The sequence below is a fragment of the Lysinibacillus sp. K60 genome, assembly GCF_019731275.1.
In the GTDB taxonomy this organism is placed as follows: domain Bacteria; phylum Bacillota; class Bacilli; order Bacillales_A; family Planococcaceae; genus Lysinibacillus; species Lysinibacillus capsici.
On the sequence record NZ_JAASJR010000004.1, the window covers coordinates 57,672 to 173,014 of the forward strand.

Sequence of the window (115,343 nt, forward strand, 5' to 3'; positions counted from 1 at the left end):
TCTGTTTGGCCACCATAGCTATGGTTGGTACCACCTTGTATGCCTGGAACATGTATAAATAATGGTACACGTTGTAAATTAGCACTTTCATATGGTGTAATCTCTTTTCCAATGACTTGTTCCATCGCTTTATTATGATTATCGGAAATACCGTAATGGTCACCATAAAGCACAATCATTGAATGATCATATAAACCTGATTCTTTTAATTGCTGGAAGACCTGTTGAATTGCTTCGTCTGCATAACGCGCTGTTTGGAAATAATTATCAACGCTTGCATCTCCCGTATTGGCTTTATCAATTGTCACTAAATCTTGATTCATTTTGTATGGATAGTGATTTCCTACCGTAATTAATTTTGTATAAAAAGGTTGTGGTAAGGAGCTTAAAAGACTTTGAGATTGTTCAAAGAATGGTTTATCTAACAAACCATATTCAGCCATGTCCTCGGAAGTACCTGTGTTATAGTAACTCGCATCAAAGAATTTGTCGAATCCAAATGATTTATAAATCACATTTCTATTCCAAAAGCTTCCGTTATTACCATGGAATACAGCTGATGTATAACCATAATCTTTTAAAATACTTGGAGCTGCCTGATACGAATTTTGTGCTTTAGTAATATAAGCTGATCCTTGAGGTAACCCAAATAAAGAGTTTTCAAGCATAAATTCTGCATCAGACGTTTTCCCTTGACCTGTTTGATGGAAGAAATTATCAAAATACAATGTATTCTTATCTTTTGCTAATGAATTTAAAAATGGTGTTACTTCTTCACCGTTTAATTTATAGTCGATTAAAAAGTTTTGGAATGATTCTAAATGTAAATAGATAACATTCATTCCCTTAGCTGCACCAAAATATTGGGCATTCGGCTTGGCATAGTTTGATTTTGTATAGTTAATTACTTCTGTAATATCACTACTATCAGCCAAAGCTCTCTGAGAAGATGCTTTCATCGTTTCAACTGAGTCATAAATCGTATAGTTATACATTCCTAGATATTTCACAATATAGTTTCTATCAAACCCACGTGTTAAAAGTTGAGGACGATTAGATTCAGCTAGTCCTAAATTAAGGACTGATACCGCTAATGCAAAGGCAATGATTGCCATTCCTTTTTTATAGCCAAAACGCTTCGTATCTTTTAGGATTTTTTTAGAGAATAATAGAAAAAGCATAACAAATACATCCACAAAGAATAAGATATCATAAGGTTTTAGCAAAGAAAGAACACTGCCGCCTAAATCCCCAAAGTTCTGCGTTTGGGAAAGTGTAGGTAATGTAATGAAATCACTAAAGAATCGGTAATAAACAATGTTGGCATATAAGACAATAGACATCAATGTGTAAACTACAACGAGTGATGTGTATTTTCTTTTTCCTTTAAATATAAATGAAAATCCTAGAAATAGCATTGCTGAGCCTAGTGGATTTATTAGTAAAAGGAATTGTTGAATGATTCCTTCTACACCTAAGTCAAATTGTGATAGTTGAGAGATGTATGTTTTAATCCATAACATTAATACTGCTACTATATAAATTCCTAAAAAGTTTTGTAATAGGTTATCTTTTTTATTTACTAGATTTTTCATTTTTGCACCTACCTTTTACTGATTAAATTAAAATCTAGATATATATACTGATAAGTACTGTATTGCACTTTATAAAATGTTACGTTACAATAGCTTTTTTTGCGACCAATGTATAGTACTCCCCATTTAAACTTCTGTCAAGTTGTTAGCTATTCTTCATATAAATATTTCTAATTAACCTAAATATTGTTCAAAAAATACCCAGTAAACATGAGTTTTTAACTAAAATTTACTGGGTATTATAAGCCATAATTAACCTTTATGAAATCTGCCCCGCAATTTTTCTCATTTGGCATCAAAAAATCTTCCATTCAAATGAATTGGAAGATTTTCTGGAACACTATTTAGACTAATAAACAAGATTCTATGACATCGTTTTCTAGCATTTATACATTTCTATAGAATCTTTCTATTTAGACGCTTCAATATTTATTTGAGCACTTACTGAATCTTTCAATGATGAAGAAAGACCTCGTCTGATTAAATTTGCAGAAACAGGCGCTCTCCCCATCTCCCTTGCCCAAATTGATAATTGTCCTATATGATGAATTTCATGTGCAATGGTATGACGAATTATTTCACCCCATGTATGTGTCTCCATACTACCATCGTCTAATGGAATATGAAGTATACGCTCTTCCATACTGTCATCCCATTGGTTTACAAAGCTTTCTACTTCTAAATAAAATGCAGCTTCCAATTTACGAACCTTTTCCAAGCTACTATATTCATCAAAGCTCTCCTGAAAATCAGTTTTCCCTTGCATTAGACGAATCCAACTCCATTCAACATCAATGATATGGAAAAGTGTGTGTAGTATACTGCCCATTCCACCAGTTCGGTTTTGCAAAAGTTCTTCATCAGTCAACTCTTCACACCAACGAAACCAGTCTTCCCTAACTAGCCAATTATATTTAAAAAATGTTTGCAAAAAAGCACCTCCGTAGTTGTTGAATATTATAACTCACAATTTCTTCATATAAAGTGAGGATTCCTTCTTTGCTCTTTTCACATATCTAAATAAGCACTAAAAGTAACATAAGTATAGCAACATTTCTAAGGTCAAAGTCTAGTAATCACCACTTCTGGTTACTATTATGAATTTTTCTATAAACGTAATCTGCGTTATCTAAGTTTTTCCAGCTACTAATAAAATTTAGTATTAGCATAAAAATTCCAAATAAAATAAATGCCACCATATATTTACCTATGAAAAATAAAACAAACGTTGCAACCAAAAGTAATATCATTAAAATTATTACAAGGATTTGTAATTTCCCCTTCTTCTTCTCATCCATCTGTTCAACCTCCAATGAAAGCGCCAGTACTTTTCTAAAATGTTTCCCTTGGTTTATTTTACCTTAATATATGTAAATGCTCCATAATTAACCTTATCGAATTCATTTTTTTCTAAATAATCAATTATTTAATATAACATCCAACATCAGAAATTCCCTAACAGATTTCCCTTACATAATCTAGGGGTGATCTGAAATTTTAAGGATGAAATAGAAATAAACAAGGGATATTTTATAGGATAAGTTAAATAATATCTTGAGGAGGTGTTGACATGAAACGCGATAAAAAAAATACAGAGTTTGCAACAGACGAGCCAACAAAACAATCATTTGCTAGTGGAGCAGACCCAAAAAAACCTAATGGGCGCAAAGAATATACTGAAGCCCCACGCCCACAACGAGAAGAAGACCTTATTATGGATGAGAAAAAAGGTAAGTCGACTTCATTATAATGTAAGACAAGTTAGTATTTTTGACCACTCTATTAGAGATGGTCTTTTTTAATTTTCTCCACATCATGTAACCCTATATAAAGATTGAGACCACCCATCATGGAGTGGTCTTTATTAGTTTCTTTAAAGGGCTCTGAAAACTTTAAAATCCACTATGTTGCACCTGGTGATAAAGACCACCCCTATATATTTCCACCAACTTTTGTTCCCATGAATATATTTTGTGGTATATGGCATTAGTAGATAAACTGAAAGATAACACTATTGTCTATTTATCCGCTTACTATAAAGTAAAAATTTTACATAAAAGAAATTATATATAGTGTTTATAGTTGTACTCTCCCCTTATTACTTAGCCATATAATCCCCTTCTTCACCTCTATCCATTTGATAAGCCCATTAGAAAGCTTTGTTTTACCAATGATAATTTTTCATTTTTTTTAAAGTGTAAAGAAAGTATTCCCAATTTTCTAATGTTGAAGGAATACTTAAATGTTCATTCGGCGTATGCACATAAAATATATCAGGACCAATAGAAATAGCATCTAAGTCTGGAATTTTATCTACTAAAATACCACATTCTATCCCGGCATGTACCGCAATGATTTCAATATCTGTACCATATTTTTCTTTATAAGCTTCTTCAAATAAGTTTCTAAGTTTTGATTCAGCACGATATGGCCATTCTGGATAATCTGAATCCGTAGACAAATCACCGCCAAGCATACCAGTGATTATCTGTGCCTGATTAATTATTGAGTCCTTTAGGCTTTTAATAGAACTTCTTGTTTCACTTTCATACTTTATCACTGTGTCGTATGTATTAACGACTCCTAAATTTGTTGAACTCTCAACTAGACCTTCAACTTCCGTACTTCTACTTTGAACACCATTTGGTATTAACATGAGAGCAGCAATAGCTTTCTCCTTTGTTGTTTTTGAAAAAACTTTTCCCACATTAGTTTCAATCGGTTCAAGTATGATATTTATTTCTGGATCGGAAATACGTAATTCATTTTTTAGTATTCTATTCCACATTTCTATTTTTACAAAGAATTTTTCAACTATATCTGGATGAAGTTGTATCATGACTTGTGCTTCACGGGGAATGGAGTTTACTTTTACGCCCCCATTAATTTCTTGTATAAAGTAAGAAAATTCATTTGATAGATCATATAGGACTCTCCCTAATAATTTAACGGCATTGCCTCTTCCTTTATCAATAGATATACCAGAATGTCCTCCCTGTAGCCCACAAATACTCAAATTGTACGTTACAGCATTTTCCGGAGAATTGTCCCAAACAATAGGGATTTTTTGAGTAACAATAACTCCACCTGCACTACTAACTAACAACTTTCTATCTTCCTCAGAATCAACATTAATTAGCAATTTACCTTCAAGATGAACTGGGTCGACTGCATGGGCTCCTCTCATAGTTGTTTCTTCTTCCGTCGTAATAAGTACTTCAAGAGAAGGATGAGGAATGTTAGAAGAATCCAACAAAGCCAGGGAATAAGCGACGGCAACCCCATTATCCGCACCTAAAGTAGTATCTGTAGCATATAGCATTTCCCCCACAATTCTTAATTGTAAAGGATCTTTATTAAAATCATGATTGTTGCCTTTGTTTTTTTCACAAACCATATCCATGTGCCCTTGAATAATTACAGTCGGTACGTTTTCATATCCGGGTGTAGCAGGTTTTTTAATAATTACATTTAATGCTGCATCTTGTATAACTTCAAGATTACGTTCTCTTGCAAAACGAACTAGGTAGTCGCTGATCTCTTTTTCATTTGACGAACCACGGGGGATATTAGATATCTCCGCAAAATAATGAAACACAGGATGTTTCGTTAATTCTTTCAAGCTATTATACATTTTACTCACACCCTTTTCGTTTTTTATGGTCCAAAGTTAATAACTACTGCGATAATCACAAATAATATTTCTAAAGTAAATATAAATAGGAAAAGTGGCCATAAAAATTTATACCAACGATCCATAGGAATACATGCAATTCCACATATTACAGCAACCGAATTTGGCCATATCATATTGGCGAATCCATCTCCCAACTGAAAAGCTAAAACTGCAATCTGTCTATTTACTTCAAGCACATCCGCCAGTGGGACCATAATAGGCATAGATGTCACTGCCTGAGCACTTGCCGAATACAAAAAGAAATTCAATATTGTTTGTAAAACCAACATAGCCGATGCTGCAATATGAGGGGATACTCCATCTATTGTTGATGCAGTATAATGAACAATTGAATCAATTATACGGCCATTTTCTAAAACGACTAAAACAGCATTAGCCATACCGATAATTAAGACACCAAAAGTTGCATTTTTACAAGCTTCAATAAAAACTTCGGATATTTGACTAAAATTCATTTTGTTTACTAATCCAATGACTATCATCGCGATGATTAAAACCCCTGCCAGTTCCTTAAGATACCATTGATATTTAGCTGTTCCAAATACAAGCGTACAAATTGTAAGTGCAAATAAAATGATGCTAATCTTATGTCGAGTTGTAAATTCCAAATTTACAAGGTTGTTTGAACTTACATTTGATAGAAAAGAAAAATTAACATCTTTCACAACACTCTTCTCAGGGTTTGCCTTTATCTTTCTAGCATAACGCATTACATAGGTAATAGATAATGTCATGAAACATATAAAAATAATCATACGAAAACCGATACCAGAGAACATGGGAACATCAGCAATACTTTGGGCAATTCCAATAGTAAATGGATTGGTCAAAGCTGCTGCGAATCCGGTAGCTACACCTATATAGACAACCGCCAGACCAACAATTGCATCATAGCCAAGTGCTATCATAATTCCCATCATTAGAGGTATATACCCATAGCTTTCTTCATACATACCAAAAGTAGCTCCCATGAGGCCAAACATAACCATGAATACAGGTATAATTAGTATCTCTTTTCCCTTCGTCTTTCGAACAAGTGCTCCAACTCCACTATTGAAAGCACCAGTTTTCGTAAGCATAAATATAAAGCCATACGAAAAAAAGACATAGAAAATAATTTCTGATCCCCGTAACATCCCTTCGTACATACTAGTAGTTATATCAAAAATACCGACTGGAGATTGCTCAACATGCTGATATGATCCTGGAACCACAACTTGTCTTTGTGTAACTGGATCATCCACTCGCTTAAATTCACCAGCTGGTATAATGTATGTTAATAAAGAAACTACGATAAGAATGATACCCATAATGACATAACTATGAGGCATCGAGATTTTGAATTTTTTCTTATTTGATTTCTGAGACTTAACCCCCGATAAACTTACTTCACTTTTCTCCATACTTTTCCCCCAATAATTAAAACTTTTCTATATAATTGTTCATAAATAGTAAAAGACTGTATTAATGTGTAAATAAAAGAACATCCAAACTGGATAGAAAACTTTTCAGTAAAAAGTGTTTATATGCACTTCGCAAATTGTTCAATGTTCATTTCTTGTAATATATACCTCCCAATATTATGTAAAAAATTTATAACATAGCTAAATGGAGGCAGATTCTTTGCTGATGAAAGGAAAGAATATTAATCCTCTTTTGAAGAATGGTCAATTTTCATATTATAAAGAACGATCGTCGTGATAATCGCACTAAAAATAATATAAAAAGAAGGTGCTATACTCATATTTGTTTTTTGAATTAGATAAGTCGAAATAAATGGTGCAGTTCCTCCAAAACAAGCAACAGCTACGTTATAACTAAAAGAAAGTGTACTATGTCGAACTTTCACTGGAAAAATCTCTACAACAGTAGCAACACCAGGTCCTGAATAAATGGCAATTAAAAGAGCATAGATAATCATAGCAATAACAATCAAAACTGAGTTTCCTGAAGCAATCATTTGGAAAAGAGGATAAATTAAAATCCCTAGTGATATCGATGACGTTAAGAGCAGTGGCTTGCGACCCACTCGGTCAGAAATATATCCGAAAATCGGTACAAAAAATAAAATGATTAAAGGTGCGATAATTTTCGCAATTAAAGACACATTATTTGGTAATCCGAGAACTCCAGTTAAATAAGAGGGAATAAAAGTTAGTAACCCATAATATGATACCGTCCAAAAGATCGTAAAGCCAATCCCTGTTAGCATATGTTTTTTGTATTTTCTGAATAGTACAAAAATATTTTCTATAGATTTAACTTCGTTTTGTTTCGCTTGCTCAAACTGTGTAGATTCGCTCGCATTACGACGAATATAAAGTCCAGCTATTCCAAGCACTCCCGAAAGAATGAAGGGAATTCTCCATCCCCATGCTTCTAACATTGGAGCAGGCATTGTTGTCGTTAATATGACAAATAAAATAACCCCACTTAATGAACCGATTGAAACACTTACTTCTTGGAAACTACCCCAAAATCCGCGAGATTGTTTATTTGCTGATTCAACTATATAAGAGGCTGCTGCACCATATTCTCCACCAGCAGAAAAACCTTGAGATAGTCTTGCGAATACGAGTAAAATTGGAGCCCAAATACCGATTACTTCATGACTTGGAATCACACCCATTAAAAATGTCGCGAAAGTCATTATAAATATCGTTAAAGAAAGAGCTTTCTTCCTTCCCACTTTATCACCGTAACGTCCAATCACAAGTGCACCAACTGGTCGCATTAAAAATCCAACAGCAAATGTTGCGAACGTTTGCAAAAGACTGGATAATGAATCATCTGTTATAAAAACATTAGCTGCAATAAAAGTTGCAAAATAAGCATAAATACTATAGTCAAACCATTCAACGATATTCCCAATACTTCCAGCGAAAACTGATTTACGAATTTCCCTATTATTTTTCATAGTTGTAGTGATAATAAGAAAAACCCCATTTCTTTAGGTTTATTGTGAAGAGACATTGAAATTTTTTGAAGAGATTGATTAATTGATAAAATGAATACGTTATCATTTTAAAGATTGCTTAATGGAATTAATAATCCATTAAGCAATCGTTCACTGTTTTACCGTTTTTTAGAACTTTTTTCTTTTTTGACAATACACTTAAATCATCTAGTGGATTACTTGGTAATATAAGAAGGTCTGCTTTCCTTCCTACTGCTATTACACCTCGGTCTTTAAGATCCAGACACTCTGCAGCTACCCTTGTAGAAGCTTGAATCACTTGCATTGGTGTCATTCCGACATCCTCCATAAAAAGCAATTCATCAAAGTAAGCGTCAGGTCCAGTTACTGAAGATCCCGCATCCGTACCAGTAACTATTTTCACACCGAGGTCAATTGCAATTTTCATCATACTGCGATGTGGATCTAACACTTTTTCAGATTTAATTCGAACCCATTCCGGGACACGTTCATCATATGCTAGACGTTTGTATACTTCCAAAGTCGGGATTAAATAAGTTCCTTGTTCTTTCATTTGACGTAAAGCTACTTCATTTGCGTAAATACCATGTTCAATCGTATCTATTTTAACTTCTAAGCAAGTTAAAATTCCTTCTAGTCCCCCTGTATGGGCAGCAACTTTTCTATTACGTTTTTTTGCTTCTTCGACAACAGCTTGCAACTCAGATTTCGTTAACTGAGATGAACCTGGTTCTTCTCCAAAAGTTGTCATTCCACCGGTTGCCATTACCTTTATAAAATCAGCGCCATCTTTAAACAATTGTCTTGTTGCTTTTCTTGCTTCATGTGGACCGTCAATTTCTTTACAAATATGATACACATGTCCACCAGTCATTGATAAAGCTTCACCACAACAAATAATAGTTGGTCCCAAAAGCAATCCTTGATTAATCGTATTACGTAATTCAATTATTGTTCTGTGGATCGAGCCAACATCACGAACTGATGTAATTCCTAATGATAATGTTCTTAACGCATTGCGATAAGCTTTTAAAGCGATAAAACTATCATCTTGGTCATGCATAATAAATTCATCTTCTGCACTTCCATTCCAAATTAAATGAACATGTGCATCTATCAATCCTGGCATTACATACTGAGTTGAGCAATCTATGACAATATCATTTTTAGTAGTTTCTACAGGTTCATTTGTCATTTCTATAATTATCTCGTCTTCAATAATAATATTTAAAGATGAAATGGCTTCCTTCGATACTCCGTCAATGACATTAGCATGTTTCAAAATTGTTTTCACAAGTATCCTCCTCTAGACTAATCACTTAACTAATTTAAACGTACGTTAACGGAAATTCACTTTATACTTCCAAACATTTGTACTCAGATAGTTGAGGTAATCAATTAATCTGTGAATCTACCATTACACTAAGTTACCAATGGATAGATACTTTGTTTCCAAGTAAGGTTCAATACCTTCAATACCACCTTCTCGTCCAAGACCACTTTCCTTCATTCCCCCAAAAGGACTGTGAGCAGCAGACGGAGCTCCGTCATTCCATCCAATAATTCCGAAATCCAAGTGATCATGTAGGTACATACCAACTCGATAATCATTGGTAAAGAAATACGCTGCTAAACCATACGGTGTGCTATTAGCAATTTCAACAGCTTCTTCGATAGTTTTGAAACTGATAATTGGTGCAATGGGACCAAATGTTTCTTCTTGCATAATAGCCATACTTGCATCGATATTTTTCAATACTGTAGGATATACAAAAAAGGAACTTTGTTCTTTATTCACATCGTATTTGTTTCCTGTTAGCACTTCCGCACCTTTTGCTACCGCATCTTCGACTTGAGCAACAATTTTATTAAAGCCTTTTTCATTGATAATCGGGCCAATATCCACGTTAGTATCCATCCCATTTCCTACTGTCAATTTATTTACTGCTGCAGTTAACTTTTCAGAGAAGGCCTCGATAACGTTCTCATCTACAAGAATACGGTTTGCACAGACACATGTTTGTCCAGCGTTCCTAAATTTAGAAATAATCGTTTGACTGACTGCATAGTCTAAATCAGCATCCTCAACAATAATTAGTGGTGCATGTCCACCAAGTTCCATAGTGAGATGCTTAACTGTTTCTGCACTATTCTTCATTAACACTTTTCCAACAGGGGTTGAACCAGTAAACGTAATTTTGCGTATAAATTCACTATCCGTAAATAACTTCCCAACAACTGGACCTTGACCGTTTACATATTGGATAACATCAGTTGGAATACCAACTTCATGTGCAAGTTCTATCAGTCGCATCGTTGTTAATGGTGTTTCTTCTGCCGGTTTCACAACAAATGAACAACCAGCAGCTAAAGCAGGCGCTGCCTTTCTCGTCATCATAGCCGCAGGGAAATTCCAAGGCGTAATAGCAGCAACCATACCTATTGGTTGACGGCTAACTACGATTCGTTTTGTTTCAGAAGATGCTGGGATTGTTCGTCCGTAAATACGTACAGCTTCTTCCGCATACCAATCAATATAGCTAGTTGCATAATTAATTTCACCAACAGCTTCACTAAGAGGTTTTCCATTCTCTTTCGTAATGATTTCAGCAAGCTCTGCCTTATGTTCTTGGATTTTTCTTGCCCAATCCTTTAATAATCTAGAACGTTCATGTGCATTTACTTTCGCCCATTTCTTAAAACCGGTTTGACCATTTTCCAATATTAACTTAATTTCTTGTTCTGTATGACAACTTATTTCCTTTAATATCTCACCTGTAGCTGGATTCATTATTTTCAATGTTTCCATATCGCGGCACTTCCTTTGTTCGATTTAATTAAAAGCAACTTCCAAGATAGCCAATCCTTTATCAAGCTCTTCATCCGTAATGACAAGTGGAGCTAAGAAACGAATGACATTTCCGTTTAAACCTGCAGACAATAACAACAGCCCATTTGCATTTGCATACTTAACAATTTCAGCTGTTTTCTCTTTATCGGGTACTTTTTCGTTACAATTATTTACGATTTCTACTGCAACCATAGATCCCAAACGACGGATTTCTCCTACGAACGAATGTCGTTCAGCCAGTTCATGCAATTTGGACTCGATTTTTCCCCCCATATCTTCAGATTTAATAAGAAGATTCTCTTCTTCAATAATATCGATGACAGCTAGTGCAGCAGCACACGCAACTGGACTTCCTGCATATGTACCTCCTAATTCACCAGGGGCTGCGGCATTTAATATCTCCGTTCTACCGACAACACCACTTAAAGGTAGTCCTGCCGCTAAAGATTTCGAAACTGTTGTAATATCTGCAGCAATTCCAAAGTGTTCCATTGCAAACATTTTTCCGGTTCTACCAAACCCAGTTTGAATTTCGTCTGCTATAAAAACAATCCCATGCTCTTTGCAGAAAACACTTACAGCTTCCACAAATTTCTTTGGTGGAATTACAAAGCCACCTTCTCCTTGTACGGGTTCCATTACAACACACGCAACTGTTTCTGGAGCTACTGTCGCAATAAAGAAGTCTTTGAACTCTTGAATTACTCTATCAACATATGCTTCATCCGACATTTCACTTGGTTTGTGATACAGATATGGATAAGGAGCTTGATAAATTTCAGATGGGAAAGGGCCAAATCCAAATTTATAAGGCTTAACCTTACTTGTCATTCCCATTGTCATATTCGTACGTCCGTGGAATCCACGTACAAATGATACAACTGCTTGTCTTCCTGTATACTTTCTAGAAATCTTAACAGCATTCTCAACAGCTTCTGCACCAGAATTGAATAAAATTGCCTGTTTTTCAAAATCCCCTGGTACGAGCTCACATAGTTTTTCTGCTAGATTAATATACCCTTCGTACATCATTACATTAAAACCAGGATGCAAGAATTTTTCAACTTGTGAATTCACTGCAGCAGTCACTTTCGGATGACTATGCCCCACATTCAACGTGCCAATTGCACTCGCAAAGTCTATCCATTTATTCTGATTGACATCCGTAATTGTAGCCCCAAACGCATGGTGTGCTATGTTTAGATTTCCATTACTAACACCTTTAGGTACAAACTTTTTTCTTTTATTCTGTAATTCTTCAGTTAAATTATTTCTTAAATACACAATTATTCTCTCCTTCATTACAAGATACTGTAATTATGCAAATTATCTGATACAATGAAAAGTATCAGAAATCAATATTACAAGGTACCAGATACAGAAAGAAGGAATTAAATGTTTTTTCTAAAATCAGATATAACTGGTGATGATATACATATTTATCAACAAATTTGCATTGGAATAAAAGAACAAATATTATCAGGTGCACTTCTACCTAATGAAAAATTACCATCAAAAAGAAAGTTAGCTGACATGTTGAAAGTTAGCGTTAATTCGGTAACAAATGCATACGAGCAGCTTTTAGCAGAAGGGTATATCTATTCTTTAGAAAGAAAAGGGTATTATGTAGAAAATATAACTAAATTAGTTAAAAACAATAAAAATATAAACATATTCCCGAAGGATTTAAAAGAAGACTTTAGAAAAGAAGATGGTTGGCTATCCCTCTCACATATGACGTCGGATATCTCGGTTTTCCCTTTTAATGAATGGATGAAATGCCAACGTATAGCTATCCATAATCACCAAAATGATCTTGCAGAAATCGTCCATCCACAGGGGCCTTATTTAGTGCGAAAAACCCTCTCTAGATTGATTGCATTATCTCGCGGTGTGATTTGTGAACCCGAGCAAATTGTCTTTGGTGATAGTACCCAAACCTTAATCAGGAATCTTATTAGCATGCAGGAAGGCAATCCAATAGTTGCTGTAGAAGATCCGGGTTATTCCCGGTTATATACGATGTTAAAAATTATTACGAGCAATGTATTAACTATTGAATTAGATGATAAAGGAATCGATATCGAGAAGGTTGAGTCTTCAGGGGCAAAGTTCCTTTTTGTTACCCCATCACATCAGTTTCCAACTGGTATTATTATGCCCATCTCCAGGCGCATAGAGCTTCTAAATTGGTCTATACAAACACAGAATCGCTATATAGTTGAAGATGATTATGATAGTGAATTTAAGTACAAAACTGATAATATACCTTCATTACAAAGCTTGGACACTAATCAACGTGTCATCTATATCGGTACATTTTCTAAAACGATGTTTCCAGGAGTTCGAATTAGTTATATGGTACTACCACCTAAATTATTGAAAGAATATCGGCAGCAATTTTCAAACTTAATACAAGGTAGTAATTCTCTGGGTCTATTCGCCTTACACTATTTCATCGAACAAGGTTATTACGATCGACATGTTAAAAGAATGAATCTACTTTATGAAATGAAAAGAGATCTGATTATTAAAGAATTATATCTTCGATTTGGTGACGACATTCAAATAAAGGATGTTTCAGCTGGATTACATTTTCTAGCAAGATTTAAAACAAATAAAACCTACGAAGAAATTAAAGCAATGGCCATCCAAAGGAAGCTGGAGATTTATTCAATGAGACGGTTTATGCTGAAAAATAAATACCACATTAAAAATAAAATTGAGATCATTGTCGGATTCGCAACTATCGATGAAAAAGATATTGTTGATGCTGTGGAGAGGTTGTATCAAATCATTAAAGGATTTTAGTGAATTATAATAAAAAGAGGCGATACTTCGGAAAACTTTTTGGTTATTCGCAAATTGAAACCGTAAAGAAGCAGTACATCGCTACCTATATTGAAAAGCATATCTCAAAACAATTGACGCAGGCGTTGTATATATATCATGTACATCTGGTTGAATAAATAGTCTCAATAAAAAGAGCCATCACAAAAATTGTGAAGGCTCTCACTCAGAATTCTAAGTCTGCCCATCTAACTTTTTGCCCTTAGTGCAATAACAGTTACAAAACGACTTAGTAATACTTTTTCTTGTGTAGAAACTTTTCATTTTCTATCCTTTTCTAACATATTCTCAAAAAAAGGAAAAGCGCCTCAAACCCTTTATATTAAAGGATTTGAAGCGCTTTTCATTTGGTTCAAACTTAATCTATCTGAACCTTAAGACGTCCCAGGAGGACATACCTAAACACTGTTATATCAACGGTTACTAACTACAATGTTTACCTTTTGTTTACCTAAGTTTTTTAGACCACCCATCACGGAGTGGTCTTTTCTTATTTAATACATTTACGATACCCTTTAATGTAAGTTACTTAGTATTTCCTCTATTTTTATTATATCCCCTTTCATAAGATTCATAGGTTTCAATTGCATGCCTTTCTAATTCATTCAAAGTGTTAAAGCTAGAATTTTCAAGGGCTATCATTTTAATTGTCCAATCATCACCATATTTGTAATCTGCATAGACATCCCCATTACCTTTTCCAGTGAAATGACTATTTACTCTATTTAAAATTTCCTTTCCTTGTCCTACATAATACAAACTTTTGGATTTATTATGTAATATATACACTCCTGCAAAGTTATAATTATTGGAATACAAAGCTTTTCCTCTTCCACCGAAACTTTTATTTCGCATTTCAAAAAACTCTACAGGAGTTAACTCCAAGGTATTATTTGCTAATTCAAAAATTTGCTCTCTGATCTTTTTTTTCTGACGTGCTTGAGATAAATAAACTAAAATACTGAATACTATAGATAAAATTATTATTATGTATATGAAGTCCATATAATCCTCCCAATTCTTTAATAATCAAATTTTATCAAAAACCTCTGCAATTCAGGTAACTTTTCAATTAAATAGCCCAATTGTTTAACAATAATTAAACAAAATTATTCAACTAATCTAAATGTAATTTAAAATACTTCATATTATTTTCATTCGGACTACTATTTCTCCTTTCACCATTTCAGCCAGTTTTCTAGGTTTGTTCTACTACATATATCCGAACGACTATCACGCTCATTCAGCCAGTTATTATTTGGTTTACTATGATTAGGATAAATTTTCATAAGTGTAGTTTATCGCCTTTGTTCCCCTATCCTTTACTACATATGATAAAGACAAAAAGGAGAAATCCGTCTTATGAATAATTATAAGTGTAATAATGAATCTCCAACATTTAAATATGATAAGTTTGGGACATTTACGGCTCATGATACCCAATGTATAAACAATTCCATTGCTGCTACAGGCTCTATAATTCCATTTTCTTCTGGAATCTCGTTATCTGTATTTGAGGATATTTTTGGGGACATAGATGGAAGCATGTTAGGATTCGGTACTGCTAGTAACTTTGTACCTATTGTAAATAATTCAATTGATTTAACTAACTTTTTAACTGAAGCCTTTGTAGTTTCACGCGCTGGTAAAATTACAGCAATTTCAGCAACATTTACGACAATAACTGGGGTTATCTTTGATGGGTCTGTGACAATTCGAGCTCAAATTTTCCTTGCACCTAAAGGTAGTAATATTTTTACTGGCACAAGTGCCAGCATTGATTTAGCTCCTCCTATAACAGGCCCTGATCCAACTGGACAAATAACTTTTGCATCAGCTAATACTCCACCAGTACAGGTAAATGTGGGTGATAGTTTAATAATGGCATTTTATATTTCATCGACAACTGGTAATGTTGATATTGACGTTATTATTGGCGATGCAAATGCAGGAATTAATATTGTTTAAAAACCATACTCCTTTCCTTTAACCAATTATAGAAAGGTACTGGACGCTCTCTATTAGTTGTTTCTTCTATAGATGATGAATTAGTCAACTTCTTATTTGAACGCTCTACAGCCTTATTAAACGCCCCTACAAATACTGCTCTTAATGTACTTGTGACTGTTAAAATACCTTCTTTAATATCCATAGCGATTTTAAATAGCACGTTCTTAGCTTTTATAAAGTCAGGTGCATTTTGAACCTGAGTAGCTAATACAACCTTGTGTAGTTCGTCTTTAAGATCCTCTCGTAAAGGCAGTGAGTGCATGAAATCGTACAGCATCACCTGGTACTCGTTCATGTATTCCTTTTTCTTTTCAGCTTGCAAAGCTAATTCATTGCCAAGACTCATAATATTATTTGCTTGTTTAGAACTTAAAAGATTAAAAGAACTAGATGGTTGGTTTTCAGATTGTGTAGGACAAACCTTGTCATTACTAGCTTCATCGACTGTCTCTCGTTTGAACACGCTCGATGGGACATAAGGTAAAATGCGATAAATACTAGCCCCTTTGATGCCGTTTAATTTCGTTCCTGGTACTTTTTCGATGATGCCTAAATCCTCTAACTTTTTAACGCTCCGATAAACTGTCTTTGCGCTGATCTCCAATGCTGCAGCAATAGTGGCAGCTTTCAGGTGTCAAGCTCCTGGATGCTCCAAAGCGTGACTAGCAAGCTTGAAAACGATGGCACGTTCTGATTCCGTTAAATCATAATAATGAGCAGCAATGTGGTTCTCTACAGCTGTGTCCCTGTCTGTTACTGATTCAAATGTTTTATATGTTGCTAAATATTCAAATGCCATCGTTTTCACCTCGCTTTCATTATTTTTTATAACTAATTAATGATAATATATAATCAAAAAGTTATAATTTAAAGTATTTTATAATTTTTTAGTGATATTTTATTTATTTTTAATTATCATTTGGTGTATTATAGTTATAAGAAGAATAAACGAAAGAAGGTGTTCATATGGGGATGGCTAAAAAAATAAAGATGCTTATGGTAGAAAAAGACTTAACGCTTTCTGAGCTAGCTGAAAAAATGGGTACTTCTCAACCCAACATTTCCAACAAATTAAAACGAGACAATTTCAACGAGAAAGAATTAAACCTAATTGCAGAAGTATTGGGAGTTAAATACGAAGCAAATTTTGTATTAGAAGATGGTCGTAAAATATAAAGCAGATAACTAACATCGTTGTCTGTTTTTTATATGTACATTTGTCTCTCTGTTTCCTAAAATGGAAATATAGAGGGAGGAATTTACAAAATGAAGAAATTAGTATTTAGTGCTGCATTATTGTTAAGTCTTGGACTAGGTGCATGTGGAGAAGAAAAAGCTGCACCTAAAGAGGAAGTTCCAGCAAGTGAACAAAAAGCTAATGAAAAGACGGTTACTGCGGAAACACCAAAATGGCAGGATGAAATCACAAAATTGGCTTCGAATTCTGATAGCGCTGCTGATAAATTTTATGCTCTTGAAAAATTATTAATGGAGTATAAAGCAACAGAAGCAGAAATTAAGGAATTTTCAACATACATTGTTGATGACTATAAATCAGGTAACTACCTAAGTGAAATTGATAACCATGAACGCATGTTATCTAACATTTTTAAATCTTATTATGTAGAGAAAAATAGTGAAGGTGCATTAAAGGACTTTGCTTTTGACTACTTCCAGAACATGAAATATACATATCGCGGTGTCGATACTGTTGATAGTGAAGCTGTAAAATCTAATGAAGAACAAATGAATGAAGTAATTAAAAAAATAAAATAATCTAAAGTTAAAATCTGTTGGAGGTGCATGATATGGACACTATCGCTGAAACAATCAAATTTGCTGGCTTTGGTAAGAAGAAAGCAATGGCTAAACAAATTCAAATATTTGATGATTGACTAACTGAACAAGGTGAAACACTACTAGCTGTATGTGCATCCGTTAAAGGCATCAAACAGCTTTATGTAACTGACAAACGCATTTTATTACATGAAATCAAAGGCATCGTTTCAAACGATGAAAGAAGCATTCCTTTATCATCAATTAGCAGTATTAACATTTCTAATAAGCTTGTTTACTCTACTATCGAAATCGTATCTACTGGAAACAAAGCAATCATTGACGATGTGCCAGCGCATATCGCATTAGAAATAAAAAGTGGGATTGAGAACCTTAAAGCAATGGCTAAAACGTCAACTGCACCTGCAGGTAAACAGGAAAAGGACATGTTTGATGTAGCCGATGAAATTCGAGAATTGAAAGATTTATTAAATGATGGGATTTTAACGCAAGATGAGTTTGACGCGAAGAAAAAGCAGTTGTTACAGATTTAGGTGACTTAAATTCACTTTCTACCCTAGAATAACTTAACCCTACTTTGGAGAAATAAATAATGAAAATAAACACTTTAGATAATTTAAATGGAAGGCGTGATGTTTTTGAATTTATGCAAGGTGATTTTGAGAACGAACATTGGCATGACTCTTATATTTATTTAACAACAGAAGACTTTGATTTTTTATATTTATTTATAGAAGAAGTATTAGCAGATTTTAATTACTTTGGTCCAAACTCAGTTAATCAAGAACAATGGAATCAAATAGCCATCAATGCATGTTCATTAAATAATACAGCGGATACCCAATTCCTGCGATTTTTTAAAAGAATTGATCATTGGGTAAAAGAAAATTTCAAGAAACACACTTGTTTCTCAATTTGTGGGCCATAACAATTTAAACATTCGTCACAACGTAAAAGATCAGGTTCTCAATTGAGCATCTGATTTTTTTATGAAAATTTTTAGCAAAAGAGTAAAATAACATACATAAATCTATTTACTTTATTGAATAGATATAGTATAAATAAAAGTATAGAAAGGAGGTGAACAAGAGTGGATGAATTTGAAAAAATCCTTGCAACAGTCGCACTTGTCGCAACAACATTCAAAGCCATCACATCAGGCTTGAAAGACATTTACGACATGACACAAGGAAAAAAGAAAAAGCGACGCTCCCCCGCAAAGAAGAAACGTCGCAAATAACACTGGAAGGAGGTTAGCCCCTCCTTCTCAATCAAATTATATCACATCCACTTACATGTATGAAAAAAATGCTTAAAAGATTTGGTTATGCAAATGTTGCTTTAATATTAGCCAGCACAGTCATAATACTCACATACGTTGATTTTCAAAATCCATCAACTTTAGATTATGTATTAATCACACTGTATGGATTCACAATTTTAATTCACATCATAAGACTAATTCTATTTATGATAAAAGCGAGGTAGTAAAATGGAGTACAAATTTAAATCAACTGAGGAACTACTTGAATTCTTAAATGAAGAATTGTTATCTGCAGCTGAAGCAATTGAAATTTTAGATATATCCAAAGTACGTCTTGGAAAATTAGTTAAAGACGGAAAGTTAATAGCCGTTAAAGAGCAGCCTAAAATGTTTTTAAAAAGCATGCTATTAGAGAAAAAAGAAGAACTTGAATTACTCCGAAAGAAGTATAGACCGTATGATGAATAAACAAAAAAAGCCCAGGTACTCACTTTGAAATGAGTGCCTGGCCTTTACTATTAAGCACTACGTTGAGCAATGATAATCTTCAATCCTTCAAAATCACCACTTGTCATGGTTCCGTTATCGAATTTCTCCAACCAAGATTTATCGATCAACTTTTTATCAACTGCTTGTGGAATATAATCACGTACTGCCGCTTTTTTATCTCATCTTTTGTCAAATGGTTAGAGCGTCCATTCCCTAGAATCCCCTGCAATGGCTGCTTATTTCGACCTGCCATACTATCACCTCACTTTCTCTTTCCTTAGCCTTCCAGAAAAAATATTCAAAAACGGATTTTTCTGCGAAGAAATCGGGCAGCCGGTGTAGGGCGCTTCACCCAACTAAATTGGAATAGAGGGGGGCTATCCTATTTCTTACCGTATTTCTGTACATCCTCAGTCGTCTTTCTGTTGTGACACGATTGACAAAGTAATTGTAAGTTGTCTTCATCTAATCTCTTGGTCCAGTCGGCAGTTAATGGCACGATGTGGTCGACAAGAACCCCGACTGTGATTCGCTTTTCATTTAGGCAATGCTGGCACAATCCAATGTCTCGAATTTTGATGTAGTCACGGCATTTAACTAATAGTGCTATAAAGAGTGAAGATAAACATCTGAACTATAATGATAGCGTCAAATTATACAAGGAGTTATTTAATCGTTTATCGCCTTCTACAAGTACTTACCATTTAATTTTATTAGGACTTGTATCAGGATTACGATTTGGTGAACTGACAGGACTAACCACAGATTGTTTCGATTTTAAAACGAATCAAACAAAGGTTTATAGAGCGTGGGACTACAAAAGAGGAACTGGTTTTGGACCATTAAAAAATGAACAATCTGAAAGAAAAATCTCTATTGATAAGAAAGTTATGAATGAATTTAAGAAGCTAATTTTGGCGGTACCTGAAAATGAAAACAATTTGGTTTTTTATAGACAATCTTCCATTAAAACAGTAACAAATGAAGGTGCAAATAAATTATTAAGAAAAACCCTAGATGCATTAGAAATCGAACATATCTCCATTCATGGTTTACGACACACACATGCGAGTGTCTTAATTTATAAAGGAGCTAATATTCATTCTGTTTCTAAACGTTTAGGACATTCAGATATTCAAACAACACTTGATCACTATTCGCACGTATTAAAAGAAATGGAAGAACGAGATGAAGAAATAGCGATTAATGTTTATTCATCTTAATTTCTTTATTCACCATGTTTACATTTTGTTTACCTAATTTATTTTTTATATGTTATTCTATGCTATTTTCAAAATATCTATAAAAAGCAAAAAACGCTCAAAACCCAGTATTCACAAGGTTTCAAGCGCTTTTCAATTTGGTTAAAAATTAACCTTTGATTTGTTATGGACGTCCCAGGAGGGATTCGAACCCCCGACCGACGGCTTAGAAGGCCGTTGCTCTATCCTGCTGAGCTACTGAGACATGATGTCATTTCTTATGTATATCATAGGAAGGACAATATTTATTATATGTACTTTATAGCATAATGTCAACATTAATTTTACTATGCAGGCAAGGTTTGCCTCATATTTTTTATCATATGTTGCTACAGCATCCATTATACCATTTCTTCACCCTCTTAACAGGACGGATAGCAAAATATTTGCTACACTATTGGCGATACAAAAGTAGGAGGTTTGTGGATGTTTAAAGATTTAGTCGTTATTGTCACAGGTGGTGCACAAGGGATTGGTAAGGGTATTACGCTTGCATATGCACAACAAGGTGCAAAAGTGGTGATTGCTGATTTGAATGCAGGCTTAGGTCAACAGTTAGAACAGGATATGCTTGCTCAAGGCTACTCTGCATTATTTGTTCCAACGGATGTGACAAAGGAACAGGATATCATTCATTTGATGCAGCAGGCTGTGGAGCATTATGGAACCATTCATATTTTAATTAATAATGCTGGGAAGTTCCAGCATCAATCTCCTTACGAGGTGACGTTTGATGAGTGGCAGGATTTGTTGCAGACGAATTTAACGGGTTCCTTTTTCTGTGCCAGAGAGGCTGCAAAAGTGATGCGGCATAATGCAAAGGGTGGTTCCATTGTTTCGCTGGCCTCCACGCGAGCTGAAATGTCAGAGCCTCATACAGAAGCTTATGCGGCTACAAAGGGAGGGATCATCGCATTAACACATGCTTTAGCGCGATCTTTAGGGCCAGATCAAATTACTGTGAATTGTATTTCACCTGGGTGGATTGAAACAGGTGATTATGAGGCACTACGGCCAATCGATCATGCGCAGCATTTGTCAGGAAGGGTTGGTCTGCCTGAAGATATTGCACAGGCTTGTCTCTATTTAACAAACCCTATGAATAACTTTGTGACAGGTATTAATCTTACAGTTGATGGTGGCATGACGAAGAAAATGATGTATGAGGCGTAATTTTGTGGTCTCTTCTTTTCTTTCTGGTTCTTCATACTCCGAGATTCCTTGGAGTATGCTACTGTAGGAGAAAGAACAAGAAGGAGTGAAGCCTTGTACCCCTATTCAAATGGTTTTTCATTAAGCCAGCTGTATCATGCCCCCTATACGCAGTATACGGCTCCGATTCGTCACTTTTTACAGTCAAATGATTACCGACGCTGTATTAGTAAAGCCGAAGCAGACTTTATGGCTATGAACCGTTTACTTTGGATGGAGCATGTAAATTGGACACGGATGACTATTATAAGCATTGTGTTTAATTTACCTGATTTACCCTTTGTGCAGCAGCGTTTGCTACGCAATGCAACCGATTTAGGAAATTGTTTACGCCCCTTTTACGGTGACTCCGTGGCGGATCGTTATGCAGCTTTAATTAAAGAGCATCTGGTAATTGCGGCTCAATTAGTGACAGCTGCTGCGAAAGGTGACGCTACCACAGCGGAAGCAAAAGAGAGGGAATGGTATCGTAATGCAGATGATATTGCTTTCTTTTTGCATACAATCAATCCATACCTAAGTAGAGAGGTAGTACAAAAAATGTTTTATACGCATTTAGCTTTAACGAAAAATGAAGCTGTCACGATGATACAAAAAGATTATCAGGCAGATGTAGAGGTATTTGATGAAATTGAAGCAGAGGCACTTGCGATGTCAGATATGATTGCCAGCGCCATCGTTATGCAATTTTGTTACCTCTTTTAATGCGAAAATCTTGATGGATTTATGATTATTTTATGCTCAACTGCTGGAGGAAAAACTCTCGCCGTTTTGTTTTTAGCATAATGAGCACGAGGCTGCATGCCCTGAAGTTTCCCCTTCATAAAAGAGGCTAATGTATTGCTTTCAATCGTTACGTTGGCTCTTTTTAATTCCCACGGGGAGTGGTGAATATCAATGCGAAAAAGTGTATCCTTCCATTTCGCCCATGAATGGTAGCGCTCTACAATCCAACGGTCAAAATTAGTATTGGTCTTGTCTCCTATTGTATAAATAACCCTCAATCTTTCGTCACATGCTTTGTAATGGCTTGTGTATGAATAGTGATTCCCTCTTTGTTTTACTAGGATGTTGGAATGGCGATATGGCAAGCTACCTATTGCCGTAATTTTTGATAAGAAATAATTCGTCACATCTAAATGAAAAAAATAGATGCCTTTCATGCCGTTATACTCCACATATGTTCGGACATTCAATTGTAAATAGGTATTCATCCCAGGAAGAGGTGGTAGAAAGCGTAGCCGATGTCGATAAACTTTAAAAAGGACAGCACTAAGCCAGGCATTTTGTTCAAAGAGATCAAGCTTCAGTTCTTTAGGTACATGTTTTTCGAGTTCTTGAGGGGCTATCGGCCAATGTAAAAATAGAACATCTTGCCATGTTTGAGTCATCATCCACATAGTAAAACTCCTTTCTAATCACTAGTTTTTCCTAGAAAGGAGTTCTTCAAACAAACGGTCTATTGATTTTGCTCAGCAGACTCTATTTCGACATAACGATAATATAAGTTTCGTAATTCAGATTCTTTATATAAACCTAAATGACTTTTAAATTGAGGATGAACCATTATTCCATGAGCACGTAAAACTTTGACAAACCAACCCTTTGAATACTTATGCACCGACCCTATTCTCCTTTATTTTTATTCATACATAGAATATGCGTTTGAATACGGTAAAGTGCCTTTATACAAATAAAAAACGAGAGAATAAATAGCTCTCGTTTTTACTTATGTGCCACAAAACGTACGATATGGTTGATTCGTCGGTTCTGGTAATGAAGCGTATTCTTGTTGCTCTTTCGTATGAGCATAAGGCTGGGCAAGGACTTTTAGTAAGTTGTTCATCACACTATAATCGCCTCTTTCTACAGCCGCTTCCAAAGCTTCTTCTACCCTGTAGTTACGCGGAATAACAGCTGGATTATGTTGACGCATTAATTGTTGTGACATGTCTTTTGTTTGCTGCTGTCTCGCTAATCGAGCTTGCCATTTGTGATGCCAGTCTTTAAAAGCTGAAGCGTTAAACAATGGGGAATACTCCAATTGCTCAAACGTTAAGGCGATAAATGTATTCGTATAATCAGCTTGATATTGCTGCATAAGCTGAAGAAGCTCTTCAACAAGCTTGATGTCTTCTTGCTCCTCATTAAAAATGCCTAGCTTTGCACGCATTCCTTCCAACCAATTTTCTACATATAATTTCGGATACTGTTGTAGCGTTTCTTGTGCCAGTAGAATGGCTTTTTCTTGATCATCATCAATTAAAGGTAGTAAGGACTCTGCTAAGCGCGTTAGATTCCAGCCAGCGATATTGGGCTGATTTCCATAAGCATAGCGTCCTTGGTGATCAATCGAGCTAAACACAGTCGCAGGATCATAGATGTCCATGAATGCACAAGGACCATAATCAATGGTTTCACCGCTAATGGTCATATTATCGGTGTTCATGACGCCATGGATAAAGCCCACTAACTGCCACTTTGCTATAAGGGAGGCTTGTTTCTTTATGACTTCATTTAACAAATAAAGATAACGATTTTGATTGCCAATATTAGCTGAGTAATGTCGTTCTATTGCATAATCAGCTAAAAGCTGTAGCTCCTCATCTGTCCCCCATTGCGCAGCATATTGAAATGTCCCTACCCGCAAATGACTACTTGCAACTCTTGTGACAATAGCGCCTGGTAGTTCCGTTTCTCGAATAATCATTTCACCTGTAGTGACTACTGCTAGACTACGTGAAGTTGGGATCCCTAGTGCAAACATCGCTTCACTAATAATATATTCTCTTAGCATTGGACCTAATGCGGCTCGCCCGTCCCCACCGCGAGAATAAGGTGTTCTACCTGATCCTTTTAAAGCAATATCATACCGTTCCTTTTGAGGTGTGATTTGCTCCCCATATAATAGAGCCCTACCATCACCTAGCATATTAAAATGACCAAATTGATGCCCTGCGTAAGCCTGTGCAATCGGTTCACCACCTTCTGGAATTGTATTACCAGCTAAAACGGCTAATGCTTCCTCGCTCTTTAAAGCCTGAATGTCTAACCCAAGTGAGGCTGCAACTGATTCATTTAATAAGATCAATTTTGGTGAACGAACAGGATTTAACGATATGTCGGAATAAAAAATACTTGGTAGTTGAACGTAACTATTATCAAAATGCCAGCCAATTGTTTTTTTCATGTTTTCTCCTTTATTGCCTTTACGATTTATTTTTGCTATTTCAGCATGAATCATTCATAGGCAATTTTACCATTATCAGTAGCCCAAATAAAAATCCGCATACTTTACTAGTTATGCGGATTTTCTCTATTATTGTCGATCAAATGTATATGTAGCCATACATTGATTATCATCTGTCATGCAATCAACTTTAAAAGATGTCGCATTGATTTCCACAACAGCAAAGCTTTTCTCTTTACGACCACGTGGTTTTAATAAGCTTCCTGGATTTAAAAATAGGATATCATCCATCATTTCGGCACCAAGAATATGTGAATGACCAAAGCAAACGATCTGTGCACCTACTTCTTTAGCCCGATAGGATAATGATAAGATGGAATTTTTCACATTGAATAAATGACCGTGTGTCACAAAAATCTTTACATCATGGACAGTGAAAATTTCTTCTTCAGGGAAAGCTTTCTCACGATCACAGTTTCCACGTACTTTTTTCAATCCTTCTAATGCCTCATGTGAATAGGGGAGTTCACTATCTCCACAATGAACCACAATATCTATTTCAGGATAAAAACCTTTAACCTTTTCGATGACATGGCTATCGCCATGTGTATCGCTCATAACAAGCATTTTCATGGATATCACCTCTTATTTGATAAGATTCGGTAATTGCTCCTTTAACTTGCGAATTGCATTGCCTCGGTGAGAAATAGAACCCTTTTCCTCTGGTGAAAGCTCAGCCATCATTCGATCTAAGCTTGGCACGAAAAAGATTGGATCATAGCCAAAGCCGTTCGTTCCACGCTTTTCATGGGCAATGACGCCTTCACATGTACCAAATACCGTTGTTGTTGCGAATTCAGGTCCTGCAATTGCAATACAGCAGCAAAAACGTGCTGTACGTTTGTCATCTTCCACACCTTGTAAATTTTCTAACAGTTTAATCATGTTTGCTTCATCGTCATGGTCACCAGCATAGCGAGCGGAGTACACACCTGGCTCACCATTTAATGCATCTACTGCTAAGCCACTGTCATCTGCAATAACAATGGTACCAAGCTCCTTCGCCAATGCTTCTGCTTTTAAGATGGCATTTTCTTCGAATGTTGTTCCTGTTTCTTCTATTTCCATATCTGGTGCTACTTCAAACATTGTTACGACCTCATAACCAAGTGGTCCAAACAATGCTTCAAAATCTTTTGCTTTTCCTTTATTTTTTGTGGCGATGACTACTTGTTTCATATTATTGATTCCCTCCAACCCTGTGTGCCAGTTCACCAAGCGTTATTTTTTGAAGCTCAACTAATTGTTGTATGCCTTTTTCACCTAATGCTAACAATTCATTTAGTTCTTCACGAGAAAAGGTAGCTTCCTCACCAGTACCCTGTAATTCAACAAATCGTCCTGCGCCTGTCATCACAATATTCATATCAACAGCTGCAGCCACATCTTCTACATAATTTAAATCAAGAATAGCACCTTGTTCTTCGACGATCCCAACACTTGTTGCTGCCAAAAAGTCTGTTACTGGGAATTTTTCAAATGGCTTTTCTTCAGCAAATTTAGCAATGGCCTGTGTCATGGCAACAAATGCTCCCGTAATGGATGCTGTACGAGTACCGCCATCTGCTTGAATGACATCACAGTCAATCCATACAGTACGTTCGCCTAGCGCCTCTAAATCGACTACAGCACGCAATGCACGCCCAATCAAACGCTGAATCTCCATTGTACGACCATTGACTTTCCCACGAGAGGATTCACGTGGTGTACGTTGAGCGGTTGCACGGGGCAACATGGAATACTCGGCAGTGATCCACCCTTTCCCTTGCCCACGTAAAAAACCAGGTACCTTGTCTTCAATCGTTGCGGTGCAAATTACTTTTGTATTACCTACTTGAATTAATACGGAGCCTTCAGGGTGTAATAGATACTCACTATCTAATTTCACAGGTCGTAGCCCATCTGCATTTCTACCATCAAATCTTGTCATATATTTCGTTCCTCCTAAAAACTTTCGCGCCCTCATCTTATCATAATTTATGCCATCAAAAAAGTCCTCGGTGGCTTATGTACAATGCCGAAAACGGCAAAAATCAGCCTAGCCTGTTGCTAAGCTGATTTTTTACTTTAATGTGATACGTTTTATGTCGAGAGTACCTTGCTCTAACCAATTCTCAGCAATCGAACGGAAAATTGGAACAGAACCAGTTGCAAAAAATCTATGAGCAGGCACCGCATTTGCATTTGCTAAAGTGCCATTATACGCTAACATTTCCTGTACATCCTTTGCTGTTTCCTCCGCAGAAGATAAAACATTCACATCTTCTCCGACAACAGCTTCAATTTGTTTTTGTAAAATAGGATAATGTGTACACCCTAAAATAACCGTATCAAATTGTCGATTTTTCAACGGCTTTAAGCCTTCTGCTATTAAATTATTTGCAAAGTCACCTTTATATTCGCCACTTTCTACAAGTGGTACGAATGTGGGACAAGCTAGTGGAATAATATGTGTCGACGTATTGAGTGACAATAAGGCTTCTTCATACGCCCCACTTTTAATTGTTCCTTCTGTTGCAAGCACAACGACTTCATGTCGCTTCGTTTTTTTTACAGCTGCACGTGCGCCAGCATTGATAACACCTAGTACTGGAAAAGGCATATTTCTTTGTAAACTTTCGAGTGCTACTGCAGTCGCTGTATTACAAGCTATAACGAGCATCTTAACATTCATTTTTTCGAGTGCTTTTGCCATTTGCCAAGTAAAATTCCGTACTTCCTGACGACTTCTTGGACCATACGGACACCTTGCTGTATCGCCAATATAATAAATCGTTTCGTTTGGCAATCGCTTCATGATTTCTTTTGCTACGGTTAAACCGCCTACTCCTGAGTCAATAACGCCTATCGGGGCATTCATACTTTCCGCCTCAATCCTGTTTCATGTGTACATGTAGTTTTTCTAAGTAGCTTGATAATTGCGCGACTTCTTGTTCATTAAAACCAACAAGCATCTCTTGCAAATATTGCTGTCTTTTTTCAATAACTTCTTGAATGATACGTTCGCCCTTTTCGAGAAGATGAACGACAACAACACGGCGATCATTTTCATCACGCACACGCTTGACTAATTCATTTTTCTCCATTCGGTCCACTAAATCTGTTGTTGTGCTAAAAGCTAAATATAAACGGTTTGATAATTCGCCAATTGTAATATCACCAAGCTCTTCTAACCACTGTAATGCAACAAATTGTGGCGGCGTAATCGCATAATCGGAAACAATTTCTCTTCCCTTTTGCTTCACGATGGCCGCTATATAGCGTAATTCCTTTTCAACCGTTGCAACGGTTTCAGGTGAGTGCTTTGTTACTTCATCCGACATATAACTATTTCACTCCTAAAAATACGTTGAATAGTTCTATTTTGTCGTTTTTTTCACGAAATAGCAAGTGTCCATTAGTCTAATTTAAATTCTTCCAAGCGTAACAGCTCAATTAACGCCTGAGATCGATTCGTTACACCTAGCTTTTGAATTGTATTGGAAATGTGATTTCGCACTGTTTTTTCACTAATACCAAGCTGCTCTGCAATATCTCTCGTTGTTTTTTCAGCTAATAAAAGCGCAAATATTTCACGTTCTCGGTTTGTTAAAAGAGAACGATGATGAGAGCCATTCATTCAGTTACACCCTCCTCCCCCGCACGTATTGTAACTTATGTTAAGGGGCAGGAAGCGGTGACGGCTATTTGCATGATTATTCCATGTTTCCTTAAAAATTTCGAAAATTACATTGTTACATTCATAAATTTTACGTAAAAAGTAAAACCTACTATTTCAATGAATTTACATATACTTATATGTTGAACTAGTGAGGCAGAATGGCCAACTGAATGAATTTCGTTTTTTCTTCCTCTGAAATCGGCACACTTTTACCTGTACGAGGATCCATTTGCACAATTGTTCCACGACCAGTGAAACAGATTTCGTCCTTTTGATTTTTTGCTAGATAGTGAATGTCCATCGATGAATTCCCAACTTGCGCAATTTTTGTATAGATTCGTAGTACGTCATCAAAGAAAACCTGCTTTACATAATCACATTGTAAATCGGCTACAATTGGTATAGATTTCACATTCTCTTCTCCAACTGAGGGCATTGAAATTCCTAAATGTCGGAAGTAATCAATTCTTGCTTGCTCAAAATATGTAAAGCTAATCGTATTGTTCATATGACCATACATGTCTGTTTCTGAAAATCGAACTCGTACCTCACTAAAAAATGAAAAACCCTTTTCCCACTCTTGAAAATTATCGATATAATTTGCCTTCATGATATACCATCCCCTGTCATGTAATTGCCCGTCTTTTATCAATCGACGGCAAACAAAATGAATACTTATTCATTATAAAAGAAAATGCTATATTATCATAGAAAAAACGCGAATAAACAACTTGATAAATTTCATTTCTATAACTATAAAAAACTCCCTCACACGAAGTGTAAGGGAGTTCCGCTTGTCCGATATTAGTCTACGTAGTGGTCAGAACCGAAGAAGTTACGGAACATTTGCACTGTAGTTGCACGGTTTAATGAAGCGATGGATGTTGTTAAAGGAATACCTTTTGGACATGCAGCAACACAGTTTTGAGAGTTACCACAGTTCGCAAGGCCACCGTCACCCATAATCGCATTTAAACGTTCATCTTTAATCATAGCACCAGTTGGGTGAGTGTTGAAAAGACGTACTTGTGATAATGGAGCTGGTCCAATGAATGAAGCCTTTTCAGACACGTTTGGACATGCTTCCATACATACACCACAAGTCATACATTTAGATAGTTCATAAGCCCACTGACGTTTACCTTCTGGCATACGTGGACCTTCACCTAAATCATACGTACCATCGATTGGTACCCATGCTTTAACTTTTTTAAGAGCGTTGAACATACGTTCACGGTCAACTTGTAAGTCACGAATAACAGGGAATGTTTTCATTGGCTCCAATTTAATCGGCTCTGTCAATTGGTCTACTAGTGTAGAACATGATTGACGTGGACGGCCATTGATCACCATTGAACATGCACCACAAACTTCTTCTAAACAGTTCATATCCCATGATACTGGTGATGTGTTTACACCATCTTCAGTAACAGGATTTTTTTGAATTTCCATTAAAATTGAAATTACGTTCATACCATGACGGTAAGGCACTTGGAATTTTTGCCAGTAGCTATTGCCGCCCTGTGTATCTTGACGTAAGATTTCCACTTTGACCATTCTTCCAGTATTAGCTGCGATTTGCATAACTTTTAGTCTCCTTTCGCAGAGTAGTCGCGTTTACGTGGTGGGATTAATGAAACGTCGACTTCTTGGTACGTGATGATTGGATTACCAGTAGCTGGGTCAAACTTCGCCATTGTTGTTTTTAAGAAGTTCTCGTCATCACGGTTAGGGAAATCTGGTTTATAGTGTGCACCACGAGATTCATTACGTAATAGTGCACCTTTTGTCATTACTTTTGCAAGCACTAACATATTTTTAAGCTGACGCGTAAAGTGAGCGCCTTGATTGCTCCATTTTTGCGTATCATTGATGTTTATGTTATTCCAGCGCTCAGTAAGCTCATCAAGTTTTTTCAATGTATCTTCAAGCTGATCATTGTAACGTACTACAGTCATTGTAGCAGTCATCATTTCACCAAGCTCTTTATGCAGTAAGTAAGCGTTTTCTGTGCCTTCCATTTTCATGATAGCATCCCATTTCGCTTGTTCCTCTTTTACACGAGCATCGTAAATCTCTTGTGGAAGATCTTCAGCATGCTTTTTAAGGTGTTTTACATAGTCTACTGCGTTTGGTCCTGCAACCATACCACCGTAGATAGCAGATAATAATGAGTTTGCACCAAGACGGTTTGCACCATGTTGAGAGTAATCACATTCACCTGCTGCAAATAGACCAGGAATTTCAGTCATTTGATTGTAGTCAACCCATAATCCACCCATTGAATAGTGAACTGCTGGGAAAATTTTCATTGGTAATTTACGTGGGTCATCCCCTACGAATTTTTCGTAGATTTCGATGATACCACCAAGTTTAACGTCCAATTCATGTGGATCTTTATGTGAAAGATCTAGGTATACCATGTTTTCGCCATTGATACCAAGTTTTTGGTTTACACAAACGTCGAAAATTTCACGTGTTGCAATATCACGTGGTACTAAGTTACCATAAGCTGGGTATTTTTCTTCTAAGAAGTACCAAGGTTTACCGTCTTTATAAGTCCAAATACGACCACCTTCACCACGAGCTGATTCTGACATTAGACGGTTTTTGTCATCTCCAGGAATCGCTGTTGGGTGAATTTGAATGAATTCACCATTCGCATATGAAGCACCTTGTTGATAAACGATAGAAGCAGCAGAACCTGTGTTAATAACAGAGTTTGTTGTTTTACCGAAGATAATACCAGGGCCACCAGTCGCCATAATAACAGCGTCTGCACGGAATGATTTAATTTCTTCTGTACGCATATCTTGCGCTACGATACCACGACAAACGCCGTCTTCATCGATAATAACACCAAGGAATTCCCAGTGTTCATATTTATTTACTAAACCAGCTACTTCATGAGAACGAACTTGCTCATCTAGCGCATATAGTAATTGTTGACCAGTTGTTGCACCAGAGAAAGCTGTACGGTGCATTAAAGTACCACCAAAACGACGGAAATCTAAAAGTCCTTCTGGTGTACGGTTGAACATAACACCCATACGGTCCATTAAGTGAATAATGCCAGGTGCTGCATCACACATACCTTTAACAGGTGGTTGGTTCGCTAGGAAGTCCCCACCATATACTGTATCATCAAAGTGGATCCATGGAGAATCCCCTTCACCTTTAGTATTTACCGCACCATTAATTCCGCCTTGCGCACAAACAGAGTGTGAGCGTTTTACAGGAACTAATGAGAATAAATCAACTTCAGTACCAACTTCAGCTGCTTTAATCGTTGCCATCAGACCGGCAAGACCACCGCCGACAACAATTATTTTGCTTTTCGCCATGATTATTTCTCACTCCTCTTAAAAAATTGCAATGATTGCATGTGCTCTATCGTAGCTTCTATGGAATTATACGAAAGCTAAAATAGCAGCCACACCAACTACACTTAGAATTACGAAAAGAATGTTTGTTACGTAAGTAGCGATCTTTTGAGACTGAGGAGATTGTGTAATACCCCAGCTTACTAGGAATGCCCATAAACCGTTAGATAAGTGGAAAGTTGCTGATAAAATACCAACAATGTAGAATCCAAGCATGAATGGATTAGCAACAATATTCGCCATCATGTCGTAATCAACGTGTGTGCCAAGTGCTTTTTGAATACGAGTTTGGAAAATATGCCATGCAATGAATATCACTAAGAATACACCAGTAAAACGTTGTAAAGAGAACATCCAGTTACGGTACGTGCTGAAACGTCCTGTGTTTGGTGTAGCAGTGAATGCAATGTAGACACCATAGAATGCGTGGAACATTAATGGAATATAGATGACAATCCATTCAACTAGGATAAGGAATGGAATCTTTTCCATTACTGCGGTAGCATCGTTGTAACTTTCTGCCCCGCCTGTTGCTGTAAAGTTAATGAACAGGTGCATCGTTAAAAACAGACCTACTGGAATGATCCCAAGTAGAGAATGTAAGCGACGCCATAAAAACTCTCGATCTTTCGACAAGACTGTTACCCCCCTTAGTACTTAAAATAGCACAACAAAAGAAGTCATCATTTTGTAAATGATACTTCATTGACTGTGTATTTCATCATGGTACAATATTATGACATGTTTATTGTACTCTCAAGAGCTACGAGCGTCAAGGCAACTCGGAGTTTTTCATAGAGCTTATTAAAGAACTAATCTAGTACATGATGCGTCGTTTTTTCTCGAAAAATCTATCATTACTTTATTACCGTTAAATTTTAAGAAAATTCTAAGAAAGAAGGATAACAATGTTAAACACTCCATCTCCTACAATCTCATCATTTGGCTATGAGATCATTCGTGATCATATTCTATCTTCTATACTCGGTAAACATGAAGATGACGTCCTTTATTGGGCAGGTAAAGAGCTTGCTCGCAAGTTCCCATGTAAAAGTCAAGATGAACTTATCGCATTTTTCGCAGATGCCTGCTGGGGTACATTAGAACTCATAAAGGAATCAAAAGATGGACGTATTTTCCAGTTGACAAATGACCCTGAAATTCTGCAAATAAAGCAGCGTAGCTTTAAACTTGAAGCAGGATTTATAGCAGAGCAAATTCAACTAGCTAAAGGCTACCTGACAGAATGCTATAGTGAAAAACGGGAAAAGCAACAATACGTCATGTTTACAGTCAAATGGGACGTTAAAGAACGTATTATGAATACCATTCCCTCAGAATAATTAAAAAGGATTGTCTCCCATTAAAGAATGGGATGACAATCCTTCTTTTTTCTTCCTTTTATTTCGGTCAATTACATAAAATGCTGTTTCTTCTATTATTATATGTAAAGTGCTTGCTCTAAATTAAACTCATCATGGAGAGCATTAGCTGCTTGGATCATATCATCCTGTGGTACAACAACGGACACTTTTATTTCAGAAGTACTAACCATTTTTACAGGGATATTTTCGCGACGTAACCGATCAAACATACGAGCGGCAACGCCTGGATTGGAAGCCATGCCTGAACCAATAATAGAAACTTTTGCTAGTCCAATTTCGAAGTCAGCAAAACTAAATCCGAGTGATAATTTACTATCCTCTAAAACACGTAATGCTTCCGCAAATTCCTCTTTTAAAATGGAAAACGATACAGTTGGCTTCAACCCATCAATAATGGCTTGGACAATAATATCAACATTAATACGGTTCTCTGCAAGCACCATAAATATATCTGCTAATGAAGCATTGGAAAAAGCATCATACCCTACTGTTAAACGAATAATATCTGATTCAAATGCAACACCACGAACGACTGAATTTTTTTCCATTTCCACTTCCTCCTTCAATAAAGTGCCTACTGATTCTATTAAACTGGAGCGTATAATAACAGGCATTTGAAATTTTTTCGCTAACTCCACCGCACGAGGATGTATGATATGAGACCCTAAATTAGATAACTCCAACATTTCATCATAGGAAATTTCCTGTAGCTTTTGGGCATTTGTAACATATCGTGGATCTGCTGTATAAACACCATCCACATTTGTATACATATCTACTCTCTCCGCTTCCAATGCTATGGCAAGTGCAACAGCAGCTGTTTCAGCTCCACCTTTCCCAAGCATGGTGATATTGTGCTCTTCGTCAATCCCTTGTTCTCCAGCAATAACCACAATTTGTCCCTGTGCAAAGTGTTCTTCCATTCGATTAATATCTATATAGTCGATACGAGCATGCCGATACATACCATCCGTATGTATACCAGCTTGCCATCCCGTTAGAGACACAGCCTCATAGCCTGCTTCCTGCAAAGCGATGGCAAATAAAGCACTAGATAATTGAGAGCCAGTTGACAACACTGCATCTAATTCTCTTCTCGACACATCGTCAGTTAGTTGGTGTACCATCATTTTCATCTCTTTCACAGTGTGTCCCATTGCTGCAACGACCACTACTACATCCAATCCTTTGTCCTTTTCAGCAATCGCTTTCCTAGCAGCCTCTTGGATTTGTTCAGTAGAAGCTAATGCAGCTCCTCCAAACTTCATCACGATTTTAGCCATTTCTTTCGTTCTCCCTTCCAGTTCATGTATTTCACCAAATTATGGGGGGTAAAACAGTTTCTAGAAAACTAAAAGGCAGCCTTCACATAACGTGAAAGCTGCCTATAACATGTACAATAATCGTAACTTGCGCATGTGTGATAGCTCTCCGAAACGTTTAGAATCGACAGTCTTACATTTCTTAAATGCAAAACCAGTACAGCAATGGAACAACAATACTGTACTTCGGCAAGCTCCCCTTTCACACAATATCTCTGGACTTGTCCATCCTCCATCGTGTTACTCTTGAATCTTGCACCTCTATCATCACTTTAAAGTGAATGTATTCAATTCATTAAGCCTTAGCGTAAACAAACTAGTTACACAGTTGGCTCTCCATAACATTGAAAACAATGTTATTTATAACCATAGCACATGCCTATTCCTTTGACAATGATTGGTGCTGAAAATAGCTAAAAATTTGGCTTGCTAAATTAGCAGGCATCCCAGCCTCCTGTAATGCTAGCTCGCTCGCCTCTCGAATTTTTTTGACTGAACCAAAATGTTTAAGCAGCTGTTGCTTTCGTTTTGGTCCTACCCCTTCAATATGATCTAATACAGATTGAATGGCATGCTTCTCATGCTGTTGACGCAAGAAGGTAATAGCAAAGCGATGGACTTCGTCTTGAATTCGTTGTAATAAATAAAAGCCATCACTTGTACGTTTTAAGCTAATCACTTCTGGTGGATCACCAAACAATAGCTGAGATGTATTATGCTTATCATCCTTGGCTAAACCAGCAATCGGTATAACAAGACCAAGCTCATCTTCTAGTACTTCACGGGCTACTTCCATTTGTCCCTTACCACCATCAATTAAGACTAGATCTGGTAATGGTAGTCCTTCCTTTAAAACACGTATATAACGACGACGTATAACCTCTTGCATTGCACCGTAATCATCATGCTTGGCTGCTGTACGCGTTTTATATTTTCGGTACTCCTTTTTTGCAGGCTTCCCATCAATGAAAACAACCATAGCAGACACTGCATCCGTTCCATGCATATGACTATTATCAAAAGCTTCAATTCGTAAAGGTACACTAATACCCATTGCTTCACCAAGTGCCTCACAAGCACCAATCGTACGTTCTTCCTGACGCTCTATTAGCTGGAATTTAGCTGCCACAGCAATTTCAGCATTTTTGGTAGCTAATTCAACCAATTCCTTCTTTTGACCTCTTTTCGGTGTGAGCACTTTAATTTCTAATAATTCTGTTAAGATAGCTGCATCAATGGCTTGTGGAATAAAAATTTCTTTTGGCTTAATATGCTCTGGCTTTTCATAAAAGCGCCCAACAAATGTTAAAAATTCTTCCTCTGCATCTTGATAGATGGGGAAAATTGAGACATCACGCTCAATCAGCTTTCCTTGGCGCACAAAGAAAACCTGAACACACATCCATCCTTTTTCAACAGCATAGCCAAATACATCTCGATTTGTTGTATCACTTGAAACTATTTTTTGTTTCTGCATAACCGTATCAATATGGGCAATTTGGTCTCGGAATTCCTTCGCTCGTTCAAATTCCAGGTTTTCTGCAGCTACTAGCATTTTAACTTCAAGCTCTTTTTTGACTGCCTCCACACCACCATTTAAAAACTTCGTCATATCCTCAATCATTTCTTGATAAACCTGACCATCAATTTCCTTCACACAAGGTGCTAAGCATTGACCCATGTGATAGTACAAGCAGACCTTGGAAGGTAATTGAACACATTTGCGCAGCGGATACAATCGATCCAATAGCTTTTTCGTTTCACTTGCTGCATAGGCATTCGGATAAGGGCCAAAATATTTAGCCTTATCCTTTTTTACCTTCCTTGTCGTAATCAGACGAGGATGTTTTTCATTCGTAATTTTTAAATATGGATAGGTCTTATCATCCGTTAACATGACATTATATTTTGGATCATGTAATTTGATGAGATTCAGCTCTAAAATAAGTGCTTCAATATTTGAAGACGTCACAATATACTCAAAATCTTCTATTTCACCTACAAGCCTTTGCGTTTTCCCTTCATGTGTTCCAGTAAAATAAGATCGTACACGGTTTTTCAGAACTTTTGCTTTACCGACATAAATGATAGTCCCTTGTCGATCCTTCATCAAATAGCAGCCAGGTTGATCTGGTAAAATATCCAGTTTCCGCTTTATTAAATCGTTCATTACCTACCTGCCCCCCTACGTAAAAATTCCCCTCATTAGAATAATGTTAGTTATTTTCTATATTATATAACGAAAAAAAGCCGAACACATCAATTGATGGCTCGGCTTTGTGAACTTCATTCATTACGCATGTTTTGCGATAAATGCTTCTAAAGCTTCTTTTGGTTGGAAGCCTACTGTTTTGTCAACTAATTCTCCATCTTTAAATAATAGTAAAGATGGGATTGACATAATTTGATACTGAGCTGCAGTACCTTGGTTATTGTCAACGTCAACTTTTACAATTTTAGCCGCACTACCTGCTGCGTCCATTTCTTCAAGAACTGGCCCAATCATTTTACATGGTCCGCACCAAGCAGCCCAAAAGTCTACTAGTACTAACCCTTCTTTAATATCATCTTGGAACGTAGCATCTGTTGCATGTACAATTGCCATTTGAAATCCTCCTTAAGCTTACTATGATTGTAGTATAGCATGGATAAATTCACTTGAGCGAACAATCTGCCTACAATGTATTTTTTATGCAAATCTGTGTCGAAAAATCAATACACAGTCATTAATTGGCTTGATAACGACCTTTCAATACATAGGTTAACGTAATAAAAAGGTAAATAGCTAACGTAATGCCTGTCACGATTATCGATGTGGTAAAAATAATCCCGATGAGAATCGCACTTAATGCCAGTATAGCTACCCAAGTAGTATAAGGGAACCATTTAACTTCATAGGCACTTGTGTGTTCTGCTTGTTTTTTACGTGATTTTAAATGTGCAATCGCAATAATTAACCAAATAAATAACACAGTATAACCAAGTGATCCCATTAGAAAATCAAAGGTTTTGCTTCCCGCATATAAAGATAAAATGACCCCTAAATACATCGCTAAAGTACACATTAAAATAGCATATACTGGTACTTTTCGTTTCGATAAATAAGCAAAGATTTTAGGCACACGTCCATCTACAGCCTGTGTATATAGTACGCGTGATGAACCATACAGTCCTGAATTCATTGATGAAATAATGGCAAGTAACACAACAGCGTTCATAATATGGTCTGCCCCTGGAATACCAACCATTTTAAAAACCATGACAAATGGGCTTTCAGGAACCCCATTTACTTCATTCCAAGGAATTAAGCTTACGATAATAAAGAACGGTAGTAAATAAAAAGTAACAATACGCACTAATGTACTGCGAACAGCTTTTGGTACTACTTTTTCAGGATTTTTCGTTTCAGCTAATGTAATCCCAATGATTTCTGTCCCACCATAAGAGTAGATCACTACAAGCATGGCAGCAATTAATCCGGTTGAACCATTTGGGAAGAACCCACCATGCTCCGTTAAGTTAGCAAAACCAACAGCACTATGATTTCCAAACGTCACAAGCAATAAAATAAGTCCTGCAATGATAAAGACAATAATAACAGTAATTTTGATTAATGCTAGCCAATATTCTGTTTCTGCAAAGATTTTTACGGATAATAAATTAATCGCTGTTACTAACACAGAAACAGATAGTGCCAGTATCCAAATTGGATATTCTGGTAGCCAATATTGAATAAAGATAGCAGCCACGACAGACTCTGCTGCAATATTTAAAACCCACATTTTCCAGTAGATCCAATCTAGGAAATAAGCAGGGTATTTGCCTAACACGGATTGCACTAAATCTCTAAAGGTTCTTGCTTCTTTATTACGCACGGCCATTTCTGCTAAGCCTTGCATAACAAATAATAAAATAATGCCGCCGATTAAATACGCAATCAGCACTGATGGTCCTGCCATATCAATGGCTGCACTACTTCCTTTAAATAATCCCGCTCCAATGGCTCCACCTAATGCCATCATCGTGATATGACGCGAGGTCATTGTTCTTGTTAATTGTTGCTTGTTTTTTTCCACTTTCTTACCTCCTAAAAAATCAAAAAGCACATCGTCTATTCCTTCATCATCAAATGAAAGAAGAGACGACATGCTATCAGCAAACCGCGGTACCACTCTAATTGGCTCTTGAGAACCCAGCTTAAAAAACCTTGTAACGAAGGTTAACCGTCAAACAAATAGAATAATCCAATAATTCTATTTGTGTTACCACTCCTAGGCAAGTTCAAAGTCTTATTGGTCTGCGTTGCACCAACCCGCAGCTCTCTTCACCGAATAACGAGCTTTTACTACTCCTAATCTTTGCGTTTCAAATCATTAATGTATCCATCACTATAATGTCTATCGTTAATTATGTCAATATTTTATTTTGCAATAATTTTCAAATAGTATTTTTTGAAATGGAAAGCAATATAAAAAAGCAGGAAGGGATAACCCTTCCTGCTTCTGTATTACGCGTTCACTTTTAATGCTTTAAATTCTTCAATTAGAAGCGGAATAACTTCAAATAAATCTCCTACGATCCCATAATCCGCTACTTTGAAAATATTTGCTTCAGGATCTTTATTGATAGCAACAATGACTTTTGAATTGGACATTCCAGCTAAATGCTGAATTGCGCCTGAAATACCTGCTGCAATATAAAGATCTGGTGTGACAACCTTACCTGTTTGTCCGATTTGAAGCGAGTAATCACAGTATTCAGCGTCACATGCACCACGTGAAGCACCTACTGCACCGCCTAGTAAATCAGCTAGCTCTTTTAATGGCTCGAAGCCTTCTTCTGACTTCACGCCACGACCACCAGCAACAACTACTTTCGCTTCTGAAAGATCTACACCTTCTGAAGATTTACGAACAACTTCTTTAATAATTGTGCGCAGATTTGTAATTTCTACAGAGATTGCAGACACATCACCTGTTTTACCTTCTGTTTTTTCTAAAGGTGTAATGTTATTTGGACGAATAGAAGCTAAGACAACGCCTTCTTTAACTTTTACTTTTTCAAAGGCTTTACCAGAGTAAATTGGTCGGATGAATACTACATCATCGCCTGCACCTTCAATAGCAGTGACATCAGATACTAGACCTGCTTGTAATTTGCTTGCAATTTTTGGCGATAAATCTTTCCCATTTGCTGTATGACCAAAGACAATACCTGCTGGTTGTTCTTGCTCGATAACAGCTAATAGCGCTTGACTATAGCCATCAGATGTATATTGTTTTAAATGTGGGTGTTCCACTGTTACTACTCGATCAGCACCATATTCAAATAATGGACCTGTTAAACCTGCTACAGCATCCCCTAAAAGTACCCCAACAACTTCGCCACCATCAGCGATTTGTTTTGCAGCTGCAATTGCTTCGAAAGAAACATTACGTAAGCTTCCTTCACGAACTTCACTTAATACTAATACTTTTTTTGACATAGCATATTCCCTCCGTTACCCTTTAAGATTCGATTGACATCAAATAATTAAACAACTTTTGCTTCCGTGTGAAGTAGATTTACCAGTTCTTTTGCTTGTGCAGAAAGGTCGCCTTCTAAAATACGGCCTGCTGCTTTTTGAGCTGGTAAGAAGATGTCTACTGTTTCAATCTTCACTTCTACATCATCTTCATCGATATCTAAATCATCTAACTCAAGCTCTGCAAGCGGTTTCTTTTTCGCTTTCATAATACCTGGTAGAGATGGGTAACGAGGCTCATTTAAACCTTGCTGAGCAGTTACTAATAACGGTAAAGAAGTTTCAATTACCTCTGAATCCCCTTCGATATCGCGAACAATTTTCGCAGATGTTCCGTCAATTTCAAGTTTTGTAATCGTAGTTACATAATTCATATCCAATAAATCAGCAACACGTGGACCAACTTGCCCTGAACCACCATCAATCGCAACATTTCCTGTTAAAATTAAATCTGCATCTTTATCTTTTAAGTATTCTGCTAGTAGATAAGCTGCTGCATGTTGGTCCAGCTCATCTAGATCATCTTCTGTATTAATAAGCACTGCTTCGTCTGCTCCCATAGCAAGTGCTGTACGTAATTGCTTCTCTGCATCCTCGCCACCAATTGTCACCACTGTTACTTTACCACCAGCAGCATCGCGAACTTGGATTGCCTCTTCAATGGCATATTCATCATAAGGGTTGATAATGAATTCTGCGCCGTCCTCTTGGATTTTACCACCCGACACAACGATTTTTTCTTCTGTATCAAACGTACGTTTAATTAATGCAAAAATGTTCATATATCCATACCTCCTGGAACGTTTTATAATTCTAAGTAAACTTATAAATATTATATATTTTCAGTTTCGATAACGCCGATAACATACTGAACGTTGCTATCGACATTTGGAAAATTATTTGCCAGTAAACACAGGCTCACGCTTTTCAATGAATGCTTGAATTCCTTCTTTGGCATCTTCTGTGACAAACACTGTCCCAAAGGATTTAGCCTCTGCTTCAATGCCTTCATAGAATGATGCATGCTTTGCATATTGCAATGTTTGAATAGCTGCTTTTAAAGCAATTGGGCTTTTCTTAGCAATGCTCTTAGCAATCTTTAACGTCTCTTCTAGCAATACTTCGTCTGAGAATGAACGGTTAGCTAAGCCCCACTGAACAGCTTCGTTACCAGAGATTGGTTCACTTGTAAACATCATTTCAGCAGCCTTTGCTACTCCAACATAGCGTGGTAAGCGCTGTGTACCACCAAAACCAGGAATTAGCCCTAATTGTAATTCAGGTAAACCTAATTTTGCTGATTCAGTGACAAATCGCATATGACAGCTCATTGCTAACTCAAGCCCTCCGCCTAATGCCGCACCATGGATGGCTGCAATTACAGGCTTAGAAAACGACTCAACACGCTCAAAAACCTGCTGCCCGTTGCTAGCTAGCTTTGTAAATTCCTCACCAGATTCTACCCCAATAAATTCTTTAATATCTGCCCCTGCAGAGAAGAAACGGCCTTCACCATGAAGTACAAGGACTCTTACAGCATCATCGTGTTCTACAGCATCTAGCACAGCGTTAACTTCTGCAATAATACCGCGAGATAATGCATTTGCTGGTGGACGTGCAATTGTAATAATCGCTACTCCATCTTCTACTTTCCAACTTAGAAATTCCATTTCTCCACATCCTTTTAAGCTTTAATGCCGTTCAGGATTAACGCCTGAACCTTTGGAACCTGTTCCATCAAATCATATCGATAGTCATTCATAACCCACGACGTAATAGTTTCATCAATTGTTCCAAAAACCATTTGTCGAGCCAAGCGTACATCCATCGTCTGATTGAACTCACCTGTAAGCATACCCTCGATTAAAATTTGATCAAGTAGCTGTAAATACTCGCGCAATACTGAATTAATTTTTAATCGTAAGTCTTTGTTTGACTGGCGAAGTTCTAATTGTGTGACAGTTGCTAGGTATCGATCTGTCGTTAGAACATTAAAATGATTTTCAATCATTCGTGAAAGTTTGTCTTTAGACGTACTCCCATTTTCTATTATATCTTGTAATGACTCTACAAAAACAGCCATTTTTTCATTAAAGACAGAAATTAATATATCTTCTTTATTTTTAAAATATAAATAGATTGTTCCATCGGCCACCCCTGCCTGTTTGGCGATTTTCGATACTTGCGCTTGGTGATACCCATTTTCCGCAATAACGATGACAGCTGCATCAATAATTTGTTTATATTTTGGCTTATCTCGTTTCACTTTTATATCACCACCTAAAAAACATGCGCACGTCGATATGACGTGTAAACCTAAAAAAAATATGAAAATATGAATGGTCATTCATTCATATTTTCATATTATATTTTACAGCATTGCTTGTCAATACTTTCACACGTATTTATTTCGCTTCTTTATTCGCTAATTTTGTTTTTTCTTCTTCAACTAACGTACGGCGTAAAATTTTTCCTACAGCTGTTTTTGGCAGCTCTTCTCTAAATTCATAATAACGCGGAACTTTAAAAGCCGCTAGATGCTGACGGCAATATTTATTTAATTCGTCCTCAGTAATCGAATATCCTTCTTTTAACACAATATAAGCTTTAACTGTTTCACCACGATACGGATCAGGTATTCCTGCCACTACGCACTCTTGGATCTCTTCGCGTTCATATAACACTTCTTCTACTTCACGTGGATAAATATTAAAGCCGCCTGCTATTATTAAATCTTTTTTACGATCTACCACATAGAAGAAGCCTTGCTCATCCATATAACCAAGATCACCTGTTAAAAACCAACCGTCAGCAAATGTCGCAGCTGTATCCTCGGGACGGTTCCAGTAGCCCTTCATTACTTGTGGTCCTTTAACAGCAATTTCACCAACTTCACCAATAGGTAGCTCTTCTGTATCACCTGTACGTAAAATAACCGCTTCTGTATTTGGCCAAGGTAAACCAATTGAGCCAATCACTCGCTTACCCCAAATTGGCGTAGCATGTGTTACAGGTGAGGTTTCAGTTAACCCATATCCTTCTACAAGCTTTCCACCAGTAACGGCCTCAAACTTCTCTTGCACTTCAATCGGCAATGAAGCTGAGCCACTTAGGCATGCCTTAATAGATGATAAATCATAATTCGAAATGTCTGGGTGATTTAAAAGGCCAATGTATAAGGTTGGTGCGCCGGGGAACAGGGTTGGTTTTTGTTTATCAATCGTTTTTAATGCCGTTTCTGCATCAAACTTCGGTAAAAGCACCATTCTATTTTGAGTAAATACAGATAAGAGCATAACAGTTGTCATGCCATAGACGTGGAAGAATGGTAGAATGCCCATAATGGTTTCTTCACCATGAACACATTTATACATCCAAGCATCACACATTGTCGTATTGGCAATTAAATTTTTATGGGTCAGCATTACGCCTTTTGGGAAACCTGTTGTCCCACCCGTATATTGAAGGAGCGCTAGGTCTTCTTCAAAATCAAATGGCATATTGTCAATTAGCTTAATCGGTGCTGAACGCATTATTTCTGAAAACAGATGATTTTGACCGCTATGTTCAACCTTGACACTAAAGCCATACTGCTTTTTTTGAATAAATGGATAGACTAAATTTTTTGGGAATGGTAGATAATCCTTAATAGCTGTCACAATGACATTTTCAAGAGCTGTCTCTTTCATAATTTTCATGACTCTCGGATATAAAATATCCATTACGAGAATAACCTTTGCTCCTGAATCAGCCATTTGATATTGAAGCTCACGTTCAGTATAAAGTGGATTTGTTTGTACTACAACAGCACCTGCATACATGGCACCATAGTAAGCGATTACACTTTGTGGCGTGTTAGGCAGCATAATTGCTACTCGATCTCCCTTTTTCACACCTAGTGTTTGTAAATAGTTTGCGAACCTTAAAGCTGACTCATATAGCTCGGTGTACGTCAAATCCTTTCCCATAAAATGAATCGCTACTTTGGATGGATTCTTTTTATAGGCACGTGTCAAAAACTCTTGCACTGGAATTTCCTCAAACGTTAAAGACGGTGGTACTTCTTCAGGATAATTTGCTAGCCATGGTTTTGCTGTCATACGTCCTCTCCCCTTTGTCCCAAACTTTGTCAATTCTTATATTTATTATAATGAAAAAGAAATACAGTTTCAAACAGAAAATAGAAAATAAATGCATTTTCGATTAATTATTATGCAATTAACAACATTAATATGATTGGTATTTATCGGGATTTATTTTAATACACCTTATGAATGCTCGTTCATTCTTGAGTTACTCCATAAATAAATAATCAGCATATTACTATATTATAAAAATAATTTTTCTACCCTTTAATAGAGTTATTATGAAAGAAAATTAATAGGTTGTAGTAGAAATTTATGCTATGTACAATTAACAAAAAACGCATTCTCACAAAGAGAATGCGTTTTTTATTTAAATTGTTAACATATAGTAGACACCTACTGCCAAAAATGCAATACAGACAACGATTAGTACTTTTGCTAATTTTTCCATGTCATGACACTCCTATGCAATACTTGCCCCAATTACAAACGAAAGACCGACTGAAATGGTAAAGGAAATGAAACCAACTGAGCGATTATCATTGGCAATCTCTTGATCAACGTTAAAACGAGGTGTCATAAATTCAAATAAGAAATACGCTACAATCAATAATGTAAAGCCAAAAAGACCCCAACCGATCATTTCACTTAATGTGCTATGACGTGCAATGGAAAAGCGGAAGATATTACAAATCCCTAGTATTTTCCCACCTGTTGCAAGAGACACAGCGACATTACCTTTTTTAATTTCTTCCCAATTTTTATATTTCGTAACGACTTCGAACAATGCCATCGAGACGACTAAACATAATACTACAACACTAAAATATCCTGCCGTTTCGATAATTGGATATCGCCAAAAGCCAGAATTCAGCATTTTTCTCCGTCCCCTTTATAGCTTATTTCAATTCAACAACTGTGACGCCTAAGCCCCCCTCACCGGCTTCACCAAAACGGAAGGATTTTACGCGCTTATGCTTTTTCAAATAGCTTTGAATACCTTGACGTAAAGCCCCTGTACCAACTCCATGAATAATGGACACACGACCATAATTAGAGAGTAATGCATCATCAATATATTTCTCTGTTCTTAAGATTGCATCCTCATAGCGTTCACCACGTAAATCTAATTCTAATTTCACATGACTATTTCGATTTTTCACACCAGCTGTTCGTAATACAGGCTCTTTTTCAGGTTTAATATACTCCAAATCACTATCTGAGATTTTCATTTTTAAAATCCCCATTTGGACAACCCATTCGGTATTCGACACTTTTTCTAACAAAGTACCTCGTTGACCATAGCTTAACACCTTTACCTCGTCTCCGACAACTAAGTTTTGTGCACGAGCTTTTACTTGTGCCGCCTTTTTTAGTACTTTATTGTCTTCAAGTGGTGTTGCTTCTTCCAAGCGTTTACGTGCTTCAATCAATTCATGCTCCTTGACAACTTGATCAGCATTTTTACGCATTTCTCGCAGCTCTGCAATAATCGCTTCTGCTTCACGTTTCGCTTCATCAACAATTTTGCGCGCCTTTTCCTTTGCCTTCTTATCAAGCGCCTCTTTGCGCTCCTCATAGGCTTGCAATTTATCTTGAAGCTCTTTACGTAATGTCTCTGATTCTAATAGTAATGCATGCGAACGCTCTGCATCATCTTCGGATTGGCGACGTGTTTCTTCCAATGAGGCAATCATCGATTCAACCTCATGTCGATCGGTTCCAGTAAAGCCTTTAGCACGATCAATAATGGATTCAGGTAAACCAAGACGACTGGAAATTTCAAATGCATTTGATCGCCCAGGTACACCGATAAGTAGACGGTAGGTCGGGCTCAAAGTTTCAATATCAAACTCTACACTGGCATTGGCTACACCTGGTCGATTATAGCCATAAGCTTTTAATTCAGGATAGTGAGTTGTAGCCATTACACGAGCACCGCGCCCATGTACTTCGTCTAAGATTGAGATGGCTAAGGCTGCCCCTTCCTGTGGGTCAGTACCTGCCCCTAACTCATCAAAAAGTACAAGTGATTCGTGATCAAATTTTTGTAGGATGTCTACAATATTGACCATATGGGACGAGAACGTAGAAAGTGATTGCTCAATTGATTGCTCATCACCAATATCGGCAAATAATTGCTCAAATACAGCAAGTTCTGAGCCATCTAATGCTGGCACTGGTAATCCCGCTTGCGCCATTAATGTACACAGACCAACCGTTTTTAATGTCACCGTTTTACCACCTGTATTAGGACCTGTAATGACAATAGCTGTAATGTCTTTACCAAATTCAATATCATTAGGAATAGCTGATTCTATTGGTAGCAGTGGATGACGCGCACGTATTAGTCGGATATAGCCATCCTGATTCATTTTCGGCATTGTACATTTATTGGCTTGGCCATATTTGCCCTTTGCTAAAATGACATCGATATCGCCTAATACCTTCACTAAGTTAAATAAATCTGATGCTACTTCTTCCACCATTGCACTTAATGCTAGTAAAATACGTTCAATTTCTGCCTGCTCTTTCATTTTCAAGCGATGAATTTCATTGTTTGCTTGGACAACAGAATCTGGCTCAATAAATAAGGTTTGACCAGAAGAAGATTGGTCATGAACAATCCCACCATAATGGTGACGATATTCTTGCTTTACGGGAATAACAAAGCGATCATTACGAATTGTCACAAGTGTATCAGAAAGCATTTTCGCTGCATTACTTCCACGAATTAAACTTTCCAGCTTAGAGCGGACTTTCCCTTCTTCAGCACGCAAAGATTGGCGAATAGAGCGCAATGTTTGACTAGCAGAATCTAAGACAGCACCATTGTCGTCAATACAGTTATTGATTTCATGCTGCAATCCTGTTAAGACAGGCATTGCTTCCTTTTTGGAGATGAAATGGGGAATATCAATCACTTCATCGGCTTCTAAATCTTCAATAAAATTGCGTAAAATTCGGCTTGCTCGAATCGTGCTCGAAATTTCCATTAGTTCTACTGCTGCTAACATGCCTCCTATTTGAGCACGTCTGGCAGAGGGACGGACATCGAAAATTCCTCCCATTGGTACATTGCCCTTCACACGCAAAATGGATAGTCCCTCATCCATTTCCTCTAATAATTGTACTACTTTATCAAAATCAGTTTGTGGCACAAGTTCCTCAATGGCAGATTTACCAATGGAGGAAGTACAATAGGAAGCCACTTGTTGCCTAACTTTATCGTATTCTAGTGTTTTCAATGCGCGGTCAGCTATCACTGAGAACACCTCCTCAGCCTATTTATTTCTTCGTATGAACGCTTCAAACTGTTCACGCGTCCATGTATTCACAATCATATCTTTCGGTAACCATGCTCTATTTGCATAGCGAACCCCAATATCCATAAAACGTAAATGCGCAATATCATGTGCATCTGTATTGATGGCTACTGGCACACCTGCAGCGCATGCCATTTCTAAATGTTCTACACATAAATCGAGACGATACGGATTTGCATTTAACTCTAAAATTTTACCATATTCCTTTGCCCAGGCAATTAACTGTTTCATATCAGGATTATAACCATCGCGATCTTCAATAATTCGACCAGTCGGATGGGCAATCATATGAACATAGGGATTTTGCATAGCAGTTAGTAAACGTGCCATAATTTTATCTTGTGATTGTGTAAAACTAGAATGAATGGAAGCAATAACAAAATCGAGCTCTTTTAACACCTGATCTTCGAAATCAAGGGAGCCGTCTGGTAAAATATCCATCTCCGTCCCTTTAAACAAATGAAAATCTGGATGTGCTGCATTAAACGCCTCAATTTCTCCACGTTGCTTTTCTAAACGCTCTGGCGTTAATCCATTTGCTACTTTTAGGAATTGCGAATGGTCTGTAATAACGCTATATTGATAGCCCCGTGCTAGTAACGCCTCGCCCATTTCTGCAACAGAGTATGCACCATCCGACCATGTTGTATGCATATGCAAATCAGCTTTAATATCCTCTAGTCGAACTAAGTTATGAATTATGTTTGTTTTGTCAAATTCTGCTGTTCCTGTCCGTAAGCTTGGCGGAATCCAAGGTAGATCAAAATGAGCGAAAAATGCTGCCTCGTCTTGAAACGTAAAAACGGTACCATCTTCCTGTTCCACACCATATTCACTTATTTTTTCACCACGGGCTTTGGCAATTTGCCGCATACGAACATTATGATCTTTTGAACCTGTGAAATGGTGCAGCGCAGTCGCATACTCATTGTCCTTCACTAAACGGAAATCAACGCTAACGGGCTCATCTAAGTCTAAAATCACTGAAATTTTAGTATCCCCTGCTGCCACTACTTCTTGAATGGCTAAGCTATTTAACAACTTTTCGCGTACTTCCTCAACTGCTTCTGTCACAACAATAAAATCAATATCTTTGCTAGTTTCTAACGCGCGACGGAAGCTGCCAGCAACTGAAAAACGTTCTACTTCCTTCATACTACCTAGAAGCGCCTCTATTTGTAAAACCACAGGCTCAAGCTGCCAAATTGGTAGTCGTTCTGAACGATTTGCTAAATTGGCTAGCTCCTTTAAAATTTTCTCCTCAGATTTCACAGCAAATCCAGCTAATTCACGTACTTTCCCAGCTTCACAAGCTGCCTTTAAGCTTTCGGCAGAGTCAATACCAAGCTCTTGGTGAAGTTTCGCTATTTTTTTTCCTCCTAAGCCAGGTAATTTTAGCAATGGCAGTAACCCTTTAGGTACAATCTCTTCTAACTCCTTTAGCAAACTCGATTCACCTGTTGCCATTAAGTCCTCTATTACAGCCGCAGTACCCTTGCCAATTCCTTTGAGTTTTGTTACATCATCCATTTCGCTTAATGAACGCTCGTCCCCCTCTAGTGCTGCCGCTGCCTTTCGAAAGGCTGATACCTTGAATGGATTTTCTCCCTGTAGTTCCATATATAAAGCAATTTTTTCGAGTGTGCGAATAATTGTTTTTTTATTCATTGGTAATTCCTCCTATCGTAAAAACACTTCCCTCAAGACAGAGAGAAGTGCACAGTTACTATTGCATATAAATATACCACCAGTTTTGGAACATCTTTGTAATAATTGGTGTATGCTCCAACATGAGACCACTTAACAATGACTTCGACATTAAATTTTGTATGGCATCTACTGGTAATAAGGCGCACACATATAGCAAAATAAACATAATTAAATAGTTTTCAATCATGCCAAGTAACGCCCCAAGCCAACGATTCACTGTATTTAGCACAGGCAAATACGCGATAAAATCAAATATCGATGCCACGATTTGCAACGTTATTTTTACTGCAAAGAAAATAACAGCAAAGGCAATTACCCGATAAAAGGTACGGTCTAAATCTAGACTATCAATGACAACGCCAAGGCTACCTGTGTCAGTTACGCCTGGATATGGAACCCAAAATACAAATTTTTGTGCTAATGGCTTATAATAAATATACGCAACAATTAGGGCTACTACAAAGCTGACAATATGCATCATCTGTACAATAAAACCTCGTTTTGCACCGACGCCTATACCAGCTAACAGTACCACTAATATGATTAAATCTAACATTTTCTTCAACCCTTTAACTTTTTCAATTCTTCTTCTAACTGCTCCATTCGTTCTTTTAATAGTAAATAATCATGAACTGTATTTACTGCTGTCAGAACAGCAAGTTTTGTGCTATCAAGTGAGGGATTATGTACGTTCATCTCGCGCATACGGTCATCAACAATCGAAGCAACAAGTCGCATATGGCCAATGGATTCAGAGCCGACCATTTTATATGTATGACCATATATTTCAACAGAAATTTTATTCTTTTCTTGTTTTTCCATAGTCGCACCCTCCTATAAATTCGATGCACACACGATTTTAGAGGCTTGTGAGCACCATCACACAAAAAAGCTATTTATTATCATACCATGAAAGGTATAAAATTGTGAACAACGAGGACAGAAAGGAACGATTAAATGGCAAATATTGTGCTTTCCATTTCAACAAATATTCAAAAAGAGGTGATGGCTTACTATGCAACGCACTTTATAGAACGAAAGGCTCCTGGTGTCATATTTGCTGCAAAACTACCAGATACAGCCATAACTATGTATAAATCAGGCAAATTAATGTTCCAGGGGGGCGGTGCTGAACGCGAGGCAGCACGTTGGGGAACTGTTGAAAAAACCGCTACTCCACTCTCCACTATTGGAGCAAAAGGGGATGTACTGCCTAACAATTTCGCAACCATGTCTGTCTTAGGCTCAGACGAAACAGGCACAGGTGATTATTTTGGTCCAATCACAGTAGCAGCAGTGTATGTGCCTACTTCCAAAATCGACCTCATGAATGAGCTTGGTGTAAAAGATTCAAAAATGCTAACAGATGACTATATGAGGAAAATTGCACCTGATTTGCGTGCAGCCTGTGTCCATAGTGTTCTCGTCTTACGTAACGAGAAATATAACAACTTACAAGGAAAAGGCTATTCGCAAGGTAAAATGAAAGCTATGATGCATAACAAGGCACTACAAAACACGCTATCAAAAATGGCACCTGAAAAACCTGAATTTATTTTAATCGACCAATTTGCTGAACGTGGTGTCTATTACAATTATTTAAAAAATGAACGTGAACTTGTACAAGAAAATGTCTACTTTTCTACTAAAGCAGAACAATTACATGTAGCTGTGGCTACAGCATCTATTTTAGCTCGTGCTGCCTTTTTAAAGGAGATGGACCGTTTGAGTGACATTACAGGGCTTACATTAATGAAGGGTGCCTCTAACAAAGTAGATGTGCAAGCAGCCCGAATCTGGCGTAATCAAGGCGAAGAATTTCTACGCTCCATCACAAAATGGCATTTCGCCAACACTGATAAAGCACGAAATATGAAGTAAATCATACTATTGGTTGCTTAAAAAAGCTTTTTGGGGGTTCCTGATGAGCGTGAGACGCATTAGGAACCTTTTTGAGCGCTTTCCTACTTGGGGGAGCGCTTCAGTCATCTTTTAGAGCGCTTTTCTACTTGGGATGAGCGCTTCAGGCACCTTTTGGAGCGGTTTCCTACTTGGGATGAGCGCTTCAGGCACCTTTTGGAGCGGGTCTCCAATTAGATAACCGCTTCTAGTATTTTTATAAAGGTCATAAAAAAATTTGATAATCTCTTGATCTTTTTAATCCCGAATCCCGATAACAACTTGCCATTAACATTCTTTTTATTGTATGGCGATTGTTTAACTGTAAAAAATGCTGGGCTTGTGCATTCGTAATTTTTTTATTGATGAGCATCCCATAATCTTGCAGAGCAGATAAATGTGCCTTTTTACTCGAATAATGACAGCTGGAACAGGTCCATTTCATCTTAACCCAATGCATCTGTCCAAATTCGCATTTTGGACAGATCACGCCTGTTTGAATCGCATCCACCTCTATCCCAAAGTAACGACTTAGTGGAAACACCTCATATGGTTTGTTGTGTTGCACAAGTAGTGCACTAATATATTGATAATCTATAGTTTTTGGCTTCATTGGACGTTGTTGCAAAAAGCTCGTTAACTCTCTTCCCATCAATACTGGAAATAATCCATCCTCATAATTGATTCGTGCATTATTAAAAGGAAAAACAATGATACCGTTGACAGGTACTTCAATGTGATGTTGCTTGAAAAATCCCTTTAAATTATATACATATTCCTCGAGCTGCACTTCAGGATGATGAAATACACGCTGTTCACCTGTTTCAAGAGTCCGAATCATTTGACGTGGTCGATTTTTTAATTCAACTTCTCCTCGAATATTCTTACTTTCAATAATTATTACTTCATATTGTGTTATCACCACAACATCTAACTGTAATGAGTATGAATGCTGAAAAGTGATATTATGTAAAACTTGAAAGTTTTTCGTAAAAGTTAATTTCTCCAGTTGTTTCATAATAAATTTTTCACCGTATTCGCCTGCTTCAGCCTGTAATAACTCCCTCTTCATTTGATCAAGAGATGGATGATTTGGTATGAGTCTTCTAACTAAAGCTCGCAAACCTAATGTCATTTTCGCTTCCTCATATGGTTTAATAAACATTTCATCACTCCTTTTTTAATGACTATAGCAAGGAAAATTATCCATTCCTAGACTATTTACGAAACTATTTATTTGATCAACTTTGCTGCTCTATATTTAGTTTTTTAATAATTTTTGTGAATATCTTTCAGTCTATATTTTTAGTAGATTCGATTCTGATGGAACTGTCTAATCTCTAGTGAGTGTATTATTCCTTTTATATTTCCTCACATTCTCTTTTGAGCAACTTCACCACTTTTCAGATCATCTCTCATTTGAGCAGATTCTTCACCTTTTAGATCATCATCTTCACCATTTTCAAACAAAAAAAGACTGCCTCGTAAGACAGTCTTTTTTCATATATTAGCGTACTTCTGTGCCTGCAATCGTAGCAATGGCTTTTAACACTTTGTTATGTGCGGCCACTACTTCTTCGTCTGTTAAAGTACGTTCTGGATCAAAGTATGTGAGTGAGAAGGCAACCGATTTTTTACCTGGTTCCATTTTCTCCCCTTCGTAAACATCGAATACGCGGATATCTTTTAATAGTTTCACACCCGCTGCGTCAATTGCTTCCATTACTTCGCCCGCTGTTGTTGTACGGTCCATAATAAGAGCGATATCACGAGACATAGCTGGGAAACGAGGCACTGGTGTGTAGGCAAGTGGTGCTTCTTGTGCTGTTGCATTTAGTAGCGCCACTAAATTCATCTCCAATACATACGTGTCTTTTACACCCCATGCTTTTTGCTCTGCTGGGTGAAGTCCACCGATGATGCCGACTTGCTTGCCATCTAATAAAATGCTAGCCGTACGACCTGGATGTAAGCCATCCACTTGTGATTTCACAAATGTCATGCGATTTTCTAAGCCAAGTTTGCCAATGACACCTTCGACGATACCTTTTAGCACAAAGAAATCTACAGCTTTTTTCTCACCTTGCCAAGCATGGTCTAGCCATTTGCCAGTTAATACTGCTGCCACATGCTCTTCCTCATAAGGTTGCCCCTCATCTGATTGACCAAGGAACACGGAACCAATTTCATATAAAGCCACGCCTTCAGCTTGACGTGCAACATTATACGCAGCTGCTTCGATTAAATGTGGAATAAGGCTTTGACGTAATGTAGAACGTTCCTCACTCATTGGCATAAGCAAGCGAGTTACCGGCTCTGCTTTCAAAGCAAAACGTTGCGACAATGCATCCGACGTTAACGAATAAGTTACCGCTTGATACAGGCCAGCCCCTTCCATGTAATGACGAACAACACGGCGATTTGCTTGATAAGGTGATAAATTACCTACTTGTGTTGCACCCTCTGGTAATGTCATTGGGATTTCATCATAACCATAAAGACGAGCAATTTCCTCCACGATATCCTCTTCAATTTTAATATCTTGGCGACGTGTGGGTGCATCAATAATTAATAAACCATTTGCTGCCTCTACACCAAATTTTAAACGCTCTAAAATAGAAAGCATATCTTCTAATGCAATCTTCATACCTAAACGTTCATTAATAAAATCTGGGGAAACGACTACTCGCGCTGGTGTTTTATCTAACTCATCTACTAAACATGTACCTTCTAATACTTCGCCTCCAGCTAATTCAGCAAGTAGAGCAGCAGCACGTTCAGCAGCTGGTAAGACACGATTTGGGTCTACCCCTTTTTCGAAACGAGCCGATGCATCTGAACGTAGGCCAAGATGACGAGACGTTTGACGCACTGTTAAACCATCAAAATAGGCTGACTCAATGACAACAGTCGTAGTTGAATCTGTTACCTCTGAATTAGCACCACCCATTACACCAGCAATAGCTACTGGCTCTTTGCCATTTGTAATGACTAAATCTGAAGCTTTTAATGTACGTTCTTGGTCATCTAATGTTGTAATTTTTTCACCTTCTGTTGCTTTACGAACAACGATTTCACCTGTTGCTAGGCTATCATAGTCAAAAGCATGTAGAGGTTGACCATATTCCATTAATACATAGTTCGTTACATCTACAACATTATTGTGTGGACGTACTCCCGCAGCCATTAAACGATTTTGAAGCCATATTGGTGATTCACCGACTTTTACGTTTTTCACAACTTTTGCCACATACATAGGATTTGCTTGTAAATCTTCCACATGAAGCTTTAGGTAATCCTGTGCTTTTTCACCAGCAATTTGGTAGGAAATTTTTGGATATTGAATTTCCTCTGAAAGAATGGCACCTACTTCATAAGCTACACCTAGCATTGAAAGAGCGTCAGAGCGATTAGGTGTTAGGCCTAACTCTAGCACTGTATCGCGTAAGCCTAAAATCGCAAGTGCATCTGAACCTACTTCTGCCTCCGCTGGCAGTACGTAGATACCCTCTGAATAAGCCTTAGGAACAAGTTTCCCTTCAATTCCAAGCTCTTGTAAGGAACAAATCATTCCGTTCGATTCATGACCGCGAAGTTTTGCTTTTTTAATTTTAATGCCACCTGGTAAATGTGCACCTGGACGAGCAACTATGACTTTTTGACCAGCATCAACATTCGGTGCACCACAAATTATTTGTTGTGGTTCTACTTCTCCAACATCAACTTGACAAATATTTAACTTATCAGCCTCTGGATGTTTCTCCTTAGAAACTACGTAACCAACTACAACTTTATCCATAGCATTAGCACGATCAATTACTGCATCTACTTCGATCCCAGAGCGTGTAATTTTTTCTGCTAATAGCTCAGGTGCTAAGTCCTGCGTATTGATATAATCTTTTAACCATTCTAATGATACTAACATGTTTTATCCCCCTTACGCTTCTGTTCGCTCGAATTGTGATAAGAAGCGAGTGTCACTTGTATAGAAATGACGAATATCGTCAACACCATATTTCAACATCGCAATACGTTCTGCACCAATACCAAATGCAAATCCTGAAACTTTCTTTGGATCATAGCCAGCCATTTCTAATACGTTTGGATGCACCATACCAGCTCCTAGAATCTCAATCCAGCCAGTGCCCTTACATACGTTACAGCCAGCTCCACCACATTTGAAACAAGAGATATCCATCTCTACTGATGGCTCAGTAAATGGGAAGAAGCTCGGACGTAGTCGAATTTCGCGGTCTGCACCAAACATTTTTTTCGCTAAAGTATCTAATGTTCCTTTAAGGTCACTCATGCGAATATTTTCGCCAATGACTAAACCTTCAATTTGCATAAACTGATGTGAATGTGTTGCATCATCATTATCACGTCGGAATACTTTACCAGGACAAATTATGCGAATCGATTCACCTTTTTTGGCTTCCATCGTACGAGCCTGTACTGGTGAAGTATGGGTACGTAATAATATTTCCTCGGAAATATAGAACGAATCTTGCATATCACGAGCTGGATGTCCTTTTGGTAAATTTAGTGCTTCAAAGTTATAGTAATCCTTCTCCACTTCTGGACCTTCAGCAATTTCATAGCCCATTCCAATAAATAAATCTTCAATTTCTTCAATGACACGTGTTAAAGGGTGACGGTTCCCCACTTTAATTTCACGACCTGGTAAAGTGACATCAATCGACTCACTCGCTAATTTTTCAGCAATGGCTGCCTCTTCCAACACGGTAATCTTTGTTTCTAATACTGCCGTTACATTTTCACGGACATTATTCACTAAAGCACCCATTTTCGGACGTTCTTCAGCTGATAATTTCCCCATCCCTTTTAGTAAATCAGTAATAGGTCCTTTTTTTCCTAAATACGCAACACGTACTTCATTCAATTCTTTTAAATTTGCAGCTGCTTCAATTTTAGCAAGTGCTTCTTGCTCTAATTGTTTTAATTGCTCTTCCATGTTAAAACCTCCTCAGAAAATAAATGCCTGCTTTTTAGACATAAAAAAACTCGCCCCTAAAAAGGGACGAGGACATTTTCGCGGTACCACCCTAGTTATTGCAAAGCAAAGCCTTACAATCACTTCATTGACATAACGACTTGAGAAAGCCGGCTTACCTTTACAGCATGACACTGGTCCCGGTAGCTGCTCGCGGGCTGAATTCAAAACTGCATTGAAACGGCGTTGGCTCTCAATCTCTGGCCTACGCTCCCTGTCGTCCATTCGCAATCTTTACTACTTCCCGGTCAAAGCATTTATTATTTAAACTTACATTTTAGAATAAATTATACAATATGGGGCTGTAGCAAATCAAGAGACAACTGCCTCAATCCCACAATGATCAATTTATTACTTGGCAAAGCCATATAAAACAATGCCTGTGGCTACTGCTACGTTTAATGATTCAGCCTGTCCAAAAAGAGGAATAATCATATTTTGATCTGTCTTCGCTAATAACTGAGGCTGAATGCCACTTCCTTCGTTCCCCATGATAATCGCAAATGCACCCGTATGCTGAATATCACTATACGGCACCGCTTCCTCATCTAATGCAGTACCAAATACTGGTACACCTTGATCCTGTAATATATCTATCCATTCTGCTAAATCTCCACGCACTACCGGAATATGGAAGTGGGAGCCTTGAGCCGCACGTAGTGTTTTAGGATTATAAAGGTCGGCACAGCCTTTTCCTAAAATTACAGCATCTAAACCTGCAGCATCTGCTGTACGAATCATTGTTCCAATGTTACCAGGATCTTGGACAGCATCAATTAATAACACTTTTCGCCAAGTAGTCATCACATTATCCTCTAAGACGGGCTGTTTACATACAGCAAAAACACCTTGGGAAGTTTCTGTCTCCGCGAATTCCTTCGCTACCGCAGTCGATACCTCTACAATATCTACATCATCGATTGGCCATAACATTGGCAAATCTATACCTTCACGCACTATAATTTGTAATACTTGCTTTTTATTTTTTAATGCTTCTTCAACAAGATGAAAGCCCTCTACTAGGAATTCACCCGAACGTTCACGCTCTTTTCTTGTAGTCGCTAACTTTTTCCAATATTTCACTAACGCATTTTGCGTAGATTCAATTCTCTTCATCGCTACCTCTTACCGCCTTTTTCCTATATATTGACCACTATTATACCCTACGAAATGGCAAATTTCATAGCTAAGTAAGAAAACTGTTATTTTCCTGTGGTGGCAAGTGGCGTACAACTTAAACATGCTATAATCATACACATAATAATGAAGACACAAAGTGGGGTATATAAATGAAAAAAACAATACATGTAGTAGGGGCTATTATTGAAAATGAGCAACAAGAAATTTTCTGTGCTTTAAGAAATCCCCAAATGGTTTTAGCAAATTATTGGGAATTCCCTGGTGGTAAAATAGAGCGGGGCGAAACACCAAAACAGGCCCTTTATCGAGAAATTCTTGAGGAATTTAACTGTAAGATTCAAGTAGGTAAACAAGTGGCTGTAACGCTTCATGAATACGAACAATTTTTCGTTCATTTAGAAACATACAAAGCTTCAATTATAAAAGGCACACCCCAAATTTTAGAACATGCTGAAGCAAGATGGGTTCCCCGCAACCAATTGCTTGATCTCCCATTTGCTCCAGCAGATCTTCCTTCTATTCAAAAATTAATAGCCGAATTGTAAAAGCTATTCACTTTATCTCATGAAAATGAGTCACTTTGTTTCGTCCATGCTCTTTCGATTCATACAATGCTTCATCTGCTTTTTTTATCAATGTCGTCTCTGTATCTTCTGAAGTTACTGTGGCAATTCCCATACTGATCGTAAGACTGCCTGTTGGCCAACGATCCTGCTCCACGGTGTGTCTAATTTTTTCGCCGATTTCTTTTGCCTCAGGTATCTCGATCTCTGGTAAGATGATAATAAACTCCTCCCCACCATAACGAGCGACGATATCTTCTAGACGTACTTGTATTTGTAATAGTTGTGCCAATTGAACGAGGACATCGTCTCCAACTTGATGACCATATGTATCATTGACCTTTTTGAAATGATCGATATCTAAAATGCATAACGAAAACGATTTTGCTGTCTCATGAAAACGATTAAAATGTTGTTCGAGTTGTTCCTGGAAAAATCTCCTGTTTTTCAAGCCAGTCAGTTTATCAGTCATTGATAATTCTACTAAAGCAGTATTCATTTCCAATAATTTCGCCTGCTGATGTTCTATTTCTACATGAATTTGCTCCAAATTAGCTAATGCACGATCCTTTTCTTGATAGGCAGCCTCAAGTAGTTTTTTGGCTGATCGTAATTCTTGTTCATAATCTATACGCTTTTTCATCTTTACTAAAATGCAATCAATTCGCTCTACCATATCCTCTTTGTACAATTTAGCATTCATTAAAAACGGAACCGACATCCCGTCCTTCTGTTTGAAATGAATGAATAATTCCTCTACTTGTCCCTCTAGATTAATCATAGGATAAAAATAAGAGTGAAAAATCATCTTATTGGGCGTAGATAGAAGAATTTCTAGATGCATATGTAATAATTCCTCTTGCTCATAGCCGATCCAATCTAGCAGGGTTTGATTGATTTCTAAAATAAGCCCTTCATGTGTGATGGAAAGAAATCCACATGGAGCATTGTTAAGTCGTTTTTCCATTGTTGATAATCCTTTCATTTTTCCCTACAAAAAATCTGCAATACATTGTATCGTTTCATTTGGGTGACTAATATGTGGATAATGACCTTTTGCTTCCATTAATTGTAACGTACTATTTTTGAGATGATGATGCAAATAATCTCCAACACCAATTGGCACAATACTATCTTCCGAGCATTGGATAATTAACGAAGGAACGGAGACCTTTGATAATTCACTACGATGATCAGATAAAAATGTGACCTCAGCAAATTCTTTTGCAATGATAGGGTCTGCTGCTATAAAGGTTTGCTTCAGTTCCTGTGTTAATGCTGGCTGTTCAGGATTACTCATTGCAATTGGTGCCATATAGCTGGCCCAACCTGTAAAGTTCATTTCCATCATGTCTAATAACTCCGCTATATCACTTCGCTCAAAACCCCCTCGATAACCATCATCATTTAAATAACACGGAGAAGGACCAATCATAATCAATTTCTTAAAATAGTCAGGGTGCTGGATAGATGCGAGCAGTCCTATCATGGCACTAATGGAATGCCCGACAAAAATACTATTTTGTAATGATAGCGTTTCAATAATGTCCAATACATCTTGGACATAGCCCTGTAACGATTGATATTTTTCTGATGAATAGGCATTTGTATCTGAGTTACCTGAGCCTACATAATCGAATAATATAATCTGATATTTGTCCATAAATGCAGGCGTAATGAAACGCCACATATTTTGATCACAGCCAAATCCATGTGCAAAAATAAGCGGTTGGTCTCCTTGTCCGAGTATTGTTACATTATTACGAACAACAACATTTTCCATTCCGATCAATCCTTTTAGAAATATATGTAATAGTTTTATTGTGACCCCTTATACAGTATTTATCAAGCTAAAACGTGAAAATCAAAAAGGAGCAGGAGTGCCGCTTCACCTGCCCCATTCTCCAGCTACAACCACTTCCTAATAGGTGGGATACTCTGCTGAAATTGAAATATATTATACGGATCATATTTTGTTTTCACTTCACGAAGCCTTCTAAAATTGCGTCCGTAATAGGCTGTATGCCAGTCCTGAATATATCGATCTGGAAAATTCACATAATCACCAGCCGTATAAGGTGATAAAGCTCGACGTAAATTTTCTACCCACTTAATATTTTGTTCTTCCTCTTTCGGGTTTTCCCAGGAAGTATTATATTCTTGAGCTATTATCGCATTGCGATAGTAATAGGCTGTATGCTGGGGAGCAATTTCACCTACTGCTCCTCTTAAAGACTGTTGCCATATTGTTGTAGTTGAATTAGGTGCATGGGCTAAAAATTCTTTCATTCTTTGAATCGCCTTATATGGAAACGGTCTCTCCAAAAATGACCCGGATCTTTTTCGAAAGGCAGGCTGATTGCCGCTTGGTAAATCAAAAAATTCTATTGCCTTGCTATATGGCACTTCCTTTATCCAAATACTTGTTGGCATGCCTGTTTTTCTAAGAGGGCGAAGCAATTTCTTTAATTCAGCTGCTGTTCCTATAAACTCACCTTGTGCGACTAGTTCACCTACTTCCTTTGTTTTTAGCTCAATCTGTGAAGTTAGACGCTTATCTGTATAGGGGGCCCATTTTTGCCATGCATCAAAGGCCACTTCAAAGTCATCCCATCCCCATGTAATAGAAAAGAGTGATACTTTATTAATCGCATGAAGCTTGAATGTCAAAGAAGTGACTATACCAAAATTGCCTCCTCCTCCACCACGACTTGCCCAAAACAGATCATGATGTTGTTGCTTATTCGCTCTGATTACCTGAGCACCCTCATGTTCACTAGCAACCACCGTTTCGATTTCAATTAGATTGTCACAAGTTAATCCAAACGGTCGTGATAGCATCCCTATCCCCCCTCCAAGGGTCAAACCGACCACCCCAACACTACTTTCTGTACCAGCAGGAATGGTAACACCTTGCTCCCATAATGTACGGTATACGATTCCCATATTAGCTCCAGCATCAATTCTAGCCGTCATTTCTGAGAGATTTACTGAAATATCATTCATATCACTTACATCAATGACAAGCCCTTTATTTACTAAAGAAAAATTTTCATAGCTATGACGACCACTTCGAATTCTGAAAGGCTCGTTGTTTTCTCTAGCCCATTTTAAGGCATTAACCACATCTTTCGTTTCTTGACAAAACACAATGACACTCGGATATTTTGGATTATTTAGATTATTATTCGTTCTCGCTTGTTCATAATCCGAATCTTCCGGCGTGACGATTCTTCCTGTGAGCTTCGCCTTTTTCAACATCAAGCCCCTTTCTCACAATGATACTTATCCTATGCAACTCATTGAGAAAGAATTTGACTTTTCAACTATTTTACTGGACTCACACTAAAATACTCTTTTTCACACTTGAAACATATGATGCACTAATAACAACGTGTTGGAGGTGTTCTATGCTTATCCATGTGGTAAGTGCTGGCGAAACACTGTGGCAAATCGCTAATCGTTATGCTGTACCCGTTCAATCGATTAGCCAATTAAATGCATTAGCTACTCCTGATCAATTAGCCATCGGACAATCACTGGTTATCCCTTCTCCTTATACAATTTATACGGTTCAAAAAGGAGATACGTTATGGTCCATCGCACAGAAATTTAGCGTTCCCTTGCAATCTATCATAATAGAAAACCATCTAACGAATCCCGATCTATTAACACCTGGAACGAAATTAATTATTCCACCCATTGTTCATAACGTGCAGCCAGGAGAAACTTTATGGCAAATAGCACATCGCTATGGTACGACCGTTCAAGCCATTGCAGTAAAAAATAATCTAAACAATCCCAATATGCTTTATGTCGGTTCACAATTGATGATCCCAAGAAAATTACCGATGATTGAAGTCAATGCTTATTCCTACCAACCTTCAGAAGAAGCTGTAGACTCCATTAATGCTATTGGTCATCTACTAACTTATTTTAGTCCTTTTGCTTATAAGATGAAGGAAGATGGGACATTACAGCCCATTAATGATGAAAATATGATAGCGGCAGCAAAGGCTAAACATATTATCCCGATGTTAACGCTCACTAATTTTACTTCTACAGAAGAAGGCTCTAATTTAGCACATGTCGTCTTGTCCAATGCAGAGTTACGTAAAAAGGTCATGAATAATGTGTTACAGGTGATGCAAGATAAAGGTTATCAAGTATTAAATATTGATTTTGAAAATGTTTTACCTGCTGATCGCGAAAATTTCAATGCCTTTATTCAATTGGCTGTGGATACCCTTCATCCAAAAGGCTATTTAGTTTCAACAGCGCTCGCACCTAAAACAAGTGCTTCACAAACTGGGACATTATATGAAGCGCATGATTACGAAGCACATGGGAGAATAGCAGATTTTGTTGTATTAATGACATATGAATGGGGCTATCGTCTTGGCCCTCCACAAGCCATTTCCCCCATTAATGAAATGCGAAGAGTCGTGGAATATGCTTTAACCGAAATACCAGCTGATAAAATCTTATTGGGTTTTGAATTGTATGCGCGTGATTGGCTCTTACCTCATGTCAAAGGCCAAGAAGCCGAAACATTTAGCCCGCAGGAAGCGCTCAATAGGGCCATCAAGTACGGGGCAACAATTCAGTATGATCCAACGGCACAATCTCCTTTTTATCGATATGTTGATGAGCAAGGAAGGCAGCACGAGGTATGGTTTGAAGATGCGAGAAGTGCACAAGCCAAATTCGACATGACTAAACATTACAACTTACGTGGCATTAGCTATTGGGCATTAGGATTCCCGTTTCCTCAAAATTGGGTTTTATTAAACGATAATTTTTCTGTTAAAAAATCTTAATACTCATTATTGTTCGCAATAAACAAAGAGCTATGCGAATTATTCCTTGTGAAGTGCGATCTGTGCTGACGGGATAAAAAGTTCATTTCAAAGCCATATTAATTTATATCAACAGGAAAGGAGCAACTCACATGGGAAGAGACAATAAACAAGGTCAAAGCAATAATAAAGGCTCATTACCTCAAACGCCGAAAAACCAAAAGATTGCACCAAATAAGGTGAGTGAGGAATTTTCTCAAGAGTTTATGGAGCTAATTAATACAGTCACACAAAATAAGAATAAGCAGAAAAAATAAGGGGGGCTTCAGTTGGATTTTCAGCGTGCTCAAGAAATTGTCGCCTCACCTTTAGAATTTGAAGTGAGCTATAATGGCGTTTCCATCTGGATCGATCAGCTCCACGATGATGAAAAAACAGCGACAGTTCACCTACGCCGTTCTTTAGAAGAGCGATCTGAAGTAGCTATATCCGAATTAAAAGAAGAATATCTCGTTCACTAAACAGCAAGAACCTGCTTACTCAATAGTAATAAGCAGGTTCTTTTTTAAATAATATAATCTTCAATATATTGAAGTTGTGTTAATACTTCCTCCACACGATGATGTAAATCTTTATAGGTTTCGGTAATTTGCTGAGGGGATATTGGCTTACTGAATAGATAGCCCTGAATATAATCACAGCCACCATCTATTAGAAAAGATAATTGCTCCACTTCTTCAATGCCCTCTGCCACAACCTTCAAACGTAAATGTTTAGCCATCGAAATAATCATGGAAACAAGTGCTTCATCATTTGGATTATGTGGCACGTTTCTCACAAATGTTCGGTCAATTTTTAAACAATCAATTGGGAATTCCTTTAAATAAGAGAGAGAGGAATAGCCTGTTCCAAAATCATCTACAGCAATTTGGATACCTAATGCCTTTAACTCATGTAATAGCTGTGTCATTTGATCAATATTCATGGTCATACTTTCTGTAATTTCTAATTGTAAAAATGACGGATCTAAATTGGTACGTTGTAAAATATCTTGTACCATTTCTACTAAATCCTGTTGAAATAACTGGCCAAGTGATAAATTTACTGCCACTTTCATTGGAGGTAAGCCTTGTTTCTCCCATGCTTTCGCTTGTGTGCATGCGGTTTCTAAAATCCATTTACCTAGCGGGATAATAAGGCCACATTCTTCAGCAATAGGAATAAAGACATCAGGTGGAACAAAGCCCCGCGTTGGATGACGCCAGCGTACCAAAGCTTCGACCGATTCGATGGTACCTGTCTTTAAGTTGACCTGTGGTTGATAGTCTAAATAAAATTCATTATTGGCTAACGCATTATGTAAGTCTTGCTCTAACAATATTCGATCTGCAATACCTTTAGACATATACGGTTTATAAAAAAGAAATCTTTGAGGTATTTGTCTAGCCTCTCGCATCGCTAACTGTGCATGCATTAATAGCTCTTCACCAGTCCATTGCTCCTCATAGAGAGCAATCCCAATATTTAGACTGCCATTTAATGAAAATAATTGGACCTGTAAAGGATCTGTCATGGCACTTTTAAGATTTAAGCAAAATTGCAGTAGTTCCTCAATCGTCTTTACATGGTCAATATAAATAACAAATTGTCCCTCACGCAGTTTAGTTGCAAAATAATGTGGAGGTACAATCGATTGAATTCGTTCTGCAACAAGTTTCATCATTGTATTAGAGTTACTTATACCAATGGACGAACGAATTGCCGCAAAGCGATCAATTTCTATGGCAATGATAGCCTTTTGCGCTTTATGTTCATGTAAATTTTCTTTTAACGTCTTTAGTAGTAAATGTTCATTTGGCAACAATGTAATATCATCATGATAAGCTTGAAATCGAAGTTCCTGTTGAGATTGTTCAAGATCCTTTTTAATTTTCAACAGCTGCTGAAATGGTTTTTCCACAGACGTATAATAAATCGCCTTTAGGAAAAAATAGAATGCTAAAAACTGATAGATCAGTGCTGAGAAATCCCATATTGCATTTTGATCTTGACTAACAATAAAGAAGATATCACTCACAATGAGAGAAATAGCTGCGCTAATGAGCCACATGGAACGCTTCGGTAATTTTTTTACATATGTACTAACAATAGCAATGGTTAAAATTTGAAGAATAATAGCAATTAGATGTACCATATTATCAATCGTATCTAACCAATTTTCAGGCAATATTTTGGGCGAATTATAAGCCAGAAAAACGCTTCCTAGAACGAAAAGCATCGAACAACCATATGTCAGTATCCGATGATTCATGGTTAATCGCTTTTTAGGGTTTAAAATAATAAGTATAAATCCAATGGCTAAGTACAAACGCATTAATATATGTAGAGGCTCGTTCATAAAGTTCCATTCTCTAGATTGGCTAAAAAACAAGCTAATTAATTCTAATAAGGCAATAATGAAAAACATGTTTCCTATGTATAAAGTTTGATTGGATAATAAGTGTGAAAATACTAAATAGGATTGGATCGCAATTGCCATTGTAAAAACGATGATTAATACTTGTATCACCAGTTTTATATCTTGATACATGTTACCTTGGAAAACACCATATATTTGATTGCTAAAGCTCAGTAATGGTATGACAAGTAATAAGGGTAATACCATGTACCAAATCTCTTTTTTCTCTATCTGATTAAACCATCTCTCCACTCCAAACCCTCCATACTACTATATAAACATTCACTAGGAAATTTTATCTATCTATATCGATTATTTAAATTTGAATTGTATATTTCTTTGACTTCTTACAAATCATAACACTTTTATCGGAATTTGTATGCACCTATATGAAGTATGCTAATATTCATTTTATTTCAATATTAGCATACTTTTGATATTTTTAGTTCTTTATTCCACCCTGAAAAGTTGCTGTTTCAATCTCTGGATGATTCTACCTCTTCTTTTTTTAATAGCAACAGCGGATAAGCCTAATGCATTAGCTATTTCTTGATCACTGTAACCTTCTGCATAATAAAGTAGTAATATTTCTCTTTCTATCTGCTTAAGCTGAGACAACTTAATCTCAAGTAAGCTAGGATTTTTTTGATTGTCCCAACCCTCCAAGTCATTAAGAATAAAATTGAGTGTTTCACCATCAACAACCGTTATTCGCTCTGTATAGTTTTTTTCCCTTGATAATTCATTTAGAATCTCACCTTTTATCGAAGAATAAAGATAAGCAGAAAATTGTCCCTTTGCTGGATCTGCTTTTAGCCATGCCCTCCATACAGCAATAGAAGCGATATGACGATAGTAATCAAAATCCTTGTAAATATGGAGCTGCGTGAAAATGGCTGTAATCATTGGTTGCACTGCCTCTAAAATTTCTTCAAAAGATTGTGTTAATGAAAGCTTGTGATCGTTGCGAATAGACATACCACTCTTCCTGTCAACTGTGCACAGTTCAATATTCCTAGGTAACACAATCTTAGACTGTCATGTTGCTTGAGAGCTAATGCCCATTTTCAGCATTTCAGCGCGCAGAAAGAATAAAATGCCTGGCATATTTAGTCATAATTCCCCCAAAGGTATTGCAAAAATTATCTATTTTCTTTGGTATTTCATACATATTTAAACGTTAGTTGGACAAATTACTACTAAGGAGGCGATATAGATGAATTTTCAAATAAGAGATGCAATTACAGCGAATGTACATGGTCAATCAGCCGCAGAATTTAAAGACATTGTGGAAGATGCTATTAATCGTGGAGAAGAGCATTTACTACCAGGGCTTGGGGTGTTTTTTGAAAAATGGTGGAAGCAATCCAGTCCATCAGAACAAGATGAATTTGTTCAAAAATTAGAAAAAGTATTTGCTAACTGATTTTTAATGAACTGTGCATTCCATTTCCAATAAATGCGTGATAAAGTTTTACTTATCAGAAAATTTGGAGGGATTGGAATGACTGTTGCAGTAGAATTACTTGTCAATCAACTCAAACAGGTTTTATTAGAAGAACAAGTGTCAACAAACGAAACGGTACGACAGCTACATGGAAAGGATGAATCTCATCATATGATGAGATTACCTGATATCGTTGTCTTTCCCCGTTCCACAGCTGATGTCAGTGCCATCTTAAAAATTGCACATGCACAACGTGTACCAGTTGTACCATTCGGTGTTGGCTCCAGCTTAGAAGGAAACGCGATTCCTATTGCACATGGTATTTCTATTGATTTCTCTGAAATGAATACGATATTAGAAGTTCGACCTGATGACCTTCTAGTAAAAGTTCAGCCTGGCGTCACACGCTCTCAGCTGAATAAGGAGTTAAAAAAACACGGTCTACAATTCACAGTGGATCCAGGTGCAGATGCAACACTAGGTGGCATGGCTGCAACGAATGCTAGTGGTACGACTGCTGTGCGTTACGGTGTTATGCGTGATCAGGTTCGTGATTTAGAGGTTGTCCTTGCAGATGGCTCTGTCATCCATACAGGTAATTTAGCCGCGAAATCCTCTTCTGGTTATCATTTAAATGGTCTATTTGTCGGCTCTGAAGGAACACTTGGCTGCTTTACGGAGTTAACGTTAAAAGTGTATGGTATACCTGAATTTGTGACAGCGGGGCGAGCTGTTTTTGACACAGTCGGAGATGCTGTGAGTGCTGTTACCGCCTTATTACAGGCTGGTAGTTCAATTGGTCGAGTGGAATTGGTCGATGAATCCTCTATGAAGCAGGCCAATGTCTATAACGATACATCCTTTAGCGAAAAACCAACATTGTTTTTAGAATTCCACGGAAACGAAGCGGGTATGCATGCGGACATCGCATTCGCTACAGAAATTTTTGAGGACTACAGCTGTCTATCCGTCGAATTCGAACAAGATAATGCTGCTCGTAACAAGCTTTGGGAAGCACGACATTCTTTAGCCTATGCATATATTCATGCTTATCCTGGTAAGAAGCTCATGTCAACGGATGTCTGTGTACCAATCTCTGTGCTTGCCGAAACCATTTTATATGCACGAGAACAGCTTGATCATGTTGGACTCGCAGGTGGGCTTGTGGGCCATGTGGGCGATGGAAATTTCCATGCACTTTTAATGTTAAATCCAAATGACGCCGAAGAGCAGGCAAAAGCGGATCGCTTCAATGAACAAATCGTGCAATATGCATTACTTCGAGGTGGCACATGTACAGGCGAGCATGGTGTTGGCATTGGCAAAATGAAATACCAAGCCACTGAGCACGGTACCTCTTTAGTCGTCATGAAAAGCATAAAAGCAGCACTTGATCCACTTAACATTATGAATCCAGGAAAGATTTTCACTCTATAATTAACATTAAAACCCGCTGATTGACTAGAATATCAGCGGGTTTATCATTATAAATCATAACGGAAACTCTTAACTAATATATCTCCCTTGTAAAATTCTTTCGACTCATCTCGCACAAAACCTAATGATAAGTAAAGATTAATGGCAGCCTGCATCATATCACCTGAGTGTAAATAAAGTGCCTGATCCTGTCTCTTTCTTGCAAAGGCAAAGCTTTCATTTAATAATTTCTTAGCAACCCCTTGCCCTCTTCCTTTTGGATGCACACCTAATAAGCGCACAATCGTCGATTGAATATTTAGCTCTGGCAGGTCATACGCTTTCCCTGCATCCGTAAATAGTTGTAATCCACCTAATATATCATCTCCGCGTTTCGCAATTAGAATTGTTTCTGCATTCGGATTACCAACCGAAGCACGGATATCACTTAAATATGATTGCCAGTGCTCTTCTTCATAGTCCTTTTCATATTGCGCATAGCTCTCAACTAAAACTTCAAGATAGCTTGCATAATCTTCCTCTTGTAAATGTTCAATCACAATGTTCGCTACTGTCATTCTAATTTCCCCTTTCTATGATGAAAAACCGCCTTTACTATAGGCTGTTACTCTTTTTTCAATACGGTGTGAAATCCATTCTACTATGATTGAAATTCCCCAATAAATAAGACCAACAGCAATAAATGACTCTAAAAACTTTAAGTTCATGGAAGCAATAATATTTGCCACACCGGTCAATTCTTTAATGGATAGGAAAAATGCTAATGATGTAGCATGTAAAAAACCGATAAAAACATTCGTCAAGTTAGGAATAGATTGCCCAAATGCTTGTGGTAAAATATAACGTCGCATTGCTTGAGGAAATGTTAATCCAATCGCATATGCTGCTTCTAGTTGTCCTTTAGGTACAGCTAATATCCCTGAACGAATAATTTCTGAGGCATAAGCCCCTGCACTAAGTGTTAAGGCTAGTATGACAAAAAATAAAATAGGAATAGAATTTGATTGTATCTTTAAATGAAGCAAATTAGCTACACTATCAACTAGCATTGGCAAGCCAAAATAAACGAGCATGATATGCATAATGATAGGTGTTCCTCTGAAAAATGAAACATAAAAATTTAGTACACATGAGACTATTTTTATCTGTTGAATGCGCACGAAAGCTACAATTATGCCAATAACGATTCCTAATAAAACAGGTGTAATAGTCATGAATAAGGTTAACGGTATTACTTTACTAATTTCTCGTAATGCTTCTACTATAAAAGCGATATCAATGGTCATAGCATATTCCCCCTATTGTGAAGCAAGCTCCTTTGGCATATAGCGATTAAAATAGCGTTCATTAAATTTAAATACTTTTTCAAGGATTATCACGATGACATAGTAAACAATTGACAAAGCTACATAGATTTCAAACGCTCGTGTCGTAGAAGCAATCAAGGTTTCTCCCCTCCCCACCATATCCATTACACCGATGGAGAATGCTAACGATGTATCTTTTAATGAACTAATCATTGTATTTGCTATATTTGGAAAAGCAACACGTATTGCCTGTGGAAAAACAATTCGCATAAAAGCCTGTGATCCACTTAAGCCTACTGAATAGGCCGCCTCCATTTGACCCCGATCAACGGTTAAAATTGCTGCACGAAATATTTCGGCAAAGGCTGCCGCATTGCTGAATGTGTACGTAATAATAACAAAATACATCGAATCCATTCTTGTCACATCAATATGAATGAGCTTTAACAATGCAGGAATGCCGTAAAATACTAAGAACAACTGCACTAAAATGGGTGTGCCACGAATAAAGGATATATAGAATGTAATAATTTGCTTCAATATCGGTATGTGAAGTAGCTTTGGTATGGCTAGCACAATCCCAAGCATCATACCAAAAAGTATGGAGAATACTAGAATCTCGAAAGTTATGGGTAAATACTGAAGCAATGTTGGAATGACTTGCGCAATTAGCACGACATCAAAGTTATTTTCCATACTGCCATCTTCCTTTCCTGTTCATTAGAAGTCTACTGTATAATCATCACCCAACCACTTTTTACTAAGCTCACTCACTACCCCCTCATTCTTTAATTCAACGATCGCTTCATCTAAGCGCTCCTGTAACTTCACTTCATCTTTATTGAGTAAAAAGTAGACCTTTGAATTTAATAATGCATCACCTACAACCTTTTGCTGTGCCTCATTGCTTTCGTTATAGTATCGAACAGCAAACGGTGTGGTAATAATAGCATCAATTCGTCCCGTGGCTAGTTGATTGTTAACATCAACGGAGCCAGAAGAATAAACGATATTTGCTCCTAAATTATGCTCTTTATTATATTTTTCAATAAAAACAGCTGAGTTACTTGTTGGTGAGACACTCACATTTTTCCCTTTTAAATCCTCAATGGATTGAATGGCATTATTTTTCTCGTTGACTGTCACCTTTAATGGGAATACATTATACGGCTCTTTATTAAATAAAAATTTCTCCTCGCGCTCACTATTAACTTCCATTTGATGGGCAATAAAATCTATTTTTCTTGTTTCTAAACTTAGTAATAAATTGGAGAATTCCATTGTTTTAAATTCAAACTCATACTCTGGTAGCTTCTCATCAATTGCACGAACAAGCTCTACATCATAACCAGTTAAATTTCCCTTGTCATCTAAAAAACAGATGTTTGGAAACTGAGTTCCCGTACCAACTATAATTTTTTGAACATCCTTGCCGCTCTGTGCTGTTTTTTGAGCACTTGCGTCACCAACTGTTTTTTCTGAGTTTGCACATGCTGTTAATAGCGCTGCTAGCACAAGTAGCAAATAAAATGATATTTTTTTCATAAAATTCCTCTCCTTCTGTTATGCATATGAGGGTAGATTCACAGCAAGTGCCTTCTGTAGATGCTCTAAACCAATTGCTGTTACAGCTCTATAGATACCTGTTTCACTTGACCCGATTTCTACAACAGGCACATGTCGAACACCATACTTTATATCGAGGATGTCTCTGAATATATCATTAGACGTGACATCAACTGTTTTGTAGGAAATATGTCGTTCTTGTAGATATGTTTTTATTTCCTCGCAATAACTACAACCTTGCTTCGACCAAATGATTATATCTAAATTTTTTTTCATAATCATGACCTCCTTAGATTACCTTCACCTTTTGTTGTAACTGCAAATGGACAGGACTTAAAAGCTCAAACGAACGTTGACGTTCAAATTCCTTCAAGATGGGCGTATGCAAAATAAATTCATCGATTTGGAATCGTACATGGTAGTTATCTAAAATGGCTTTAATTTCTTCTGCCGTACCGTATAAAATATCAGCCTCATACTGTTCCACTGTATATTCCTCTCCAGATTCCTGACCAAATTTCTCTGCTAGCTCTACTGATTGTAGCGTCAGGCTTCTGCCACTTGCTAAATGCACCTTTGTAATTTTTTGATCTCCTATTAGTTTTTTCGCTTCCTCTTTACTTGGAGCAGCAAGTGCAGCAATAGAAAGCGCAAAAGTACCGTTTGGATGATGACTGCGATAGGTTGAAGCCGCTTGCACCAATACATCATTATCACTATTAATAAATCGAGCAAAGACAAATGCAATGCCGAGTTTTCCTGCAAGAGCAGCACTTTCAGGGCTAGCGCCAAGTAAAAATAATGTTGGCTTTGTCTTTGGAATTGGCGTTGCTTGTATGCCATATAATTCGTGCTCTTTTGGTATGGTTTGCTCAATTAATTGCTGTAAAAATATTAGTCTCTCTTCAAAATCTCCCCCTTGATTGAGTGTGCCATATTGTAAAGCCTTCGTGGAAAGTGGCAAGCCACCAGGGGCTTTACCGATGCCTAAATCTACACGTCCTGGCTCCAATGATGCTAGAACATGGAAATTTTCCGCTACTTTATAGGGGCTATAATGCTGTAGCATAACCCCTCCTGACCCAATTTGAATGGATTTGGTTTTGGCAAGTAAATAAGAAACTAATATTTCTGGAGAAGAGCCTGCTAATGACTCTGTATGATGATGCTCCGATACCCAAAAACGTGAATAGCCTAACTGCTCAGCTCTCTGTGCTAAGGCTACCGTTTTTTGTAATGTTTGTTCATTGCTTGCTCCTTCAATAATAGGGCTTTGATCTAATATGCCTAATGTATAACTCATACAATACCTCCTAATCTCTTTTATTCAAATGAATTTACTAGGTTTTTAGACAGACTGTTTAACATAGCGACTTTCCTTGAAGGGTAAACCTAAATTCCCACGCAAAGTATCTGCCTCATAATCTTTACGATATAGCCCTCTTGCTTGTAAAATTGGCACTACTTTATCAACAAAATCTTCAAGAGCACCAGGTACTGTCACGCCAATAATAAAACCATCTGCTGCTTCCTTTTCAAACCATTCTTGTACAAGATCTGCTACTTGCTCAGCTGTCCCAAAAAAGGCTGTTTTTGGTGTCGCCTCGCGTAAAGCGACTTGACGTAATGTCAGACCCTCCTGCTTAGCATAAAGTTTAATATAATGGGTTGTGCTTCTAAAGCTATTGGCTCCAATATCCCCTAGATCAGGAAACGGTGCATCCACATCGTATTGGGTAAAATCATGATGGTCGAAGTAACGTCCAAGATAAGCAAGAGCACGGTCTATGGAAACTAACTCAACAATTTCTTGATATTTCGCTTCTGCTTCCTCCACCGTATCGCCAATAATTGGTGATATACCTGGAAAAATCTTCACTTCTTCAGGATTTCGTCCAAATGTTGCCACCTCTTTTTTTACTCTCAAGTAAAATTTCTGTGCCTCTTCAATAGATGCCCCATGTGTAAAAATGGCATCTGCATCTTTTGCAGCTAATCGAATGCCTGCATCAGACGACCCAGCCTGGAAAATAACGGGCTGGCCTTGCTTTGTTCGACCAATATTGAGTGGTCCTTGGACTGAAAAATATCGCCCTTTATGATGTAATGTGTGTAATTTTTCTGGATCAAAAAATTGATCTTTGTTGACATCTGCAATAAACGCATCATCGTCCCACGAGTCCCATAAGCCTTTGACAACCTCTAAGTATTCTTCCGCGATTTGATAGCGTTCTGCATGGCTAGGATGTTGGTCAATTGTTTTGTTATAGTTCAAAGCAGTACTTTCTAATGGAGTCGTTACAACATTCCATCCAGCACGCCCAGCACTAAGATGATCTAATGAAGCGAATTGGCGTGCTACTGTAAATGGTTCGCTATAGGAAGTTGAGACTGTTCCAACTAACCCAATGTTTTTCGTCGCTACTGCTAAAGCCGATAAGATTGTAATAGGTTCAAATCGATTTAAAAAATGAGGGATGGATTTTTCGTTAATAAATAAACCATCCGCAATAAATGCTACATCAAATTTTCCCTGCTCTGCTTTCTGAGCCTGCTGAATATAGAAAGGTAAGCTTACACTTTGATTGCTCGCCACCTTTGGATGACGCCAACCAGAAATATTTCCTCCTACCCCATGAATAATTGCTCCAAATCGAATTTTATCCTGTCTAGCCATGTCAATTCCTCCTCAATTTTTATTTTACTAAACATAGTGGTTAAGTATGTTTTATTGGATTGAGAATGATATTACCGTTCCTTTAGACGATATGCAATAGGTACAGTAATAGAAAAAATTTTATGTGGTGATAAAATTTTTTATCAATACGTGTCTCCTATGCTTTCAAAATGCTTAGCTGTTTCACAAATTGTCTGCCAAAAGGCTGATGGCAATGTCTCCTTCTCTTTATAGGTTAAAAATATATGTTGATTCATATCCAGCAAATGCTTAACGTCTATCTCCACAAATTCACCGCTTTCCAGCTCCTTTTTGATACAAAGATGTGGTAAAAAGCTTAAATAGTCTTTTGTCCGAATAAATTCTTTGGCAACTTCTAAATGATCTGTTCGTACCTCAATATTGGCTGCTACTCCCTCTACCTCAAACATTTTATGCACATAATTCCAATCAAACGCGCCACATTCAAAAAATACCATTTTCTGTTGAGCTAATTCTTTTGCTTGAATGAGTTCATCTAGTTGTAATGGGTGATCACGGTGTTTGACAAGTTTCACTGTATTGTTCAATAAAAGCTCGTTCTCAATGTCATTCCCATGTACATATTGAATAAAGCCTAGATGAATTTGGTGGCTTTGTAGCTTTTCTAAAATGTTTGCTGTGGAACCTGTAAATAATTGAAAACGCAAATAAGGGAATTGCTCTTTCCATTTAGGCAATGCATAGGCTAAAAAATACTGAGCTGTTACACCGTTTGCACCAATACATACCTCATCGGTCTCCTGCGTTTCTTCTAATTGCTTCTTTCCTTGCTGAAATGTTTGCACAATTTGCGTGGCAAATGGTAAAAAATCTTTCCCTTTCTCTGATACGCTCACACTTCTTCCATCTCGGTAAAATAACTCCACACCTAGCTCTCGTTCTAATGACTTAATACGTGCAGTTACAGTCGGCTGTGAAAGAAATAATGCATTGGCTGCTTTATGGATACTTTTGTAATGGACAACATATAAAAATGCCTCGATATGGTCTATATTCACGAGGAGTTCACCCCTTCATTAATTATTTAACCTATTATATAAATAATTCCTTATATTCTCTATAACTTATAAGAAAACTATATTTTATATTTTGACAAAGAAAAAAAGTAACCCAGCGTCTCCCAGGTTACTTTACTATGTAGCGATGTAGCCATCCATCTTGACAACAAACATCGCACGTGGTGAACATCCCTCTGTCTGCCTACCACTTTTATGTTATTTACATGAACACCCTCTGTTGTCCATGTAAACTCTATCTATGGTACTTCTCAACTCGAGAAAGCATATGTCTAAATTTAAGCTAAAATCGATGCTAATACAGCTTTTTGTGCATGCAATCTATTTTCAGCTTGCTCAAAGATGTAAGAATTAGATCCATCAATAACTGAAGTTGCAACCTCTTCCTCACGATGTGCTGGTAAGCAATGCAAGAACATATAATTTGGTTTTGCATAGGCTACTAGCTCATCATTAATTTGATAGCCAGCAAAGTCTTGTAAACGTTTTGCTGCTTCTTCCTCTTGACCCATAGATGTCCAAACATCTGCATAGACGACATCTGCATTTAATACTGCTTCAACAGGATCATTCGTGATCATAATCGTACTGCCATTTGCTGCCGCAATCGCCTGTGCTTTAGCGATGACTTCCCCATCACATTCATACCCTACAGGAGTCGCAACAGCTACATTCATGCCAACGTGTGCTGAAGCTACTACGAGTGAGTGTGCTACATTGTTGCCATCTCCTACATAGGCAATTTTAAGTCCTTTTAACATGCCTTTATTTTCTGCAATCGTCTCTAAATCAGCTAATGCCTGACAAGGATGATAAACATCCGTTAATCCATTAATAACTGGGATTACTGCATGCTCCGCCAGCTCTTTGACCATTGCGTGAGAGTTTGCACGAATCATAATACCATCTAAATAGCCCGATAATACATGAGCTGTATCATAAATCGATTCGCCACGACCAATTTGCAAATCACGCGCATGCATAAACATACTTTTTCCACCTAATTGATTCATACCAACTTCAAATGAAATACGTGTACGAGTTGAATGCTTTTCGAAAATCATTCCAAGCGTTTTACCTTCTAATAATCTTGGGCATTTCCCCTCTTTTGTAATCATTTTAAGCTGTGTCGCTAATTCAATAAGATCTTGAACCTCTTGACTTGTATAGTCTAGCAAAGTTAGTAGATCTTTTCCTTTTAAACTAGACACTAACTTTAACTGTACTTCTTCGAGTAATTTCATAGCCTTCGCTCCTTATATCGTTGCTGTTGAAATTAGTATAACATGCATAAATATAAAATCAACTGAATTTTTATAATTAATTTTTATTCTTATTTATTTGTTATTAAATGTGACAAAAATTCGTCAAATCGAATATTTATGCATATATAACTTATTTATGGATAAGGTACTAAAATGTATCAAAGGTACAATGTGTAAAAATAGTTTGGGAGCTTTGTCACTATTGGTAGCAGAGGGAGAAAATTTAATACTAAAAATAATGAAAAGCCCCCTAACAACATTTGTTAGAGGGCAAGTCCATTTCTTCTAATTATTCAAAAGTAATTTTATTGACTGCATCACGATCTAATTTTTTAATGACTTCTACCATTAATTTAACGGCATTATCATAATCATCACGATGTAGGATACCTGCATGTGAATGGATATAGCGTGTCGCAATACCAATTGATAGTGCTGGTACACCATTTGCTGTTACGTGGATGGAGCCAGCATCTGTACCACCGCCAGCCATCGCTTCAAATTGATATGGAATATTGTGCTCATCTGCTACATCTAATACGAATTCACGTAAGCCACGATGTGAAACCATAGATGCATCATACACAACGATTTGAGGGCCTGCACCCATCTTACTCGTTGATTCTTTTGCTGTAACTCCAGGAGTATCTCCTGCTACACCTACGTCTACTGCAAATCCTATATCTGGTTGGATTTTATGTGTAGTAGTTTTAGCACCGCGAAGTCCAACTTCTTCTTGTACATTCCCTACAGAATAGAGAATATTAGGGTGCTTTTCATTTTGTAACGCTTTCATAACATCAATCGCAATTGCACAGCCGATACGGTTATCCCAAGCTTTAGCTAATAGATACTTATCATTTTTCATTACATTAAACTCAAAGTACGGTGTTACCATATCGCCAGGACGAACGCCCCACTCAAGAACTTCATCTTTAGAAGCTGCACCAATGTCGATAAACATATCTTTAATGTCTACTACTTTATTACGTACATCAGCAGGTAAAATATGAGGTGGCTTTGAACCAATAACCCCAATCACTTCATCGCCCTTACGTGTAGTAATCGTTACACGCTGTGCAAGCATAACTTGGCTCCACCAGCCACCTACTGTTTGAAATTTAATAAAGCCTTTGTCATCAATTTGTGTAACCATGAAGCCTACTTCATCCAAATGTCCTGCCACGACGATTTTAGGACCGTTTTCATCGCCAATTTTTTTAGCAATGACACTACCTAAGTTATCTGTTTCTACAGTATCTGCATATGGTGCAATATATTTTTTCATGACCTCACGCGGTGCACGTTCATTGCCTGCAATACCATTTGCATCTGTTAAATCTTTAAACATTTGTAATGTTGGATCTAGTTGTGTCATCCTTTTGCCTCCTACTTCTTGTATCTATTTTATTATACTTCGTTTACCGAAATATTCCTAGCTTAATCGTCTGAAAATTGGTGTATTTCTTAATTTAATAACCTGAACGCTGCCGATGATAATTTTCTTGATTTTTTTCAAGATAAGCACTTACCACATCCTCAAATGTAAAACCGAGATTATACGCTAGTAACCCATAGTATTGCCAAATAGCTAAATAACGCTCCTCTGTAGGTTGATGAATAAATGCTAAAATAGCACTTTGTGTTTCTAAAAAAGTAGCCGTTAAATCTTTGTTCTCTTCTACGAAAGGCCACATTTCAATCGATGTATAGCCCTTTAATAAGCCAAGAGATAAGATAAAATGAATCGAATCTACATATTCTTCTAAAATGACTTCACGTGCTGATGGTCCCTTTGTGCTCCAAAATTTAAAGCAACGTGTTTCATTAGCAAGCTCAGCTAGCTCCACTAGTAAGGCTAAGCCCTTTTCCTGAAACACATCTTGCTGAATATTTTGTGTTTGCTCGATAAAATCATCAAGCTCTTTTTGCATGGTAAACAATTGTTGTAAATTCATTTTTTTCTCCTAAATTTCTAAAAAATTTTTTATAAAAAGTGAAACTATTTGACCCTTCTAATCGTATAGGAAAGAATAACCTTTCTTCAAGGGGGAAATTTAAACATGTTGCCGTTACTAATTCGACTTGCTGTAATAGCGCTTATTATCTATGTATTTTACAAAGCGATTCGTTATATAACCGATCCTAAACGCAAACTTGATGAAGCCTATGAAAAAGGCCAGTATTATTTCTATGATGACGTTAAAAATGTCCGAAAAAATTTCTTTATTTCTTATAAGGGTGCTCTTTTTGAAGGTGAAAAATACCTAGGCACAACAGAGGATGCATTTGAGGTTGTAACCATTTTCGTCGGTGCGCGTGATGCTGCAACATTACAAGGCTTCAGCAAAAGCGACTTTGAATATTTGCAGCAAGAAATATTATTGAACTATCCAAGCGCCAAAATCAATTGGAAGCAGCCCATTGAACAGCTTATGCGAAACACATCCCCATAATGAGGATGTGTTTTAATTATTCTCATTTATGTCCACAGCTGCACAATGATAAAAATTTGTATGGCTGCAAGTAGGGGAAAACCAAATGCAAAGTGGTTATGACGTGTTTTGTGGCGGAATAAATACATACCCAATACACCTCCAACTGCCCCTCCTGCTATGGCTAGTGTAAATAATGTACGCTCTGCTATACGCCATTCATGATTCTTTGCGCGCGATTTATCCATCCCCATTAAAATGAGCAATACAATTGATACAATGCTCATATAAGCTAATAATGCTTGTCCCATTTCTTACTCCTTTAAAACCGTGATACTATTAATCTAACACAAAAAAGACTGATGGAAAAACCCATCAGTCTTTTTATCGCATTTGTGTCATTTTGCACCTGTCGCTGCGCTTTCGGTGCAGAAATAACAGTTAATGTTGTCAGCTATTATTTAGCTACTGCTTTTTTAGCAGCGTCTGCTAATTGAGTGAATGCTGCAGCATCAGTTACTGCAAGGTCAGCTAACATTTTACGGTTAACTTCGATACCTGCAACTTTTAAACCGTGCATTAAACGGCTATAAGAAAGACCGTTCATACGAGCAGCTGCGTTGATACGAGTGATCCATAATTTACGGAAATCACGTTTTTTCTGACGACGGTCACGGTATGCATATTGACCTGATTTCATTACTGCTTGGTTAGCAACTTTGTATAATGTATGTTTTGAACCATAGTAACCTTTAGCTAATTTCAATACTTTTTTACGACGTTTGCGCGTCACTGTTCCGCCTTTTACGCGTGGCATATGAATTACCTCCTGCTTTTCATTTAAAAATGAATGTTAGTATTTTTTTGTAGTCAATTATTTCATGTATACAAGTAAAGATTTGATGCGTTTGAAGTCACCAGATGATACGATGTTCGCTTTACGTAGGTGACGTTTTTGTTTCGTAGATTTGTTTGCGAATAAGTGGCTTCCATAAGCACGGTCGTATTTTAATTTACCTGAACCCGTTTTTTTGAAACGTTTCGCAGCTCCACGGTGAGTTTTCATTTTTGGCATGTCGAATTCCTCCTAAACTGTTCGTCTAATATTATTTCTCGTTCTTTGGTTGAAGAACTAAGAACATGCTTCGGCCTTCCATCTTCGGTTTTTGTTCTACCGTTGATACTTCAGCACAAGCTTCAGCAAAACGATCTAACACACGTTGACCAATCTCTTTGTGTGTGATCGCACGACCTTTGAAACGTAGGCTACATTTTACTTTATCGCCTTTTTCAAGGAATTTAATCGCATTACGTAACTTCGTTTGGAAATCATGCTCATCGATTGTTGGGCTCAAACGAACCTCTTTCATTACGATGACCTTTTGATTTTTACGAATTTCACGGTCTTTCTTTTGCTGTTCAAACTTAAATTTACCATAGTCCATGATACGAGCGACTGGCGGCTTGGCTTGAGGGGCCACAAGGACAAGATCCAAGTTTACACGAGCGGCGATTTCTAGCGCTTCATTACGTGTCTTTACACCAAGCTGGTCACCATTGTGATCGATTAATCGAAGTTCACGTGCGCGAATGCCTTCGTTTACATACATGTCTTTGCTAATAGTAATCCACCTCCAAGTAGTTGTCGCGAATACATGGTTTGGGCAAAGCCTTGCCCGGTTGAACGGTACATCCTCTCGTCATGTCCATAAAAAAAGGACGGACATTTTTGAAGATGTCCGCCCGCTATATGTGCATGCGCAAGTCTACGCAAAACAATTCAACGTGTCATACCTGTTCACAGCCTTTAAAGCGTTGTATCAGGTGAGAAGCGGGCAGCCTCTACTTCAACCACAAACTTTGTATTCATTAACCTTAACTATATTAGCATGTATATGATAAGCTGTCAAATATTTATTTTCTTATCAGTGCTAACTTAACCAAAATGAAACTATTCTATACAAATGCAAGATTTATTTTATACAGAAACCCTCACTTTGGCAAGCAAGGGTTTCTAGTTAAAGATTATTTTGTAATTTCTGTTTTAATAGCTGATAGGAAATCCTCAAAGCTAATTGTTTCGGAATCTTTCGAGCCATAACGTCGAACATTTACGCCATTTGCCTCAACCTCTTTATCCCCGATAACAAGCATATAAGGAATCTTTTTCATTTGTGCCTCACGGATTTTATAGCCTAATTTCTCTTCACGATCATCCATTTCCACACGTAGACCAGCCGCTGTAAGTTGCTCTTCAATTTGCTTTGCATAGTCGAAGTGAGCTTCATTCGATACTGGAATAACTTCAACTTGTACCGGTGCTAACCAAGTTGGGAATGCACCTTTGTATTCTTCAATTAAGAAGGCAACAAAACGTTCCATTGTTGATACAACACCACGGTGGATAACAACTGGACGATGAGGTTTACCATCTTCCCCAACATAAGTTAGGTCGAAGCGTTCTGGTAATAAGAAGTCTAATTGAACTGTAGATAAAGTCTCTTCTTTACCAATTGCTGTTTTTACTTGAACGTCAAGTTTAGGACCATAGAATGCAGCCTCACCTTCCGCTTCAAAGTAGTCTAAGCCAAGTTCATCCATTGCTTCTTTTAGCATGCTTTGTGCTTTTTCCCACATTGCATCATCATCGAAGTATTTCTCAGTATCTGCTGGGTCGCGATAAGATAAACGGAATGAGTAATCATTAAGATCGAAATCTTTATAAACCTCTAAAATTAACTGTACTACTTTTTGGAATTCCGCTTTAATTTGATCTGGGCGAACAAAAATATGGGCATCATTTAATGTCATCCCACGAACACGTTGTAAGCCTGAAACAGCCCCTGACATTTCGTAACGGTGCATGGTGCCAAGTTCTGCAATACGCAATGGTAGGTTACGATAAGAATGCATGCTGTTTTTGTACACCATCATATGGTGAGGACAGTTCATTGGACGCATAATTAATGTTTCATTATCCATTTCCATTGGTGGAAAAATTGAATCTTGATAATGATCCCAGTGACCAGAAGTTTGATAAAGCTCTTTAGAACCTAATACTGGTGTATAAACGTGCTTATAGCCAAGTGATAATTCTTTATCGACAATATAACGTTCAATAACACGACGAATTGTTGCACCATTTGGTAACCAAAGTGGTAAACCTTGGCCAACTTTTTGAGAAGTTGTGAACAGTTCTAATTCTTTTCCGATTTTACGGTGATCACGTTCTTTTGCTTCTTCTAGCATTTGGAGGTGGTGTTTTAATTCCTCTTTTTTGAAGAACGCTGTACCATAAATACGTTGTAACATTTTGTTATCAGAGTTCCCTCTCCAGTAAGCACCCGCTAATGATAAAAGCTTGAATTCACGAAGTTTACCAGTAGATGGTACGTGGATACCACGGCAAAGATCAAAAAACTCGCCTTGATAATAAATAGATACTTGCTCATCTGCAGGAATGGCTTCAAGTAACTCTAATTTATACTCATCACCAATTTCTTCATAAAGGGCTTGTGCTTCTGCACGGCTTACATTTTTGCGTTCTACCTCAAGGTTTTCAGCAATAATTTTCTTCATTTCTTTTTCAATGGCTGGTAGATCTTCAGCTGTGATTGGTGTTGGTGAGTCGATATCATAGTAGAAACCACCTTCAATTACCGGACCAATACCAAGCTTCGCATCTGGGAATAGACGTTTAATAGCTTGCGCTGTTAAATGGGCAGTTGAATGACGTAAAATTTCAAGTGCTTCCTCATCATCTTGTGTAATGATTGCAATTGTTGCATCCTCTTCAATTGGTGTTTTTAAATCCACTAACACACCATTAATTTTACCTGCATACGCTTTTTTACGTAAGCCAGGGCTAATAGATAATGCTACGTCATCAGTTGATGTGCCTTTTGCAAATTCCTTTATAGCGCCATCTGGGAAAGTTAATTTAATCATTTCTGACATCTTCTTTGCACTCCTTTGTTTTTGATAAATACATAATGCTTGATGATTGGCTGGAGCAATGTTTGTTTGACTCTACCGCTTGGTTTGAGCGGAGTCGTTGCTTTTTTGAGCATTTCTCTGTGCAATCAGAGCGGCATCTTCATGTTTCTGAGCGGTTTCTTACTCTCTAAGAGCAAGTTAACCACTTTCGCAAGCGACTTCCCTTCCTATAGGAGTGGGGCCATCACTTCTCACATCGATTTCAATGAAATCGGAGAAAAATAAAAAAAGCTCCGTCCCTCACAAAAGGGACGAAGCGTATGCTCGTGGTTCCACCCTTCTTCCTTCCGACTTACATAAAGTCAGACGAAGCTCAAGGCTAGCTAACGGGCTAGGGACCGGCGAAAGATTATCCCTTTCGCTGCTCAGTAGGTAGTAAATAATGTGCCCATACTAGGAAGTTTTCAGCCAATGACTTCCCTCTCTAAAAGCTGATACACAAAATTCATGTCCTCATCAATGCATATTGATATTAAGTATATGAGTCAGTATACGCTCGATTGTCGAAAAATGCAACTATCAATGTTACATCCGACGATTTTTGCCTCGCATTTCGATCGGCACTGTTAGGGCTTTAATTCGTTCCATAATTCGTCCCGCTTTGACAACCTCAATATCACCTTTTTGTGACTGTGCTAAGTGATGCTCTAATTCTTCATAGTTAAAATTAGACGTAATAAAAGTTGGCAATTGCTCTGCCATCCGATAATGGAAAATAGTCCCCAAAATTTCATCACGTGTCCAGGCAGTCATCGTCTCCGCACCTAAATCATCTAGCATTAAAACAGGAGCCTTTTTAATATAATCAATTTTCTCATTCAATGTATTATCACCAATGGCATTTTTCATTTCTCGTAAAAACTCTGGAACGAAAACTACCACAGAGCGGATTTTAATAGATGCTAATTCATTGGCCAATGCACCAAGTACAAAGGATTTCCCAACACCAAACTTACCATATAAGTAAAATCCTTTTGCAGGTAATTGACCAGTTTCTTTTGTTATTTTAACAAATTGAGCTGCTTTTTGTGCAATCGCCACACGTGATTCATCATCAATACTTAAATCATGAATTGTTGCTTGTAGCACATCTTTTGGCATATGCATACTTGCAATCATATTCGCAATATCTCGACGCTCTTCTTCCCTAATCTTTTGCTCACAGCGCACATAGTCCATTTCAATAGAATTCCGAACAACCCTTAATGTAGGGAGGAATCCTTTTAAATAGTTTGTACAATGTTCTGTATTATCACACCCACAGCACTCAGTAGATTGACTAATAAACTCATGCAGTTTAGGTAAATTTCGCTCAACATTGTCATAGCTTAATTCATCTGCATGCTGCGCTAAAAATTCCTGCACATGCGGATGCTCTAAAATTTCACGTCGCATGGCTTCATAGCGTTCTTGGAACGAGGGTACATTAATTGCTCGCTTTAGTGGTCCATTTATAGGTTCGATTACTGCTCACCTTCTTTACTATTCGCTTTTTCCTAGCATCTCTAATATTTTTTGTCGCTCTTTTTCAAAATCTATAGTACTAGAGGTAGATTCCTCTTGATTTTCATTTCGTTTATAGAACCATTCAGGCACTTTTTCTTCACGTTGATATCTTGAACGTCCCTTAGTCTGTTGACTCGTTTTATTGGAAGTTTGCGGCTTGTTTTTCCAGGCTGTATATTTATCATGCTCTTGGCGTGCAAGTTCCATTGCTTCCTTAGCTGTTTGGACATTTTTTCTTACCCAATGATCGGCAATCGTTTCCACATATTTTTTAGGGAGCTTCATATCTGTTGTTAGCATAACGTATTCTAACAATGCATTGACCACTCCAATTGGCATACCATGTTGAACGATTAAATTTTCTGCAAGCTGGACAGAGGTTTGTAATGGTTCTTTACCATTATTTATATCTCTTAAAACTTGGACAGGCGCCGTTGTTTCTAAATAGTGTTGAAGCTCCTGATCCTTGGTTTTTTGTCCCGCATCTGCTACTGGTAAAGGCTCGGTGACACGCGCAAGTTTTGGCGGCTCCTTGGATACGGTTAATTTATAAAAATCAGCAGCAGCCTTTCGTAAACGTTCCTGAGAAATTCCTAAATCATCATCTAAAGCAAGTATGACTACTTTTTGCATATCAAGGGCTGTTAAATGATATAAAAATGCCAACTTGGCTATAGCTTCACGCACCTCAAATGTCAATAAATTAGAAGGTACCAATTGCTCAGACAAACCCGCTTGCAATAAATCAAAATCGAATTGCTCCAAATAAAAAGGATATACTTTTTGCTGTTTATCCTTATGACTTGTATCCACTTGTAAAGCTGATGGAATATTGGCATGCACAGGCTTATAGACATCAATAAAAGCACGAGATACATCCTTAAACGCCGAGTCCTTTACAGGTGACATAAAGCGCTGACGTAAGTTGCGATAAGCCTGCTCTCCAATTTTACTAAACAAAAACATCGACAGCAGCGGGTCTTTCATAAAGCTATCAGCATCTAATGGGCGCTGTAGCTCATATAAAAAACTACGCTCACCAGCATTTTCTTTTTTCCATGTACGCAGCAAACCAATAGCTTCTAATGCAATACGAGCCTCAAACACTTTACCAATTGGTAGCCCTAGCACATTCATTAAATAATAATGTGTCATTTGCTGCTTTGGCATTTGCTCTGCTTCTGCCCACAATGTTAAATAGAGGCTAACTGGCTCTGATCCCGTTAATGGTTGATAAAATAATGTAACTAATTGACGCTCTTGTGTAGAAAATGCATGAGGTAGACGAATGTCGAAAGGATCGCCAGGCTGCAATTCCTTATATAAATGAATCAACGTCATTCATCCTCTCTGTTTGCTATGATTTCTTCTCCGTTTGACGTTGAATAATGTCCTTTATTTCCTCAATAAAGACATTGATATCTTTAAACTGACGGTAGACCGACGCAAAACGCACATAGGCAACCTCATCAATTTTGGCTAAGCGGTCCATGACCATTTCGCCAACATCTTCTGAGCGTACTTCCGAATTCCCAATACGACGAAGATCTTTTTCAATGGACAGAACAAGTTCCTCCAGCACATCAAGTGCCACTGGACGTTTTTCACAAGCACGAATAAGCCCACGAAGTACCTTCTCACGGCTAAACTCTTCTCGTGAACCTTCCTTTTTGACAACGACTAATGGCGTCTCTTCAATTTTTTCAAACGTTGTAAAACGGAAGCCACATGACTCACATTCACGACGTCTACGTATTTCTTTATTATCATCTACTGGCCTCGAATCCACAACACGCGTTCCGTTAAATTGGCAAGATGGACATCTCATATAATTACTCTCCTGGTTTACAACAATTTAATATATCTATTATAACAAATTTCCTACATGTAAGAAAAGTGCATTCACGTTTGTGGTCTCATGATAAATCTAAAGCACCTGAAGTACAAGATAAGTTTCTGTAAAAAAAGAGCACATTGAAACCTTTTCGATTTCAATGTGCTCTCTATAGAAATTATTACGCGTTTACCGTTTCTAAAGCATTTGCCACTTTTTTTACAAGGTCCACAACGCGTGCAGAGTAGCCCCACTCGTTATCATACCAAGCAAGTACTTTTACTTTGCGGTTGCCTAACACCATTGTAGAAAGCCCATCAACTGTTGAAGAATAAGTTGTTGTATTGTAATCAGAAGATACTAATGGCTCAACAGAGAAATTAAGGATCCCCTTCATTGGACCTTCTGTTGCCGCTTTTACAAATGCTGCATTGACTGCATCAACTGTTACATCTGTATTTAAATCTACTACAAGGTCAACTAAAGATACGTTTGGTGTAGGAACACGAAGTGCCATACCATGAATTTTACCTTCTAATTCAGGTAAAACTAATTTTAATGCTTTCGCTGCACCTGTAGATGTCGGGATAATGGATTGGGCGCATCCACGTGCACGACGTAAATCTTTATGCGGATTGTCTAAGTTCTTTTGGTCATTTGTATAAGCATGAACTGTTGTCATTAAACCATTCTCAATACCAAATGTGTCATTCAATACTTTTGCTACTGGCGCTAAGCAGTTTGTTGTACAAGAAGCATTTGAAATAACATCATGTTTAGCAATATCCAATTTGTCATCATTAACACCTAAAACAATTGTTACATCCTCGTTTTTACCTGGTGCTGTTAAGATTACTTTTTTCGCGCCAGCTGCTAAGTGCATGGCTGCTTTATCACGTTCATTAAATTTTCCTGTAGCTTCAATCACGATATCTACACCCATTGTAGACCAAGGTAATTTTAATGGATCACGTTCACTAATAATTTGAACACGTTTACCATTTACAACTAAAGCATCGCCTGCTGGTTCTACCGTACCTTCAAAAGTTCCGTGATTTGTGTCATACTTAATCAAATGTGCTAACGTTTCTGCAGGATAGCTTGCGTTAATCGCAACGATGTTTAAATCTTGTTGTACGATAGCCTGGCGGAAAACCATACGTCCGATACGCCCGAAACCATTAATAGCAATTGATACTGTCATTTATAATATCCTCCTGTGAGTACATACTCAGATTAATTAATTATATACTTTATGGTGATTAGTATAACACAATTTTAAAAAAGATGAACATTATATATTGAGAATATAAAAGTTCTTATTTTCTGAAAAATTATTCTTTATTATGGCGTTTCCCCATAAAAAAATGCGTAGCAAGGTGCCTTGCTACGCATCATAAAAGAACTCATTAAATAACATCCCAATAATGCAGGATTTTTTTTAATTGTTCTTCCGTACTTTCTATATTTTCATTATTATAAATGACCGCATGTGCACCCTTTTCTTTGACAGACATCGGCAGTTGAGAGTGCATACGTGCCAAGGCATCTTCTTTAGATAAATTATTTCGTTCCATTAAACGTCGAAGCTGAACTTCTTCACTGACCGATACCACAATGATACGTTCCACAAAATGTTGAAGCTTACTCTCAAATAACAAAGGAATGTCCATCACAACATGTTCATGTCCTGCTTCTAAATAGGCATCACGCTGACGTAACATTTCTTTTCTGATTGCTGGATGCATGATATCATTTAACGTTTTACGTTTTGCAGGCTCATGGAATATGATATCTCCCAGCATAGTTCGATTTAAATTGCCGTCCTCAAGCAAGATAGCTTGTCCGAAGCTTTCAGCAATCAATGCTAATGTCTCTGTTCCAGGTTCTACGACATCTCGTGCTACAACATCTGCATCAACAATCGGTAAACCCAGTTCGCTCATCATTTTAGCTACTGTACTTTTTCCACTTGCAATACTTCCTGTAAGTCCGATAATCATTGCTAAATCCCCTTTAATGTTGACAATTTGGGCAATAGACAGAGGTACGCCCTCCAATTGTCATTTGACTTGTAGCCGTTTCACATGCTTGACATACCTTTTTCCCATACATTTTTAATCGATTCTGCATACTCCCGGCTTCCCCATTAATATTCCGATAATCAGAAATAGTTGAACCACCCGCTTCAATGCTTTGACGTAGGACAGCAACAATCTCCTCAAATAATGCTCGCTTCCGCTTTTCACTAATGCGGCTCATTTTGCGTGCAGGGTGAATTTTCTGAGCAAACAATGCCTCTGTTGCATAAATATTGCCACAACCCGAAATGACTTGCCCATCCATAATTACTTCTTTTACGGCTTTATTTTCATATTTCGGTAGCTTAGATTTTGTTATAAAAAAATCACATGCATGCTCATCAAATGGCTCTGGTGCCATTTTTGTCAATGGCGCATGATCTTCAATTTTCGTCAGAAAACGTAGTTCACCGAAGCGACGAATATCTGAATAAATCAAGTATCCCCCATCTGCCATTTCAAATGTCGCATGGATATGCTTTTGAAATTTCGCCTCATTGATTTCTTCGGGTGAATTCACAACAAACCAAGCACCTGTCATACCTAAGTGACTAACAAGTACGTATGGAACATCATCCTTCAGCAAATGAAAGAAAATATATTTGGCTCTTCGTTCAATTCTGGTAATGGTCATCTGGGACAAAGTACTTTCAAAAGCATCAGGCTCTGCTTGTTTGACAATACATTGTTTACCCTCACTAAAAGAGAAATGTATTCGTTCAGAAAGCTTAACCTGTTGAATGGTACGTCCTTCAACTGTTGGCTTCAATGCCTGGACGACACCCTCTACCTCTGGTAATTCAGGCATTTGAATCCCTCCTTATTTTGCCTCGTACCATGTTGAGCCATGATTAAAATCTACTTTAAGCGGTACAGCAAGCTCAATAGCGTTTTCCATAACTTCTGGTACAATTTTTTCTAGTAAGGCAATCTCTTCCTTTGGTGCCTCAAAGATCAGCTCATCATGGACTTGAAGCAGCAGTTTTGCCTGCATCTTTTCTTTTTTCAATCGAGCATCCATATCAATCATTGCCTTTTTAATGATATCAGCTGCACTACCTTGAATTGGCGTATTCATCGCCGTACGCTCAGCAAAGCTTCTTAAATTAAAATTCGAGCTTGTAATATCCGGTAAATAACGGCGTCTATTTAATATCGTTGTCACATAACCATTAAATTTCGCATTTTGTACAATGTCATCCATGTACTGTTTTACACCAGGGAAACTCGCGAAATACTTTTCAATAAAATTAGCCGCTTCCTTACGCGTAATATCTAAGTTTTGTGATAGACCATAATCACTAATACCGTAGACTATTCCAAAGTTAACAGCTTTCGCTGCGCGACGCATATTACTATCAACCTCATCTTCTGACACATGAAATACATCCATAGCTGTACGTGTATGAACGTCCATTCCTTCACGGAAAGCCTCAACAAGGTTTTGATCTTCTGACATATGCGCAAGAACGCGTAATTCAATTTGCGAATAGTCAGCAGAAAATAATATCCAATCCTCTTTTGAAGGTACAAAGGCTTGACGAATTTTGCGGCCCTCCTCTAAACGAATTGGGATGTTTTGTAAATTCGGGTCTGTTGAGCTTAAACGCCCTGTTGCAGTTAAAGCTTGCTGGAAGCGTGTATGCACTCTACTATCTGATTCATGAATCTCCTTTAGTAAGCCTTCAATATATGTGGATTGTAATTTTCCAAGTTGGCGATACAACAGAATATGTTCGATGATAGCATGCTCTGACTGTAATTTTTCTAGGACATCCGCAGCAGTTGAATAGCCTGTCTTCGTCTTTTTAATCACAGGTAGCCCTAGCTTATCGAATAGAATCACACCTAATTGTTTTGGTGAATTAATATTAAAGGTTTCTCCAGCTTCTGCATAAATTTCTTGCTCAATTACCACAAGTTTATCATTAAGCTCTTGCCCCATTTTCTCTAACGTAGCACGGTTAACCGTAATCCCTTCGCTTTCCATTTCACCTAAAATCCCTGCTAATGGTAGCTCTAGGTTTTTATAAAGATCGAATTGTTCATTTTCCTTTAATAAGGCTTCCAGTTTCGGCTGTAATGACCATACTGCAAAAGCTTTACGGCTAACATGCTGTGCAAGTTGATCCAAATCAGGAATTGCACGCTTAGCACCTTTTCCATAAACCGCTTCATCTGCTTGGACATCATAGTAGCCTAATTCCCTTGCAAGTGTTGCGATATCATCGCCACTTAATGCTGGATTATTAATATAAGAGGCAAGTAGCAAATCAAAGTCAACGCCAGCTAATTGAATCCCAGCTCGCTTTAATGATGCTTGAGCTGCCTTAGAATCGGACATATATTTTATTTTTGTGGCATCTTCTAGCCAACGACGGAGAGTATCTGATTTTGCTGCATCCTCAAATGGAATATACTGCGTCTTTATGCCATCTGATAATGCAATTCCTAGCTGCTGACAAGTATGATAGTGCTCGTTTTCAAGCTCTACATGCACAGCCATCACATCTTGTAAATCCTCAGGTCGAACTTCCTGAACAAGGTCATAATCGAAAGGAGCTTGCTCTTTTTCCTGCACTGTAAAGTCACTTTTATCAAGCAGCGATTTAAAGCCAAGCTCACGCCACAAATTGATTAATTCATCTTCTTTTGGCCCATTATAGGCAAGATCAGCCAGTGAAATGGTGATTGGAGCATCCGTATAAATCGTTGCCAGCTTCTTACTCATGATGGCCTGCTCTTCATTAGCTACAAGCTTTTCCTTCATTTTAGAAGCTTTCAACGTATCCATTGCTTCATAAAGTGCTTCAACGGAGCCATGCTCTTTTAATAATTTTACAGCCGTTTTTTCCCCGACGCCTGGTACACCAGGAATATTATCGGAGGAATCCCCCATCAAGCCTTTCATATCAATAATTTGGAGCGGCGTTAACCCGTACTTTTCCGCAATAAAAGCTGGTGTATTTTTCTCTATTTCCGTAATACCCTTTTTCGTTATATAAACGGTTACTTGCTCTGTCGCCAGCTGTGTTAAATCACGGTCTCCAGAAACGATGATAACATCTATATCCTGCGATGAAGCCTCTTTTGCAAGCGTTCCGATAATATCATCTGCTTCATATAATTCCTGCTCATATTGCTTAATGCCATACGCATCAATGAGCTTTCGTAAATATGGAAATTGCTCTGATAATTCTGGTGGTGTCTTTTGACGTCCTCCTTTATATTCTGTAAAGGTTTCATGGCGGAATGTTGTTTTCCCCGCATCAAAAGCAACCAATATTTTCGTTGGCTGTTCTTCCTCTAATATTCTTTGTAGCATTGTTGTAAAGCCGTATACAGCATTAGTATGAATGCCACTATCATTCGTTAGCAATGGCAACGCAAAAAACGCGCGATACGCTAAACTATTACCGTCCAATAATAGTAATTTTTCCTTGGTCATGATTTTATCCTCCTGCGTTGTCTTCTACTTCTACTTTATCATAACAATACATTTCAAGTAAAAAAAGCAGTCGTCCATCCTCAAGGTTATCCCTTATTTTTAATGGTTTATCCACCACTTTTAAGGCTCTATCCGTTACTTTAGCATTCCTATTCATTCAAAAAAGCCAACCGCTCGCACAGCGGTTGACTTGCTTAAAATATTTTAACATCCTTAACGCATATTACCTATAATAGACGAACGACTATCCTGCATTTTTTTTACAAAATTAGTCATTACATCAAAAGCCTCATTCCGTTTACTATTCATGCTTTGTAAACGGAGCATATCCATTTGCTGAGAATTACTTAAAGCATCCATTTGACCTTGCTGTGCATTCAAATCAGTTAGCTGCTGATTTCGTTGTTGAACACCTTCTAGTTGATCCTTAAGTTGATTTTCTAACAGCTGTGCTCGCTGTGATTGAACTGCCTGTAATGCCGATTCTAGATCCATGCCTTGAATATCAATTGGTTGAATTTGGCTATTAGCAGAGGATTGCCCTGCCCCACTAAATAATAATCCCACTGCTAAAGCACTTCCAAACACTACCTTCTTCATCTTGAACCTCCTCCTATTAATGAATCTTTGCTTATCATACATACTAAAGGTTAAAACTAGGTTAAAAAAATCTAATTTTCATTATGGTATGTATGTATCCGCCTATCAAGTTTAGTCATTGACTATTCTCAATATCTTGACTGTACTACAGATTAAATAAGGGCAATACTGACAAATGTTAATAATTTACGTGTTAACAAGGCATAAAAAGCAAAAACTTCATTCAAGGACAAGTCTCCTGTGAATGAAAGTTCCTAATAGTTGTTATTGATTTGAAGTACGATAAAAAACTTCTTCATAGATGACAGTTAGTATAAATGCATTCATAAAAGCAAACACAAGGAATAACGGCATGCCACCTAATTGTAGATGTGTTAGCTCTTGATTAAAGACCATTACTGTACTAATTTGTGCTAAAAAGAAGATTAAGCCAATTCCAACCTGCCAAATAGGACGCTTGACCTTTCTTTTTTCATACCAAAATAACTTCTTAAAAAGGTTTCTTACATCATCTGCAATAATGATACTGACTAAAAAGATACAAACAAAAAACACTGGTATATGATAAACACTCTTCGTCACCCACGAAAAATCGGATAGACGGTAGAAAAGTGTTAATATCGAAGCTATACTACAAGCAATTCCTAAATTTTGGAGCCATTTGCTAATTTGTAATTTCAAAGCCCTTACCCCCAACTATTCTTTTTTAAACATTATCATTCTATCAAATTATAGTTGATTGGGGAATACAAACTTATAAATTTCTATTATTTTTATACTATAATAATTCGATTTCACGGATAGTTATAATTCTAGTGCAACAAGAAAGTCGTCTCCTAAAAGACAGAGACGACCTTTAAACTGCGTTTATTTTATATAACCAGACAAGATGTTGGCATATGGTGAAGTAGCTGGCAAGATAATAACCGTATCTTCCCCAACCGTTTTCTTATAGGATTCTAGTGTGCGGTATAAAGAATAAAATTCAGGATCTTGTGAGAAAGATTTATTGTAAATCTTTGCAGCCTCTGCTTCTCCTTCAGCTTGAATTAAAGCAGCTTCTTTACTTGCTTTAGCAAGCATTTCTTGTACTTGTTGATCCGTTTGTGCCTCAATACGACGTTTCTGTGCATCTCCCTCTGAAAGATACTTTTGTGCAATTGATTCACGATCTGAAATCATATTCGTAAAAACGGATTGTTCATTTTCAGTTGGTAAATCAATGCGACGTATACGTACATCTACTACTTCAATACCATAGTTATCGTTGGAAAGAAGTTCATTAACACGTTCAGTTACTTGATCGTTGATGCTGCCTCGCGAAGAATCCTCATCATTTATAATCTCCGTATAGTTAATTCGGCCAAGTTCAGAGCGAATAACAGAATAAATGAACTCTTCCATACGTGATTCAACTTTTTCTATCGTACCAGCATTCGAAATTAATAACTTAGGGTCTGTAATACGCCATACAGCATAATTATCAATAATAATTCGTTTTTTATCCTTTGTATTAATCTCTTCTTCCGATATCTCATATGTCATTTGGTTTTTTGGTAACTTCGTGACACTTTGAATAAAAGGAATTTTTATATTTAAACCTGGTTCACGCTCAAACTTAACAACCTCTCCAAACTGCCGAACAACTGCATACTCTGATTCTTTAACGATATAAATATTCGTTAATAAAGTAATCACTAGAGCGAATATGACCGTTAAGGTTACAGCTAGAGAGATATATTTTTTAGGATTCTTCGGTCCTTTCTTCGACATTTTCACTACATTGTCTCCCGAATCACCTTCTGAAGGAGCAGCTTTTTTACTTTTGCCAGATAAGAAATTGAGGAATTTTTCTAGATCCTTATTTTTTTGGTCCATTAGTTACCGCTCCCCTCTTTTTTCTCTGTTTGTGTCTGTTGCGACTGTTGAGGCTGTAGTTGCTGAAGTGGTAAATACTTCATCGTACTACCGTCATCATTCATAATGTAAATTTGGGCTTTTGGTAAGACATTTTCAAGCGTCTCTAATATTAATCGCTCTCTTGTAATTTGCTGATTTCCCTTGTATTGCTCATACATTTTATTAAAGACGGCTACATCTCCTTGAGCTTGCTCGATACGGGCTGTTTTAGTACCTTTAGCCTTTGACATAATAGCATCGCGTTCACCCTGAGCCTCATTAATGCGTTGGTTTTCATATTTTTCAGCTTCATTTATTTTTGTATTTTTCATTTCACGTGCATCTGTTACAGCAGTGAATGCTGCACGCACATCTTTATTTGGCAATTCTACATCTTGCAATTTCACACCTAAAACGCTTATTCCAATATCGTATTTTTCAATAAGAGAAACTAATAATTGGCGAGTATTTGCTTCGATGTCAGCTTTACCTTCCGTTAACGCTGCATCGATAGAAGAACTTCCGATTATAGAACGAATGGCACTCGATGTCGCGCTATGTAATATTCTTTCTGGATCTTGCGAATTAAATAAAAACTTATTAGGCTCTGTAATTTTCCATTGAACAACAAGGTCTGTTAAGACAATATTTTCATCCCCTGTAATCATTTTTGTTTCAGCGTCGTATGCCTCTAGCTCACCTGCTTTATTTTGCTTATAACCAAATTGCAGACTAAATGTTTCTTTTGACAAAATTTCTACGGATTGGACGGGCCAAGGTAATTTAAAATGAAGACCTGGATTTGTTACTGTATCATCGGCACGACCAAATGTAATAACCACAGCTTGCTCTGATTCATCTACCGTGTACCATGAAGTAAAAACTGTAATAAGTGCAATAATTCCAAATATTCCAAGTCCAACAATCATTAGTGTCCTTTTCACACTCATGTCTGTTCCTCCTTTTGCTTAGTACTATTGTTTACGGTGAACCTTTATAAAAAGTTTCAAAATATTTTCATATAATGCTTGTAAAGGAGAGAATCCTCTGTATCTCATGCTTAACAAAAGCTTTTTAAAGCAAAAAATCCTGTTACCTTTTATGGCAACAGGATATTGATAACCAGATGTTCAAATACTGGGAAAATGGTTGTGGATAATACAATACTAATTAATGCAGCAACGATCATCGCTAGACTAGCAAATGTGCCTTCTAGCTCTCCAAATTCAAATGCTTTTGATGTACCCGTTCCATGAGCACCCATACCAAGCATTAATCCTCTAGATGAAGGTCTGTGAAAACGACATACTTTGATAACGATTGGCGCTAACAAGCTCCCTAAAATACCAGTCGTCATAACGAAAACAGCTGTAAGGGTAGGAGAACCACCAATCATATTAGAAATATCCATCGCAATAGGAGTTGTTACAGAACGTGGCACTAAACTATGCACCAACTCATCATTTAAGCCCACCAATAGAGCCATCATAAAGGATGACACAATAGCAACCGCAGAACCAACAGCAATGCTGATGAAAATTTCAAATGCGTGTTTTTTTAATAGGTTGACATTTTTATATATAGGAACGGCAAACGCAACGGTTGCTGGTCCTAGCAAATTTGTTAAGACACTCGCTCCAGAATTGTAGGATTTATAAGAAATTCCTGTCAATAGTAAAATACCTATAATTACTAAAGGTGTAATCAGCATAGGTGTCAGCCATTCTTTTTTATATTTCTTATAAAACATTTTACAAATATAAAAAATAGCAACAGTCCCAAGTAAACTGACAATGGCGATTAATAAAGTCATATCGCATCACCCTTCTTTCGCTGCTCTAGCCATTGTGCTGTATACCCCGTTACAAACATTACCACAATGGCACTCGCAACAATGACAAGCACAACCTTCATTCCTTGCACACCGAATAAGGCATGATAATCAATAACACCGATGGCAGATGGAATAAAGAATAGTAAGAGTTCACTTAATAGTACGGCTGCTCCTAATTCAATCCATTCAAGTTTGATTATATGAAACTGTAACAGCAAAAATAATAGGACAAGTCCTATTATACTCCCTGGAATCGGCAAGTGAAGTAGGCGTGCAATAGTATTTCCGATTAATAATAGTATATAAAGATAGCCGATTTGCACGATACTTTTGACGATTTTCATGGTCATCCTTCTCTCATTTTTTTCTCTGCCTCAACAGTCAGGAAAACACAATTCGAATGATAAGAAGGTTGATTCACTGACTGTCAAAGCGTTCGTCTAACAGACAATCGCGGATAAGATGGTTGTTAAACTTTATGCTACTATACTTTACACCTATTTACGTTCCCTGTAAAACAGAAAAAGAACCTAGTGTCTAAAAAACACTAAATTCTTTCTGTGGCGAATATAAAGCAGTTAAAAATCTTCTATTAGATTTTTATGGTCATCGTCTTAACAATCATATTGGGGGTTTCTAGTAATAAGTATAGTGCCCTAATATGAATGTAACATGTTGTTCATGTAAAGGATTTGTTAATTTTTCGGAATCATGACAATCATTTTAGTTCCTATGCCGACTTCGCTCTCTACTTGAATTCGGCCATGATGAGCCTCTACTAAATGCTTAACAATCGCTAACCCTAAGCCTGTTCCACCAGAATTACGACTTCTCGCTCGATCCACCCGATAAAATCTTTCAAAAACGCGAGGTATTTCATGTTTTTCAATGCCAATCCCTTGATCCTCTATTTCGATAATGCCATGTGTTTCATTTTCCTTTAATCGAATAGAAACAGTCGTATTTTCAGGAGAATATGTAATCGCATTGGTTATTAAATTCGTCACGATCTGAATGATACGATTGGCATCCCCCATAACCTGGACATCTCGTTCGATATCCACCTGGAAGCTCATATTTTTTTCATCCAATCGCGGAGCTGTCAATTCTGCTCCACGAATTAGAACATCCTGTAAGCCCATCGGCATAATGTTGACAGTAAAACCATGCTGCTCGATCTTTGAGAGCTCTAGTAAATCTTGAATCAGCATTTGAAGTCGATTACTTTCTTTATATATAATCTCCAAAAAGGAAATCAGCATTTTTTCGTCTTTATAGGCCCCATCCAATAAAGTTTCTGAAAAGCCTTTAATAGATGTAATAGGTGTGCGTAATTCATGTGATACATTCGCAACAAAGTCTTTCCGAATTTGTTCTAATCGAACTAGTTCCGTGATATCATGCATAACGATAACAACGCCTAGCCATCGTCCATGATCTCCGATGACCGGTGCCCCATAAACTTCTTTGTTATAAAGCTCTTGCTGTACTTCCATTTTAATTTGTTGTCGATAAGGCATTTCTGTCAGAAAGACATGATCGATAAATTGTTCTAATGATTTAGGTAAGCCTATTGTACGAAAAACCTTTCCTTGGACATCATCAAGCTGCATTCCAAAGCGCTCTAGAAATACTCGATTTACAATGGAAATATTTCCTTCACGACCAATCATCATAAGGGAGCTCCCCATATTTTCAATTAAGGTTTTCAGTCTTTCTTCCTCTACTTCTCGTATCGTTGTAATATCTTGCAAATTCCGTGCCAATATGTTTATAGAATGACTCAGTGGTATCATCCGTTCATGTTCATTTTCTTGAGCACGCGCACGATAGTTACCCTTTGCAAGCTCAAGGGCAGTGTCTGTCACATTGTCAATCGGTGCAGTAAAGTTACGTATCATATAACGACTTATAATTGCTATTAATATCAACGTGATGGTAAAGAGAATAGCCAGTACTCCATAAAGGCGAGCACGCACATAGTTCAATAAGGATTCGTCTCGTTCCATAGCCTGAGCTGCGTACAAGGCTTCCTGATCTTCCTTCGTTAAATCCATTTTGCGTTCATTGATTACTTGGTCCATTGATGTCCTTATCTCAGTTGTTGCTTGCTCGTTATATTGCTTGATATAAACAGGAAAAAGCTGACCTATAACAATCATTAGGACAGCTAGTATCGTTCCAAGTAAAAGCATGAATGTCAAGAATAAGCGGTTGCTCATCGATTTCATGTCGTTTTCGGCTCCTCAAATTTATAACCAAGGCCTCTAATTGTTTTAATAAACATCGGCTTACGGCTATTTTCTTCAATTTTATCGCGAAGGTGGCTAATGTGTACATCCACAATTCGAGTATCGCCAGCAAAATCATATTTCCATACAGCACTTAATAGCTGATCACGTGTTAATACACGATTTTTATTTTCAAGTAAATAGATGAGTAGCTCAAACTCTTTTGGTGTAAATTCCAGTGCCTCATCCTGTAAAAATACTTCAAATCGCTCTGGGTACACGCGCAGTTGTCCAAATTCATACATTTTTTCCTGCGCAACATCCTTATCATCTGCCACAACGTTTTGCGTGAAACGTCTTAATACAGCCTTGACACGCGCTAAAACTTCACGAGGACTAAAAGGCTTTGTCATGTAGTCATCTGCTCCCAACTCAAGACCAAGAACTTTATCAAATTCGTCATCCTTAGCAGTTAGCATAATAATTGGCGTATTCATACGTTGCTGTCGTATTTGTTTACAGACCTCCATGCCATCTAGTTTTGGAAGCATCAAATCTAAAAGAATTAAATTTGGCTGTAAGTCGATTGCTTTTTCAAGCCCTTCCTGACCATCAGCAGCAGTTTCCACTACATAGCCTGCCTGTTCTAAATTATATTTCAATAATGTTGCAATCGAAAATTCATCTTCAATTACTAAAATCGTTTTTGTCATGTCTAATGCCTCCGTTAGTGATTTGAAACCCCCATTTCAAATCTCAAGACGTCTATAGCGCAAGTGGTGGAGTCACAAGCAATAAACCTTCAATTACAAGCTGCTTCTGCTCATTATATGAGTGGACAGATACAGTGATGGTATTGTCATATTTATTGATTGCTGTAACCTCTAATAGCGTATCGAACAATTCATAATGATAGAGAGGTCCTAAATATTTTAAATGTTGCTCAATAATTCGTGCACCTGGTCCCGGAATATACTTTGACACAGCTGATGTAATAATACCATTTAACATAATTGTCGGCACAATTGGTTTTTGAAAAGGTGTCATAGCAGCATAATCATGTTGAATATAAAGTGGATTACTATCGTTTGTAAGCCCTAAATAAAGCAATAGATCCCTATCTTCAATTTTTTCAGTGATATGGATTTTTTCGCCAACTGTAATTTCATCGATTGTGAGACCAAGTTTACTATTTTTTTGAAGCAAAGATACGCCAACCCCTTTTCTATCATACTACCTTCATAGTATCAATTTTATGCTAAAAGTACAATGAAAAGCAGAAGATCCTTACCTTTCTCGACCCTGGAAACATAAAAAAATGAGCAGGAACATTCCCTACTCATTTTAAGATTTAGACTGATATTTTACACTAAAATTTTCATCACATTACGAACTGCTTCTGCCGATTGATCTAAAGCTGCTTTTTCTTTGTCCGTTAATTCTAGCTCAAAGATTTTTTCAATACCGTTTTCGCCAAGTAATGTTGGAACACCTAAGTATAGATCATGATAGCCGTACTCGCCTTCTAAATAAGCAATAGATGGTAAAATACGTTTTTGATCTTTTACAATAGCTTCAGCCATCTCTATTAGTGCCGCAGCAGGTGCATAATAGGCAGAGCCGTTACCAAGTAAGTTGACAATTTCTGCTCCACCATTACGCGTTCGGTCAACAATTTCTTCTAAACGTTCAGCAGAAATAAGTGTTTCTAACGGAATACCACCAGCAAATGAATAACGTGTTAACGGTACCATTGTATCACCGTGACCACCTAATACAAAACCAGTGATATCTTTTACTGAAATCTTAAGTTCTTCTGCCACAAATGCACAGAAACGAGCCGTATCAAGAACACCCGATTGACCAATAACACGGTTTTTAGGGAAGCCAGTTTCTTTGTATACTGTGTATGTCATGGCATCAACTGGGTTTGTCAGTACAAGGATTGTAGCATTTGGTGAATGCGTAGCAATCTCTTTTGAAACAGTTTTCATAACACTCTGATTGATTTGTACAAGGTCATCACGACTCATACCAGGTTTACGTGCAACACCAGCAGTAATAATCACTACGTCAGAATTCGCCGTATCTGCATAATTGGAAGTACCTTGCACATAAGAGTCAAACCCTTGTATTGGTGCTGCTTCCCACATATCTAGCGCCTTACCCTTTGTTGGGTTTTCTGCCTGTGGAATATCCACTAATACGACGTCACCAAGTTCTTTCTGAGCTGCTAAAAATGCTGCAGTAGCGCCTGTAAAACCGCCACCGATAACTGAGATTTTTTTTCGTTTCAGAGACATTTGAATACGCTCCTTTAAAATTAGGTTATATATTTTAAAAGAGGGAGGAGACATCCATCTCACTCCCTCAATTAAACAAGTTTATCGTAAATATTCAATTAAAATTTACTATCACCCTAATTATATCGGCAGAAAAAAGCATCCGCTTTAGCGATAAATTCTATTGTAGAATAGAAAATTATAGGTTTTTGATTAACTCATTAGCGAATTCTGAACATTTCACTTCTGTAGCGCCGTCCATTAAACGAGCGAAGTCATAAGTTACAACTTTTGAAGAAATTGTATTCTCAACAGATTTAGTGATCATGTCAGCAGCTTCTTGCCATCCTAAGTGTTCAAGCATTAATACACCTGAAAGTAATACTGAAGATGGGTTTACTTTATCTAAACCAGCATATTTTGGAGCTGTACCATGAGTAGCTTCGAAGATCGCATGTCCAGTAACATAGTTAATGTTAGCTCCTGGAGCGATACCAATACCACCAACTTGTGCAGCAAGTGCATCAGAAATATAGTCACCATTTAAGTTCATTGTAGCTACTACATCGAACTCAGTTGGACGAGTTAAGATTTGTTGTAAGAAGATATCAGCGATAGAATCTTTTACTAAGATTTTACCAGCTGCTAAAGCATCAGATTGAGCTTTGTTTGCCGCTTCTTCACCTTGTTCAGCTTTGATTGCATCGTATTGGTTCCAAGTGAAAGTTTGATCAGCAAATTCTTTTTCTGCTAATTCATAACCCCATTTTTTGAATCCACCTTCAGTGAATTTCATGATGTTACCTTTATGAACTAAAGTAACAGATGGGCGTTTATGTTTAATTGCGTATTCGATAGCAGAACGTACTAAACGCTCAGTCCCTTCTTTAGATACAGGTTTAACACCGATACCAGAAGTTTCTGGGAAACGGATTTGATTTACACCAAATTCAGATTGTAGGAAGTTGATGATTTTTTGAGCTTGTTCTGAACCAGATTCGAATTCAATACCAGCGTAGATGTCTTCTGTATTCTCACGGAAGATTACCATATCAACGTCTTCTGGGCGTTTAACTGGAGAAGGCACTCCATCAAAGTGACGTACTGGGCGTAAGCATACATATAAGTCAAGTTGTTGACGTAATGCTACGTTAAGAGAGCGGATACCACCACCGATTGGTGTAGTAAGAGGACCTTTGATTGCAATTAAGTATTCATTAATTTTGTCTAAAGTTTCTTGTGGTAACCATTCACCAGTTTGGTTAAATGCTTTTTCACCAGCTAAAACTTCTAACCATTCAATTTTCTTTTCACCGTTGTAAGCTTTTTCTACAGCTGCGTCGATTACGCGTGATGCTGCAGCCCAGATATCTGGACCAATTCCATCACCTTCGATGAAAGGAATTACTGGATTGTTTGGTACATTAAGTACGCCATTTTCAACTACAATTTTGTTTGACATTCTGTTGCCTCCTAAATTCATAATCATAGGACTGTGTTAGTGATAACACAGTCCCAAACATTCTAGCATATTTTCCAAATTAGCGCTCGCTGATTGGAACATATTTTTGCATGCCTGGTCCAACATACTCAGCACGTGGACGGATTAGGCGGTTATTAGCATATTGCTCAAGGATATGTGCCACCCAACCTGAAGTACGTGATACTGCGAAAATTGGTGTGAACAGGTCATGATCAATACCTAAAGAATCATACACTGACGCAGAGAAGAAATCTACGTTTGCAGGTAATTTCTTTTGTTCTACGATCATGTCATGAATTTTAACTGACATTTCGTAAAGCTCTGGTTTACCAGTTAGCTCAGTTAATTTTTTAGACATTACGCGTAAATGCGGAGCACGAGGGTCGCCTTTACGATATACACGGTGACCGAAGCCCATGATTTTTTCTTTGTTGTCTAATTTATTTTGAATATAAGATTCAACATTTTCAAGTGAGCCAATTTCAGTTAACATTTTCATAACTTGCTCATTTGCTCCACCGTGAAGTGGTCCTTTTAATGCACCGATCGCTGCAGTTACACCTGAATAAACGTCAGATAATGTAGCTACACATACACGTGCTGTAAATGTAGATGCATTTAATTCATGGTCAGCGTGTAACACTAATGCTTTGTCAAATGCTTCAATTTCAATAGCTTCTGGCTCTTCACCTTTTAGCATGTATAAGAAGTTTGCCGCATATCCTAATTCTGGTTTTGGCGCAACTGGCTCTAAACCTTTACGAACACGTGCAAATGCAGTTACTACTGTTGCAATTTTAGCTTGTAGACGAATTGCTTTACGGTAGTTTGCTTCTGGATCCATAACATCCGCTTCTTCATCGAATACACCAAGTAAAGATACTGCAGTACGCAATGCAGCCATTGGATGTACAGTTGAAAGTGGGTATGTTTTAAATTGGTCGACAATCGCTTGCGGAATTGACATGTTGTCTGCCAATTGTTGTTTTAATTCAGCTAGCTCGTCCTCTTTTGGTAAACGAGTATGCCATAACAGGTAAATTACCTCTTCGAATGACGCATTTTCTGCTAAATCATCAATGTTGTAACCAACATATGTAAGTGTGTCATCGATAATTGAACTGATTTTAGATTCCGCTGCTACGATACCTTCTAAACCTTTAGTTGCTGACATAAATTATCGCTCCCTCATACTTATTTTTTTGTTGCAAATGCGTTTTTTATGTTGCATTTACGAATTTTGCTCATATGAACCATTAAGTAAATCGCTTACATTGCTATTATAATCATTTTTGACAGCTTTGTGAATGAAAATCCTCCAAATAAAGAAAAAGACGTCCGAACGACTATATAATTGTCCTAAAGAGATTTTTTTGTATATTTTGACATTAATTTATCAATTGGTTTGGGGTGAATTTGTAAAAATGAGGAATTTAAAGTATTTTTCATACGAAAGAACTACGAGTGTTTTGCTATTTATTTTTTATTTAGTCATACTTTGGTTTGTATTACCTGTGTCACTCGCAATTTTTTTATCATTTTCAACGTATCCTATCATAAATTTTTTACACAAATATTGTAGGATTGCGTATTGGATTGCAGCAATTATTGTGGAAGTATTAATATTAACCTGTATTTTTCTACTAGTTGTCATATCTATTAACAGTATTATCGTCATTTTCCCAGAAATTCGAGAGACATTACAAAATTTCCCACTTTTCAGTGAATATGAATCCATGTTTGTACAAGTTTTAAAAGAAAAATCACTGTCCATTTTCGATTCCATCATCGTATATACAGCAGATCTTTTCCAATTATTAATGAAGCATGTCATTGAGGTTTTCATCTTTTTGGTTGCTTATTACTTTGCGCTTCTAGAAACACGTAAATCACGCTATTGGTTCTTTCAATATGTGCCTAAAAAATATCGTCAAGAGTGGCAATCTCATTTTGCAAAAATGATGCAACTTTTTCATTATTTCTTATTTGTGGAGTTTCAATTATTTACGATTACCCTACTCATTCTTTGTGCTGGCTTTATGATCCTTCAATTTGAACAAGCCATTATTAAAGCATTTATTGTAGCATTTGCAGATGTACTACCGTTTTTCGGTATCGGGGTTTTTCTTGTGCCAATGAGCATTTATTTTTATTTCAACGGCAATACCTTTTTATGTGTGGCCATTTTATTACTCTATTTATTTGTACAATTAACAAGGCAGCTAGCCGATTCGATGCTTTGGTCCAACACACTTCAGCTACGCACATTCCATACATTCTTTATCAGCGCTGCCTCTATTCTATTATTTGGCTTTTATGGTATATTACTAAGCCCTATCTTTTTATTTCTAGCTGTAAAACTGAAAGAAAACTCTATCTTTGAACGATGATAAATTGGCCTTTTTTCATTTTTTTACGCATCCAGTAATAGACAATGGGTTGGAACATTTTTCGAGAAAATGGCATGAGTAGTAATAAACCTAGGACATCTGTTAAAAATCCAGGTAACGCTAAAAACAAACCACCACCAAAAGTTAAGAAAGTATCCACTAATGCAGTTCCTGGCGCTTCTCCGCGTGCCAATGTATTTTTCACATTTTGAACAGAGTTCATACCTTTATTCTTCATGACATAAATCCCAATCACACTCGTAGCAATAATGAGCAATAATGTACTTAAAACACCAATATTTTGTCCAATGACTATTAATAACGTCAATTCGGCTAATGTGTAGATAATAAAACCAAGAAAAATTTTTCGCATATTTTTCTCCTTTCTACTTAAAAAGCTATACCTTTTATACGTTATTATAGCCCGTTTAGTTTCATAAAAAAATGAATTTACCTATTCTAAGAGAAAGTAACTTCTGTTAAAGGAAGAAATGAATAGTTTCCATAAAGTGTGTGTACAACCTTTATGAAAAAGCTCTAGTACAACAAACCGCACTAGAGCTTTTTGTTAATTATTAAAGAACGCTTGCATGTCCTTTGTAAATCACACCTGTTTCAGCGTCCATTGTAATTTCTTGACCATGACGGATTAATGTAGTTGCTTCTTTTACACCAACGATTACTGGAATACCTAGGCTTAACCCTACAACTGCTGCATGGCTAGTAAGTCCACCTTCTTCAGTAATTAGGCCAATACAATTTTCTAAAGCAGGCATCATATCACGATCTGAACCGACTGTAACAATGATGCATCCGTCTGTATCGTAGGCTAGTGCCTCAGCAGCATTTTTAGCAACCACTGTTTTACCAACAACTGATGCTTTTCCGATCCCTTGTCCACGTGCAAGTAAATCTCCAATAATGTGAACTTTCATTAAGTTTGTTGTACCCGCTTCACCTACAGGTACACCTGCAGTAATGACAACTGCGTCTCCATGTGTAACAAAACCATGCTTCAAGCTTTCATCCACAGCTAGTTCTAAAATTTCATCTGTTGTTGTCACACGTTGACACACAATTGGGTATACGCCCCATACTAGTGTTAATGTATGAGCTGTATTTGTAGAGCCTGTTACGGCAACAATTGGCACTCCTGGTCGATATTTCGCAATCATTCTCGCTGTATTACCACTTTCAGTTGGTGCTAATACGGCTTTCACTCCTAAATTGATAGAAGTGTAAGCTACAGCTTGTGAAATTGCCTCTGTCATATTTGCTTCTTTCTCACGACTACGTGTAGAAACAATTGATCGATAATCTAATGAATTTTCAGTGCGTTGTGCAATTTTATTCATCGTTTGTACCGATTCAACTGGATAAAGACCTGCAGCAGTTTCACCAGATAACATGATAGCATCTGTTCCATCAATAATTGCGTTGGCTACATCACTTGCTTCTGCACGTGTTGGTCGTGGGTTACGCTGCATGGAATCTAACATTTGAGTTGCCGTAATTACCGGTTTACCAACTTGATTACATTTTAGAATTAATTTCTTTTGTACAAGCGGTACTTCTTCTGCTGGAATTTCAACACCAAGATCTCCACGAGCAACCATTAAACCGTCAGATACCAGGATGATTTCATCGATGTTATCGACACCCTCTTGGTTTTCAATTTTTGGGATGATTTGAATATGACTACCACCATTTTGTTCAAGTAATTCACGAATTTCAAGAACATCTTTTGCACGACGAACGAATGAAGCAGCAATAAAATCAACACCTTGTTCGATACCAAATAAAATATCTTGTGCGTCTTTTTCTGTGATACCTGGTAGTTGTACAGAAACACCTGGTACGTTAACACCCTTTTTATTTTTTAGAACGCCAGCATTTTCAACAATTGTATGAATTAATCCTTTTTCCATATCCGTTGCTAATACACGTAGTTGAATTAGACCATCATCAAGTAAAATAATTGAATTTTGCTCAACGTCTTCAATTAAGCGCTCATATGTGACAGAAAAGCTCGTCTCAGTACCTTCTACTTCTGACATTGAAATATCAATAACTTGACCTGCTGACAAATGAAGCTCGCCATTTTTCATGTTGTGTGTACGAATTTCTGGTCCCTTTGTATCAAGTAAAATTCCCACTGGTTTATTTAATTTTTGTGCCACTTCACGAATTAAATGAATACGCCCTGCATGTTCCTCATGTGATCCGTGTGAAAAATTCAAGCGGGCTACATTCATACCTGCTTCGATTAATTTTTCTAAAATTTCTGGTGATTCACTTGCAGGTCCAATTGTACATACGATTTTTGTTTTTCTCATTTTTGCCCACTCCGTTTTATAACAAATTATATTGATAGTTCTTTCATTAGTGTATATAGGCTTACATCAGCCTCATGATTCTTTTCAAAAGCCTCTGGCATATCATAATCAATGACTTGATGATTGCGAATACCTACTGCTCGACCAGCTTTGCCTTCCATAAGTAATTCAACTGCATGTGCGCCAAACTGACTCGCTAATACACGATCTCTAGCTGTTGGTGATCCACCACGTTGGATATGACCTAATACTGAAACACGTGTTTCTTTACCTGTTTTTTCTTTTAACAGTTTAGCCAGCTCACTTCCTGACATAACACCCTCTGCAACAATAATAATACTATGCTTTTTACCACGTGCAGCACCACGATCTAAGCGTGCGACAATATCGTCTAAAATATAATCTTCCTCTGGAATTAAAACTGTTTCAGCACCAGCAGCAAGACCTGCCCATAAAGCGATATCTCCTGCATCACGTCCCATGACCTCTACAATGAAAGAATTTTCATGGGATGTAGCAGTATCTCGGATTTTATCAATGGATTCTACAACTGTATTTAGGGCTGTATCAAAGCCGATCGTATATTCAGTTCCTGGAATATCATTGTCAATTGTCCCAGGTACCCCTACAACAGGGAAGCCTTTTTTCACCAAATCCATGGCACCTCGATAAGACCCATCACCACCAATGACAACAAGTCCTTCAATACCAGCAGCTCGTAAATTCTCAATACCTCGTTGCTGAACAGCATCCTCTTTAAATTCTGGGCATCTTGCCGAATTCAAATGCGTTCCACCGCGTTGGATAATACCACCAACTGCACCTAAATCAAGTTCTTCCATAAATCCTTTTACTAAGCCTTCATAACCATGCTTAATTCCGACAACATCAATTCCATGAAATGCTGCCTTACGAACGACCGCTCGAATAGCAGCGTTCATTCCAGGCGCATCTCCACCACTAGTTAATACAGCAATTTTTTTCATTGTCGAACCTCCTGCAGTTACTATTATTATTCACATTAACATGAAAAAACAAACTATGTAAGGGTTCTGGGGATACAAAAACATAACTTTTACATAAAAAATGAAAAGAATGCGCTTTCACACACTCTTTCCACCTAAAAACATCCTAAATCTAACATTTTTTCAAGAAGTCTGGCGTTTATTATGCGCTATTATCTTCTTTAATTTTTATAGCTTTTTAATATGTTAAGATACAAATTTTGTCTCTTAACGAGCAAATTTATAGCTTTTAAATGTTATACCCTGTTAAGCTAAACAACATTCATCTTTTCACAAACAGATTTACACTTCTGTATACTGTCCAATTTTTTTAAATTTTTCATAGCGATCTTCTACTAATTGTTCTCCATTTAAAGAATTTAATGCTTGAAGTGTGTCACTAATGCATTCTTTAATAGAAAGGGCCTGTTTTGCTACATTGCGATGTGCTCCACCAATAATTTCAGGGATAATGCCATCAATTACACCAAGTTCTTTCAAATCGGGTGCTGTGATACGCATTGCTTCTGCTGCCTGCTTAGCCAGACTACCATCACGCCATAAAATAGATGCCGCTCCTTCTGGCGAAATAACAGAGTAAGTCGAGTTCTCGAGCATAAAGACACGGTTTGCTACACCTAACGCTAGTGCACCACCACTTCCTCCTTCACCAATAACAATACTAATTACAGGAACAGTTAAGCCAGCCATTTCTACAAGATTCCTAGCAATTGCTTCACTTTGACCACGTTCTTCAGCAGCTTTCCCTGGGTAAGCGCCTTTTGTATCAATAAAACAAATAATCGGTCTTTTGAATTTTTCAGCTTGCTTCATCAAGCGTAGTGCTTTTCGATAACCCTCTGGATGAGGCATACCAAAATTACGACGTATATTTTCCTTAGTAGACTTACCACGTTGATGTCCAATAATTGTGACTGGTTGCCCTTCGAAAATGGCAATCCCACCAAGAATGGCTGCATCATCACCAAATGTACGATCACCATGTAATTCAATAAAATCTTCACACATTGCTTCAATATATTGAAGCGTTGTAGGTCTTTCTGGATGTCTTGCCACTTGCACACGATCCCACGGCTTCATATTGGCATAAATTGATTGCTCTAATTGTGATAAACGCGTTTCAAGCTTTTCGATTTCACCAGACATATCAACTTCTGCTTCAGCAGCGATTGTTTTTAATTCATCAATTTTCTCACGTAATTGTACGACTGGTTCTTCAAATGCTAAATTTTTAGACATGTTGCACGCCGCCTTTCGTATGCATTTTTACAAGTAAAGATACTTGTTTACGTAAATCTTTGCGATGGAAAATGGCATCAAGCTGACCATGCTCTAATAAAAATTCTGCTGTTTGGAAATCACTAGGCAGTTTTTCTCGTACAGTTTCTTCAATTACACGTCGCCCTGCAAAGCCAATTAATGCCTGTGGCTCTGCAATATTTATATCACCAACAGAAGCAAAGCTTGCCGAAACTCCACCTGTTGTTGGATGCGTTAAGATAGAGATGAACAATAAGCCTTGATCACTGTGGCGTTTTAATGCGACACTAGTTTTCGCCATTTGCATTAACGATAATACGCCCTCTTGCATACGAGCACCACCACTAGCGGTAAAGATAATAAATGGTACACCTAGTTCTGTTGCCTTTTCTACTGCTCTCGTAATTTTTTCACCAACTACAGAGCCCATAGACCCCATACGGAAGTGCGAATCCATAATCGCTACGACAATTTCCTCACCATCTATTGTACCAACGCCTGTTAGGACAGCCTCATTCAAGCCTGTTTTCTCTTGGTCTGCTGAAATTTTTTCAACATATGCTGGGAAATTAAGGGGATTACTTGTTTGTAAATGATCATCCATGGATTCGAATGAGCCTTCATCTAAGAAATATTCCACACGCTCTTGTGCCGTCATTTTGAAATGATGACTACATTTTGTACATACTTTATGATTTTTTTCTAATTCTTTTGTTAATTGAATGTGACGACATTCAGGACATTTTGTCATTAACCCTTCTGGAAATGCCTTTTCTTGCCCGTCCTCTTTCTTCTTTCGATTACCACTAAATAAGCTACGTATTGCCATGTTCGACTCCCCCTTTGTTGTTGTCTAAATGCTCTGTACAGTACTCATCCACTGCTCATAAGCTTTTAATGCTTCTTTTTCGTAACCCAGCTGCATCGATTTCAACATCGTTTGAATGATTAATTTTTCATTTTCTGTTGAGTTTCGATTTAAACGGTCGCCATCATAAGCTGCTAATTGAAACCAGATTTTTAACGAAAGACGATTACCTGTCGTAATTAATAGTTCTCTTAAAATATCTCGACAATTAATTGTACCTTCTATTTCTAGTTTCACAAAAAAACTATCCCACACAGGTAGTGTGCGAAGAATCTCTGTACAACTTATTACGCGGATTGCTTCCATTTCATGAATTTGTCGCGTTAATTCGACATCTTTTTTTGATTTTTCATCTTCTAATATAAACATCGACAGTATTTCTACGAGCTGATGCTTATGTGTGGACGCAAGAAAAGTACCACCACCATGTCTTGTTTCAATAAGCCCTAGCAACTCTAAGCTTCGCAAAGCCTCTCTCACAGAGGATCGCCCGACACCTAGACGCTCTGATAGAACTCGTTCAGAAGGTAGCTTCTCACCTGCTTGAATTTTTTCCATTTTAATGAGTTGACGTAGTTGTTGGACGATTTCTAAAAACACTTTTTTTTGTTCGGTTTTTTTATCCATACGACTAACTCCCCTTATCAAAAAAGTGGTCTGACCACTTTTTAACGTTGACTCTAGCTTACAAAATAACTGTGCAAAAGTAAAGAAAAAACTGCATAAAATTTAATGCAGTTTCTAATTTCTTGTTTCATTTTATATCTTTTTCGTCGTTTGCGCATGTTTTACTTTGATTTGCGGCTTGCCAAAACGTCTTTCTAAAACACCTTCAATCCACAACATTTCCTCCTCTACCAGCAGGTCTTGGACTAATTGAAAGGTTTGTGGAAAAAATGTAATGGAAACTGTTCCAAACTCATCCTGTAGCTGAACAAAAGCCATTTGCTCACCTTTTTTTGTACGGATCTTCTTCACTTCTTCAATCAGACCAATCATTTTTATCGGGGTACCATCACGCTTCTGCTTTAACTCTCGACAGGTACTATTGATATCCGCCCAGAAGAGTCTTTCCTGTGCAACAGGATGGGTAGAAATATAAAAGCCCAAGCTCTCTTTTTCATGCATCAATTTTTCCTTCTGGGACATTGCTTCTGCCTGCATATATTTTGGTTTACCAAAACTAAATGCCATTGCTGACGCCAAATCAATATCTTCAGTAGGCCTTAAAAGTTCCGCGTGTTTCAAAGCTGCCTCTACTGTCATGATGAGGACTGCTCTATCTTTTTCTAGATAATCAAGCGCCCCGGCATATATCAATGATTCCAACACTTTTGGCTTAAAATGCTGCGCACTTAAGGCAACAGCTAGATCAAATAGGTTATTTAATACCTCTGGATTTGTTTGACGGAGTCCATGTATTTTTTCTATAAATGTATGAGGCACACCCTTAATTCCTGATAAGCTGTAGCGAATGCCTTCATTTTCTACCGTAAAATATTTCGTACTATTTTTTAATGAAGGTGGATAAAATGGGATGCCCTTTTCTTTTGCCTCATGGACAAATTGTTGAATCTTTTCTACATTTCCAGTGGCATTTGATAATAACGCTGCATAAAAGTTTTGAGGGAAATGCGCCTTTAAATATGCCATTTGATAGGAAATAACACTATAGGCCACAGCATGACTTTTAGGGAAACCATAATCCGCAAAGCGTACAATCAGTTCGTATACTTCTTCAGCTAAACGCTGATCAAAGCCTTGGCGTAGCGCTCCCTGAACAAATGCTGTGCGTTGCTCCTCTAAAACTTGTCGATTTTTTTTACTCACTGCACGGCGAAGCAAATCTGCCTGTCCCATTGTAAAGCCGGCCAGTACGGATGCAATTTTAATAATTTGCTCTTGATAAACGATCACACCAAAGGTCTCTTGTAGAATAGGCTCTAGCACTGGATGTGGCATCGTTACCATTTCTCTACCAGCTTTCCGTTTTGCATAGACAGGAATAAAATCCATTGGACCTGGGCGATAAAGTGCATTTACAGCCACAATATCTAAAAAACTTGTAGGACCGATATCACGCAAGGCTTGCTTCATACCGTCTGATTCTAATTGAAAGATCCCCAGCGTATCCCCTCTTTGTAATAGTTGAAACGTCTTGTCATCATGCATTGGGATTCGCTCGAATTCTATCCAAGGACCACCAGCTTTATAAATTGACCAACGTATTTGCTCTAAAATAGTGAGATTTCGCAAGCCTAAAAAATCCATTTTGACGAGACCACATGCTTCAATATCTCCCATTGGCCATTGCGTACTATAAATACCATCATGCCCTTTTTCAATCGGTACAGTATTCACTAAAGGCGATGGAGCGATGACAATACCAGCTGCATGTATAGACGAATTTCTTGGTAGTCCCTCCAATTTTAATGCCACCTCGTACCAACGCAAATGCATATCATTCTCCGCTAACCAGCCTTGAAAGTTCTGTGACTCTGCAACAGCTCTTTGTAATGTAATACCCGGCTTATTTGGAATCATCTTCGAAATTTTTTCTAGCATTTCCGCATCAAAGCCAAATACCCTTGCAACATCCCTGGCAACTGCTTTTGCAGACAATGTACCAAATGTAATAATTTGTGCGACATTTGCTTTGCCATACTTTTGGGCAACATACTGAATGACTTGATGTCTTTTACTATCAACAAAATCGATATCAATATCAGGTAAGGTAATTCTTTCAGGATTTAAAAAGCGTTCGAATAATAAACCATAGGCAAGTGGATCTACTTGGGTAATCGAAAGACTATATGCCACAAGCGAACCTGCTGAGGAACCACGTCCAGGTCCCGTCAAAATTCGATTTTCTTTTGCATAACGCATGAAATCTGCCACAACCAAAAAATAGTCAGCAAAGCCCATAGAGCAAATAATTTCAAGTTCATACTGTAATCGCTCATGGTAAGCAACGGGTATTGCCAGTTGCTTGAATCGCTCTTCTAATCCAGTAAATGCTTCTTTAGCAAGCAAGCTTTCAGCTGTTTCACCTTCAGGTACAGGAAATTTAGGCATTTGCACAGTCATTTTTGGTAAATCAGCTCTACAGCAAGCAAGCATTTTCGTACTGGAATCAAGCCAATCTGGATGATCAGCAAACCAATTTTGCCATTCGAATGCTGTTGGGGCAAAATAGCCCTGTACATCAGCTGTTTGCATAGTATTACTAAGCTTTTCTCCTGTATCAATTGCTCTTGCTACTTCATAAGCAAAATGATCTTCTGGACGCAAGAAATAACAGCTTTGAGAGGCTACAAGAGCAATAGCATGTTCTTCACACCAAGAAACGAATTCATCTTCTTGTTCAGCCTTTATCCCTCCAGGTCTAGCAATCCCCATATAGAAATGATGGTTAAAAAGTTGGACCAATGCAGAAACCATTGCCTGCCAGTCATCTACATTAGTTAAATCGTCTGAAGAAAGTAGAGCTATACAGCCTGCTGAATATCCCTCAAGCCATTTCCACGGTAGCACATCATCTTGTCTAATTGAAATCGCACTACTAATCTTTAATAAATGTTGATAGCCCTCCTGTGTCCGCGCATACAGGACGAGGGGGAGCGTTTTATCATGCCACTGAACGTTAACCGAAAGCCCTATAACCGCATGGATATTTGCTTGCTGCAATGCTTTACAAAAAGGCAAAAGCCCGTACAATTTCGTATTAACGATTGCACAGGCTTGTGTCTTTTGTTCTTGTAAAAAAGGAATCAATTGCTCAAGCCGAATTGTGCTTTTCAATAAATCCGCGCTCGTATGCATCTTTGTATATACATGTGTCAAATGAATCCCTTCCTTTTCTCTGTTAATGATATGCTTTACAAATCTCTTTTAATCTTGCAATAACGAGGTCTGCTTCTTCCCATGAATAGGCAGTAGCACCAGATGCAAGCGGATGTCCGCCACCGTTAAATTCTTTCGCTAATGTATTGATAACGGGACCCTTCGAACGTAATCGTACACGGATCTGATCCCCTTCTTCAATGAAAACAACCCATGAGCATATATCTTTAACACTGCCAAGGCAGCCTACTAATAAAGAAGCCTCAGATGGCACAGTATCATGCTCTGCCAGTAATTCTTTTGTTAGCTTCACATAGGCTGCTCCATGCTCATCCATTGTAAAGTTTTGATAAATATATCCCTGTAAATTAAGTAACTTTTGCTCCATTTCATACATGCCATCGAATAGTTGATTTCGATCAAAATCATATGTAATCAGATCCGCAGCAACTTTAAATGTTTTAGCTGTTGTACTTGGGAATTGGAATCTACCTGTATCGCCCACTATTCCTGCAAATAATAAGCGTGCAGCAGCATCTGAAAGCTTCCAGTTTGCTGCTTCCTTGCCTTCTACATATAATTCATAGATCATTTCACTACAAGAGCTTGCTGTCGTGTCCACCCATAAAAGATCACCATAAGCATCATCATTTGGATGATGATCAATTTTTATCACCATTTTTCCTTTTGTGTAGCGTTGGTCGTCAACACGTTCTGTATTAGCAGTGTCAGTGACAATTACTAAAGCATTCTCATACACTTCATCCGCTATTTCATCAGGCTGTGCCATAAAAGATAAAGAAGCATCATGTTCCCCTACAGCAAAAACCTTTTTCTCAGGATAATTGGCTAAAATAATCTCTTTTAAGCCTTGCTGCGAGCCATAAGCATCAGGATCAGGACGTACATGACGATGGATAATAATGGTTTCATTGGCCTCAATTGTGTCGATGATTTGTCTTTTCACAATAATTTCCCCCAAAATGATAGTAAGAACCGTTAGCATTTTCGCATAATTATCGTTACAATAATGTCTAGTTATGCTAGGAGGTTTACTATGCTCAATTTAATATTTGTGTTTGCGATTATCATATCTTTTGTTTTTTATTTTTATTTTAAAACAAAACAATTCCGTTCTCCATTACCTATTGCTAAAAACTGGTATAAAAGCAAAGCGAACATCGGCTTAGGTTCCTTAATTTTGTCATTTGCTTTAAATCAAGCTTATTTATTCCCGAGCTTATTTACATTTATTATTGTAGCAATTCTTGCCGCGCTCGGCATCTTAGTTATTATAGAAAATATAAAAAAAGCACGTCATTATGGACAATTTGTTGAGGAAGAATTCCGCATTAATCAATAATATATGTAACAAAGGGATGACCAAGCAATTGCGCTAGGCCATCCCTTTTCAATACTTAACGTTCTAATAGTTGGAACATCATCATTGCCTTACCAACAAGCATTTGTTGATTATACACTTCAAAATCCATTTTCACAAACTTACGACTCATATCTAAAATCCGAGGCTTAACAGTTAGCGTACTTTCCATTTGGACTGGTTTAATAAAATAAATAGTCATATTCTCTGCCACTGCATCTCCACGTTTACGTCGTTTTAATGCGAATGAACCGACCTCAGCCAGTAAAGTTGTAAAAGCACCGTATGAAATTGCTCCATATTGATTGGTCATTTGTGGTGTGACTTTAAATTCAACTATGAGTTCTTCATCACCTAATACCTTCATTTC

Annotated in this window: 117 protein-coding genes, 1 tRNA gene, 2 pseudogenes, 1 riboswitch and 2 other annotated features (2 of these 123 cut by a window edge); of the genes and pseudogenes, 24 read left to right on the forward strand and 96 right to left on the reverse strand. The window is 37.5% G+C overall.

Going from position 1 to position 115,343, the window contains the following annotated elements:
• The 3 genes from ltaS to HCH28_RS10610 all read right to left on the reverse strand — a co-directional run.
• On the reverse strand, nt 1–1,595 hold the 5' portion of the coding sequence (gene ltaS, locus HCH28_RS10600; protein WP_221680918.1) for a lipoteichoic acid synthase. Its footprint begins 358 nt before the window's first position; the window shows 1,595 of its 1,953 coding nt (coding positions 1–1,595); the start codon lies at nt 1,593–1,595; its stop codon lies off the left edge, out of view.
• Between the two features lie 409 nt (nt 1,596–2,004).
• Nucleotides 2,005–2,526, reverse strand: a complete 522-nt coding sequence (locus tag HCH28_RS10605) for a DinB family protein (RefSeq protein WP_221680919.1) — start codon at nt 2,524–2,526, stop codon at nt 2,005–2,007.
• 145 nt (nt 2,527–2,671) lie between these two features.
• Entirely contained in the window at nt 2,672–2,893 is a 222-nt protein-coding gene (locus tag HCH28_RS10610) for a hypothetical protein (RefSeq protein WP_221680920.1), read from the reverse strand.
• 272 nt (nt 2,894–3,165) lie between these two features.
• On the opposite strand from HCH28_RS10610, the gene HCH28_RS10615 reads away from it, so the two are divergent.
• A complete protein-coding gene (locus HCH28_RS10615; protein WP_048393711.1) occupies nt 3,166–3,345 on the forward strand; it encodes a hypothetical protein in 180 nt (59 codons plus the stop codon).
• A gap of 414 nt (nt 3,346–3,759) precedes the next feature.
• Here HCH28_RS10615 and HCH28_RS10620 read toward each other — a convergent pair whose 3' ends face one another.
• The 6 genes from HCH28_RS10620 to gabT form a co-directional block, all read right to left on the reverse strand.
• Nucleotides 3,760–5,229 (reverse strand): aminoacyl-histidine dipeptidase, encoded by a 1,470-nt coding sequence (locus HCH28_RS10620; RefSeq protein ID WP_221680921.1) that lies wholly within the window; start codon nt 5,227–5,229, stop codon nt 3,760–3,762.
• Between the two features lie 23 nt (nt 5,230–5,252).
• Complete coding sequence (locus HCH28_RS10625; protein WP_221680922.1) at nt 5,253–6,695, reverse strand: YfcC family protein; 1,443 nt, start codon at nt 6,693–6,695, stop codon at nt 5,253–5,255.
• Nucleotides 6,696–6,937: 242 nt separating this feature from the next.
• Nucleotides 6,938–8,209, reverse strand: coding sequence for an MFS transporter (locus HCH28_RS10630; RefSeq protein WP_221680923.1), 1,272 nt, complete (start codon nt 8,207–8,209; stop codon nt 6,938–6,940).
• 127 nt (nt 8,210–8,336) lie between these two features.
• Entirely contained in the window at nt 8,337–9,524 is a 1,188-nt protein-coding gene (locus HCH28_RS10635) for a metal-dependent hydrolase family protein (protein WP_337976895.1), read from the reverse strand.
• Between the two features lie 123 nt (nt 9,525–9,647).
• Nucleotides 9,648–11,039: an NAD-dependent succinate-semialdehyde dehydrogenase gene (locus tag HCH28_RS10640; RefSeq protein ID WP_221680924.1), complete on the reverse strand. Its 1,392-nt coding sequence runs from the start codon at nt 11,037–11,039 to the stop codon at nt 9,648–9,650.
• 24 nt (nt 11,040–11,063) lie between these two features.
• Nucleotides 11,064–12,365 (reverse strand): 4-aminobutyrate--2-oxoglutarate transaminase, encoded by a 1,302-nt coding sequence (gabT, locus tag HCH28_RS10645; protein ID WP_257520290.1) that lies wholly within the window; start codon nt 12,363–12,365, stop codon nt 11,064–11,066.
• Between the two features lie 111 nt (nt 12,366–12,476).
• Between gabT and gabR the strand changes: the two genes are divergently transcribed.
• Nucleotides 12,477–13,892: a MocR-like transcriptional regulator GabR gene (gene gabR / locus HCH28_RS10650; RefSeq protein ID WP_221680926.1), complete on the forward strand. Its 1,416-nt coding sequence runs from the start codon at nt 12,477–12,479 to the stop codon at nt 13,890–13,892.
• Nucleotides 13,893–14,456: 564 nt separating this feature from the next.
• Here gabR and HCH28_RS10655 read toward each other — a convergent pair.
• A complete protein-coding gene (locus HCH28_RS10655; protein WP_221680927.1) occupies nt 14,457–14,936 on the reverse strand; it encodes a GIY-YIG nuclease family protein in 480 nt (159 codons plus the stop codon).
• A 357-nt stretch (nt 14,937–15,293) separates the two neighbouring features.
• Here HCH28_RS10655 and HCH28_RS10660 point away from each other — a divergent pair, with 357 nt between their 5' ends.
• Nucleotides 15,294–15,899, forward strand: a complete 606-nt coding sequence (locus HCH28_RS10660) for a hypothetical protein (RefSeq protein WP_221680928.1) — start codon at nt 15,294–15,296, stop codon at nt 15,897–15,899.
• On the opposite strand, the gene HCH28_RS10665 is transcribed toward HCH28_RS10660, so the two are convergent.
• On the reverse strand, nt 15,886–16,572 hold the full coding sequence (locus HCH28_RS10665; protein WP_221681088.1) for a helix-turn-helix domain-containing protein: 687 nt from the start codon (nt 16,570–16,572) through the stop codon (nt 15,886–15,888). The genes HCH28_RS10660 and HCH28_RS10665 overlap by 14 nt on opposite strands.
• 3 nt (nt 16,573–16,575) lie before the next feature.
• On the reverse strand, nt 16,576–16,740 hold the full coding sequence (locus HCH28_RS10670; protein WP_221680929.1) for a hypothetical protein: 165 nt from the start codon (nt 16,738–16,740) through the stop codon (nt 16,576–16,578).
• Between the two features lie 167 nt (nt 16,741–16,907).
• Here HCH28_RS10670 and HCH28_RS10675 point away from each other — a divergent pair, with 167 nt between their 5' ends.
• From HCH28_RS10675 to HCH28_RS10700, 7 genes and pseudogenes are all read left to right on the forward strand, one after another.
• Nucleotides 16,908–17,117, forward strand: a complete 210-nt coding sequence (locus HCH28_RS10675) for a helix-turn-helix transcriptional regulator (RefSeq protein WP_112117178.1) — start codon at nt 16,908–16,910, stop codon at nt 17,115–17,117.
• Between the two features lie 90 nt (nt 17,118–17,207).
• The gene (locus HCH28_RS10680) at nt 17,208–17,717 is read left to right on the forward strand and encodes a hypothetical protein (RefSeq protein ID WP_221680930.1); all 510 of its coding nucleotides are present in this window, start codon (nt 17,208–17,210) and stop codon (nt 17,715–17,717) included.
• Nucleotides 17,718–17,869: 152 nt separating this feature from the next.
• Nucleotides 17,870–18,049: pseudogene (locus HCH28_RS25425) on the forward strand (PH domain-containing protein); the annotation flags it as partial.
• Nucleotides 18,050–18,118: 69 nt separating this feature from the next.
• On the forward strand, nt 18,119–18,271 hold the full coding sequence (locus HCH28_RS10685) for an SHOCT domain-containing protein (protein ID WP_221680931.1): 153 nt from the start codon (nt 18,119–18,121) through the stop codon (nt 18,269–18,271).
• A gap of 59 nt (nt 18,272–18,330) precedes the next feature.
• Nucleotides 18,331–18,666, forward strand: a complete 336-nt coding sequence (locus HCH28_RS10690; protein ID WP_221680932.1) for a hypothetical protein — start codon at nt 18,331–18,333, stop codon at nt 18,664–18,666.
• 162 nt (nt 18,667–18,828) lie between these two features.
• A complete protein-coding gene (locus HCH28_RS10695; RefSeq protein ID WP_221680933.1) occupies nt 18,829–18,978 on the forward strand; it encodes a hypothetical protein in 150 nt (49 codons plus the stop codon).
• Between the two features lie 252 nt (nt 18,979–19,230).
• A complete protein-coding gene (locus HCH28_RS10700; RefSeq protein WP_221680934.1) occupies nt 19,231–19,470 on the forward strand; it encodes a DNA-binding protein in 240 nt (79 codons plus the stop codon).
• A 184-nt stretch (nt 19,471–19,654) separates the two neighbouring features.
• Here HCH28_RS10700 and HCH28_RS25430 read toward each other — a convergent pair.
• Both HCH28_RS25430 and HCH28_RS10705 read right to left on the reverse strand, forming a co-directional pair.
• A pseudogene (locus HCH28_RS25430) lies at nt 19,655–19,744 on the reverse strand (phage terminase small subunit P27 family); the annotation flags it as partial.
• A gap of 129 nt (nt 19,745–19,873) precedes the next feature.
• The gene (locus HCH28_RS10705) at nt 19,874–20,050 is read right to left on the reverse strand and encodes an HNH endonuclease signature motif containing protein (RefSeq protein ID WP_255601162.1); all 177 of its coding nucleotides are present in this window, start codon (nt 20,048–20,050) and stop codon (nt 19,874–19,876) included.
• A gap of 70 nt (nt 20,051–20,120) precedes the next feature.
• On the opposite strand from HCH28_RS10705, the gene HCH28_RS10710 reads away from it, so the two are divergent.
• On the forward strand, nt 20,121–20,714 hold the full coding sequence (locus tag HCH28_RS10710; protein WP_221681090.1) for a site-specific integrase: 594 nt from the start codon (nt 20,121–20,123) through the stop codon (nt 20,712–20,714).
• A gap of 170 nt (nt 20,715–20,884) precedes the next feature.
• Here the strand turns inward: HCH28_RS10710 and HCH28_RS10715 are convergent.
• Nucleotides 20,885–20,958 (reverse strand) — tRNA-Arg (locus tag HCH28_RS10715).
• Between the two features lie 221 nt (nt 20,959–21,179).
• On the opposite strand from HCH28_RS10715, the gene HCH28_RS10720 reads away from it, so the two are divergent.
• Both HCH28_RS10720 and HCH28_RS10725 read left to right on the forward strand, forming a co-directional pair.
• Entirely contained in the window at nt 21,180–21,926 is a 747-nt protein-coding gene (locus tag HCH28_RS10720) for an SDR family NAD(P)-dependent oxidoreductase (RefSeq protein WP_221680935.1), read from the forward strand.
• A gap of 93 nt (nt 21,927–22,019) precedes the next feature.
• Complete coding sequence (locus HCH28_RS10725; protein ID WP_221680936.1) at nt 22,020–22,670, forward strand: hypothetical protein; 651 nt, start codon at nt 22,020–22,022, stop codon at nt 22,668–22,670.
• On the opposite strand, the gene HCH28_RS10730 is transcribed toward HCH28_RS10725, so the two are convergent.
• From HCH28_RS10730 to HCH28_RS10790, 13 genes are all read right to left on the reverse strand, one after another.
• Nucleotides 22,667–23,365, reverse strand: a complete 699-nt coding sequence (locus tag HCH28_RS10730) for a YqjF family protein (RefSeq protein ID WP_221680937.1) — start codon at nt 23,363–23,365, stop codon at nt 22,667–22,669. The genes HCH28_RS10725 and HCH28_RS10730 overlap by 4 nt on opposite strands.
• A 59-nt stretch (nt 23,366–23,424) precedes the next feature.
• Nucleotides 23,425–23,586: a DUF2639 domain-containing protein gene (locus HCH28_RS10735; protein WP_016991537.1), complete on the reverse strand. Its 162-nt coding sequence runs from the start codon at nt 23,584–23,586 to the stop codon at nt 23,425–23,427.
• Nucleotides 23,587–23,694: 108 nt separating this feature from the next.
• The gene (locus HCH28_RS10740) at nt 23,695–25,155 is read right to left on the reverse strand and encodes a protein adenylyltransferase SelO (RefSeq protein WP_221680938.1); all 1,461 of its coding nucleotides are present in this window, start codon (nt 25,153–25,155) and stop codon (nt 23,695–23,697) included.
• Between the two features lie 129 nt (nt 25,156–25,284).
• Complete coding sequence (locus HCH28_RS10745) at nt 25,285–25,788, reverse strand: metallophosphoesterase (RefSeq protein ID WP_221680939.1); 504 nt, start codon at nt 25,786–25,788, stop codon at nt 25,285–25,287.
• A gap of 12 nt (nt 25,789–25,800) precedes the next feature.
• Nucleotides 25,801–26,394: an XTP/dITP diphosphatase gene (locus HCH28_RS10750; RefSeq protein WP_221680940.1), complete on the reverse strand. Its 594-nt coding sequence runs from the start codon at nt 26,392–26,394 to the stop codon at nt 25,801–25,803.
• Between the two features lies 1 nt (nt 26,395).
• On the reverse strand, nt 26,396–27,145 hold the full coding sequence (rph, locus tag HCH28_RS10755; RefSeq protein WP_221680941.1) for a ribonuclease PH: 750 nt from the start codon (nt 27,143–27,145) through the stop codon (nt 26,396–26,398).
• 132 nt (nt 27,146–27,277) lie between these two features.
• Nucleotides 27,278–28,075, reverse strand: a complete 798-nt coding sequence (gene racE, locus HCH28_RS10760) for a glutamate racemase (RefSeq protein WP_004226440.1) — start codon at nt 28,073–28,075, stop codon at nt 27,278–27,280.
• 10 nt (nt 28,076–28,085) lie between these two features.
• Nucleotides 28,086–28,538, reverse strand: a complete 453-nt coding sequence (locus HCH28_RS10765) for a MarR family winged helix-turn-helix transcriptional regulator (RefSeq protein ID WP_016991542.1) — start codon at nt 28,536–28,538, stop codon at nt 28,086–28,088.
• 74 nt (nt 28,539–28,612) lie between these two features.
• A complete protein-coding gene (locus tag HCH28_RS10770; RefSeq protein ID WP_004226437.1) occupies nt 28,613–28,834 on the reverse strand; it encodes a helix-turn-helix domain-containing protein in 222 nt (73 codons plus the stop codon).
• Between the two features lie 187 nt (nt 28,835–29,021).
• Nucleotides 29,022–29,486 carry an acyl-CoA thioesterase gene (locus HCH28_RS10775; protein WP_221680942.1) on the reverse strand — a complete coding sequence of 155 codons (465 nt, stop codon included), beginning with the start codon at nt 29,484–29,486 and terminating at the stop codon, nt 29,022–29,024.
• A gap of 194 nt (nt 29,487–29,680) precedes the next feature.
• The gene (gene sdhB / locus HCH28_RS10780; protein WP_004226431.1) at nt 29,681–30,460 is read right to left on the reverse strand and encodes a succinate dehydrogenase iron-sulfur subunit; all 780 of its coding nucleotides are present in this window, start codon (nt 30,458–30,460) and stop codon (nt 29,681–29,683) included.
• Nucleotides 30,461–30,465: 5 nt separating this feature from the next.
• Nucleotides 30,466–32,220, reverse strand: coding sequence for a succinate dehydrogenase flavoprotein subunit (gene sdhA, locus HCH28_RS10785; protein ID WP_004226429.1), 1,755 nt, complete (start codon nt 32,218–32,220; stop codon nt 30,466–30,468).
• A 66-nt stretch (nt 32,221–32,286) separates the two neighbouring features.
• The gene (locus HCH28_RS10790; RefSeq protein ID WP_004226428.1) at nt 32,287–32,895 is read right to left on the reverse strand and encodes a succinate dehydrogenase cytochrome b558 subunit; all 609 of its coding nucleotides are present in this window, start codon (nt 32,893–32,895) and stop codon (nt 32,287–32,289) included.
• Between the two features lie 272 nt (nt 32,896–33,167).
• Between HCH28_RS10790 and HCH28_RS10795 the strand changes: the two genes are divergently transcribed.
• Nucleotides 33,168–33,602 (forward strand): YslB family protein, encoded by a 435-nt coding sequence (locus HCH28_RS10795; protein WP_004226426.1) that lies wholly within the window; start codon nt 33,168–33,170, stop codon nt 33,600–33,602.
• Nucleotides 33,603–33,700: 98 nt separating this feature from the next.
• Here the strand turns inward: HCH28_RS10795 and HCH28_RS10800 are convergent, their stop codons facing one another.
• The 14 genes from HCH28_RS10800 to zapA form a co-directional block, all read right to left on the reverse strand.
• Nucleotides 33,701–34,927, reverse strand: a complete 1,227-nt coding sequence (locus HCH28_RS10800; RefSeq protein ID WP_221680943.1) for an aspartate kinase — start codon at nt 34,925–34,927, stop codon at nt 33,701–33,703.
• Nucleotides 34,928–35,060: 133 nt separating this feature from the next.
• Nucleotides 35,061–35,238: riboswitch (Lysine riboswitch) on the reverse strand.
• A gap of 107 nt (nt 35,239–35,345) precedes the next feature.
• Nucleotides 35,346–37,136, reverse strand: coding sequence for an excinuclease ABC subunit UvrC (uvrC, locus tag HCH28_RS10805; RefSeq protein WP_221680944.1), 1,791 nt, complete (start codon nt 37,134–37,136; stop codon nt 35,346–35,348).
• 123 nt (nt 37,137–37,259) lie between these two features.
• Nucleotides 37,260–37,571: a thioredoxin gene (gene trxA, locus HCH28_RS10810; protein WP_004226420.1), complete on the reverse strand. Its 312-nt coding sequence runs from the start codon at nt 37,569–37,571 to the stop codon at nt 37,260–37,262.
• Nucleotides 37,572–37,692: 121 nt separating this feature from the next.
• Complete coding sequence (locus HCH28_RS10815; RefSeq protein ID WP_255601240.1) at nt 37,693–39,009, reverse strand: amino acid permease; 1,317 nt, start codon at nt 39,007–39,009, stop codon at nt 37,693–37,695.
• A 91-nt stretch (nt 39,010–39,100) separates the two neighbouring features.
• Nucleotides 39,101–39,334 (reverse strand) — a binding site (T-box leader).
• Between the two features lie 139 nt (nt 39,335–39,473).
• Nucleotides 39,474–40,451: an electron transfer flavoprotein subunit alpha/FixB family protein gene (locus HCH28_RS10820; protein WP_202341317.1), complete on the reverse strand. Its 978-nt coding sequence runs from the start codon at nt 40,449–40,451 to the stop codon at nt 39,474–39,476.
• A 47-nt stretch (nt 40,452–40,498) separates the two neighbouring features.
• Nucleotides 40,499–41,272, reverse strand: a complete 774-nt coding sequence (locus tag HCH28_RS10825) for an electron transfer flavoprotein subunit beta/FixA family protein (protein WP_004226415.1) — start codon at nt 41,270–41,272, stop codon at nt 40,499–40,501.
• Nucleotides 41,273–41,386: 114 nt separating this feature from the next.
• The gene (locus tag HCH28_RS10830; RefSeq protein ID WP_221680946.1) at nt 41,387–42,160 is read right to left on the reverse strand and encodes an enoyl-CoA hydratase; all 774 of its coding nucleotides are present in this window, start codon (nt 42,158–42,160) and stop codon (nt 41,387–41,389) included.
• 14 nt (nt 42,161–42,174) lie between these two features.
• Nucleotides 42,175–42,756, reverse strand: a complete 582-nt coding sequence (locus HCH28_RS10835; RefSeq protein WP_004226411.1) for a fatty acid metabolism transcriptional regulator FadR — start codon at nt 42,754–42,756, stop codon at nt 42,175–42,177.
• A 139-nt stretch (nt 42,757–42,895) separates the two neighbouring features.
• On the reverse strand, nt 42,896–44,590 hold the full coding sequence (locus tag HCH28_RS10840) for an AMP-binding protein (RefSeq protein WP_221680947.1): 1,695 nt from the start codon (nt 44,588–44,590) through the stop codon (nt 42,896–42,898).
• A gap of 448 nt (nt 44,591–45,038) precedes the next feature.
• On the reverse strand, nt 45,039–45,452 hold the full coding sequence (locus HCH28_RS10845; RefSeq protein ID WP_004226406.1) for a DUF350 domain-containing protein: 414 nt from the start codon (nt 45,450–45,452) through the stop codon (nt 45,039–45,041).
• A gap of 22 nt (nt 45,453–45,474) precedes the next feature.
• Nucleotides 45,475–47,841, reverse strand: a complete 2,367-nt coding sequence (locus HCH28_RS10850) for an endonuclease MutS2 (protein ID WP_221680948.1) — start codon at nt 47,839–47,841, stop codon at nt 45,475–45,477.
• 18 nt (nt 47,842–47,859) lie between these two features.
• A complete protein-coding gene (polX, locus tag HCH28_RS10855; protein WP_221680949.1) occupies nt 47,860–49,569 on the reverse strand; it encodes a DNA polymerase/3'-5' exonuclease PolX in 1,710 nt (569 codons plus the stop codon).
• A gap of 58 nt (nt 49,570–49,627) precedes the next feature.
• Entirely contained in the window at nt 49,628–50,167 is a 540-nt protein-coding gene (locus HCH28_RS10860; protein ID WP_004226395.1) for a CvpA family protein, read from the reverse strand.
• Between the two features lie 5 nt (nt 50,168–50,172).
• On the reverse strand, nt 50,173–50,433 hold the full coding sequence (gene zapA / locus HCH28_RS10865; RefSeq protein ID WP_016991554.1) for a cell division protein ZapA: 261 nt from the start codon (nt 50,431–50,433) through the stop codon (nt 50,173–50,175).
• Between the two features lie 135 nt (nt 50,434–50,568).
• Here zapA and rnhC point away from each other — a divergent pair, with 135 nt between their 5' ends.
• On the forward strand, nt 50,569–51,492 hold the full coding sequence (rnhC, locus tag HCH28_RS10870; RefSeq protein WP_221680950.1) for a ribonuclease HIII: 924 nt from the start codon (nt 50,569–50,571) through the stop codon (nt 51,490–51,492).
• 244 nt (nt 51,493–51,736) lie between these two features.
• Here rnhC and HCH28_RS10875 read toward each other — a convergent pair whose 3' ends face one another.
• The 4 genes from HCH28_RS10875 to HCH28_RS10890 form a co-directional block, all read right to left on the reverse strand.
• On the reverse strand, nt 51,737–52,675 hold the full coding sequence (locus HCH28_RS10875) for a nuclease-related domain-containing protein (RefSeq protein WP_221680951.1): 939 nt from the start codon (nt 52,673–52,675) through the stop codon (nt 51,737–51,739).
• Between the two features lie 342 nt (nt 52,676–53,017).
• A complete protein-coding gene (pheT, locus tag HCH28_RS10880; protein WP_221680952.1) occupies nt 53,018–55,435 on the reverse strand; it encodes a phenylalanine--tRNA ligase subunit beta in 2,418 nt (805 codons plus the stop codon).
• A 12-nt stretch (nt 55,436–55,447) separates the two neighbouring features.
• Nucleotides 55,448–56,485: a phenylalanine--tRNA ligase subunit alpha gene (pheS, locus tag HCH28_RS10885; RefSeq protein ID WP_004226385.1), complete on the reverse strand. Its 1,038-nt coding sequence runs from the start codon at nt 56,483–56,485 to the stop codon at nt 55,448–55,450.
• A 59-nt stretch (nt 56,486–56,544) separates the two neighbouring features.
• Nucleotides 56,545–56,785, reverse strand: a binding site (T-box leader).
• 90 nt (nt 56,786–56,875) lie between these two features.
• A complete protein-coding gene (locus tag HCH28_RS10890; protein ID WP_221680953.1) occupies nt 56,876–57,640 on the reverse strand; it encodes a TrmH family RNA methyltransferase in 765 nt (254 codons plus the stop codon).
• Between the two features lie 173 nt (nt 57,641–57,813).
• Here HCH28_RS10890 and HCH28_RS10895 point away from each other — a divergent pair, with 173 nt between their 5' ends.
• Nucleotides 57,814–58,209 (forward strand): (deoxy)nucleoside triphosphate pyrophosphohydrolase, encoded by a 396-nt coding sequence (locus tag HCH28_RS10895; RefSeq protein WP_221680954.1) that lies wholly within the window; start codon nt 57,814–57,816, stop codon nt 58,207–58,209.
• Between the two features lie 7 nt (nt 58,210–58,216).
• Here the strand turns inward: HCH28_RS10895 and HCH28_RS10900 are convergent, their stop codons facing one another.
• The 3 genes from HCH28_RS10900 to HCH28_RS10910 all read right to left on the reverse strand — a co-directional run bounded on the left by HCH28_RS10900 (nt 58,217) and on the right by HCH28_RS10910 (nt 61,485).
• A complete protein-coding gene (locus HCH28_RS10900; protein WP_221680955.1) occupies nt 58,217–59,194 on the reverse strand; it encodes a sensor domain-containing diguanylate cyclase in 978 nt (325 codons plus the stop codon).
• Between the two features lie 24 nt (nt 59,195–59,218).
• Nucleotides 59,219–60,010, reverse strand: coding sequence for an alpha/beta fold hydrolase (locus tag HCH28_RS10905; protein WP_221680956.1), 792 nt, complete (start codon nt 60,008–60,010; stop codon nt 59,219–59,221).
• Between the two features lie 125 nt (nt 60,011–60,135).
• Nucleotides 60,136–61,485, reverse strand: a complete 1,350-nt coding sequence (locus HCH28_RS10910) for an FAD-binding oxidoreductase (RefSeq protein WP_221680957.1) — start codon at nt 61,483–61,485, stop codon at nt 60,136–60,138.
• 152 nt (nt 61,486–61,637) lie between these two features.
• Between HCH28_RS10910 and HCH28_RS10915 the strand changes: the two genes are divergently transcribed.
• The 3 genes from HCH28_RS10915 to HCH28_RS10925 all read left to right on the forward strand — a co-directional run bounded on the left by HCH28_RS10915 (nt 61,638) and on the right by HCH28_RS10925 (nt 63,547).
• Complete coding sequence (locus tag HCH28_RS10915; protein ID WP_221680958.1) at nt 61,638–63,047, forward strand: glycoside hydrolase family 18 protein; 1,410 nt, start codon at nt 61,638–61,640, stop codon at nt 63,045–63,047.
• 131 nt (nt 63,048–63,178) lie between these two features.
• On the forward strand, nt 63,179–63,343 hold the full coding sequence (locus HCH28_RS10920) for a YfhD family protein (protein ID WP_004226371.1): 165 nt from the start codon (nt 63,179–63,181) through the stop codon (nt 63,341–63,343).
• Nucleotides 63,344–63,355: 12 nt separating this feature from the next.
• Entirely contained in the window at nt 63,356–63,547 is a 192-nt protein-coding gene (locus tag HCH28_RS10925; protein WP_004226369.1) for an H-type small acid-soluble spore protein, read from the forward strand.
• 44 nt (nt 63,548–63,591) lie between these two features.
• Here the strand turns inward: HCH28_RS10925 and HCH28_RS10930 are convergent, their stop codons facing one another.
• Both HCH28_RS10930 and HCH28_RS10935 read right to left on the reverse strand, forming a co-directional pair.
• Nucleotides 63,592–65,736 carry a bifunctional diguanylate cyclase/phosphodiesterase gene (locus tag HCH28_RS10930; RefSeq protein WP_257520338.1) on the reverse strand — a complete coding sequence of 715 codons (2,145 nt, stop codon included), beginning with the start codon at nt 65,734–65,736 and terminating at the stop codon, nt 63,592–63,594.
• A 198-nt stretch (nt 65,737–65,934) separates the two neighbouring features.
• On the reverse strand, nt 65,935–66,462 hold the full coding sequence (locus tag HCH28_RS10935) for an RNA polymerase sigma factor (protein ID WP_221680959.1): 528 nt from the start codon (nt 66,460–66,462) through the stop codon (nt 65,935–65,937).
• A 238-nt stretch (nt 66,463–66,700) separates the two neighbouring features.
• Here HCH28_RS10935 and sspI point away from each other — a divergent pair, with 238 nt between their 5' ends.
• Together sspI and HCH28_RS10945 are read left to right on the forward strand one after the other, a co-directional pair.
• On the forward strand, nt 66,701–66,910 hold the full coding sequence (gene sspI / locus HCH28_RS10940) for a small acid-soluble spore protein SspI (protein ID WP_004226361.1): 210 nt from the start codon (nt 66,701–66,703) through the stop codon (nt 66,908–66,910).
• Nucleotides 66,911–66,988: 78 nt separating this feature from the next.
• Nucleotides 66,989–68,368, forward strand: a complete 1,380-nt coding sequence (locus HCH28_RS10945) for an FAD-binding oxidoreductase (RefSeq protein ID WP_221680960.1) — start codon at nt 66,989–66,991, stop codon at nt 68,366–68,368.
• Nucleotides 68,369–68,415: 47 nt separating this feature from the next.
• Here HCH28_RS10945 and HCH28_RS10950 read toward each other — a convergent pair whose 3' ends face one another.
• From HCH28_RS10950 to HCH28_RS11000, 11 genes are all read right to left on the reverse strand, one after another.
• Nucleotides 68,416–68,925 (reverse strand): GNAT family N-acetyltransferase, encoded by a 510-nt coding sequence (locus HCH28_RS10950; protein WP_221680961.1) that lies wholly within the window; start codon nt 68,923–68,925, stop codon nt 68,416–68,418.
• Between the two features lie 15 nt (nt 68,926–68,940).
• On the reverse strand, nt 68,941–69,654 hold the full coding sequence (locus HCH28_RS10955; protein ID WP_221680962.1) for an amino acid ABC transporter permease: 714 nt from the start codon (nt 69,652–69,654) through the stop codon (nt 68,941–68,943).
• A 12-nt stretch (nt 69,655–69,666) separates the two neighbouring features.
• The gene (locus HCH28_RS10960) at nt 69,667–70,371 is read right to left on the reverse strand and encodes an amino acid ABC transporter permease (RefSeq protein ID WP_221680963.1); all 705 of its coding nucleotides are present in this window, start codon (nt 70,369–70,371) and stop codon (nt 69,667–69,669) included.
• Between the two features lie 24 nt (nt 70,372–70,395).
• Nucleotides 70,396–71,220, reverse strand: coding sequence for a transporter substrate-binding domain-containing protein (locus tag HCH28_RS10965; protein WP_048393633.1), 825 nt, complete (start codon nt 71,218–71,220; stop codon nt 70,396–70,398).
• A gap of 18 nt (nt 71,221–71,238) precedes the next feature.
• Nucleotides 71,239–71,517, reverse strand: coding sequence for a glutaredoxin family protein (locus tag HCH28_RS10970; RefSeq protein ID WP_221680964.1), 279 nt, complete (start codon nt 71,515–71,517; stop codon nt 71,239–71,241).
• A gap of 13 nt (nt 71,518–71,530) precedes the next feature.
• The gene (locus HCH28_RS10975) at nt 71,531–72,544 is read right to left on the reverse strand and encodes an LLM class flavin-dependent oxidoreductase (protein ID WP_221680965.1); all 1,014 of its coding nucleotides are present in this window, start codon (nt 72,542–72,544) and stop codon (nt 71,531–71,533) included.
• A gap of 45 nt (nt 72,545–72,589) precedes the next feature.
• Nucleotides 72,590–73,918 carry an LLM class flavin-dependent oxidoreductase gene (locus HCH28_RS10980; protein WP_221680966.1) on the reverse strand — a complete coding sequence of 443 codons (1,329 nt, stop codon included), beginning with the start codon at nt 73,916–73,918 and terminating at the stop codon, nt 72,590–72,592.
• Nucleotides 73,919–74,061: 143 nt separating this feature from the next.
• Entirely contained in the window at nt 74,062–74,958 is an 897-nt protein-coding gene (locus tag HCH28_RS10985; protein WP_221680967.1) for a LysR family transcriptional regulator, read from the reverse strand.
• A 296-nt stretch (nt 74,959–75,254) separates the two neighbouring features.
• Nucleotides 75,255–76,220: an ornithine carbamoyltransferase gene (argF, locus tag HCH28_RS10990; protein ID WP_221680968.1), complete on the reverse strand. Its 966-nt coding sequence runs from the start codon at nt 76,218–76,220 to the stop codon at nt 75,255–75,257.
• Between the two features lie 310 nt (nt 76,221–76,530).
• The gene (locus HCH28_RS10995) at nt 76,531–77,619 is read right to left on the reverse strand and encodes a M42 family metallopeptidase (protein WP_221680969.1); all 1,089 of its coding nucleotides are present in this window, start codon (nt 77,617–77,619) and stop codon (nt 76,531–76,533) included.
• A 94-nt stretch (nt 77,620–77,713) separates the two neighbouring features.
• Nucleotides 77,714–78,199, reverse strand: a complete 486-nt coding sequence (locus HCH28_RS11000) for a dUTP diphosphatase (protein WP_221680970.1) — start codon at nt 78,197–78,199, stop codon at nt 77,714–77,716.
• 105 nt (nt 78,200–78,304) lie between these two features.
• Between HCH28_RS11000 and HCH28_RS11005 the strand changes: the two genes are divergently transcribed.
• Nucleotides 78,305–78,697 carry a sigma-w pathway protein ysdB gene (locus HCH28_RS11005; protein WP_221680971.1) on the forward strand — a complete coding sequence of 131 codons (393 nt, stop codon included), beginning with the start codon at nt 78,305–78,307 and terminating at the stop codon, nt 78,695–78,697.
• A gap of 26 nt (nt 78,698–78,723) precedes the next feature.
• Here HCH28_RS11005 and HCH28_RS11010 read toward each other — a convergent pair whose 3' ends face one another.
• From HCH28_RS11010 to citZ, 25 genes are all read right to left on the reverse strand, one after another.
• Entirely contained in the window at nt 78,724–78,987 is a 264-nt protein-coding gene (locus HCH28_RS11010) for a DUF1294 domain-containing protein (protein ID WP_221680972.1), read from the reverse strand.
• Between the two features lie 146 nt (nt 78,988–79,133).
• Nucleotides 79,134–79,493, reverse strand: coding sequence for a 50S ribosomal protein L20 (gene rplT, locus HCH28_RS11015; protein WP_004226314.1), 360 nt, complete (start codon nt 79,491–79,493; stop codon nt 79,134–79,136).
• Nucleotides 79,494–79,550: 57 nt separating this feature from the next.
• Nucleotides 79,551–79,751: a 50S ribosomal protein L35 gene (rpmI, locus tag HCH28_RS11020; RefSeq protein ID WP_004226312.1), complete on the reverse strand. Its 201-nt coding sequence runs from the start codon at nt 79,749–79,751 to the stop codon at nt 79,551–79,553.
• Nucleotides 79,752–79,782: 31 nt separating this feature from the next.
• Nucleotides 79,783–80,286 carry a translation initiation factor IF-3 gene (gene infC / locus HCH28_RS11025; protein ID WP_016994853.1) on the reverse strand — a complete coding sequence of 168 codons (504 nt, stop codon included), beginning with the start codon at nt 80,284–80,286 and terminating at the stop codon, nt 79,783–79,785.
• Between the two features lie 415 nt (nt 80,287–80,701).
• A complete protein-coding gene (gene thrS, locus HCH28_RS11030; protein ID WP_221680973.1) occupies nt 80,702–82,633 on the reverse strand; it encodes a threonine--tRNA ligase in 1,932 nt (643 codons plus the stop codon).
• Between the two features lie 564 nt (nt 82,634–83,197).
• Nucleotides 83,198–84,127, reverse strand: coding sequence for a primosomal protein DnaI (gene dnaI, locus HCH28_RS11035; RefSeq protein ID WP_370635379.1), 930 nt, complete (start codon nt 84,125–84,127; stop codon nt 83,198–83,200).
• 27 nt (nt 84,128–84,154) lie between these two features.
• Complete coding sequence (locus tag HCH28_RS11040; RefSeq protein WP_255601185.1) at nt 84,155–85,519, reverse strand: replication initiation and membrane attachment family protein; 1,365 nt, start codon at nt 85,517–85,519, stop codon at nt 84,155–84,157.
• 16 nt (nt 85,520–85,535) lie between these two features.
• Nucleotides 85,536–86,006, reverse strand: a complete 471-nt coding sequence (nrdR, locus tag HCH28_RS11045) for a transcriptional regulator NrdR (RefSeq protein ID WP_004226277.1) — start codon at nt 86,004–86,006, stop codon at nt 85,536–85,538.
• Between the two features lie 187 nt (nt 86,007–86,193).
• On the reverse strand, nt 86,194–87,216 hold the full coding sequence (locus HCH28_RS11050; RefSeq protein ID WP_004226274.1) for a glyceraldehyde-3-phosphate dehydrogenase: 1,023 nt from the start codon (nt 87,214–87,216) through the stop codon (nt 86,194–86,196).
• Between the two features lie 205 nt (nt 87,217–87,421).
• Complete coding sequence (coaE, locus tag HCH28_RS11055; RefSeq protein ID WP_036078324.1) at nt 87,422–88,015, reverse strand: dephospho-CoA kinase; 594 nt, start codon at nt 88,013–88,015, stop codon at nt 87,422–87,424.
• A gap of 13 nt (nt 88,016–88,028) precedes the next feature.
• Nucleotides 88,029–88,901 (reverse strand): bifunctional DNA-formamidopyrimidine glycosylase/DNA-(apurinic or apyrimidinic site) lyase, encoded by an 873-nt coding sequence (mutM, locus tag HCH28_RS11060; RefSeq protein WP_221680975.1) that lies wholly within the window; start codon nt 88,899–88,901, stop codon nt 88,029–88,031.
• Between the two features lie 12 nt (nt 88,902–88,913).
• On the reverse strand, nt 88,914–91,541 hold the full coding sequence (gene polA / locus HCH28_RS11065; RefSeq protein ID WP_221680976.1) for a DNA polymerase I: 2,628 nt from the start codon (nt 91,539–91,541) through the stop codon (nt 88,914–88,916).
• A 4-nt stretch (nt 91,542–91,545) separates the two neighbouring features.
• Nucleotides 91,546–91,698, reverse strand: a complete 153-nt coding sequence (locus HCH28_RS11070; RefSeq protein WP_221680977.1) for a hypothetical protein — start codon at nt 91,696–91,698, stop codon at nt 91,546–91,548.
• Between the two features lie 56 nt (nt 91,699–91,754).
• Nucleotides 91,755–92,141, reverse strand: coding sequence for a hypothetical protein (locus HCH28_RS11075; protein WP_255601189.1), 387 nt, complete (start codon nt 92,139–92,141; stop codon nt 91,755–91,757).
• 264 nt (nt 92,142–92,405) lie between these two features.
• Complete coding sequence (locus tag HCH28_RS11080; protein WP_221680978.1) at nt 92,406–92,822, reverse strand: DNA polymerase I; 417 nt, start codon at nt 92,820–92,822, stop codon at nt 92,406–92,408.
• Between the two features lie 186 nt (nt 92,823–93,008).
• The gene (hflC, locus tag HCH28_RS11085) at nt 93,009–94,019 is read right to left on the reverse strand and encodes a protease modulator HflC (protein ID WP_221680979.1); all 1,011 of its coding nucleotides are present in this window, start codon (nt 94,017–94,019) and stop codon (nt 93,009–93,011) included.
• Nucleotides 94,019–94,990, reverse strand: coding sequence for an FtsH protease activity modulator HflK (hflK, locus tag HCH28_RS11090; RefSeq protein WP_131521350.1), 972 nt, complete (start codon nt 94,988–94,990; stop codon nt 94,019–94,021). Before hflK ends, hflC begins: the two co-directional genes overlap by 1 nt.
• A 149-nt stretch (nt 94,991–95,139) precedes the next feature.
• The gene (locus HCH28_RS11095) at nt 95,140–95,853 is read right to left on the reverse strand and encodes an LrgB family protein (protein ID WP_004226253.1); all 714 of its coding nucleotides are present in this window, start codon (nt 95,851–95,853) and stop codon (nt 95,140–95,142) included.
• Entirely contained in the window at nt 95,850–96,218 is a 369-nt protein-coding gene (locus tag HCH28_RS11100; protein ID WP_221680980.1) for a CidA/LrgA family holin-like protein, read from the reverse strand. The genes HCH28_RS11095 and HCH28_RS11100 overlap by 4 nt, the downstream gene beginning before the upstream one ends.
• A 351-nt stretch (nt 96,219–96,569) precedes the next feature.
• Nucleotides 96,570–98,105, reverse strand: a complete 1,536-nt coding sequence (gene pnpS / locus HCH28_RS11105; protein ID WP_221680981.1) for a two-component system histidine kinase PnpS — start codon at nt 98,103–98,105, stop codon at nt 96,570–96,572.
• Entirely contained in the window at nt 98,102–98,818 is a 717-nt protein-coding gene (locus tag HCH28_RS11110) for a response regulator transcription factor (RefSeq protein ID WP_004226247.1), read from the reverse strand. The genes pnpS and HCH28_RS11110 overlap by 4 nt, the downstream gene beginning before the upstream one ends.
• Before the next feature lie 52 nt (nt 98,819–98,870).
• Complete coding sequence (locus HCH28_RS11115; protein WP_004226245.1) at nt 98,871–99,311, reverse strand: MaoC/PaaZ C-terminal domain-containing protein; 441 nt, start codon at nt 99,309–99,311, stop codon at nt 98,871–98,873.
• Nucleotides 99,312–99,469: 158 nt separating this feature from the next.
• Complete coding sequence (gene mdh / locus HCH28_RS11120; RefSeq protein ID WP_004226243.1) at nt 99,470–100,408, reverse strand: malate dehydrogenase; 939 nt, start codon at nt 100,406–100,408, stop codon at nt 99,470–99,472.
• Nucleotides 100,409–100,586: 178 nt separating this feature from the next.
• Nucleotides 100,587–101,849, reverse strand: a complete 1,263-nt coding sequence (gene icd / locus HCH28_RS11125; protein WP_025114483.1) for an NADP-dependent isocitrate dehydrogenase — start codon at nt 101,847–101,849, stop codon at nt 100,587–100,589.
• A 79-nt stretch (nt 101,850–101,928) separates the two neighbouring features.
• Nucleotides 101,929–103,044 (reverse strand): citrate synthase, encoded by a 1,116-nt coding sequence (gene citZ / locus HCH28_RS11130; RefSeq protein WP_004226238.1) that lies wholly within the window; start codon nt 103,042–103,044, stop codon nt 101,929–101,931.
• 250 nt (nt 103,045–103,294) lie between these two features.
• Between citZ and HCH28_RS11135 the strand changes: the two genes are divergently transcribed.
• Nucleotides 103,295–104,260 (forward strand): AI-2E family transporter, encoded by a 966-nt coding sequence (locus HCH28_RS11135; protein WP_221680982.1) that lies wholly within the window; start codon nt 103,295–103,297, stop codon nt 104,258–104,260.
• On the opposite strand, the gene HCH28_RS11140 is transcribed toward HCH28_RS11135, so the two are convergent.
• The 8 genes from HCH28_RS11140 to HCH28_RS11175 form a co-directional block, all read right to left on the reverse strand.
• Nucleotides 104,244–104,633, reverse strand: coding sequence for an FxsA family protein (locus tag HCH28_RS11140; RefSeq protein ID WP_221680983.1), 390 nt, complete (start codon nt 104,631–104,633; stop codon nt 104,244–104,246). The genes HCH28_RS11135 and HCH28_RS11140 overlap by 17 nt on opposite strands.
• 202 nt (nt 104,634–104,835) lie before the next feature.
• A complete protein-coding gene (pyk, locus tag HCH28_RS11145) occupies nt 104,836–106,596 on the reverse strand; it encodes a pyruvate kinase (RefSeq protein WP_221680984.1) in 1,761 nt (586 codons plus the stop codon).
• A gap of 26 nt (nt 106,597–106,622) precedes the next feature.
• Nucleotides 106,623–107,582, reverse strand: coding sequence for a 6-phosphofructokinase (pfkA, locus tag HCH28_RS11150; RefSeq protein WP_221680985.1), 960 nt, complete (start codon nt 107,580–107,582; stop codon nt 106,623–106,625).
• A 321-nt stretch (nt 107,583–107,903) separates the two neighbouring features.
• A complete protein-coding gene (locus HCH28_RS11155) occupies nt 107,904–108,860 on the reverse strand; it encodes an acetyl-CoA carboxylase carboxyltransferase subunit alpha (RefSeq protein ID WP_221680986.1) in 957 nt (318 codons plus the stop codon).
• Nucleotides 108,853–109,710, reverse strand: coding sequence for an acetyl-CoA carboxylase, carboxyltransferase subunit beta (accD, locus tag HCH28_RS11160; RefSeq protein ID WP_004226223.1), 858 nt, complete (start codon nt 109,708–109,710; stop codon nt 108,853–108,855). Before accD ends, HCH28_RS11155 begins: the two co-directional genes overlap by 8 nt.
• A 24-nt stretch (nt 109,711–109,734) precedes the next feature.
• Complete coding sequence (locus HCH28_RS11165; RefSeq protein WP_004226221.1) at nt 109,735–110,376, reverse strand: FadR/GntR family transcriptional regulator; 642 nt, start codon at nt 110,374–110,376, stop codon at nt 109,735–109,737.
• 132 nt (nt 110,377–110,508) lie between these two features.
• Complete coding sequence (gene dnaE, locus HCH28_RS11170; RefSeq protein ID WP_221680987.1) at nt 110,509–113,592, reverse strand: DNA polymerase III subunit alpha; 3,084 nt, start codon at nt 113,590–113,592, stop codon at nt 110,509–110,511.
• Between the two features lie 22 nt (nt 113,593–113,614).
• Nucleotides 113,615–114,559, reverse strand: a complete 945-nt coding sequence (locus HCH28_RS11175) for a DHH family phosphoesterase (RefSeq protein WP_221680988.1) — start codon at nt 114,557–114,559, stop codon at nt 113,615–113,617.
• A gap of 90 nt (nt 114,560–114,649) precedes the next feature.
• Here HCH28_RS11175 and HCH28_RS11180 point away from each other — a divergent pair, with 90 nt between their 5' ends.
• On the forward strand, nt 114,650–114,955 hold the full coding sequence (locus HCH28_RS11180) for a YtpI family protein (RefSeq protein WP_221680989.1): 306 nt from the start codon (nt 114,650–114,652) through the stop codon (nt 114,953–114,955).
• 55 nt (nt 114,956–115,010) lie between these two features.
• Here the strand turns inward: HCH28_RS11180 and HCH28_RS11185 are convergent, their stop codons facing one another.
• Nucleotides 115,011–115,343: the 3' end of a DRTGG domain-containing protein gene (locus HCH28_RS11185; RefSeq protein ID WP_004226205.1), read on the reverse strand. Its footprint extends 975 nt past the window's final position; the window shows 333 of its 1,308 coding nt (coding positions 976–1,308); its start codon lies off the right edge, out of view; its stop codon occupies nt 115,011–115,013.

Bases quoted from the DNA above. Each gene is read 5' to 3' on its own strand.
- HCH28_RS10610 (WP_221680920.1), bottom strand. From the start codon at position 2,893: ATGGATGAGAAGAAGAAGGGGAAATTACAAATCCTTGTAATAATTTTA.
- HCH28_RS10615 (WP_048393711.1), top strand. From the start codon at position 3,166: ATGAAACGCGATAAAAAAAATACAGAGTTTGCAACAGACGAGCCAACA.
- HCH28_RS10620 (WP_221680921.1), bottom strand. From the start codon at position 5,229: ATGTATAATAGCTTGAAAGAATTAACGAAACATCCTGTGTTTCATTAT.
- HCH28_RS10625 (WP_221680922.1), bottom strand. From the start codon at position 6,695: ATGGAGAAAAGTGAAGTAAGTTTATCGGGGGTTAAGTCTCAGAAATCA.
- HCH28_RS10630 (WP_221680923.1), bottom strand. From the start codon at position 8,209: ATGAAAAATAATAGGGAAATTCGTAAATCAGTTTTCGCTGGAAGTATT.
- HCH28_RS10640 (WP_221680924.1), bottom strand. From the start codon at position 11,039: ATGGAAACATTGAAAATAATGAATCCAGCTACAGGTGAGATATTAAAG.
- gabR (WP_221680926.1), top strand. From the start codon at position 12,477: ATGTTTTTTCTAAAATCAGATATAACTGGTGATGATATACATATTTAT.
- HCH28_RS10655 (WP_221680927.1), bottom strand. From the start codon at position 14,936: ATGGACTTCATATACATAATAATAATTTTATCTATAGTATTCAGTATT.
- HCH28_RS10660 (WP_221680928.1), top strand. From the start codon at position 15,294: ATGAATAATTATAAGTGTAATAATGAATCTCCAACATTTAAATATGAT.
- HCH28_RS10670 (WP_221680929.1), bottom strand. From the start codon at position 16,740: ATGGCATTTGAATATTTAGCAACATATAAAACATTTGAATCAGTAACA.
- HCH28_RS10675 (WP_112117178.1), top strand. From the start codon at position 16,908: ATGGGGATGGCTAAAAAAATAAAGATGCTTATGGTAGAAAAAGACTTA.
- HCH28_RS10680 (WP_221680930.1), top strand. From the start codon at position 17,208: ATGAAGAAATTAGTATTTAGTGCTGCATTATTGTTAAGTCTTGGACTA.
- HCH28_RS10685 (WP_221680931.1), top strand. From the start codon at position 18,119: ATGGCTAAAACGTCAACTGCACCTGCAGGTAAACAGGAAAAGGACATG.
- HCH28_RS10690 (WP_221680932.1), top strand. From the start codon at position 18,331: ATGAAAATAAACACTTTAGATAATTTAAATGGAAGGCGTGATGTTTTT.
- HCH28_RS10700 (WP_221680934.1), top strand. From the start codon at position 19,231: ATGGAGTACAAATTTAAATCAACTGAGGAACTACTTGAATTCTTAAAT.
- HCH28_RS10720 (WP_221680935.1), top strand. From the start codon at position 21,180: ATGTTTAAAGATTTAGTCGTTATTGTCACAGGTGGTGCACAAGGGATT.
- HCH28_RS10730 (WP_221680937.1), bottom strand. From the start codon at position 23,365: ATGTGGATGATGACTCAAACATGGCAAGATGTTCTATTTTTACATTGG.
- HCH28_RS10740 (WP_221680938.1), bottom strand. From the start codon at position 25,155: ATGAAAAAAACAATTGGCTGGCATTTTGATAATAGTTACGTTCAACTA.
- HCH28_RS10745 (WP_221680939.1), bottom strand. From the start codon at position 25,788: ATGAAAATGCTTGTTATGAGCGATACACATGGCGATAGCCATGTCATC.
- HCH28_RS10750 (WP_221680940.1), bottom strand. From the start codon at position 26,394: ATGAAACAAGTAGTCATCGCCACAAAAAATAAAGGAAAAGCAAAAGAT.
- rph (WP_221680941.1), bottom strand. From the start codon at position 27,145: ATGACAAGATTTGATGGTAGAAATGCAGATGGGCTACGACCTGTGAAA.
- racE (WP_004226440.1), bottom strand. From the start codon at position 28,075: ATGAATGCCCCGATAGGCGTTATTGACTCAGGAGTAGGCGGTTTAACC.
- HCH28_RS10765 (WP_016991542.1), bottom strand. From the start codon at position 28,538: ATGTCGGATGAAGTAACAAAGCACTCACCTGAAACCGTTGCAACGGTT.
- HCH28_RS10770 (WP_004226437.1), bottom strand. From the start codon at position 28,834: ATGAATGGCTCTCATCATCGTTCTCTTTTAACAAACCGAGAACGTGAA.
- HCH28_RS10775 (WP_221680942.1), bottom strand. From the start codon at position 29,486: ATGAAGGCAAATTATATCGATAATTTTCAAGAGTGGGAAAAGGGTTTT.
- sdhB (WP_004226431.1), bottom strand. From the start codon at position 30,460: ATGCAAATCGCAGCTAATACTGGAAGAATGGTCAAAGTGGAAATCTTA.
- sdhA (WP_004226429.1), bottom strand. From the start codon at position 32,220: ATGGCGAAAAGCAAAATAATTGTTGTCGGCGGTGGTCTTGCCGGTCTG.
- HCH28_RS10795 (WP_004226426.1), top strand. From the start codon at position 33,168: ATGTTAAACACTCCATCTCCTACAATCTCATCATTTGGCTATGAGATC.
- HCH28_RS10800 (WP_221680943.1), bottom strand. From the start codon at position 34,927: ATGGCTAAAATCGTGATGAAGTTTGGAGGAGCTGCATTAGCTTCTACT.
- uvrC (WP_221680944.1), bottom strand. From the start codon at position 37,136: ATGAACGATTTAATAAAGCGGAAACTGGATATTTTACCAGATCAACCT.
- trxA (WP_004226420.1), bottom strand. From the start codon at position 37,571: ATGGCAATTGTACATGCAACAGATGCTACGTTCCAAGATGATATTAAA.
- HCH28_RS10815 (WP_255601240.1), bottom strand. From the start codon at position 39,009: ATGACCTCGCGTCATATCACGATGATGGCATTAGGTGGAGCCATTGGA.
- HCH28_RS10820 (WP_202341317.1), bottom strand. From the start codon at position 40,451: ATGTCAAAAAAAGTATTAGTATTAAGTGAAGTTCGTGAAGGAAGCTTA.
- HCH28_RS10825 (WP_004226415.1), bottom strand. From the start codon at position 41,272: ATGAACATTTTTGCATTAATTAAACGTACGTTTGATACAGAAGAAAAA.
- HCH28_RS10830 (WP_221680946.1), bottom strand. From the start codon at position 42,160: ATGGAATTTCTAAGTTGGAAAGTAGAAGATGGAGTAGCGATTATTACA.
- HCH28_RS10840 (WP_221680947.1), bottom strand. From the start codon at position 44,590: ATGACAGCAAAACCATGGCTAGCAAATTATCCTGAAGAAGTACCACCG.
- HCH28_RS10845 (WP_004226406.1), bottom strand. From the start codon at position 45,452: ATGCTGAATTCTGGCTTTTGGCGATATCCAATTATCGAAACGGCAGGA.
- polX (WP_221680949.1), bottom strand. From the start codon at position 49,569: ATGAATAAAAAAACAATTATTCGCACACTCGAAAAAATTGCTTTATAT.
- HCH28_RS10860 (WP_004226395.1), bottom strand. From the start codon at position 50,167: ATGTTAGATTTAATCATATTAGTGGTACTGTTAGCTGGTATAGGCGTC.
- zapA (WP_016991554.1), bottom strand. From the start codon at position 50,433: ATGGAAAAACAAGAAAAGAATAAAATTTCTGTTGAAATATATGGTCAT.
- rnhC (WP_221680950.1), top strand. From the start codon at position 50,569: ATGGCAAATATTGTGCTTTCCATTTCAACAAATATTCAAAAAGAGGTG.
- HCH28_RS10875 (WP_221680951.1), bottom strand. From the start codon at position 52,675: ATGTTTATTAAACCATATGAGGAAGCGAAAATGACATTAGGTTTGCGA.
- pheT (WP_221680952.1), bottom strand. From the start codon at position 55,435: ATGTTAGTATCATTAGAATGGTTAAAAGATTATATCAATACGCAGGAC.
- pheS (WP_004226385.1), bottom strand. From the start codon at position 56,485: ATGGAAGAGCAATTAAAACAATTAGAGCAAGAAGCACTTGCTAAAATT.
- HCH28_RS10890 (WP_221680953.1), bottom strand. From the start codon at position 57,640: ATGAAGAGAATTGAATCTACGCAAAATGCGTTAGTGAAATATTGGAAA.
- HCH28_RS10895 (WP_221680954.1), top strand. From the start codon at position 57,814: ATGAAAAAAACAATACATGTAGTAGGGGCTATTATTGAAAATGAGCAA.
- HCH28_RS10900 (WP_221680955.1), bottom strand. From the start codon at position 59,194: ATGGAAAAACGACTTAACAATGCTCCATGTGGATTTCTTTCCATCACA.
- HCH28_RS10905 (WP_221680956.1), bottom strand. From the start codon at position 60,010: ATGGAAAATGTTGTTGTTCGTAATAATGTAACAATACTCGGACAAGGA.
- HCH28_RS10915 (WP_221680958.1), top strand. From the start codon at position 61,638: ATGCTTATCCATGTGGTAAGTGCTGGCGAAACACTGTGGCAAATCGCT.
- HCH28_RS10920 (WP_004226371.1), top strand. From the start codon at position 63,179: ATGGGAAGAGACAATAAACAAGGTCAAAGCAATAATAAAGGCTCATTA.
- HCH28_RS10935 (WP_221680959.1), bottom strand. From the start codon at position 66,462: ATGTCTATTCGCAACGATCACAAGCTTTCATTAACACAATCTTTTGAA.
- sspI (WP_004226361.1), top strand. From the start codon at position 66,701: ATGAATTTTCAAATAAGAGATGCAATTACAGCGAATGTACATGGTCAA.
- HCH28_RS10945 (WP_221680960.1), top strand. From the start codon at position 66,989: ATGACTGTTGCAGTAGAATTACTTGTCAATCAACTCAAACAGGTTTTA.
- HCH28_RS10950 (WP_221680961.1), bottom strand. From the start codon at position 68,925: ATGACAGTAGCGAACATTGTGATTGAACATTTACAAGAGGAAGATTAT.
- HCH28_RS10955 (WP_221680962.1), bottom strand. From the start codon at position 69,654: ATGACCATTGATATCGCTTTTATAGTAGAAGCATTACGAGAAATTAGT.
- HCH28_RS10960 (WP_221680963.1), bottom strand. From the start codon at position 70,371: ATGGAAAATAACTTTGATGTCGTGCTAATTGCGCAAGTCATTCCAACA.
- HCH28_RS10965 (WP_048393633.1), bottom strand. From the start codon at position 71,220: ATGAAAAAAATATCATTTTATTTGCTACTTGTGCTAGCAGCGCTATTA.
- HCH28_RS10970 (WP_221680964.1), bottom strand. From the start codon at position 71,517: ATGAAAAAAAATTTAGATATAATCATTTGGTCGAAGCAAGGTTGTAGT.
- HCH28_RS10975 (WP_221680965.1), bottom strand. From the start codon at position 72,544: ATGAGTTATACATTAGGCATATTAGATCAAAGCCCTATTATTGAAGGA.
- HCH28_RS10980 (WP_221680966.1), bottom strand. From the start codon at position 73,918: ATGGCTAGACAGGATAAAATTCGATTTGGAGCAATTATTCATGGGGTA.
- argF (WP_221680968.1), bottom strand. From the start codon at position 76,220: ATGAAATTACTCGAAGAAGTACAGTTAAAGTTAGTGTCTAGTTTAAAA.
- HCH28_RS10995 (WP_221680969.1), bottom strand. From the start codon at position 77,619: ATGACACAACTAGATCCAACATTACAAATGTTTAAAGATTTAACAGAT.
- HCH28_RS11000 (WP_221680970.1), bottom strand. From the start codon at position 78,199: ATGAATTTACAACAATTGTTTACCATGCAAAAAGAGCTTGATGATTTT.
- HCH28_RS11005 (WP_221680971.1), top strand. From the start codon at position 78,305: ATGTTGCCGTTACTAATTCGACTTGCTGTAATAGCGCTTATTATCTAT.
- HCH28_RS11010 (WP_221680972.1), bottom strand. From the start codon at position 78,987: ATGGGACAAGCATTATTAGCTTATATGAGCATTGTATCAATTGTATTG.
- rplT (WP_004226314.1), bottom strand. From the start codon at position 79,493: ATGCCACGCGTAAAAGGCGGAACAGTGACGCGCAAACGTCGTAAAAAA.
- rpmI (WP_004226312.1), bottom strand. From the start codon at position 79,751: ATGCCAAAAATGAAAACTCACCGTGGAGCTGCGAAACGTTTCAAAAAA.
- infC (WP_016994853.1), bottom strand. From the start codon at position 80,286: ATGTATGTAAACGAAGGCATTCGCGCACGTGAACTTCGATTAATCGAT.
- thrS (WP_221680973.1), bottom strand. From the start codon at position 82,633: ATGTCAGAAATGATTAAATTAACTTTCCCAGATGGCGCTATAAAGGAA.
- HCH28_RS11040 (WP_255601185.1), bottom strand. From the start codon at position 85,519: ATGACGTTGATTCATTTATATAAGGAATTGCAGCCTGGCGATCCTTTC.
- nrdR (WP_004226277.1), bottom strand. From the start codon at position 86,006: ATGAGATGTCCATCTTGCCAATTTAACGGAACGCGTGTTGTGGATTCG.
- HCH28_RS11050 (WP_004226274.1), bottom strand. From the start codon at position 87,216: ATGACAGTATCAATTGCTATTAATGGTTTCGGGCGTATCGGACGTATG.
- coaE (WP_036078324.1), bottom strand. From the start codon at position 88,015: ATGATTATCGGACTTACAGGAAGTATTGCAAGTGGAAAAAGTACAGTA.
- mutM (WP_221680975.1), bottom strand. From the start codon at position 88,901: ATGCCTGAATTACCAGAGGTAGAGGGTGTCGTCCAGGCATTGAAGCCA.
- polA (WP_221680976.1), bottom strand. From the start codon at position 91,541: ATGACCAAGGAAAAATTACTATTATTGGACGGTAATAGTTTAGCGTAT.
- HCH28_RS11070 (WP_221680977.1), bottom strand. From the start codon at position 91,698: ATGAATAGGAATGCTAAAGTAACGGATAGAGCCTTAAAAGTGGTGGAT.
- HCH28_RS11075 (WP_255601189.1), bottom strand. From the start codon at position 92,141: ATGAAGAAGGTAGTGTTTGGAAGTGCTTTAGCAGTGGGATTATTATTT.
- hflC (WP_221680979.1), bottom strand. From the start codon at position 94,019: ATGGACCAAAAAAATAAGGATCTAGAAAAATTCCTCAATTTCTTATCT.
- hflK (WP_131521350.1), bottom strand. From the start codon at position 94,990: ATGAGTGTGAAAAGGACACTAATGATTGTTGGACTTGGAATATTTGGA.
- HCH28_RS11095 (WP_004226253.1), bottom strand. From the start codon at position 95,853: ATGACTTTATTAATCGCCATTGTCAGTTTACTTGGGACTGTTGCTATT.
- HCH28_RS11100 (WP_221680980.1), bottom strand. From the start codon at position 96,218: ATGAAAATCGTCAAAAGTATCGTGCAAATCGGCTATCTTTATATACTA.
- pnpS (WP_221680981.1), bottom strand. From the start codon at position 98,105: ATGAAATCGATGAGCAACCGCTTATTCTTGACATTCATGCTTTTACTT.
- HCH28_RS11110 (WP_004226247.1), bottom strand. From the start codon at position 98,818: ATGACAAAAACGATTTTAGTAATTGAAGATGAATTTTCGATTGCAACA.
- mdh (WP_004226243.1), bottom strand. From the start codon at position 100,408: ATGTCTCTGAAACGAAAAAAAATCTCAGTTATCGGTGGCGGTTTTACA.
- icd (WP_025114483.1), bottom strand. From the start codon at position 101,849: ATGTCAAACAAAATTGTAGTTGAAAATGGCGTACTTAATGTACCAAAC.
- citZ (WP_004226238.1), bottom strand. From the start codon at position 103,044: ATGTCAGCAACTAAAGGTTTAGAAGGTATCGTAGCAGCGGAATCTAAA.
- HCH28_RS11135 (WP_221680982.1), top strand. From the start codon at position 103,295: ATGAGGAATTTAAAGTATTTTTCATACGAAAGAACTACGAGTGTTTTG.
- HCH28_RS11140 (WP_221680983.1), bottom strand. From the start codon at position 104,633: ATGCGAAAAATTTTTCTTGGTTTTATTATCTACACATTAGCCGAATTG.
- pyk (WP_221680984.1), bottom strand. From the start codon at position 106,596: ATGAGAAAAACAAAAATCGTATGTACAATTGGACCTGCAAGTGAATCA.
- pfkA (WP_221680985.1), bottom strand. From the start codon at position 107,582: ATGAAAAAAATTGCTGTATTAACTAGTGGTGGAGATGCGCCTGGAATG.
- HCH28_RS11155 (WP_221680986.1), bottom strand. From the start codon at position 108,860: ATGTCTAAAAATTTAGCATTTGAAGAACCAGTCGTACAATTACGTGAG.
- accD (WP_004226223.1), bottom strand. From the start codon at position 109,710: ATGGCAATACGTAGCTTATTTAGTGGTAATCGAAAGAAGAAAGAGGAC.
- HCH28_RS11165 (WP_004226221.1), bottom strand. From the start codon at position 110,376: ATGGATAAAAAAACCGAACAAAAAAAAGTGTTTTTAGAAATCGTCCAA.
- HCH28_RS11180 (WP_221680989.1), top strand. From the start codon at position 114,650: ATGCTCAATTTAATATTTGTGTTTGCGATTATCATATCTTTTGTTTTT.